Genomic DNA, 115,245 nt, shown 5'->3' on the forward strand with positions numbered 1-115,245 from the left:
AGGCGAATATTGCAATGTTTTTTGTTAAATTTCAACATGTTATTTTATTATACAGACGATTTTTACTGCAAAAATTTCACGGATTCAGGTATAAACCATCCACCAAAGAAGACAGGTAATTTTCCAATTCGAAACCGATCCCATTTGCAGTATAATCAGCACAGCGCAAAAAATTGCTGAATCGAGGGCCAGCCCATGAAGATTGAAAAAAAATATATTACCGCCATTGAAAACCTCATTCCTCGGCCGGACCTCGCCCTTGACGTACTGAACATCGCCCACAATCAGGACTGCGACGTCACAAAACTGGCCAAAAAGATCGAGCAGGACCCAAGTCTCACCGCCAACATGCTGCGCATGGCCAATTCCTCGTACTTCGGGCACATGAAAGAAATTTCATCCATCAAGGACATCATTGTTCGGTTGGGATTCGACACGGTGAAACTGCTGGCCATCACCGGGGCTTCGGCGGGCATCCTCAACAGCCCTCAGGAAGCGTACGACCTCGACCCCGATGAGCTGTGGAATCACTCCCTTGCCACCGCCATCCTCGCCGCTTGTATCGGTAAACATGCCGGCCTTGAAAAAACCTTCTCCATTTATACGGCGGCACTGCTCCATGACGTGGGCAAGGTCGTGCTCAACAAATCCCTGTTAACCCAGTGCCGAAAAAAGAAAAACCAAAAGACATTCTCCTCGCTCATCGCTCTCGAACGCTTTTTTCTCGACACGGATCACGCCAAAGTCGGCCGCGCCCTTCTTGAGGCCTGGGGCCTTCCCGAAAGCATCACCGTGCCGGTGGGACTCCACCATGAACCAGGCGACGGGAAGGACGTGCCCATGGAAGTCAATATCGTCTTTCTTGCCAACTTTCTGACTGAAGGCATGGGAATCCGTTGCGCGCAACCCGACCTGTGCCGTTTCGAGGTACACGAATTTCTCCAACACAACCGGAACCTGCCTGATATCCCGAACTTTTCAGCCGACATGGACGCCATCATGGCGGAATTCCTTCAGCAGTTCAACGAGACCACCTTTGCCGCGCAGTAGGCGGCCGCATGGATTTTTGACTATTTTCACCCTGAAGGGTGAAACGTTTTTTTGCCTAATTAAAAAATGCATGTTCTGATTTGTGCAATCTGTGGCTGGAGGATATCAACTTAATAAACGGCGTTTCCCTGTCCAGACAAAACGTGCCACCTCAATTTCATGTTTTTCGATATACTTCCTGAATTTATCTTTCAAATCTGACAATTACAGTTAGAATCCTACCTCTTTTTGGTGTCGAATCGTCAGCACGGTAACGAAATCGCCGTCGTAGCGGTACAACACGATATAGCCGCTGTCGCCAAAGTCGATCAGCAATTCTCTATATTCCGGATCCAAGTTGTCGGCAGGACGTCCGATCTGTGGCTGCTGCCCAAGTGCTTGCACCGCTTTCTTGATAATGGCAGCGGCACGCTTTGCCACATCTGAGCTTTTCGGGCGTAAGAACTCGCGCAACCTTTCCAGGTCGCGTAACGCTCGCGGCGCAAATCTCACTTGTGGCATATGGGCGCAGCCTTTTCGTTTTCTTCGCCCCACGTATCAAGCCACGTGGAAACTTCATCCCCGGTCACATGCAAGCCGGTTTCCTGGTATTCCTCCCACGCATTAATGGCATCTTGTCGGAAGGATTCGCGCTTTTCCTCGCGCTCAAGGTATTGCTGGATAGCCTCGCGCATCACCCAATGTGCTGTACGGCGGTGTGTTTCGGCTAAATGTTCGATTCGGGCGCGTGTTTCTTGATCCAATTTTACAGATACGGTTTTAGCAGCAGTAGCAGGCATGACATTTTCTCCATAAAGTAACAATAAGTGTTATTTGGTAACACCAATTATAACAACTCATGCTTGGTGTGTCAATTTATTGTGCAATTGGATTTTTGATTGCATTCTTTTGCTCTTGGTCTATCCGGATTCAGAACTTTTGCAATCATTTTTGCAGTCATCAAAATTCGGTGATCACAGATGGTCAATTTTCCGTTGTCATTCCGACCTAAGTTCATGATGGGAAGATCAATCCCCACAAAACCCTTTTAACAGGTTACCTAAGAATGCTTTTAATGTTGATATGGTCTTTAAAAAGATTTATCATAAGGGTTATGAAAAGGTTCTTTAAAAATACTATGGAGGGTAACATGAGTTTAACACATCATATTTTAGCAGACGTAAGCGCCGGGATATCCGAATTGAAAAAAAACCCTATGGGTGTTGTTCAGCAGGGGGATGGTGGCCCGGTTGCTATACTGAATCGCAACGAACCTGTATTTTATGCAATACCCGCTAAAGCCTTTGAGGCGATGATGGATAAGCTGGAAGATATAGAGTTGGCAGCTATCGTTGAGGCTCGGAAGGATCAATCCGAAATTGAGGTTGATATCAATGAGCTCTAAGCTTGTTTTTAAAGAAGAGGCCAAAAAAGAATGGGATAAGCTGGACTCTTCTGTTCGTTCTGTTTTTGTAAAAAAACTGAAAGAACGAATAACGCAACCACGTATTGAAAGCGCGAGACTCTGCGGAATGAACGATTGCTATAAAATTAAACTGCGTAATGCAGGTTATCGTCTCGTTTATCAGGTGAGGGATAAAGAACTTGTTGTTTCGTTTATAGCCGTAGGAAAGCGAGACAAAAACACTGCTTATCGTGTAGCTCATTCAAGAAGTTGAAGAGGTGGTCCGCGTTCCGGCAAAGAAATGCGTCATGTCCTTGAGTCAGGCATGCAAAGCCCCCTTGACCGTTTGTGATCCCAAGCCGCATCATTGCTGTCGTTTTTCCCAACACATATCCACCATATGTGATTCAAATGTTTGTGGAAGTCACGCAGAAAAAAATCGGCCAACCATCTTTTTACAGCGGCATATGATACATACCCAAGAGCCAAGGGCAGACCTGACCCCTTCCTCACAAGAGCCAAGGGCAGACCTGACCCCTTCCTCAGACCCCTTCCTGACAAAATCAAAATAGACCCCATTCCAAAATATCGTTAACTTTATTCCTGAGGTTCCAATAAAAACAGTTCACAATTTTGACAGCTTATTTGTTGATCAGCAGACAGGAATTTAGCAAACTCATCATTGGATATTTTGCTGTTTTTGATGGCAATATTTCCAAGTTTATTTTTGCGCAAAAACACACGCAAACGGTCAACAGCCTCTTGCTTACAATTTGGCCTGAATCCGTGAAATTTTTGCAGTAAAAATCGTCTGTATAATAAAATAACATGTTGAAATTTAACAAAAAATATTGCAATATTCGCCTGTCTAAAAACATCACTCTGCAGGTGAAAAAATGAAACGATTTATTCTTGAACGCTCATCGGACGAATTTTATACCTCTCATTCCGGCCTGGCCCTGATCGGGCTCGGTATCAATCGCTTTACCAGCTTGAACGCCAAGCTGAAAAAGGCGATACCCGACACCAAGGACATTGCCAATACAGATGTCATTCGCAGTTATCTCGGGCTCCTCTCGCTTGGCAAAAGCGATTTCGAAGCCATTGCCGACATGAAAGACGACAGGTATTTCCAGCAATCACTTGGCATCAAAGCGGTTCCTTCGCCCGAAACCTTGCGCCAGCGCCTTGACGAAACCGCAACAGTTTTTCAGCCAATTGCTTCCTCCACCTACACGGAGTTCATCCGCAATGCCAAAGGAAAAGTAACCCCCTTGGCCATGGGTCATGTCGCCGTCGATATGGACGTCTTTTGCATGGACAACTCCGGCACCAAAAAAGAAGGTTCCAAGCATACCTATCACGGTTATGACGGCTATGCGCCAATAGCCGCCTACATGGGAGAGGAAGGCTGGTGTATTAATCTTGAGTTCCGGGAGGGCAGCCAGCACAGCCAAAACAATTTTATTCCTTTTCTGCAGGAAACCATCTCCCGTGCCAAGTCTTTAACCAAAAAGTCACTGTTATTCAGGCTTGACTCCGGACACGATGCTGTCGAGACCCGAGCAACGCTTTATGGCCACAAAAAGGTCGATTACATCCTGAAATGGAATCCCCGCAAGCAGGACCTTCCCGCCTGGCTGGCCCGTGGGCTGCAAGAAGGAGAAGTGAGCGAACCACGACGCGGCAAACGGGTTGCCGTATTCAGTTTCAACCAGCTTCAGGAGCACGAGGGCAAGGAGTTCAGTACCCGCCTGATCGTCCGCGTGATTGAACGTACCATTGACAAACGCGGCCAGTTGCTGCTGGTGCCGGATATAGAACTTGAGGGCTGGTGGACATCCCTTTACCTGCCGGAAAAAGAGATCATCAAGCTCTACCGGGACCACGGCACAAGCGAGCAGTTTCACAGCGAATTTAAAACCGACATGGATCTTGAGCGGTTGCCTTCGGGAAAATTTGCGACCAATTCCTTGATCATGTCCTTGGCCGGCTTGGCTTATAACATCTTGCGGTTTATCGGCCAGCTTGGCCTTCTCGGTGATCGCTCACCAGTGCGCCACTCGGCAAAGCGCAGGAGAATTCGTACCGTTATTCAGGAACTCATGTACCGTGCAGCCAGACTGATTGAGACCGGCAGGAAACTGAAGCTGCGGTTCAGCCGCCACTGTTGCGCATTTGACTCGTTTCAGGCCGTTTATAACCGGCTTGCCTTTGGCTAATGCAAGAACAGAAGAGAAATTTGCCGGAAAGTGGCTGAACAGCAGGCCCTGCCGGGAAAATACGCCTAAAAACAGGCAAATATAGCAATTTTTCAAAGAACAACGGGGACGATGTCCCAATTTACCAGCAATATGCTGGCAATATATAAATTTCTGGCGGTCGCGGTGTTGAAATTTTTTCGCGCCCCACAATTTTCAGGGAGAATCCGGGATACCTCACGGATTCAGGTTATAGATAATTTCGTTGGTCAGAACATCAACAATGGACTCTTCATAATCGCGGACATATTTTTCCCTTTCACCCCCTTTGTCGGCATCAATGTTCTCGTCTTCCTGTGGCGAATTGTGCGATTGCAGGGCAACAGTCAGGGATTCAATGGCCTGGCTGATATCCGATGCCAGTTTGGGGTCGCTCTCAAACACCGAGGCGTTCGCCCGGCAGAGGACGTCAAGGCAGTTGATCAGCACTTCCGGCTGTAATTTTTGTGGCGCATTTTTCTTCATGGGCAAAGACCTCCTGTTCCCGGTCGGGCATGTGCTCCGTATCGAGGACAAATCGAGAACAATGAAGAGATTAAGCAAATAGCGTGCCGATTTTGCTGGGGAGGTGGGGTGCTTCTAAGGCAGTGTGTTCCTTGCTTTTTCCTGATTTCAAGAAATGCTGAAAATGCCGGCGGAATGGCCTGGTGTAAAAAAAAATTACAGGAAGAATAAATAAAAAATAAGGAAATTTTTCGATCCGGCGAAGGAAATATCCGTGCCGGTCATGTTTTCCATCCTTTGTTTCTGCTTGCGTAATAAAAAAATATCTGGTAATTTTTACCGCATTTGGTTTTTTTCAGCTCCGGGTAGTTCCTTTTACGTCTTTCCTTCCCATCTGAGAAACTCGTGTTTTTTTATATAACTTCCGGGCACGGTTCCATGTGTATGCCGGAAATGTGTGATGGCGATAACAACCTGCTTTCGGGACAGGTTAATGGAGAAATGTGTTCTGCGCAAACGTCAATATATGAGGTAATCTCTTGAGCAAGAAAATAAAAATAATGGTAGCAAACCGCGGTGAAATTGCGTTGCGAATCATTCGCGCCATTCAGGAGCTTGGGCATACGGCAGTGGCGATTTATGAGACGCCCGATAATGCCGCGCTCCATATCCGTACGGCTGATGAGGCAATCTGGATCGGCGACGGACCCCGGTCGGATTACTTGAGTATTGAAAAGATAATCCGGGCCGCCAAGTCCCATTATGTTGACGCCATCCATCCCGGTTACGGTTTCCTGGCGGAAAATCCGGATTTTGCCAAGGCCTGTGAAGAAGCGGGCATTATTTTCATCGGTCCGCCCCACGAAGTCATCATGAAACTCGGCGATAAAGTGACGGCGCGCAAAATCATGGCTGAAGCCGGAATTCCCATGGTGCCCGGCACAGCCAATCTTTCCTCCGGCGATGCGGGCTTGAAGGAAGCGCTGGAGTTTGCCGCGAAATATAAATATCCGGTCATGCTGAAGGCAACCGCCGGCGGCGGCGGCAGAGGCATTCGGCAGATCGAGAACGACCTGCAGATGAAAGAGCAGTTGCCCCTTGCCCGTTCCGAGGCCAAGGCTGCCTTCAATAATGACAATGTTTATCTGGAAAAGGTCGTGCTGCAGCCAAAGCACGTGGAAGTCCAGATCATGGCGGATAAGTACGGCAATACCGTTCATCTGGGCACCCGTGACTGCTCTATTCAGCGGCGTAATCAAAAGCTGGTTGAAATAGCACCGTCCATGATTCCCGACAACAAGCTGCTTGATGAAATTTGTGCAACGGCGGTCAAGGCGGCAAAGGCCTCCAACTACTTTAATGCCGGCACGGTTGAGTTCCTGGTGGACAAGGACTACAACTATTATTTCATGGAGATCAACACCAGGGTGCAGGTGGAGCATACCGTCACCGAGATGGTCACCGGCATCGATATCGTTCGCACCCAGATCAAGCTTGCCCTGGGCAAAAAGCTGCTCTTTACCCAGGCTGATGTGAAAATGCGCGGCCATGCCATCGAGGTGCGTATCAATGCCGAGGATCCGCAGAATAATTTCATGCCGGAGGGCGGCAAGACGGTCACCGTCTATCGGTCGCCCGGCGGATATGGTGTGCGTCTTGACGGTTTTGTCTACCAGGGTTTCACGGTTCCCGAGGTGTATGATTCCCTGCTGGTCAAATTGACGGTTTTCGGTTTTTCCTGGAACGAAACCGTTGACCGCATGCGCCGTTGCCTGCGCAACTACACCATAACCGGTCCGAAAACCACTATTCCTTTTTATCTGAATCTGGTCAACGACCCTGATTTCCAGGAAGGCGATTTCGACACATCGTATCTTGAGACCCATCCGCATCTTTTTGATTACAAGGATGATACCAGCGAGGTGTACAAACTGGCCAAGCTGATTGCCGAGATTCACTATAAAAAGGAAAATGTTTACGCAATTTAGGGGCGTAACGAAACAACTTGTTTCGTATTCGTAACGGATTCTTCTGCCGTAGCGGCCATGTGAGCGGCCATGTCGTTTGGAGACAACGGCTTAAGCGACCAACAGTCAATTGAAGGGTTGCGACCCTGTTTGCCATAAAAAGGAGTCACCATGGACCGAATTGTTCAAGGTATGCATATCACGGAAGTACTGAAAATAATGCGGAGTACGGACGGTTATTTCGTCACCAACACGACCCGCGACCTTTCCCAGTCGGATTTTAAGAATCGCATTCTGCTTCATACCGATCTGCTGGCCGCGGAGGCGAGGGAAAATGCCAATTACTTTTCCCTGGAGATAACCGGCGGCGCCTCGGTGCATGTCGATATCCTGCGCAAGCAGGTCGATCCGTTCCTCAAGCTGAAACAGCTGCGGGAAAAAATGCCGAACACCATGTTTCAGACCCTGTGCCGCGGGGTCAACCTGTTCGGTTACCGGCCCTATCCGCAGAACGTCATCCGGTTTGCCGTGCGGGAGTTCGCCAAATATGTCGATGTCTGGCGCGTCTTTGACTTCATGAACCATGTCCCCAATATGCAGGCTGTTTTTGAAGAGGTGCAGAAGGCGGGGAAAATTCTGGAGCCGTGCATCTGCTTTTCCACCGGTCCGGAGCACACGGATGCGTTTTACGTGAAAAAGGTGGGTGAGATTCTTGCCGTCACCGGCGACGAAATTCTTCTCTGTATCAAGAACCACGGCGGTCTGGGAACCCCCAAGCGGATCGGCGATCTGGTGAAATCGATCAAGGATGCCTATCCTGATATCGTCATTCACTACCACGGCCATAATACCGACGGGAATGACATCGGCCGCATCACCGCCGCGGTGGTAAACGGGGCGAAAATCGTCGATGCATCGGATCATGCCTTCACCGCTTACTTCGGTCCGCCACCGGTGCTTTCCGTGCTGCAGACCCTGAAGGATTACGGGCATCAGGCGGTGGGCATGGATGAAGGCGCGGTGATCGAAACCTCCGAGGCGCTGCGCAATGAACGGCAGTATTATGATTATTTCGAGTCGCAGTTCAAGGGATTTCTGCCCACGGTGCAGATCCATAAGCTGCCGGGCGGCGCCATGGGCAGCAGTTTCGAGCAGGCGATGAAAGGCAAGTTCCTGCACCGGATGCCGGAGATTCTCCATGAGGAGCTGCCCAAGGTGCAGCGGGAACTGGGCAACTGGTGGAGCGTGACACCCGGCTCCCAGATCCTCTGGACCACCGCGGTCAGCAATGTGCTTGGTGGAGAGCGCTACGGCAACTGTTCCGGCGACTTGAAAAATCTGTTGCTCGGCAAGTACGGACCGTTTCCTTTTTATCGTCCGGATGACTGGATTTATGAGAAGGCCTTTGGGCCTGAATGGAAGAAGATCCTCGAAGAACAGGGCGGCATGGATGAAATCGAGGATATCGACATTGAAAAGGAACGGGTCGTGCTGAATGATCGACTCGGATACGAGCCCACCGACGAACAGCTCGTCACCTATCTGCAGCATCCCAAGGATGCGGTTGATTTCTTCAAATTCGAAGAAAAATTCGGCAAGGTGTACGTCCTTCCCCCGTCAATTTTCTTCAAGCGCGGTGGCTTTGCCCTGGGTGAAACCCTGCATTTCACCGATCATAACGGCAAGGGTCATATTATTGAAATCGGTCCCATGCAGAAAAATGAAAACGGTGAAACCAGTATCTATTTGAATGTCGATCACCATTTGCGGGTCTTTACCATGGAGGCCGAGGTGACCGAGCAGGGCGTGGCTAAAGAGCCGACCCTGTCCAAAAAGGAGATTCTGGAGCTCGGTAAAATCGGCGATGTCCGTTCCCCCTTTGGGGCCAATGTCTGCGAGATCAGCGTCGAGGTCGGCCAGGAAGTGGCGGTCGGTGACAAACTGGCGGTGCTTGAGGCGATGAAGATGCAGACCCCTGTTCTTGCCCCGGTGGCGGGAAAGGTGGAGATGATTGAAGTCAAGGTCGGCGATCCGCTGAAAGTAGGCGGCAAATTGCTGAAGATCGCCTGTGATTAAAAGCGAATAAAACGCGATCCGCTTGAAAACAACAAACGCGCGGTGGTTCTTTTGTCAAGAACTCCGCGCGTTTTTTTTATTTATAGGCCACTACTTCTTCTCCGACTTCAACGATCGAGTTTTCCGAGCCGAAAGAGTTGGTTTCTCGATTGGGGTTGGCGGGGTCGGTCCACCATTGGCCGTCAACAATAAACTGGTATTCATATTTGCCGGGATTCAGTTTCAATTTCTTGACAAATTTCCCACCTTGAAATTTGCGCATGGCATGCTCGGCGGGATTCCACTCGTTGAAATTTCCTGTAAGAAATACTTCCGACGCGTCGGGTGCCACCAAGGAAAATTCCGTGGTCTGGATTGTCTTGCGTGGAGCCTTGACGGTCGCGGCGCTTTTGTTCGTGGTGGTTTTACATGTTTTTGATTTGCAAGCCATTATTCCTCCTCCCTTTACCTTTTTTGAATCGACACACATGTAGATGCTATTTGAATCATTTTCGTATAATATTTCTATAATGGTGTGAACAAAAGTTCATTGTCAATCAAAAAAAGCTTGAAGCGGCGTTGCGGAAGAATCGTTGCGTCTTCCGCCGTTTCGCCATGGCCCCATATGCGTTGTTGACGCTATCGTGCTGTTTGTCGTTTTTGGCAGCGTTGCAACATGCGGCACTTCCGCGGCAAATTTTCACGGTCGATCGATCAAATCTGTGATGAATGAAAAAAAACATCATGCAACTGCGCGGAATAATTTCATTTTGTAAGCTCGCCATCATCATGTGCTGGATCGCCCTTTTTGTTTTCCTGCTGCAGCGGGATTATCTCGTTCGCAGGCTCGATCTGCATGAGGCGCAGGTGATGGAAAAGGCGGAACAGGAAAATTTTGTCGGAGTCTACCTGCAGCGGCAGCGCATCGGATTTGTCAAAAACAGGATGGTGCGGCGGGATGACGGATTGATTCAACTCAATCAACAGGCAATTCTCAATCTGACGGTGGTCGGCAAGAATTACCCGGTGGAGATGGCGGTTGATGCCCGTCTGACGCCCTCCTTGCTGCTCAGGGATTTTCAGTTTTCTCTTTCGTCCCCCTTTTACGCCATGCAGGCACGAGGCGAGGTGCGCGGCAACACCGTGCAATTCGTGCTGGAAAACGGCAAGGATGAAATTCGCGACTCCGTTACCCTGACATCGCCTCCGCTGCTTTCCCTGAATCAGCGGGGATATCTGCTGACGGAAAATCTGCGCAGCGGCGACAAGGTGAAAATCGGCTATTTCGACCCCCTTTCCCTGAGCGGCAAGGATGTGCTTGTCGAATACAAGGGGCTTGAAAAAAAACTGGTGCAGGGCAGGATTCAACTCCTCCATCATTTTGAAGAGGTCTTTTCCGGGATACGGATCAGCAGCTGGCTCGATGATTCCGGCAAGGTTGTCATGGAGGAGTCGCCGGCCGGTTTTGTTTTTGTCAGTGAGCCTGAATTTCGGGCCACCAGTATCAGCCGCAAAGGGGCGGATATTCTCCGCAACGTGGCAGTGGCTTATGACGGTAAACTGGATGATATCGCAGATCAACCGCGGATTGCTTTTCGTCTTGAGTTACCGGAGGATGTGCATTTTGATTTGTCCGGCGGCAGGCAAGAGTGGCAAAACGGTATTGTGACCATTCACCGTGAAAAAATGGAATTCGCCGGCGGTTCGGCATGTGCCGACGCGGCAGAACAGCTTGCTGCGACTCCCTATGTCCAGGCGGATCAGGCCCAGATCATGGCCCTGGCCGCGGAAATCACCCAAGGGCTTCACCGTCCCCTGGACCAAGTGCGGGCGCTGGCGGGCTGGGTTTTTGAAAATATCGAAAAACGACCGGTGATCGGTATCCCCGACGCGGTCACGACCCTGGCGACCAGGATCGGCGACTGCAACGAACACGCCGTTCTCTTTGCCGCCCTGGGGCGCAGTGCCGGGATTCCGACCCGCATTGCCGCAGGGGTGACATGGCATGAGGGCGCCTTTTTCTATCATGCCTGGAATGAGGTGTGTCTGGGGGGATCCTGGGTCAGTCTTGATACGACGAAAAATCAACTGCCGGCTGATCTTACCCATATCAGGTTCGTCATCGGCGAAACAGCGGAGCAGATCCGCATCGGGGCGCTTCTCGGCCGACTGCGTATTCTGCCCGCTGAACAGATGGACACGGGTGAGGGAAGGGATAATGGAACGCGATGAAGCTGGAGCCATCCGAGTGGCGGGTTTGACCAAGCATTTCGGCACCTATGCCGCGGTGGATGATGTCGGTTTTTCGGTGGGAAGGGGAGAGATTTTCGGTTTTCTCGGGCCCAACGGCGCAGGGAAAACCACCACCATCAAAATGCTGGCCGGGCTGCTCAAGCCGGACCTTGGAAGCATCAGCCTCTGCGGTCACAGCATGGCGGAAGAGCCGGAGAAATGCAAGCAGCTCACCGCCTACATTCCGGACCGGCCCTACCTTTATGAAAAACTGACCGGTTCCGAATTCCTCCAGTTTGTCGCCGGCCTTTATGGGTTGTCGGAGGCGGAGTTTCAACGGTCAGAGCGGTATCTTGAGCTTTTTGACCTGAAGGAGTGGCAGCATCATCTCATTGAATGCTATTCCCACGGCATGCGGCAGAAGATCATCATGACATCGGCCTTTATGCTTGATGCGCCGCTGGTCATTGTCGACGAACCCATGGTGGGGCTTGATCCAAAGAGCGCCCGCATCGTCAAGGAGCTTTTCAAGAGCCATGCCCGCAAGGGAAACACCATTTTCCTTTCCACCCATTCCCTGGAGATTGCCGAGGAACTGTGCGACCGGATTGCCATTATCCTGCACGGTCGGATCCGTTCCCTGGGGACACTTCACTCCCTGCGGCAGGAGGCGAGGCTGACGGAATCGGACCTGGAGGACGTTTTTCTCCAGTTGACCGGCGCGGATGAACTCGCGGCGATTATCGCCGCTTTAAAAAATGACGGCGGGTGAGATGCGTAGGGTCCTGCTTTTTCCCTTTCTGCGCGTCATGCGCAACCGTTTTTTCCCGGCCGGCGGCTTGCCGGTCAAAGGGAGCGGTGTGGCCCTTTTCGGTCTTGCTCTCTGTCTTGCCCTTTATTTTGTGTCATTCAAGGTGGTGCGGTATTTTCACAGTCAGAGTGAACTCGGCATTATTTTGAGTCTCAAGATATTTCAGATGGGCTGGATCATCATGTTTGCCATGCTCATTTTTTCCTGCATGGTTACCGCTGTTTCCACCCTCTTTCTTTCCAAGGACAATGAGATTATTTTTGCCGCGCCCGTTGCTCCGGAGCAGATCTATTTCATGCGCTATGTCACCACCGTTGTCTATACCTCCTGGATGATGGTGGTTTTTTCCCTGCCGGTCTTTGCGGCGTATGGCCGGGTATTTGGCGCCGGTTGGGGCTATCAGTTGCTGCTGGTTGTCTGTCTGCTGTGCACGGCATTCATGTCAGGGGGGATAGGCATGGGGTTGACCGTGGTTTTGGTCCGATATTTCCCGGCCCGCCAGACCAAGGACATTGTTTTTTACCTCTCCTTGTGCTTCGGCACCTTTGTTTACATCATGTTTCGCATGCTGAAACCGGAACAGCTGGTGAATCCGGACCAGTACGGCCATTTCATCGAGTACCTTTCCGCGGTGTCCCAACCGGCCGGACCCTATGTGCCCGCCGCCTGGGCGGCCAATATGCTTTCTCTGTATCTCATGGACCGGGAAATCGACTGGCTGCTCCTTTCCCTGCTGCTGCTCGGCCCCCCGTCGCTTTTTTTTATCGGTGAATGGGCCATGAGCCGTTTTTTTCTCACCGCCTACACAAAATCCCAGGAATCATTCGGCGGCTATCGGACTTTTGCCGGAAAAAGCGGCTACCGACCGGGAGCGGCGTCATGGATTTTCAGGAAGGAGTCCAAGGTCTTCCTGCGCGATTCGGCCGAGTGGTCGCAACTTTTCATGATCGCGGCGCTGGTGGTGGTCTATCTTTACAGCTTCAAGGCCCTGCCCTTGGAGCGTTCCCCGCTGCAGACCGAATATGTCACCAACCTGATTTCTTTTCTCAATGTCGGCATGGCGGGCTTCATGGTCACTTCGCTGGCGGCCCGCTTCGTCTTTCCGGCAATCGGGGCGGAGACGGGCGCCTTCTGGCTGATAGCCGCCTCGCCCATGACGGTGGGCCGATTCCTCTTCTGTAAATTTGTTTTTTACGTCGTACCTTTTACCCTGTTTACCTTGCTTCTTATCATCACCTCCGACGCATTGCTGCAGATCTCCGGCCCCATGTGGTGGTTTTCCGTGACGGCAAGTCTTGTCATCTGCTGGACTGTGGTGGGGTTGGCGATTGCTTTTGGGGCGATGTATGCTGATTTCAAGGCGGAAAACCGCGCCGCCGCACTCGGCGGCATGGGGGCGATGCTTTTTCTTTTCTGCGCCATGACCATTGTTTTCGCCATGGTGGCGGGCGGGGCATATCCCATGTATTATTTAATGAAAAGCTGGATACGGGACGGGGCCATGACATGGCGGCACGCCGTTTCGCTTGGCGCCTGGTTTTTGGCCTCGCTTGGGCTGGGGGGTGGATCGGTGCTGTTTTTCTGGCGGCGCGGCTGCCGCGGACTCAGTCCGTGATCGGCGGTCGCCTACCGATAGGCCATGAGCCATTTGGTCAGCTCGTTACTTGCTATCGGTTTGCTGAAATAGTAGCCCTGGAGGAGATCGCAACCGAGGTCCGTGAGCCGGTCGGCTGTTTGTCGGTTCTCCACTCCTTCCGCCACCACCTGTAAACCAAGGTTATGGGCCAGATCAATGGTCGCTTTGACGATGGCGGCGTCATTTTCGTTGTTCATCATATCCATGACAAAGGATTTGTCGATTTTTACCTCGGTGGCCGGCATTTTTTTGAGATAAGAGAGGGACGAATAGCCGGTGCCGAAATCGTCGATGGAGATGCGGATGCCCATGTCGGCGAGTTTGTTAAGGATTTCCATTGCCCGGTTCGGATCTTTGATGATAGATCCCTCGGTGACCTCCAGGGTGATCATTTCCGGCCGGACCGTTGATGAGGCGAGAACGCCGGTGATAAGATCAGGCAGCTCAACATCGAGCAGGGTGGAGGGGCTGAGATTGATGGCGATGCCGAGCCGTAGTCCGCTCTCCTGCCAGTCCGCCGCCTGCTTGACCGCATTGCGCAACACCCAGAAGGAAAGCGGTTTGATCAGACCGGTCCGTTCGGCCAGGGGGATGAATTCATCAGGAGGCATGAAGCCGTGTTGGGGGTGCTGCCAGCGGACCAGCACCTCCACCCCGCGGACGCTGTTTCCCGTTGCATCGATTTTTGGCTGGTAGTAGAGGAGCAGTTCGTCGTTTTCAATTCCCTGTCGCAGTTCACCCAGCAGCGTCAGGCGGTGCGGGCTGAATCTGTCGAGATCGGCGGAGTAAAGCATGAACCGCTCGTCATCCTGTTTAGCCGCGTACATGGCCATGTCCGCCTTTTGCATGATGCTGTCCATGTCCTTGCCGTGATCAGGGTAAACCGCCGCGCCGATTCCTGCCTGCACTTCAAGTTTCAACCCTTCCAGGTCGAAAGGCGATTTGAAGACGGATTGGATTTTTTTTCGGACAATGTTTACGTCGCTGCTGGCCTTGATTACGGGCAGGAGGATGGCGAATTCGTCACCGCCGAGATGAGCCAGGGTGTCGGATTGCCGCACCGCACCTCGCAGGCGCAGGGCAACCTGCTTGAGCAGGCGGTCGCCGCTGTAGTGGCCCAGGGTGTCGTTGACTTCCTTGAAGCGGTCAAGGTCGAGGATGAACAGGGCGATTTTTTGTTTTTCCCGCGCCGCGGTGCGAATCGCCTGTTCAAGGCGGTCACGCAGGAGAACCCGATTGGGCAGATCGGTGAGATGATCATGGGTTGCTTCGTGCATGGCCTGGTATTCCAGTGCCGCGGTCTGGGTGCGCAGTTCCTGGGTCTGGTCGATGACCATGGAGCTGGCTTCGTAGGCCATGATGGAGCTGACATGCTGGCCCCAGAAGGCAAAAATAAACGGCATGGCGTCAAGTATCCACAGGGTGACGTTGGTTTTTTGTGCCTTGAGAATGGTGTCCGGCGAAATGGCGCCGAACTGGAGAGAGGCGGTCAGCAGGGTAGCGGCAAGGATGGCGCAAAAGGCAATGAGCACTCCGTAAACGGCATGCCTGGTCACTCTGGATTTCATGATTTCGGCATTGATCTTGAACGACTGGCCGATTTTGTCCATGCTCACTTCCTTCCCGATAAAAATGGGTGTTTCATTTCCTGGTACAGCTTCGTAAATACAAAGAAAGAATGGCTGTCAATGAAAGTAAGACCTCCGGGGAATCGGCTGCTTTGCGTCATCGGCGTCACGGCCCGGTGTCAGCGTTTAAAATAACGGGCTGTTTCGGTTTTGACCACCTGGGAAAGCAGCAGCAGGCCGATGATGTTGGGAATGGCCATCATGCCGTTCATCAGGTCGGAGAAATTCCAGACGAATTCCAGCTTCATCATGGCGCCCACGATCACCACGCAGACGAAGACAACCCGGTACGGATTAATGGCGCGCGGCCCGGCCAGATATTCAACGGCCTTTTCGCCGTAGTAATTCCAGCCGATCAGGGTGGAATAGGCAAAAAGGCCGGTGGCCAGGGCGACAATCACCACCCCGCCCTGACCCAGGGTGTCGCCGAAACTGGCGCTGGTCAACTGTCCGGGCGCTACGCCCTGCAGCCAGCAGGGAGCGGTGAGGATCACCAGCGCGGTCATGGTGCAGACCACCAGTGTGTCGATGAAGGTCTGGGTCATGCTGACCAGGGCCTGCTTGACCGGATCCTTGGTCCGTGCCGCGGCGGCGGCGATGGGGGCCGATCCCAGGCCCGACTCGTTGGAGAAGACGCCGCGCGCTACGCCGTAACGCATGGCCGCGGCTACCGTTGCCCCGACAAAGCCGCCCGTGGCGGCCGACGGGTTGAAGGCGTGATAAAAGATCAGATACAGGGCATGTGGTATCTCGCTTGCGTTCAACGTCAGCACCAGCAGCGCGGCGCCCACGTAACCGACGATCATGAAAGGCACCAGCAGGGAGGTGAAGCGGCCGATGGACTTGATGCCGCCGAGAATGACCAGCCCGGTCAGCAGCATCAGGACCGTTCCGGTCAGCCATGGTTCGATGTTGAAGGTCGATTGGAAAATGGCGGCCACCGCGTTGGCCTGGGTCATGTTGCCGATGCCGAAGGTCGCCATGGCGGTGAACAGGGCGAACAACCACGCCAGGCGGGGAAGTCCCGCGCCCTTGGCCAGATAATACATCGGTCCGCCGCGCATGCCGTATTCCCCTTTTTCCCGGTATTTGACCGCCAGCACCGCTTCCGCATACTTGGTCGCCATGCCGACCAGGCCCGTCATCCACATCCAGAACACCGCTCCCGGCCCGCCGATGGAAATGGCTGTGGCCACGCCGACGATATTGCCGATGCCCACCGTGGCGGCAAGGGCGGTCATGAGCGCCGCAAAATGACTGATGTCTCCTTCCGTGCCCAGTTCCTTGTGCCAGATCAGACGCAGGGCGTGGGGCAGGGCCCGGAACTGCATGCCGCGCAGCAGTATGGTCAGGTAGAGTCCGGTGCCCACCAGTAAAATCAGCATGGGCGGGCCCCAGATCCAGCCGGACAGGGTGGAAATCAACAATTCAATCGTAGCCATGGGCGGGTCCTTTTTGTGTCGAGGAAATAATTGATGAATTTGCAAAAAGCTGAAAAAGATGTCATTGCAAGCCGGGGGAGGAGTGGCGACGTGTCGTGACGGACCGAAAAACACGGCATCTGGTCACGGGGAAACTCTTGCCGCTGCACCGTCCGTCCCACTGCTTTTTGCGACATTACTTTGCCATGAACCTGCGCGTTGTCAAGCAATTTCGCAACCTGACATACGGCCTCATGGTGAACGGCATCCGCGCTATTGGCGCAATTTGTCGATACGGCATTTTGTTTGGAGGTTCATGCCGGCAGGTGATTCTATTTGTGTTCTATGGCCAGATGCAGACTGCTCGCTCCGCTCATTTTTGCAATATCCATGGCTGCTATCACCCGGTCATAGCGGACGTCCCGGTCGGCCTTGATCACCACCTCCTGTCGGTCGGCCTCGGCCAGGCCGAAACGGACCTGTCTGGCCAGTTCCTGTTCTCCCACCAAAGTATCGGCAATGTAGAAATTGCCCTGGCTGTCGACGGTGATGACGACCAGCTGTTCGATGGCCGGTTTTTCGCTGTCCACTTGCGGCAAGCGGATGTCGATGGCCTCCTGGGTGACGAAATTGCTGGTCAGCAGGAAATAGACGAGCAAAAGAAAGACGATATCGATGAGGGAGGTCAGGGGAACGGCGACCTGGGTGCGGGAACGTCTGGGAAAGGTGAGCATAGATCACTCCTGTTGCGAAGAGAGCCAGGCCTTGACCAGGAAAACCGCGACCTCTTCGTGCATGGCCTGCAGTTCCTGCAAACGATTTTCCAGGTAATTGTGGAAAAAGACGATGGGGATGGCAACAACCAGGCCATAGGCGGTGGTCAGCAGGGCTTCCCAGATGCCGCCGGCCAGGACGGATGCATTAACGCGTCCGCCCAGTTGCTGGACGGCCATAAAGGCCTTGATCATGCCGAAAACAGTGCCGAGCAGGCCGAGAAGCGGGGCAATGTTGCCCAGGGTTGCCAGGGTGCCGAGATAGCGGTCCATCAACTTCAGTTCGCGGTTGACGCTGTGGGAGAGGATGAGCTCCAGGGTCTCGCGGTCGGTCGGATCATCGGCGATTCCATCGCGCAAAATGCGTTCCGCCGGCGGGGAGGTGAAGGCGCCGTCCCGTTCCCTGGCCCGGAGTTTGGCGCGGGCCTCCGCGAATTTGCCCTTGCCGACCAGTTGATAAATGGAATCGATCAGTGACGGGTTGATCCTGGATGCGGCCCGATAGTACAGGAACCGTTCAAGAAAAATGGTCCAGCCGGCGATGGAACAAAACAGAATCGGCCACGCCAGAACCCCCCCCTTTAACAAGAATTCCACGGTCATCGTTCGCTCCTTTGCCGCAGGGAACAGGTGTTTGCAGGTTGCAGGCAATTGTTTTTTTGCCGACCTCACCGCGACGGCGGTTGCAAACCTCATCGACCACATGGCCGATCAGGTTTGCCCCATAACAAAGGGATACTTTTTTTAGGGGCTCTTTGTCAATTTAAAACAAATTGATCGGCCGGCCGCGGATGGGGGCGATGCATCGTGTTTCATGGGAAAAGGGAGCATGGCGGGGCATGCGGGGAAGCGGAAGGGAGAAGGCGGCCGGTATCGGATTGTCATGATGACAATTTGGGCCAAACAATATTTTCCCACCAGTATTTGTTGCCGTTCCAATTGGTTAAGGTTTGAATGGCGCCGTTTATCACCGCGTGTATGGGGTCAGGGGCGATTTGAACCCTTATGCCGGTTCGTGCTGCGATTAATTTGTCCATTCCCTCGATACAGGCTCCGCCGCCTGTCAGGCAAATTCCTGAATCCTCTATTTCGCTATATGTTTTTTGCGGCAGTTTTTTTAAGCTGAATTCAATCTTGACGATGATTTTGTCAATGACCGGCTCCATGGCCTTGATGACATCTGTTTTGTGTATACAGCGATCAATCTTGCATCTTTTGACGATATCAATTCCGGAAACATTGAATGTTTCGGACCCGCATTCCTGATTTCGCGACAGTGATGAAATGAGATTTGTTAATTTTTCAGTGTCGGTATCATATATCTGTACTTTGTATTTTGTCATCACCGCCGAACGAACAGCTCGCTGAAGATCACTGCAGGCGATACGAACCGATGAGGAGTTGATGATGCGTCCATCGCGGAATATCGCCATGTCAGTGACTCCGTCCCCGATATCTATGAGCAGCTGGGCATTTGGCCGGGTAATGTCCATGCCGGCTCCTATTGCGGCAGCCCAGACTTCCGGGATTATTGCCACCTGGGATGCCCCGGCATTCATAAGCGCTGTGCAAAGGAGATTTCGTTCGTTTTCCGTGGTATCGGTCGGGGCGCTGGCCAATGAAAGCGGGGCCGATAAAAATCTTCTCGATTTCTTTACTAATGGTTTTAACAGGGCCACGGCGTTTTTGAGGTCGACAATGACGCCGCCGCGCAGCGGCTTTGCGGCAAGTTTGTTGTTGATATACTGGATGTATTCGTCGGAAATAGTATTTGTCTTATCGGTCGTCAGGCTGATGGACGAAGGTCTTTCAGTAACTTCACCATGCAGCGAGGTGTAGATGCGGGTATTCGCGGTGCCGAGGTCGACGGCGATACTTGGTTGTGATATAAAACCGAATAAAAGGGACAGACTACGTTTACCCATCATCATCCTTCCTTCATTATTTTGACTTCCAGCAGACCAGCCTTCCTTCAAGCCCTCCGTTGAAAAGAACTTTCTCCCATGCGGGTTTGAGGCCGGTATCCTTGACCAGCTCCTCCTTGCCGAGATAAATGAAGGCGGCGGTAAGGTTTGTCTGGTCCTTGATGAAATTGCCCAGTTCCCGCAGGAACTGGTCCGTGCCTTTTTTCTCCTGCAGGCGGATGCCGTAGGGCGGGTTGGTGACGAGCACGGTTTGTTCAGTGAGCCGGATTTGCTGATAGGGCTTGGTGGCGATCGGAATGGAATCGCCGTGCGGCAGCATGGCGAGGTTTGTTCTGGCCGCTTTCACCGCAGCGGGCGCAATGTCGCTGCCGGAAATGAGCCCTTTGGGCAGGCGACGGATGTTGTTGTTGGCCTCGGTTTTGACTTGTTGCCAAAGAGCCGGGTCGAATTCCTGCATCATCTCGAAACCGAAGCGTTGGCGCAGAAAGCCCGCGGGAATCCGGCAGGCGTGCATCAGCGCCTCGCTTACAATGGTGCCGGAGCCGCACATCGGGTCAAGAAGCGGGGTTTTGCCGTCCCAGCCGCTCATGCGGATGATGGCCGCGGCCACCGTTTCCTGCATCGGCGCTTCGACGCTTTCCTGGCGGTAACCCCGTCGGTGCAGGGAGCCGCCGGAGGTGTCGATGCTGATGATTGCTTTATTGCGATCAATGCGCAGGTTGAACCACAGGTCCGGATGCTCGGTGTCGATGTTGGGCCGGATGCCGCAACGGTCACGGAAATGGTCGGCAATGGCGTCCTTCAGGCAGAGGGCTGCGTACTGGGAATGTTTGATCCTGCTCCCGGCAACCGACGCCTTGATGGCAAAAGTGGAATTTTCCGTCAGCAGGTTGTGCCATTCGATTTTGCGGGCCGTCTGGTAAAGATATTTCGTGCTGTGGCAGTCAAAGGTGAGAAGGGGGGCCAGAATCCGGGTGCAAAGCCGGGACATGTAATTGACCCTGTACAGGGTGGCAAGGTCGCCGGAAAAATAGATGCCCATGAAGGCGCTTTTGACATCCCGGGCGCCGAGATTGGTGATCTCTTCGGCGCCGAATTTTTCAAGTCCCCGGGCGATCTGGGCAAAATAACGGTTTGTTTTCTGATAGGTAAACATTGGCAATCGGGGAAATGGCGGCGTGTCAGCGTGCTGCCGCGGTTTTTTTGCTGGTCAGGAATTCCAGGGTTTCATTATCATGCAGTCTGTAGGCCTGGGCAGCCAGCTTTTTTAATGTTTTCTCCACCTTGTCAAGGGGAGGCAGCGGCTCGATGAACGGCAGGTGGTGTTCAATGGGCAGGGGAACGGCGATGGCCATTTTTTGCTCCAGACTCTGGGCAATGCCGATTTCCATGCCGCCCTCCATGCTCCCCAGTTTTTTCGAGTTGCCCAGCGAGCGCAGGAAGCCGAGCATGGAGCCCAGATCATTCTGTTGGTGAAAGACCTCTATTTCCTCGGCGAGTTCCCTGTTTGCCTCTTTCAGTTCCTCGAATTTCTTCCGGTAATGCCTGGTGTGAAATTCAAGCCTTTCGTAGCAGTCCATCAGGAGATTCTCGAATCTTCCCGCCCTGGTAAGCCCGTGTTCCTTGATGCCCACGAAAACCCGCTCCATGATGGTTTTGGATTCAATGAAAAAAGGGTCGTAAAACTGTTTTTTGTCAAAGGTCGTCAGGCCGAGAAACTGATCAACCAGCGTCTCGTCCTTTAAAATTATATAAATGCGGATCAGGTCGAAGCTGATCCTCTTTTCCAGAATGAAGGAGTGCATGCTGATTTCATTTTCAAGTTCAACCTTGTCGTCCTCAATGAGCTTGCGGAATCCGAAATAACGGTCGGCCATATCCCTTTTGATTTCATAGGCAATAACTTCGTCTATTTTTGCTTTCATGGCAGGCGCTCAGGAAAAGGTGAGGATGTTGAAGCCTTTATCCTCGGACCAGGGGCGGCCGGCGGTAAATCCGCATATCTCAAAGAGGATCACCTCCAGGAGCAGATATGTCCGGCTGCCCTTGCGCAGGCAGCCGGTAATGGTTTCCCCGTGGTGGCCGAGGGCGGCATGGAGGTGGATTTTCGGGGCATCGTTTTCATCGCGGAAGATACTGCCGCTGCCCAGGGTTTCACGGGCGTCGCGCACTTCACGCCAAACCGGATCCGGCGGCATGACCGGCTCTTTCGGACCGGTGACGAGATCGATTTCCCTGATGCCGCCGATGACCTGGAACCAGCTGTTGCGGATATTTTCCTTTTTGACTATTTCGGTCAGGCCGCCCAAGAGGTCGTCGCCGTCGTCAAAACGGATGGTAAGGACCCTGCTGATTGAGCCGGTGCGGTAGTCCATGGTGTTTCTCCTGATTTATTTGGGCAATATGTCGCACGTCACAATTAAGGAGGTGAATCCATCAGTGGGTAGTTATTCCGACTCTTGGCTTCCGACTCCTGAATCCTGCTCAGCGGTCCATTTTTTTCGTTCGGACGCGGCCTTCAACAGGCGAAAAATCTCCCGGCCGACAGCGGCCTTGCGGCTTCGGGTATAACGCCAGGCCGATGTGCGGACGGCATCGATGTCGAGACCTGGAAGATTTTCCGCCGCGGCGTCAAGGGCGGGACTGTCCCATGACCGGTCGAGTTCCACCTGCATTTCATCCGCGGTTTCGGCTGCGGCGATGGCCTCGTTGATGATGGTGTCGCGCAGATTTTCCAGTTCGTGAAATTCTTTTTTCTGCTTGAGATGCGAACCTTTTTCCGTTTCCATGAAATGAAAGAGAGGTTCAGGGTCGAGCTCGCGCAGATTCTTGGTGAGGTATTTGATCTGTCTTTTCCTGGCGCCGGCTTTCAGCGGCTGGGCGGCAAGGATTTCAGATTTAATGAAGTCGTCGCAGGGCAGTTTTTTGACGTCCTGGGGGGAGAGGTCGACAAGTGCCGCTGCAAGCTCTTCCACGTTTTTGGCGCGGCGTTTTTTTTCAGATCGAGACAGCTGATAATCCATGATTTTAGTTGCTAAGTTTCTTGAGGCTACGGTACTATGATATTTTTAATGGCGGCCGTGCAGGGCCACCTGCCTTTTTTTTACTATCTAACCTTAAAGCAGCCTCATAAGCAAAAGAATAATTCCTCCCCGTGAATTAAGGAACCATTATGACGACAAAAAAATTTACCGTTACCCAGCCCACCCGGATCCGTTTCGGCGTCGGAGCAATTGATGATCTGGCCTCAGCGGTTCATGAGCTTGGCGGCACGAAGGTGCTGCTGGTTGTCGACCCGAGCCTGAAAAACGTCGGCCTGCTGGAGCGGATTACCGCGCCGCTTGACGGGGGAGGGGTCAAGTATGAAATATTCGACCACGTTGATCCGGAGCCCGGCTTGAAGCTGGCCGATGAGGCGGCGCGTCTGGCCGGCAAGGCGAAATGCGACTGTGTCATCGGCGCGGGCGGCGGATCGGCCATGGATGTGGCCAAGGCGGCCAGTATCCTGCTGACCAACGGCGGCAAGGCCGTGGATTATCTGGGGCTCGGCAAGATCGGCAAGCCCGGCGTGCCGAAGATCATGGTGCCCACCACGGCGGGTACCGGCGCGGAAGTTACCTTTACCGCGGTTTTTATCAACGAGAAAACCAAAAGCAAGGGCGGCATGAACGGGGATCCGCTTTATCCGGAAATGGCGGTGCTTGATCCCGCCCTGACCCTGACCCTCCCCCCCAAAGTCACCGCCGCGCCGGGCATTGACGCCTTTACCCATGCCCTGGAGGCCTTTGTTTCAACCCAGTCCCATACCATCTCCGATATGTATGCCATGGAGGCCATGAGCCTGATCAGCGCCAATCTGCCCATGGCCTACGCCAACGGCGGCAATATCGAGGCGCGCTCCGCCATGATGATGGGCAGTCTGCTCGGCGGCAAGGCCCTGGCCACGGCAGGAGTCGGCCTGGTGCATGCCATGGCCTATCCCCTGGGCGGCATGTTCGGCATTCCCCATGGTCTGGCCAATGCCGTGCTGTTGCCCTTTGTGGTGGAGTACAACATCATCGCAAGTCCGGAAAAGTTTGCCCGCATCGCGGACATCATGGGCTATGACGTGGCCGATCTTTCCCTGCGCGACGCGGCCCGGACAGCGGTGGAGGCGGTGTATGAACTGAATCAGGATGTGGAGATCCCGTCAAGCCTGGAGGCAATCGGCATCCCGGCGGACAAGATAGCGAAGATGGCCGAGATCGCCCTGACCGTGACCCGTCCGGTGGAAAACAACCCACGCCGGCCCAGCCTGGAGGATGTGATCCGAATTTACGAGATAGCGCACAAGGGTTGGTAGAAAAAGAGTCCGACCAATAAGACCAATGAGGAGTAAAAACAATGCCGGGTTTTGAGGTTTTTGGAGAGGAAGAAAAAAAAGAGATCATGGAGGTGCTTGATACAGGCGTCCTCTTTCGTTACGAATTTCCCCAGCAGCGCAAGGGGATTTACAAGGTTCGCGCCTTTGAGGAGCAGTTTGCCGCCTACTGCGGGGCAAAGCATGCCCAGGCGGTCACCTCCGGCACGGCGGCGTTGAAGGTGGCCCTGACCGCCCTCGGCGTCGGGCCCGGGGATGAGGTCATCACCCAGTGCTTTACCTTTGTCGCCACCTGGGAGGCGATTTTTGACGTGGGCGCGGTGCCGGTCTTTGCCGAGGTGGACGAAACGTTGAACATGGACCCGGCTGATCTGGAAAAGAAGATAACCCCCCGCACCAGGTGCGTCATCCCGGTGCATATGCTGGGCGCCCCGGCCCGCATCAAAGAAATCAAGGCCATTGCCGACAAGCACGGCATTCCGGTGCTGGAAGACACCGCCCAGGCGGCGGGCGCCACCCTGAACGGCAAGCGGCTGGGCAGCTTCGGGGCCTGCGGCACCTTTTCCTTTGACCCGGTGAAAACCATGACCACCGGCGAAGGCGGCATGATCATCACCGATGACGAGAAGCTGTGGCGCAATATGTCGGAATACCATGACCACGGCCACGACCATGTTCCCAATCCCGGCGCCCGGGGCGGCGAGGGCCGCGGTTTTATCGGCTTTAACTTTCGCATGATGGAGCTGCAGGGCGCCATCGGCATTGCCCAGCTGGCCAAGCTCGATGATATGATCGTGCGGCAGAAAAACCACAAGGCGGCCCTCAAACAGGCCATTTCGCAAATTCCCGGCGTCACCTTCCGCACAATTCTCGATGAAAAGGGCGACTCCGCCACCTTTATCGGTTTTTTCCTGCCCGACGGCGACCGGGCCAGGGCGGTCAACAAGGTGCTGGCTGAAAACGGCGCCGGGGCCATTGCCTTTGGCGCCAATACCTGGCATTTCTATCCCAAGTGGGAACATCTGCTGGCCGGGTCCACCCTGGCCAAATCCGGCTGGCCCTTCAGCGGGCCGGACGGCAAGCGCCGGGTGGTCTACGACAAGGACGCCCTGCCCGCCTCAGCCGCCTTGATGGACCGGCTGCTCGTTTATCAGGTGCCGGTCAAGCTGCCGGATGAGCGGCTTGTTCAGATGCGCGATGCCTTGAAAAAGGCGGCTGCGGTGTGACAGGCGTGGTGAAGCGTTTCAGTGTTTCAGCGTTTCAACGATCAAACGATCAAACGTTCAAACGTTTCAACGTTTCAACGTTTAAACACTTGAACGGTTAAACGCTTGATCGCTTAAGCGCTTGAACGCTTGAACACTTGATCGCTTAAGCGCTTCGCGCCGGCCCCGGCAGGTAAATGTCAAAGCGGCTGTTTTTGCTGTTGATAACGGTGGACGGTTTGGCCGGCCCCAGGGTTTCAGCTCCCTTGGGGCGCTTGACCACCACCCGGGCGGTTCGGTGCCGCAGGGCCCAGTCGAGAAGTTCGGATGCGTCGCTGTCCTCTCCCACCAGGGAGCGGATAAGGCGCATCTCCTTTTTTACCAGGGCGCTTTTCGTGCGGTGCGGGTACATGGGGTCCAGATAAATGACATCCGGAGCCGGGGACAAGGGCGGCAGGGTCAGGCAGTCAACAGCGGTGACGGTGATCCGGGCCATGATATCACGAAGTCCGGGAACCAGGACGCCCCGTCGCAAACCGTCTGCCAGCAGCGCCGCCAGCACCGGCGAGCGTTCCATCATCATCACCCGGCAACCGAGGCTTGCCAGCATGAAGCCGTCCCGGCCGAGACCGGCGGTGGCGTCAAGCACCAGGGGGCAGCGGTTGGCCTTGAGTCCCACCGCCCGGGCCAGCGGTTCTTTTCTGCCGCCGCCGAACTGCATCCGGTAGCGCAGCATGCCGGAGGTGAAGTCAACGGAAACCGGCCCCTGGTTTTTTTCATCTGTCCGCCGCAATTCCAGCCGGTCAGCGGTGACGGCCACCACCAGTTCAGAGGTGGAGGCGTCGGCAAGGAAGGGGATGTTGAGCTGTGCGGCTAAATCATGCGCCCATTGTTGTTGACCGGGGTCTTCGCAGATCAGGGCTGTTGCGGCAGGGGCATCGGGCATGGCGGGCGTTTTTTGTTTTTTTATGAGGAAAATTTTATAATATCATGGATTTACTGCATAAATTAGAACCCAAGGTGGTGGCCGTCATTCCGGCCCGTTATTATTCTAACCGGTTTGAGGGAAAACCATTAGCAAAAATCAAGGGCAAGCCGATGATCCAGCATGTCTATGAACGGGCCCTTGCCGTTCCGCTTCTTTCCCGGGTGGCGGTGGCAACCGATGACGAGCGGATCGCCGACTGCGTTCGCGGCTTTGGCGGCGAGGCGGTGATGACCCTGCGGGACCACGCCTCGGGAACGGACCGCCTGGCCGAGGCCGCCACCATCATGGATATTCCCGAACAGGATGTGGTGGTCAACATTCAGGGCGACCAGCCGCTTTTCCCCGCCGAGGTGGTGGAGCAGGTGGCCCAGCCGCTGCTTGACGATCCGTCCCTGCCCATGTCGACCCTTATCTATAAAATTATCCGAAAGGAAGAAATAGACGACCCGAACCATGTGAAAACGGTTTTTGACCGCAACGGCATGGCCCTGTATTTTTCCCGGGCGTCGATTCCCTTCCAGCGCGACCCGCAGAATCCGCCGCCGCCCACCTATTACAAGCATCTTGGTTTTTACGCCTATCGCAAGGGCTTTTTGCTGACCTTTGTCGGACTGCCGGAAGGGGAATGGGAGCGTTTTGAAAAACTGGAACAGCTGCGCGCCCTTGAATTCGGTTACCGGATCAAGGTGGTTCTGACCGAGCATGATTCCATCGAAGTGGACACGCCGAAGGACCTCGAAAGGGTGGAGGGGATGATGTAATCAACGTTTGAACGTTTGAGCGTTTGAACGAGGCAATTTCATTAATGATTGAACATACGAATAAGAGGAAGAAAAATGAGAAAAAAAATAACTATCATCGGTTCAGGAAATGTTGGAGCGACCGCAGCCCACTGGGCGGCCGGCCGGAGACTGGGGGATATCGTGCTGCTTGACGTGGTGGAAGGCGTTCCCCAGGGCAAGGCACTGGATCTGCTGCAGGCCGGTCCGGTGGACGGATTTTCCGGACGGATCATCGGTTCCAACGACTATGCCGATTCCGCGGATTCGGATGTGGTGATCATCACCGCGGGTCTGGCGCGCAAGCCCGGCATGTCCCGTGATGATCTGCTCGCCAAGAACGTGGCAATCGTCAAATCCTGCGCCGAGCAGGCGGCCGTCCATTCGCCGAACTGTGTGCTTGTTGTCGTGACCAACCCGATTGACGCCATGGTCTACACCGCCTTCAAGGTTTCCGGCTTTCCCAAGAACCGGGTGGTGGGCATGGCCGGGGTGCTTGATTCCGCCCGTTACCGCACCTTCCTGGCGGACGCCCTCCAGGTTGCTCCCCGCGATGTCAATGCCATGGTCATGGGCATCCACGGCGACAACATGCTGCCTCTCGTCCGTCTGGCCAATGTTGCCGGCATTCCGGTGACGGACCTGCTTTCCGAGGAGGAGTTGAGCGCCATTGTCAAGCGGACCCAGCATGGCGGGGCGGAGATAGTCAATCATCTGAAAACCGGTTCGGCTTTTTATACCCCCGGCCTTGCCGCGGTGGAAATGGCCGAGGCGATCCTCACCGACAGCAAGCGCGTGCTGCCCTGCGCCGCCTACGTTGAGGGCGAGTTCGGCTTTTCCGGTTGTTTTCTCGGCGTCCCGGTGGTGCTTGGCGAGAATGGGGTTGAACGTATCATCGAGTTTGAACTGACCGATGATGAAAAGGATGCCATGGCTGAATCCGAGGTGGCGGTCCGCAAGCAGATGGCGGCAACCGGCCTGTGAGTATGCCGGTGTGCTCCGTGGTGTTTTTTTACTTTTGCGAGACCATCAGGTATGGGCAGACAGGAAAATGATGATCCGATTATAGCTCGGTTGCAACAGCTGGAAAGAAGCAAACTTGTCCCGTTTGATCTCGTGCCGCGCCGTAATCTGGTGGAAAAGCTCATCGAGCTTGTGCTGGTCGGCCCCCCGCCTGGGCCGCCCCAGGTCACGGCATCTTTTGAGGAGATGGCGACGGCTCTGTGCCGCGTTGATACCTCAGACCTGCGGGTTGTGGTGCTTGGCGGCGGCACCGGGCTGTCCAATATCGTCGGCGGTGACAGTCGCGGTGCCGCATGGCCGGAAAATCCTTTCCAGGGGATCAAGGAGATTTTTCCCCGGACCACATCCATTGTCTGCGTGACCGATGACGGCGGTTCCACCGGAGAACTGCTGAAGGATCTGCCCCTTGTCGCCCTTGGCGATATCCGCCATGTGCTGCTTTCCTCAATCAGCCTGAAGGTGCTGGGTGCAACCTATAATCTGAGGAGAGAAGAGTGCCGGCAGGCGGCGGCTATTCTCCACCGTCTTTTTAATTACCGGTTCACCGAGCCCCCGGACAATGCCGTCGGCCTCCTGTCCGGCGGGATTTTTCTTGAAGGGCTGCCGGTGAACATGGCCGCCGGGCTTCTGGAGCTGATCCATTCCCTGTTTGACGATGCCCGGCTGCTGCCCCTGCTTGCAAGGCCTCATTGTCTCGGCAACCTGCTGCTTGCCGCCGCTATTTACCGCCGGGTGGAAACAGGGGTGGATGTTTCCTCGCAACAACTGCTGGCCGGCATTGATTGGCTGGGTGCCTTGATCGGCTGCCGGGCAGGGGCGGTGCTGCCGTGCACCACGACTCCGGCCCAGTTGCTCGTGCTGTACAGCAACGGGGTGGTGGTCAGCGGTGAGCACAAGACGACCGGCGCCCGCCGCAACACCGCCATCAATCGTGTTTTTGTCGAATTTGCCGATGAACCGGTTGTGCCCGACCAGGTGCTTGAGGCTATTTCTTCCGCCGATATCATTGTCCTTGCGCCGGGCAGTCTCTATACCAGTATTATTCCAATCCTGCAGGTGCCGGGCCTGGCCCGGGCGGTGCGGGAAAATGCGCGCGCCCTGAAAATTCTCGTGGCAAATCTCTGGATCCAGAAAGGGGAAACGGATCTTGTCCTTGAGGACCCGCGCCGCCGTTTTTACGTCTCTGACTTGATCAACGCTTATCATCGCAACATTCCCGGCGGCGTTCGCGGTCTTTTTGAACAGGTGATGCTGCTCGGGCTGCAGGATATTCCCGGCAGCATCCTGCAGAATTATGCGGTTGAGGACAAGGTGCCCATCTATCTTGACCGGGGCAAGGTGTGGCAGATGGGTTTTGCGCCGGTGGAGGCACGGATATTTTCGGAGGCCGCCTTGAAAGAGCGCAAGGTGCAGCATGATCCGACCAACCTGGCCAGGGCCATCAAAATCATGTGGCCGGTGCGTGACCATATCCCCCGGGAATGCAAATCCGAACTGGCGCCCACGTTTCGCCTGAGTTCATCAACCCGCAAGGACCATTTCACCCTTGACCGCCGTCGGCGTCGATTTGTCACGCTGCTCGACACCTGGACCTGTCCGGGGGAGCTGCGGCAGGAACTGGAGGAAATTTTCTGGCGGCACGGCGATATCCTGCTCAGTCATCTGGATCAGGTGCGGGGCATTGAGCTGGTCAGCGAGGAGAAGTGGCAGCGCAGCATGAAATGGGACAGTATTTATTCCTATTACGACCCAGGTGACTTCCTGATAAAAATGCGGCAAGACGTTTTGCATGATCAGCCCAGGTTTGAAAATTCCTTCCTGGTGGCCGTGGGGCAGTCGCTGCTCGGCAATTACGCCGAGGCAAAGGAAATGAAGCCGGTGCTGCAGGGCGGCATCGAGCTTGGCAAGGTGTATCTGCTCACCCTGGCGCCCGCGGAAAAAAGAAGCTGCTTCCTTTCCTCGGACGAACTGCACCGTTTTCTCCGGCTGGTGCGGATGAATCAGGCGGATACCAACCCTCTGCTTTACACCAGGCTGATCAGCGGCACGGAAGGATTCACTCCGCCCGGCATGCTCATGGGCCTCATTTATGCCTGGTATCTTGACAGCCGCTACGCCTCCAACATTGAATACAAGATGGCCATCACCCGCATTCCCATGACCGGCATGGTGCGGGAGCAGGTGCGGATGCTCAGCCGCCGTCTGGATACCATTGATTTTTTCCGAAAGGTTATTTTTCGGCACACCTCTCCGGTTTTTGACGAACAGCTTTCCGTGCGTTAAAAGCTGCCGTCAATCAGTCGGCTGGGAAATCCGTCATTGACGCTTTCCAACAAGAGGGCGAGGAGGTTGTCGAGAGCCCCTGCGCTGTTGACGGCGCACATTCATGAGCAGATTATTCCTATAACTCCGCCACCTGTTTGATGAGCCGTGGCGGCGGTTGCTGCATGGCCTTCCACAGGAGAAGATCACGGTCGTAGATGTCGTGGCGGAAATGGACGATGCCGTCGTCGGTAACCCAGGCTGTCCAGTAAAGCAGATGGACCTGCACCTTTTCGGTCAGACGGATCGTTTGGGTTTTGCCGGTGGCCAGGGCCGCGTCAAGTGATTCCCGCTCGGCAAGAGGGGTGCCGCGCAGAAGCTGCATCGCAAGTTCCAGCGGTTTTTCCAGCCTGATGCATCCCGAGCTGAAAGTCCGCATGTCCTTTCTGAACAGGGAACGGGAAGGGGTGTCATGCAGGTAAACGTCGTGGGGGTTGGGAAAGAGAAACTTGACCCGGCCCAGGGCGTTGAGCGGGCCGGGATCCTGACGCAGCCGGAAGGGGAAGGTGTTGTCACGCACCGCATGCCAGTTCACCGTCGCCGGGTCAACCTCGCTTGATCCGGAGTTCCAGCCGCGAAACAGGCGGTAGCCGTTGGCTGCGAGGAAATGGCTGTCTTTTTTGATTTTCGGCAGCAGGTCCTTGGAGGCAATCGACACCGGTACTTCCCAGGTCGGATTCAGGACAAGACTGGAGAGGGTGCCGCTGAAAACAGGGGTGCGCCGGTATGGTTTACCAACCACGACCCGCATGGGCAGCACCGGCACGTTGTTTTCCACCAGGATCAGTTCGAAGGCCGCGATGTTGACGATGATGTGGCGGTTGCCCAGATCCTTCGGCAGCCAGCGCCAGCGCTCAAGGTTCAGTTCGATTTGGTGCGCGCGTTCAGACACCGGTACGTTGAGTGCGGCCAGGGTGTTGCGTCCCACCACCGCATCGGGGTCAAGCCCGTGCCGGGATTGGAAACGGCGGACAACCGCGGCAAGCTTTTCGTCAAAATAGTTTTCCTGCTCCGCGGTCGGGACGTTTTCATTTTCCGCCGCAAGGCGCCGGCGCAGGGCAATGATCCGCTCGCTGGTGTCGCCCACCTGGAGTTTGGGACCATCGGGCACCCTGGGCCAGTCGCCTTTTGCCGCCAATTCCCGGTAACGGGTCAGGGCCTGGCGCAGTCCGGCGTAGATTTGATTGCTGGGCAGCATGGCCCGCAGTTCTTCCTCGATAGTGTTGTTTGCCAGCGCCAGTCGCAGGCTCTGCAGGACATTGCCGTTGTGCCGCCGGATCTGCCACTCCGGGTCGATGGTGGCCGGATTGATGCGGCCGTTGGCAAAGTGCGATCCCAGCACGAGAAAGGCATCGGTCAACAGAAGATCAAGGGCCGCGAGCTGCTCGGCGGAGGGGTCGGCGTCAAGGCCGTCCAGCATTGTTTCGATGCCGCGCAGATGGTAATGGTCCGGGATCAGCCCCTCTGCCGCCGATTCCCTGATGGTCCGGACCAGATCAGCGGCTGCTTGCCCCGGCTGACCATCCATGCTCCAGGCCGGCGTGTACTGGCGGGAAAGATAAAAGTCCCGCACCGCTGCCCGATCATAAACACATTCCCTGCATATGTTGATCCCGCCTTCCGGACCAGCCGGCGCGAGTTGCCGGCTTATTTTCTCTTGGACCTGTTCGTTAAGCGACGAAATATTTGCTTGGGCCGGGATTGCGAGGATGATGAGCATGAAAAGGCAATACGACAGGATGACAAATGGGCGTTGACGCATGGTGATGGCGAAGGAAATCCCTTTGGGGAGAAAAGTGAAAAAGCTGTTTACCAGGTGCGGAATGCACCGGAATCGATGTGGAGAAAACCGCTTCTCGGGTAGTAGCCGACGCCTCCCATGCGCAGATTGAGTGCTGTTTTGCGCAGACTTGCCAGGCGGACCCCGGAAATACGGATATCAAGGGCCTTTCCTTCCAGATGGAGGCTGTGTTTGGCAACGCCCCTGCTCTTTTTGCGCAGCAGGGCATTATATTCCGGCGAACGGTAGGCGGAAATAACCTGGATTTCGTGTTCCCCTTTGATATTTTTATGCAGACTGTTGAGGAATTCAATGGTGCGAATGTCGATGGGGTGAACTTCGTTGTTGTAATGGCAGCGAAGCAGCCAGTTCAGTTCTTCAAGGGCGCTTTGATCGTAATTGCCGTATCTGTCGCGAAAGGTGACATTGAGCCGTTCCCCGGTGTGGCTGTTAAGCAGACGCAGTCGGCCGGGCAGTTTTCTTTCCCCGGCGATTTGCCGGGCCAACGCATTGTCGCCCGTACAAAGAGCAAATGTCGTGAGAAGTGACATTTTGAGAAAGGATCTGCGGCAAAAGCGGTCTAAAGGCATAGGCTCATTTTATTGAAGAAGTCGGTTGGAAAAAGTAAAAGAACTATCATTTAATATCAGGCGAAAGCCGTCAGGTCAACCAAAAAAGTGCTGTCGTTGCCGCAAATTGCGGCATTTTCGGGCAAAAATGCAAAAATCAGCAGCCTCTCGTTGCCAAGGGCCACAATGATTTGTGCAATTGGGTCTGCAGCCGGATGAGCAAACCGTCGTCAAGCAGCCATTGGGCGAGCTCTGCCGCGGAAAGTTTGTCCGTTATCGGAGAAAACAGGATCTTGGGCCGCAGCTTGAGTGCTCCGGGGTCGTTGACGCCGGGAAAATAACGGCGGATTGTCGCTACTGCCCAGTCATAATCGCTGCGCGAGCCGAGGACGCATTTCACCTCGTCCGCCGGTGTCAGCAGGGAGAAGTTGTCGTGATTCATTGCCTCGGCCATGCCGCTGCCGGGGCATTTCAGGTCCATGACTTTCACCACCCCGGCCGGTACCCGGCTCATGGCGACGCTGCCGTTGGTTTCCAGCAGCACAAGTCGTTGTTGCCGGACAAGTTCGGCCATCAGGGGATAGACTCCTTCCTGCAGCAAGGGCTCTCCGCCGGTGATCTGCACCAGCGCGGCGGGATGGAGCCGGGTGAAGTCAAGCAGTTCGGCCCGGGTTGTCGGCCGGGCTTCTTCCTCGTAGGTGTAACGGGCATCGCAATAGCTGCAGCGCAGGTTGCAGCCCGCCAGACGGATAAAGGCACAAGGGTAGCCGGCATAAGTCGACTCCCCCTGAATGGAGTAAAAGAGTTCGGAGACCTGGAACGCGGAGGCGCCGGACATTTCAGTCCGCGTTGCTTTCGCGGTAAATGACGCCGGTGCTGTCCGTTTCTCCGACCATGACCGAATGGAGATGGTAACGGTTCGAGGAAAGATCGTTTTTCAGTTTGGCGAAAATGTAGGCGGCGATGTTTTCCGAGGAGGGATTCTTGTCCAGGAAGGCGGCATGCTCATTGAGGTCCCGGTGATCGAGGTCGTCCATTATGGTTTTCACCGCTTCCTTGACGGTGCGGAAATCAATGCCCATGCCCAGTTCATCGAGTTTTTCCGCCCGCACGGTCACCTGCACGTGCCAGTTATGGCCGTGCGGTTTTTCGCAGTTGCCGGGATAATTGCGCAGGTGGTGGCCCGCGGAAAAATGGGTTTTTATAAAAACATCAAACATGCGGTTGTCTCCTTGGGTGGTCGTGCTTTGAATTATGACGGACTCTATTCAGGATGCCATTTAACGAGTTTACTCCTCAATAAAAATATGATAATGCAATGTAAACTCAAAACCTGTTTCACGTAAAGGTAAAATATAGATCCTGCTTGAGGAGAAATTGTTCCATGGCAAAAATAGCGCCACTGAAAGGCCTTCGCTTCAATCCTGAAAAAATAAACCGCATGGAAGATGTGGTGACCCCGCCCTATGATGTTATCGATGAAAAGGCCGGAGTCGCCCTGTTGTCCAAGAACTCCTATAATATGATTCAACTCGATCTGACGAAAAATGCGGGCGATGCGCCGAGTGCGGAAAGATACGAGGCGGCGCGGAACCTCTTCCAGCGCTGGCAGGAAGAAGGGGTGCTGGTCAGGGATGCCGAGCCGACGATTTATCTGTATCACACCACTTACAACTTGAGCAACGGACGCACCTTCACCCGCAGGGGCCTGGTGGCGCTGGTCGGCTTGGCCGAGTTTGACGAGGGCATCGTCAAGCCCCATGAGAAAACATTCCGCAGCGTCACCGATGACCGGCTGCGCCTCATCGATACCTGCCAGGCCCAGTTCAGCCAGATTTTTTCCCTGTATTCCGATCCCGCCGGCGCCGTCATGAATATTCTGGAAGAAGCCTGCCCGGAAAAGCCCCTGTATCAGGTGGAGGATCAAGACGGCTGCATTCATTCCCTGTGGGCGGTGACCGAGCCTGGGGCGCTGGAGCTGGTGAAAAGGGCCTTTGTTGACCGGCCGCTCTACATTGCCGACGGCCATCATCGCTATACCACCGCCCTGCAGTTGCGGGAACTGATGGTGAAAAGACAGGGCAAGGTGGCGGCGGACAGCCCTTACAATCATATCATGATGTATCTTTGCCCCATGGAAGATCCGGGCCTGTCGGTGCTGCCCACCCATCGCCTGGTTTCCTATCCGGGCCGGATCACGGCGGATGAGCTGGTGGCGAAAATGGCCGACTATTTCGAGATCTTCGAGATCAGGGGCGGTATTCGTGAAAGCCTGATGGAGCAGGTGCTTGACCGCATGGATGAGAGGCCGCACGGCCGGACGGTTTTCGGCATGTATGAGCCGGCGGCCGACCGCTGTTTTCTGCTGACCTTAAAGCCCGGGGTCATGGAAAAGGTGGTGGGCGGGGCAATGCCCGCCGCCCTGCAGGAGCTTGACGTGGTGGTTCTTTCGGAGCTTATTGTCGAACGGCTGCTCGGCCTTGACCATGAACGATGCGACAGTGAAAATCTCATCTCCTATTACAGCGATCCCGATACCGCGCTTGACACGGCGGTCAAGCAGGCCGCCACGGCGGATGCGAGCAGTCCGATTCTTTTTCTCATGAACCACACGCCGGTGGCCCAGGTGAAAAAGATTGCCGATGAAAATCTTATCATGCCTCATAAATCGACCTATTTTTATCCGAAAATCCTCACCGGCCTGCTGATCAATAAAATCGTGGCGGAGGAAACGGTCGCGTAGCATCATGGGAGAGGGGATGACGGAGGACACCCTTTTTAACGGCCGCCTCCACTGCCGGCAGCACGCCGACGGCTACCGTTTTTCCGTTGATGCGGTGCTGCTGGCCCATTTCATCAGCCCCGGGCCCGAGGCGGCAATCCTTGATCTCGGCGCCGGTTGCGGCGTGGTGTCGCTCCTGCTCTGTTACCTCCATCCCGGAGTGCGGATCACCGCCCTTGAATTGCAGCCGGGACTTGCCGAACTTGTCCGCCAAAACATCACGCTGAACGGTCTGCGGGATCGCCTTTTTCTGCAAGAAGGCGATCTGCGCCGGATGAAATCCCTTTTTGCCGCCGAAACCTTTGACTGGGTGGCGGCGAACCCTCCCTACGGCAAGCGTGCCTCCGGCCGTGTCAATTCGTCCGATGAGCAGGCCTGCGCCCGCCATGAAATCAACGCGAGTCTTGCCGAGGTGGTGGCTGCCATCGCCCATGCCCTGAAAAATCGCGGCCGTGCCGCCCTGGTTTATCCGGCGGCGCGCACCGCCGTCCTGCTCACGACCCTGAAAAACGCCCGGCTTGAACCGAAAAGACTGCAGATCGTGCACAGCTATCCGGGCGGGGAAGGGAAGCTCGTGCTGGTTGAGGTCATGAAAAACGGCGGCGAGGAAATGACCATCCTGCCGCCTTTTTTCATTTATGAATGCCCATCCGGCCCTTACAGCGAAGCGATGCGGAAAATGTATGAACCGTGACAGGCAAGGGGTTGCGGGCAAGGAAAATATATTCGCCCCCTCTCGCGTCCCTGTTCAAGGATGTGCCGGGGAGTTCACCGGGAACCGGTTTGCTTTTCCGGCGCAATTGGCTTGTTTGGAAAAAAACATTGAAGTATTCGGAAGGGAACGTATAAATGCAGTCAATGGGCCGATGCCGCCGGCCAGGAGAGGTCCTGCGGAGTGCCCTTCAGGTTGTGGTGATATTCAGACCTGTGGAATTACGTGTTGCGCGTGGTCGGGACAGACAAAAGAATAGGTTCTTTTTTCAGAAGAGCTATTGGTTTGGAGGTTGGACAGAGTAAGCGTGGCGGACCTCGGCTGCGGCGCAGAATAAAACCTGGGTCTTTATTTCGGACAGAGCGAGGATGTCGGGTTGGGGCTATCCCATCGGTTAGTAGAAAAATAGATGCGGCTATCAATTTAGAAGCATTTTTTTCATTTTTTCTGCATTTTATACTTGAAAAGTTGTATATTGAGGGTATGAGTGTAAATGTAATGACGCCCGGAGACTAGCCGGATAATGTCTTTCACCCTTCATTTTCAAGGACTGCTGTCATGCTTATCGAGTTCAGTGTCGCTAATTTCCGTTCCTTTTGGGAGCCTCGGAAACTATCCTTGGCCGCGACTCCTCAGAAAGACCTGCTGGAGAACAATACCTTTGAAAGTCCGGTTGCCGGTCTACCCCGACTCCTCCGTTCGGCAGTTGTTTACGGCCCCAACGCTGGAGGTAAAAGCAACTTTATCCGCGCTATTGCGTTTGTGAAGAAGTTTGTCGTCTCCTCGGCCAAGGAACTTCAGGAAGGTGAAGGGATCGCGGTTTTTCCCTTCCTGTTCAATCAACTTGGGCCAACCCAGCCCAGTGAGTTCGAGGTGCAGTTCATCCAGGAAGGCGTCCGCTATCAGTACGGCTTTGCGGTCACCAAAGAAAGGGTAACCAACGAATGGCTGATCGCCTATCCGGAAGGTCGAGCCCAGCGCTGGTTTGAAAGGACTTTCCAGTCGGAGAGCAACGACTACCAATGGTATTTCGGCAGCCGTTTCATCGGCCGTAAAAAGCAGTGGCAGGAGATGACCAGAAGCAACGCTCTGTTTCTTTCCACCGCAATTCAGTGGAACAGTGAGCAGCTTAAACCGGTCTTTATCTGGTTTCAGAGGCTTTTCGTCATCGGTCACGGCACGTTACTCGCTCCTTCATACAGCATTAATGCCTGCCAGGATGAAGAAAAGAAAAAGCACATCCTTGCTTTCATGAATGAAGCGGATCTCAGCATCTCCGATATCCAGATGGAAACCAAAGATTTCTCTACCGAAGATCTGCCATCAGATATGCCCGAAGTGATGAAGGAGGATATCCGTCGCAGTATGGATGGCAAAAAGATGACGCGGGTGGGCTTTCTTCATCCAGTCGATGGCGGAGATTCCACAGTAACCCTTTCGCTCGAAGAAGAGTCGGACGGTACCCGCAAACTCTTCGCCTATGCCGGCCCCTGGCTCAACATGCTCTCCCAGGGCCGAATCATCATCGCCGATGAGCTGGACACCAGCCTCCATCCAAAGATCATGCGATATCTGCTTTCCATGTTTCATAACGGTAAAACCAATCCGGCAAACGGGCAGCTGATTTTCACTACCCACGACACCTCTCTTCTGGATCAGGATTTAGTACGTCGCGATCAGGTCTGGTTTATCGAAAAAGATAAGTCCAACGCCAGCCAGATCTATCCGCTCACCGACTTCAAGCCCAGGGCGGGTGAAGCCCTGCAGAAGGGATATTTGAGCGGCAGGTACGGAGCCTTGCCTTATACCAGCGAGGCAAACCTCTGATGGCACCAGCGGACCAACTCTTCCATCGGAGAAAGGCCAAGAAGGCCGAGGCCCTGCGCCGGGAGGCACAAAAGCGCGAGGCCTATGATCTGGTGTTGATCGTCTGTGAAGGCGGAAAGACCGAACCGAAATATTTGCAGGAACTTTGTGATGCCTTCAAGCTGAGCACCGCCAATATCAGAATTGCCGGTGACGAGTGCGGCTCATCGCCCCGCAGTGTGGTGGATTATGCCCTGAAAGAGTATCGGAAAGAAAGAAAGTACAACCGGGTTTTCTGCGTCTTCGATAAAGACCGGCACCCCACCTACAATGAGGCACTGGAACGAATCCGGACGGCGAAAATGGGCAAGGGGGATTCCATTCAGGCTATCACGTCGGTACCTTGTTTTGAGGTCTGGATCCTTTTGCATTTCTGCTATACCACTAAAGCGTTCGGTTCCACCGGCCCGTCTGGTTCCATCTGTGCCTCGGTCATAAAAACTCTAAAGAAACACATTTCCGGCTACGACAAGGGCACGGGCGGCCTTTTCTCTTCCCTCAAGGAAAGGCTGCCGGATGCCATGATACACGCCGGTCGCTTGGAGAAACATGCAGATGAGTCGGGAAGCGACAACCCCTCCACTAAGATGCATCAGCTGGTCGAATATCTGCGCGGTCTGAAAAAGTGACTTTGCGAGTGAAAAAGGGTCGCGTCTACTCTTTCACTTTATGTGGAATGTAGTCCTGGCTCACCCTGTCTTGCGAGCCCGGCGCTTCCAAGCTTCGAGAAGAAAAAAGGGACCGGCTTCACTCAGGTCTGCTCCTGCTTTATCCATTCTTACACCCCGATCTCGATGGTGACGCTGGTGCCCTTTTTGACCTCGCTGTCGATGTGAATCGTGCCGTTATGTCTGCGCAGGATTTCTTTCACCACGGTGAGCCCCAGGCCGCTGCCCACCGTTTTGGTGGTGAAAAAGGGATCAAACACCTTGTTGATGATCGTGTCGGGAATGCCTTCGCCGGTGTCGCTGATAACTATCCTGATCAGGTTGCCGTTTTCAGCCGGCAGAAAGTCGGTGCGCAGGGTCAGATCGCCTCCCCCCTTCATGGCATGGCAGGCATTGACGATGAGATTGATGAAGACCTCTTCCAGGCTTTTTTTGTCCTGCATGATCACCGGCACCTTTTCGTCGAAAAAGGTGTGCACCGTGATTCCCTGTTCTTCCATTTCCTTTTCGAAAAGCAGCACGACATCGGCGATCAGCTTGTTGATATGAAGCTCTTTTTTGTCGAGGACGATCTCGCCGGAAAAGAGAAGGATGTCGTTGATGAAGTTTTCCAGGCGGGCAACCTCGTCGACGATCACCCCGGCGTATTTTTCTTCCGGCGCGCGCAAGGAGGCCTTTTTGCGTAAACGGTCGGCAAAACCGCCGATCAGCGTCAGCGGGGTGCGGATCTCATGGGCGATCTTGGCGGAAATGTCGCTGATGGCGATCAGCTTTTCCGCCCGTTTCATGTATTCGTGGGTCGCCTTGAGGATGTCCTGGGTTTCCAGCCGTTCCTCCGCCCGGCGCAGGGAGACGAGCAGCGCCTTGTTGTCCACCGGTTTGGTGATGAAGTCGGAGGCCTCAAGCTGCAGCGCTTGAATGGCAATGTCCATGTCCCCGTGGCCGGTGATCATGATGACCTGGGTTTCCGGGGAAAGCTTTTTTATCTTTTTCAGCACCTCGATGCCGTCCATTCCCGGCATTTTGATGTCGCTCAGCACAATGGCGGGCTTTTCCCGCTGAAAGACCTCAAGCCCCTCGATGCCGTCCGCCGCGGTGAAAACTTCGTATTCCCTGCTGCGCAGGTAGAGCCCCAACACCTTTCTGATGGGTTCCTCGTCGTCAATGAGCAGTAGTTTCGTCATGTATTCCTCGCATTTCGTCTGCGCTTTGATTGCGTGACGCCGGGAACCGCAACTCGAATGTGGTTCCCGCGCCCTCCGTGCTTGCAACCGTCAGCGTGCCGTTATAATCCTCGACAATGGCGTGGCTGATGGAAAGACCCAGTCCCGTGCCCTTGCCCACTTCCTTGGTGGTGAAAAAGGGCTCGAAAATCCGGTCGAGTATATTCGCGGCAATGCCGTGGCCGGTGTCGGACACGCGCACCACCACGTCATTATTGTCGGTAAATGAGTGAATCGTCAGAAGCCGTTCCGCTCCGGCCGGGTTTTTCTCCATCGCGTCCCGGGCATTGGTTACCAGGTTGATCAGAACCTGCTCCAGTCTGTTGTTTTCCCCCATGATGGGCGGCAGATTTTCCTGGAGATGCAGCTCCCATTTGATTTCCCGCAGCCGCAGTTGCTGGCCCAGCATTTTGAAGACATCTTGGATCGGTTTGTTGAGGTCCATCTCCTGCGCCTCGATATCGGCGATTCGAGCAAAATCGCGCATGTGGCTGATGATTGCCGCCGCCCGGTCCACCTGGCCGCTAATTTCGCCGGTGACCTCTTTCAGGTCTTTTTCCGCCATGGACTTGCCGCTGCCGGCCATCTCGCTCAGGAAATCGCTGCCGATCTTGATGACATTCAGGGGTTGATTCAGCTCATGGGCGATGCCGGCCGCCATTTCCCCCAGGGTCGCCAGTTTGCTGGCCTGTACCAGTTGCGCTTCCTTTTGGACGCTTTTGGTGATATCTGTGGTTGTGGCGATCAGGGCGTCACGTTCCAGGTATTGCGCCTCGCAGACGTGGATGTTGGCGTAGAATATGGAGCCGTCTTTTCGGCGGTGTTGTTTTTTGGAGAACAGGATGGAGGACTGATCGGTTTTCTCCCGGAAACCTGCCGCGATTTCCAGGGCGTCATCCGGATAGCCGAGGTCGGAAAACGACATCCGCAGAAGTTCCTCGCGAAAATAGCCGTAGTGGCCTTCGGCCCGGGCATTGGCATCAAGAATTGCCAGTGTCTGCCGGTCAAGGATGAAGATGGGGTTGGGGTCGGCATTGAACAGTCGCCGGTATTTTTTCTCCGACTGCCGCAAATCCTCCTGGGAGCCGTTCAATCTGTACAGCATATGTTTGAACGAGTCCGCCAGTTGAACCATCTCGTCCCCCACATGGGCCCGATACACCCGGCATTTTCTGCATTCATCGAGCTTGTTCGGGAATTTGCCGGATGGCTGGGCCTTGCACAGGGTTTTGTCAACATACCAGCACATGATGTCGTTGTTGCCGTGGGCCGGGCAGCACTCTTTCTCGCAGTGCTCTATTTCCCAGCATTTGACCTTTCTGCCGAAATCGAAACCGGGATTTCCCCGGCTGATTTCGTCGGCCAGCCTGGTTAGGAGCGAAAGGGGACCGGTGATGTAACGGGAAAGAAACAGGGTGAGGAAAAAACCGACCAGGGCAATGGAAATCACGGTCAGCATAATTTGCCAATCCATGAGCAGTGCCATCCGTTGCTCGACCGGCACCCAGTTGATGCCCACGGTCAGCGCCCCTAGTATTTTCTTTTCTTCGCCGTGACATTTATAGCAGTTTTTTTCATTGGCAATGGGCATGGCATGGAGAAGCATTTTCGACTCGCCTTCCGCATACAGCTCCTTGGCGAGAAGTCCGGTCCGCAATGCCCTGCCGGTGACTTCGGAATTGTCGGTTTTTCCTATGTTGGCCGGAGCGCCGCTGTATCTGATGACCTGGTGGGTGTCGCAGAGATTGACGATAAGCACATCCTTCAAGGTGTGGACCCGTTGCAGGATGGCGTTGACATCCTCCATCTCGCCGTCAAGCATGGGATACTCGATGCTTTTCATGACGGTGTCGCTGATTTCGAAGGCCTGTTCCTCGTAACGCTGCAGGTGAAATTTGGTTCGTTTGTGCATGTCAAACCAGGTTGACAGGCCGATGATGACGACGAGGATGGCGCTGACCCCGAGAATCACCCGGACGGCAAGGCTCGTTGTGCCGGTAACGGCACGGATTTTATCGAGAAACAGGCCGATTTGCCGCATTGATTCAATATCCCATATGCTTATGCTGGCGGTGACATTTGGTGCAGACGTTTACCGGGATGCTCAGGGTGCTCAGATGGGCCTCCACCGTGGGCGCATTGACGTGCAGGCTTGCCGGGCCGTGGCATGCCTCGCACTGGACATTTTTCATGTGCGGCGTCTTTTCGACGCTGACGAAGCCGCCCGGTTCATTGTAGCCGGTGGTGTGGCAGGGCAGGCATTGCGCATCGTGTTCCTTGCCCCGCATCTCAAGAATGCGGAAGTTACGCGAATATTTCCAGTCGGAATAGGTTCTGACATGTTCGGGATGGCATTCGATGCATTTTTCCATTCCCACATAATAGGGTTCTTCGGGTTTGCTCTCGGCTGCCGCGCCGCTGATCTCGGACCAGGCAGCCCCGCCGAACCAGGCCATGATGACCAGCAGGATGGTTCCCGTGTTAAAACGTTTCATAGCGTTCCTCCTTGTTTCAGCAGGGAGCGGAGACAGGGCGATAAAAAAGCCGAGCCGCCCCTTTCTTTGTATAAGGCAACCCGGCTAACTATGGAAAGAGCTTGTCTGCGATGCAGTCCATGGCCCCGTGGCTTTCCGTCCCTGTCTCTCGACAGGTTTGGCTTTATTTCATAATAAAAATGGTACTTTGGCCTCCGCTAAAATACAAGCGAAATGTCAAGAAAACCGGAAGGCGAGGTTTCCGGCGAAAGAGGATGCCTGGGCGGAAACGGCAGCAGGAGCCGCCTCGAAATTGCCGAAAAGCGCGGTGTTTTTCTTGGCGAGTCCTGAAAGAATTACCCCCGGCAGGCGGCGAGCTGTTCCCTGGCGAAGTCAATGGTCGGGTCCATGGACAGGGCCAGCTCAAAATATTTTGCCGCCTCCGTAATCTTGCCGATCTTCCGGTAATTGACCCCGAGATTGGCGTAGTCGATGGCCGAGTTGGGGGCCAGTTCCACTGCCCGGTGAAAGTGGGTGATGGCCTTGTCGAACTGGGAAAGTTTATAGTAGCAGACCCCCATGATATTGTGCATGTCCGGTCGTTCCTCGTCGTGGGCCAGCCCCTGGCGGATGGTGATGATGGCCTCGTCGAACAGGCCGAGGTTTTTCTGGCAGTCGCCGATAAAGGAGTGAATATAGGGAATGTCCTCCTGCTCCGGGGTCATGGAGAGCGCCTTTTGCAGATGGAGGAGCGCCTCTTCAAGTCGGCCGGTTTCGATGAGATTCTTGCCCAGGTAGAATTCCAGGTAATAGGCCTGGGGCAGGATCCGCTGCATGGCAAGCAGTCGCTCCCGGCGGAGCAGGGGATCGGTGATCTTTTCCGCAACCAGCTTGGCGGCAAAAAGCCCGACATTGCTGATGCGGGACCGTTCGCGGAAATGGGCGCCGGGCACGATGGTGTAAAGGGCGGGCACCTGCAGGGCCGGATGGGTGACATCGATCATGTAGACCTCCATGTTGATGCGGGCCAGGGCCTTGAGGTAGTTTTCCACCTCCACCCGGATATTGCTGTCGCTGATGTCAACCATTTCCGGCACGGAAATTGTTTTGTCCGTATGGGTCAGATAGCGGACCTCGTCCATGGACAGGGGTTTCGGCAGGCCGCTTGCCACGTAATTTGCCTGGGAATTGAAGTCGCCCGCCAGTTGGGCAACCTCGGTCAGGGCGCGGATGATGGCCTTGTCCGGGCCCGGGGTGGTGCCGGCGGTGTAAACGATTTCGCTGGTGGCCGGGAAGGTTGCGCGGTCGATGGCCAGGGCGGCCACGGTGGGAATGCCGGTGTCCAGGGTGAAGTCATTGAGATAGACCTCGATGCCGTTTCTGGTGAATTTCGCCATCAGGTCGCGCACCACCGGGTCCGTGCTTGTTGATACGTCAATTGCCGGGGTGAGGATTTTTTCATGGCTGACCACGGCGGAGACATGGCGTTCGACAATCTCGCAGATGCCCTGACTGATGGCCTCTTCCACCGTGTTGCCGGCGCAGGGGCCGTTGAATTCGTTGATGGCGTAAAACCAGCTGAACGGCACCAGGACCTCTTCCTCCTTGCCCAGATTGGTGGCCCAGGTCCACTGGATGGGAATGTCTTTGATCAGCTGTTCCAGGGTGTCGAGGCCGGTTGTGGTGTCGTGCACCGACTGCAGCAGCTTTTCCAGGGGCAGCAGGGGCAGGCCTGATTTTTTCAGATTGGCGTAGGTGTCGAGGATGAAGTTGTCCGGGTTTTTCATGAAGCTGAAGAAGCTGAACCGTTCAGCCAGTTCCATGCAGGCGCTGGCCTGGGACTGTTCCGGAGTGCTGCCCTTGCCCATCTGTTTCTTGTTGCCGATGGTGGCCAGGGCGTCCTTGCCGCAGATGCTGAAGTAAACCGGGATGTCCAGCCGGCCGTTATCGATGCGGCGCACCTCCTGCAACACGTCAAGCTTGACTTCCCTGAGCTTGTCCTTGAAGCGCCGGACCGTTTCGGTGGGGTCGCAGACCTTGTCCTGATCCAGGGTATAGTGCTTGAAAGAGTCGGCCAGGCGGATTTGTTTTTTCTCCATGATGTTTCCTCGTGCTGCTTGCTTATGAACAGAAAGAAATTGAATTTTTGTCGATCCAGACAGCTATTACCCGATTTCAGCTTTTTTGCAAGCCTTCAACGCCGGCGCAGCAGCTCCTCGAAGGCCTCGGTCAGTCTGACAAACTCATCGTGCTCGCCGCCGATGTCCGGATGGAGTTCCTTGGCCTTGCGGCGGTAAAGTTTTGTCAGCTCTTTTTTGCTGAGTCCAGCCAGTTTTTCCTTTGTTTCCCCGAAGATCGCGCCGGCCGCGTCCATGGAGACCGTGGGGCTTTTCGGGGGGGCGCCGAAGGTGCGGTGGCTGTTGATAAACCGGCGGATGTAATCATTGAGCGCCTGGCTTGCCCCGAAATCATAATCAAAAAAGAGGATCAGGTAGCGGATGAGATAGGGCTGCAGCCCGTCCGGCACCGCCATTCCCTTCCATAATTCGGGGTCGCGGTTCAGGCAACAGAGGGCGTCGACAAAACAGGCATCGAGTTTTTCTTCGTTTAAGCCCTGGGGCATGATGCGGGCAAAGGACTCGCTGAAATGCCGCTGCAGATTGAAAACGGCATACAAATACTGTTTGACCTCGTCGGCATGGAAGACCTGTTCCCGGCTGATGAAAAACTGTTCCTTTTCGTCGCGGGATTTGCCCAGCAAGCGGCGGCACAGCTTGTCCGGCATGCGGTGCAGGCCGCTTTGGTCGATGGAGCCGTACCAGAGGTAGTGGAGCCGTCTGCGGTCGAATTCGTGGATTTCCCCGGCAATGGCGGCACGTTCCTCGACGGAAAGCGGGGAAATTTTCGTTTGTCGGCCACGACTCCTGAAAGGCTCCAGTTTGTCGCGCACATCCTTTCCGACAAAAGGCCACAGCAGCTCTTCCGCCATTTCCCCGGCATCGCCGGCAACAAAAGGGCGGATCGCGTCAATCACCCTGTCGTCAACGCAGTAGCCGTGGCCGCCGAGAGGGACGATGAATCGGCTCGGGTTGTCGCCCAGGTCAAATATTTGCCGAGAAGAAAGCAGACCGCTTTCTTCATCCCGGCAGGTCTGCCGGAAAAAGTAGCGCGGGCGTGCGCCGTAAAGGGCGCGAGCCAGGTACAGACTTTTTTCCGGCCGAACGGGACGCCGGTCAACCGGGTTTTCTCCGCTGTTTTTTTTCATTCGGCGGTCTTCTTTTTTTCAGGTCATGGAACCTTTTTACCTGGATATCGTGTTAAGTAAGACAGGTGCCGGTCCTGAAAAATCTGAATTACGTACATACGCTTTCTCCGGCCTGTCTTCACGGGTGACGACTTATGATAATGCCGTCAATAATACTCAGAAGATCCCTTCAGCTCCAAGACAAAAGAACTTCGCTTCGTTTTTTTTGTCATTCCGGGTCATGCGACATTATGCCGCATTGTCTTTTCCAGATTAAAATATAATAATAGTTACGAACTTTAATAGTTGGGCAACTATTAAATATTTATTAAAATTTGAAAAGGAGATCAAAATGAAAAAAGTGTTATTGTCATCAGCGGTAATGTCACTGGTTCTGGTTGCCGGCAGCGCCTTTGCTCTTACCCTTGAAGAGCAGATGGGCAGACACGTTTACATGGATAAGGACCTGTCCTTGAACAGCACCCAGTCATGCGCCACCTGTCATCACCGCTCCTCCGGCTTTGCCGATCCGACCAACAGCCGCGACCCCTATAACACCATTGTCTCCCTTGGCGACGACGGTGTTTCCAAAGGCGGCCGCAACGCCCCCACGGCCGCCTATTGCGGATACAGTCCGATTCTCCAGCAGAATGAGGACGGCGAGTGGTTCGGCGGTATGTTCTGGGACGGCAGAAAAACCGGTGAAGTGCTTGGCGATCCGCTGGCCGAGCAGGCCCAGGGTCCGCCACTGAACCCGGTGGAAATGAATATGCCGTCCGCCGGTGCCGTGGTGGAACGGGTTGCCGCGTCTCAATATGCCCACCTGTATGTCGAATATTTCGGCCCTGAATTCTTTGCCATTTACGGCGACGACGACACCCCGGACGGCTTTCTCGATTTCAAGGTCGATTACGCCTATGAAATGATCGCCCGCATGGTGGCCGCCTATGAGCGCTCTTCCGAGGTCAGCCCGTTTGATTCAAAGTTCGACAACGGCACGCTGAACGCCCAGGAACAAAACGGCGCCGCTCTTTTTAAAGCCAACTGCGCGTCATGTCATCCGGATGTTGTCGTCGGCTCCGAGCCGGCCGCGCTTTTCACCAACTACGGCTATGTCAATATCGGCGTGCCGGAAAATCCGATGATTTCCGACCCTGCCGATGATACTGATGACGATCTCGGACTCGGCTTTGTCAAGGAAGGGGAGGACGGCAAATTCAAGGTGCCGACCCTGCGCAACATTGCCCTGACCGCGCCATACACCCATAACGGTTCTTTTGCCACCCTGCGGGACATGGTTTCCTTTATCAATGACCGGAGCGGCTTTACCCCCGACGTGGCGGCCAATCTGAGCGACGCCACGGGAAGCATGGGGTTGACCGAGGCGCAAATCGATGACATTGTCGCCTTCCTCAATACCCTGAACGACGGCGGGATGATGCGAAACGGCAGATAAGGATCGGTTTTTTTCAGATCCGCGTCACACAAAAAAACCGGGGCCATGCGAAGATGGTCCCGGTTTTTTTTATCGCAGCGGCGGATTGAAATAGCCGAAGCGCAGTTCGGGGAAACGGGTTTTCAGCTGCTGCAGCCAGGCCCGCATGCCCATCGGCTTTCCCCTGGCCGGATGCTGCACGGTGTCAAAGTACCAGTCCGGGTCCATGTTGAGGTTGCGCAATTGGATGAGGTCGGGTCGGTAGAGGTCAACGATGTCGCACAGGGCGGCGTATTCATCCGGATCATCGGTAAATCCCGGCAGGATGAAATAGTTGAGGGACACGAAGCGCCCCGCTTTTTTCATCACCAGGATCGATTCGAGCACGTTTTTAAAGGAAAAGCCCTGGGGCCGGTAATAAAGGGTGTGGCATCCCTTGCGGGCGCTGTTCATGCTGACCCGGATGGAATCAAGCCCCGCCGCCGCCAGGCGTTCCACCGCCTCCGGCAGGCTGGCGTTGCTGTTTAAATTGATTGTTCCCTTGTCCGTTTGTTTGCGGATCAGCTGGATGGCCTTTTCAATGGTCGCGTGCTGCAGCAGTGGTTCCCCTTCGCAACCCTGGCCGAAGCTGACCACCGGCCTGGGCGCGGTGTTGAGATGCGCCACCGCCACCTCGGCGATTTCCGCCGGTTTCGGCACAAAGCGGATACGTTCCTGGGTGGACGGGCAACATCCCGAGGGCTGCAGGGAGATGCAGCCGACACAGTTGGCGTTGCAGGCGGGCGAGGTGGGCAGCGGCGCCTCATAGCGGCCGAGGAAATAATTTTTTGCCGCCGGACAGCTGTAGGTAAGGCTGCATTTTCCCAGGTGTTGGATAAGGCGGTTGGCCGGGAAGGCCTTCATCTTGCCGGTTGTTTTTTTCTTGATCTGAGAGGGGTTGAAACCGGCGCTTTCCTGGCGGATGTCGTCGTCGCTGCGGAAACCGCAGACCCAGAAGCGGTCGTCAAGCCAGCCGACGGCGGTATAGGCGAAAAGGGGAAGGTGATCGACGTCCGGGGTTGCTTTTTCAAAGGCGGCGGAATAAATGGCGGTATGGGCCGGGGCCATGAAGGCAGCCACTGCCTGGATGGGGCTGCTGGAATCATAGGGGTCGACATCAAGCAGAACCGGGTCGCCGCTTTCTTTTTCAATACCGATGGGCAAGCGGTTCGGCAGGACAAACAGCTCACTGCCTTCGGGCAGGGGAATGATGTCTTCCAGTTCCGGTCTGAAAAACCAGGAGCCGCTTCGCCCCGCCATTTCCAGTTCCGGAAAATCCTGTATTTCACCGTTTGCATTGGCAAAAACCAGCGAAGGCAAACGGGTGGGATGCTGCGCATTCATGCAGAAAGGCGCTTTTTATATGTCTTCAGGGCGAATCTTGTTCAGAATCGAGTCAACCGCCTTGTAGATATCAACATCGTCGCCAAAGACATCCTCGATCTTTGAGTGATTAACCAGATCCTCGATGATGTACTGGGTCAGGTAGAGGCTGATGAAGTTCGGATTGGCCGCAAGTTGCCGCAAGGGGGCAATTTTAAACTGCAGGTCAAACTCTTCCATGTCCTGAAGGTTTTTCAGCAGGTTGGCGAATACTTCCCTGATGGCGCTGTCCGAGGTGGTTTCAATAATATGCTGATCCATCAGGCGCTGAACCAGTTTTTGTGCAAGCTCGTCGGCAAATTTGTATGCCGATGAAAGCATTATTTTGCGTTCCTGTTCCCTTTTCCGGTCAATTGCCCTCACTGCTTTGTTGCCTGCGCGGTAAGGATTGCTTGAATGATGTCCCATGGTGTTCTCCTGTCATGTCTGTTTGAGTTTTTTTATTTAACCGGTGCGGACGGAAAGGGCCAGAAATTTCTTTTTGAAAGGGAGGAAAAATTCGAGTATAGAAAAGATTTTATGACTGGAAAGGGCACAAGCGGACCATGGTGTCGGCGCAGGCCGCCGTTTTGCAAAAAACAACACGATGAAAAAGGAATGACAGATGAATATTACCGTCTTGCTGCCCGCCGGCCGTTTGCCGCTCGCCGTCATGGGCAAGGCCCATGAGCTTGCCGAGCGATACGGGCTTGGCGTTTATCTTTCGCTTACCCAGAATCTGCGATTGATCAATGTGCCGGAGGATGTGGCGGATACCGTGAAGGCCGAGCTGGCGGCGCTGGGCGCCCAGTTCAAGGGGCCGGGGAAATTCCCGCTGCCCAGGGTGTGCGTCGGTGAAACCCACTGCAACCTGGGCATTATTGATACGGAACTGCTTTCCTCGAAAATTCTCGCCCGCTTTGCGGACAAGGCGCAGACCAAGCCGAAATTCAAGATTGCCGTAGCCGCCTGCCCGCTTTGCTGTTCCGCGCCGAAAACAACCGATATCGGTATTGTCGCCAGCAGGGCCGGATTTGAACTGTATGCCGGCGGCAAAGGCGGACCGTACCCCAGGGAAGGGCGGCGCATTCTGGCCAGGGCCACGGAAGAGCAGGTGTTGGAGTTTGTGGAAAAGCTGGTCAATTTCCATGACGCCCACACCAAGAAAAAACAGCGCATGCGCAAACTGCTCGATCATCCCGAGTTTCCGTATCCGGATGCGGTGTGACCCCGGCGGCAAGAAGACCTGCCGTTGATAATATATAAACGGCAAAAAAAACGCGCAGAAACCTGCGCGTTTTTTTTACCTTCGGGAGTACTGTCTGAGGGGAGAAAACCAGAGACTTCTCCTCCCCTCTGGCGGATCAACGAAGCTACTTCAGAAATACGAGTCCTCCCCCGCCGTCGGCCACATACAGACGGCCGTTGGCAATCACGACATCCACCGCCTCGGCCGCGGTGTCATGGATCCCGGCCAGAAGCGGGTTGGCTGAGTCCGTGTAATTGATCTTGACGAGTCCTGCCTCACCAAAACCGACATACAGATACAGACCGCCGTTCTGCTGGGTGTAGTCCATTCTTACCGCCCCGCCGGAAACCGTTTCATAGCCCGGAACATACTGCAGCTTGAAACGGCCCAGGGCCACCGGCCGGTAGTCGTACACCACCGTGCCGTCCATGTTCTTCAGAAACAGCTCGGTGGGACTGACGCCTTCGGGAACAGCAGCGATCAGATCCGCCATGGCATAGCAGAGAACGCCGAAGCTGTCATAGGTGAAATAGGCCTTGTCGCCGATAACTTCCACATCAATGGCCTGACCGTCCGCCACCCCGACGTCGCCGTCTTCATACTTGATGGGCTGAAACACCTTGACCAGACGCATATTGCCAAGATCACTCACATCGACAATGCCGACGCCATAGGGCCCGGTGGCAAGCACCGCATATTTTTTGCCGGTTGCCGCGTCTGTCCACAGTTCAACGCCCGAGGAGGTGCCGAGCAGCGGATTGCCCAGATTGTAGCCGATGTTGCCGACAAAAAATCCGCTATTTTTGTTGGTCGGGTCTTTGGTGACATCATAGATGGTCAGCCCGTTGGTGCCGTCCGCCACAAAGGCGTAATTGCCCTCGAACTCCACATCATAGGCCTGATCCTGATAGTTGAAGGTGGGAACCACGCCCCAGTCGGCATTATGCTCAAAGCTGTCCGTCTGGGCAAGGGGCATGAGGATCGGCGCACCGACTAAACCGGCACCCGCCTCCACCAGATCAATGGGCACCCGCCGCATACCGTTGCCGGCACACAGCGCCCAGGTCTTGCCCCGTTCCGCATCAACCACATTACGCACGGTATGGGAGGCCGGGTAAATGCCGTCAATCGGGTATTCATCCTGCAGGGTATTCCCCACCAGATGAATATCGTCCGTCGGGTATCCCATGGCATCCGTTATCTGCCAGGCACTGACACCGTGGGGGCCGTCCGAGACGTAGAGATAATGCTCCGTGGCGTCAACTCCAGCGGCATGACCGATGGCAATGGTTTGGGTCGCTGTCCCGTCAACCGCGGCTCCGATCTCGCCGGTCGTCGGGAAATAGGCCAGGATGGAAAATCTGTCCTCCATGAGTGGTGCGGCTATATTGGGAATGTCGACAAAGACAAAACCGCCCGCGCCGGAGCACTCAAGCACGTCAACACTGCCTGCCGTGGTGAGAGCCGGGGCGTCCATCAGTTGCAGGGTGTAGCCGTGGCCATTCAGCTCGCGGGTGGCGAGCAGGGCCGGGGCCTCGTAAAAACATTTGGGCAGGGATTCATTATCCAGCGGATCCCAGGGGGACATGTCATAGCTGGTAATGTCTTCAAAGTCTGGCACATTGTTATCCGCTATGCCGTCCGTATCATTATTGTATGGATATGCCGCGCTGTGCCAGCTGCTGTCCGGTGTCGCGGCATTGTCCAGGATGACCAGTCCGGCAAAATGATCCGTCAGATACAGCTGATTGCCGTTGACCTCGACTCCGGTCACTCCGGCTTCCTTCAGCATGCCCGCCCCTTCATACGGGAGAAGACTTGCCGGCATCGATTCCGTGTCATAAGGGCCGTTAGCGGCCACAGCCGGGAAATAGCCCAAAAATGGCGCGGTGAGGAAGTTTGCGGCGGAGGCATTCTCATAACCCGTCACATCAACCGCGAGGACCCCGCCCAGCGAACAGGCGATATAAGCGATGCTCCTGCCGTTTTGCTCGGCTACATCCACATCGAGCGCCTCGTAATACCATTTGCCGCTGCGCTCCAGATCGGCCCACGGTGTCGGCTCGCCGGTGCCCGTCCCCTTCATGACCACGGTAATCTCGTAATTGACCTGTCGATAGTCCGGCATGCCGGTAAAATCATCAAGAAAAAGATCTCCCGAGACAGAATCACTGCTCGCCGTCTGGGTAATGGCCATGGCGCCGAAGAAATCTTCCGTTCTCGCCTCATCCGTGTAGAGATTATAGCGGGCTATCTGCTGCAGGCCGGCCGGGTCAAAGATGCCCAGACCCAGCACACCCATGGCGGCAAACAGCTTCTGGTTAACGAGTTTGAGTGAAATGGGGCCGCCCCAGGGCGCTTCGCCTGCATATTGGACGGTGCAGACTTCGCTGTCAATCAGCAGGGTGCCGTCAGCTTCCAGAACCCGATTGAACAGGTTGGCAAGCGAGGTCTTGTGGATGCCGAATTTGTTGTCGGCAATATACAGGTCCGTCCCATCGGAAACCACGTCGGCAATGGGCGCGGAGGTGCTTGCCATGATATTGCCGGTCAGAATGGAGCCGCCGGTTTCGGTGAAGGTGACGTTATCCATATAGTAGTTGACCGGTGTGACACTGACCACGCTCATCTGCGCCGGATCGGTGATATTGACCACGGCGATGCCTGAATTGCCGATGGCGGCCAGGGCATACATGGAGCCATTGTAGCTCACCACCTCAATGCCGAAAGTGAATTCCGGCAGAACCACCTTGTAGACGGGACCCTTGACCGCTCCCACCGGGGTGGCATTGAGCTCCGTGCCGATATTGAACAGACACCACTCCGCCCCGCCAAACTGGAATCGGGCAACGGCCGTGGTGGAGCCGCCGATCTGGGCATTGGCGCCGAGCACCGGGACCATGTCGGCCGGCTGAACGGCGACGGTGACATCCCTGGAGATATCTCCGTCAAGCACCAGACGGAAAACCAGATCAGCCTCAGCCGCAACTGCAAGCAGGCTGACATCAGCCACCGCGCTGGTTGCGGAAACGCCGGTCAGCGGCACTTTCGGTCCGGCAACCTGCGTCCAGGTGAAAGATGAAGGGGTGCCGGTGATAATTGCGGCAAGGTTGATCGATACGGTTTGCGCTTCGATAAAGGACACCGGATCGGCGGTCAGTGATGTAATGCCCACGGCAACCACCAGGACGTCAAGGGTAAAATTAACCGTTGAGGTAAGACCCACCTGGACCGTTGTCTGGGCTGATTTCGGAGTATAGCCCGTTGCCGCGGCGGTTACCGTATAGGTGCCGGCGGTCACGGAATTCATGACATAGCTGCCCGCACTGTCCGTCACGGCGCTATAGCCGCCGATGGACGTAGTTACCTGGGCGCCGGCTATGGCCGCCCCGGTCGCGCTGTCCGTGACCGTGCCGCGGATAATACCGGTTGACGCGACAATCTTCGTCAGCGAGAAATTGAGCGTTGTCGTTACACCGACTGTAATCGTGGCCGGTAAAGTTTGATTGTTATACCCTGCGGCTGCTGCGGTGACATTATAAGACCCGGCAGGCAGGCTGAGGGTGTAGGTTCCCCTGGACCCTGTCAGGACCGTAAACTGCCCGGCCGAACCCGCAGCCGTGATAAGCGCGCCGGGGATTGTCGTATTCGTGCCGCTTACCGTTACCTTTCCCTTCAGGGTTCCCGTGGTAGGCGACGGTTTCGCCGCCAAGGCGCCACCGGACCAGACAAGCATCATTATGCTGCAAAGCAGAAAGATGCCGAAATTTCCGATTCTTGTTTTTTTCATTTTCACTCCTCATTTTTTTTTGAGAAAACATCATGTTACAAATGCATCTCCTGACCTGATACGATGAATACGATTTTCAGCATTTTTAGTCATTTGTGGTCGTTTTCCCCTCCCGTGTGATTGTTTTTCCCCTCCTACAAAGTAGCGACTTCCCTATTACCACTTATTGAAGAAATCGCAATATCCTGTTAATCGTAAATCGCAAGTTTCGTTCCCCCGTTCATTCATTTCAATTCGTCATCGCAACCCACTAAATTCATGGGGGAAAATATTTTTTGCCAAATTTTTTCCTTTTGCTAACACATACCTCACCTGGCCTGGGTTGCCTGCCCGCCAGTTTCTGGTCGCCAGCTCACCAGGTTTTGGTGAGTAAGGCGTGAGATCCTGTTTTTTTGTTTGCTCAACCGCATCGACCTCATGGGCTTGCTTTTTTGAAGTCGATCAGGCGAAAATAAATTTATTTGTTTAAATTCGAATAGTTAGTGGTAAGAAACAACGAAATGCACCCACATTGTGGCAACGCATTGGCACTCCTTGTGCTTTCCGTGTTTGCGGGTGCGGTGAATTGTCGCAGCGGCAAAATGCCGCGGCAGGGAATCAATATTTTTTTTTCAAGAAGCAAAATACAGACAACATGCGAAAAACTGCTTTGAGACGCTTTCGCGAAGGAGGGAGAAACAATGAGAATTCCTGGAGGCCTGTTTCGCGCTGAAAACAATATATCGGTATCGCCGCCGCCGGCGACGGATTGAACTGTCTGCAGGCGGGCATGAACCGTTATCGCTCTTTGCCGGCCTGAAGGACAATCTGTTTGGCGAGATTGGGAAAAACCAGGGAGTGCAGGGGAAGGACACTGTACCAGTAAAGTCTTCCCCAAAGCCCTTTGGGCAGGAAATGAGCGGTCTGCACTATTTTGTCGGGCTGGATATCGAATTCAAGCCAGGCCTTGCCGGGCACCTTCATCTGGGCCAGCAGCAGGAGGCGTTTATTCTCCTTGATGTCCGCCACCTTCCAGAAATCCAGGGAATCGCCGACCCGCAGCCGGCCGCGTTCCCTCCTGCCCCGGTTCAGTCCATAGCCGCCCATCAGTTTGTCGATCAGCCCCCGCAACTGCCAAAGAAAATGATAGCGGAACCAGCCGTGTTCGCCGCCAAGGGAACAGGCGGCGGCAAACACCTTTTCCGGGGACGCGCCTTTCAGGGGGTATTCCCTGCAGTCGCGCAGGATGGCGGAAGATATGTCGTCCTGATTCTTGATATCGCAGGCCGCGCCTGCACTGCTGTCGCACCAGCGGCTGATGACCTGGTTTTCCTCCATCTCGCGCAGGGCCGTGCGAACCGCTTCATTGTAAGGCATGGGCCGGATTTCCGGGAAAAAACGGGCGGCATGGTCGTTTAACACCACGGTTTCCGATTTCAGCCCTTCCACCAGGGCGGCGGCAAGTTTGTAGGGGACGGGGGTGAAGAGGATGAGCCAGTAGGAGGAGAGCCTGGGGCTTAAAACCGGCACCGGGATCATGCCGCGGGAAAGCCCCATGACCTTTGCCGCGGTCAGCATCATCTCCCGGAAGCTCATGGGGTTTGCGCCGATGTCGACCGTGATGTTGCCGCTGACCTCCCTTTCCGCCGCCGCGGCCAGGTAGGAAAGAACATCGTCCACCGCAATGGGCTGGGTCATGGTGGTGACCCATTGGGGGGTGATCATGAGGGGCAGCTTCTGCACCAGATTGCGGATGATTTCAAAACTGGCGCTGCCGGAACCGATAATCACCCCGGCCCGGAACCAGATGGTCTGGATTTTTTCAGGTCCGGCGCCGAGAATTTCTCCGGTTTCAATGCGGCTCAACAGATGGGAGCTTGCCGTCTCTTTCACGCCCAGGCCGCCAAGATAAATGATGCGCCGGACTCCTGCCCGGATGGCCGCATCGCGGAAGTTTTCCGCGCTGGTGCGGTCAAGGGATTGGTAATCACTGCCCGAACCCATGGAGTGGATGAGGTAGTAGGCGACATCGATGCCGCGCAGGGCCTCGTCCAGGGCCGCTTCATGAAAGGTGTCTCCCTCAATGATCTCGACCTGGTCGCGGACCGCGGCGCTGACCTTGTTTTTGTTGCGTACCAGCAGGCGGAGCCGGTAATCCGTTGTGGCCAGCAGCCGCGCTTTCAGTCGTCTGCCGATATATCCGGTGGCCCCGGTGATCAGAATTTTCATGGGTTCAAGCGGCCTCAGGCATGGTTGCGCAGTTTCAGTTCCAGGGGATGCGGGTTCAGGTAATGCTGGCGAGCCAGGTAGTCTGATTTATACTTGCGCACGTAGTGGTTGATCAGGGTCACGGGGACGATGAGCGGCACCAGTGTTTTGTGGTAGCGGTCAATGATTTCCCCGAGTTCCTGTTTTTCATCGCTGCTCAGCTCTTTTTTGAAGTAACCCGCCATGTGCTGCAGGACATTGACGTGCTTTTTGATCGTCGGCTTGAGACGCATGGCCTCCAGGAGTTGTTGTTCGTAAATTCGGAAAAGCTCATGGACCGGATGTTTTTTGCCCTCGGCCACCAGCCTTCCCATTGTCTGGTAATGTTTGACGCTGTGGGCCATGATCTGCAGCTTGTGGTCGCTGTGGAAGCTCACCAGGCCGCCAAGGGTTTTGCCCTCGGCCTGCACCTCCCGCAAGCGGCGGCAGACAAAAATGGTCTCGATAAAGTTTTCCCGCAGGCCGATGTCGTTCAGGCGGCCGTCGTCCTCCACCGGCAACAGGGGGAAATGGTCCATGAAGGCGCGGGCGAATATGCCGACCCCATTGTGATGCACCGAGGCGCCCTCGCCGTAAACCCGCACCCGTTCCATGCCGCTGGAAGGGGACTTGCTTTTGAAAATAAAGCCGAGCAGCCCTTGCTGTTCAAGCTCCGCTATTTTCTTGACGGCCCAGGATTGCATCCTGTCGGTGTGATCGATGCCGGTTTTCGAGGTCACCAGGCGCGGGGTGGCCGGGTCACCCACCAGACGCATGGTTTCCCGGGGAATGCCCAGACCGCATTCCACCTCGGGACAGACCGGCACAAATTCCATGAATTGTCCAAGGGTGTCGGTGAGCAACCTGTCGTGTTGATGGCCGCCGTTGTAACGCACCTGGTGGCCGAGCAGACAGGCGCTGATGCCGATCTTGATCGGTTGAGCCGTTGTCATGAAATAATTTCATCATTCAAGGGGTATTTCCGTGCCGCCGATCAGCTGAAGCACCTTGTTCACCTTGAACCACACCAGAAATTTTTCTCCCCGGGCCTTGTCCTCCTCGGCGGTCAAACTGCGCCTTGTCATGGATTCTATCAAGGCATGGTCGGTGCTCTCTTCAAGTTTGATCAGGAAAAGACGCACGCCGCTGTAACCGTGTCCCTCTTCCAGGAAAAGATAGTTTGCATGCGCATTTTCCTGCAGGTTCTTGTGAGTCAGATGGTCGCGCATGATAAAGGCGACCCTGTCATTCCCCTGGACATGCGGGCGCGAGTAAATGGCCGTGTCGACCATGCCGTTTGCCGCACTGGTGGCCATGACGCCGGTTCCTTTTTTTCTGAAAAATATTTTTCGAGATTCATGTTCCATTCCTCTTTTTTATTGCCGCACCGGGCTGCCGCAGCTTTTTTGTAAATGTTCAAGGCAGGACTTGTCCGTGGCAGCTTTATTCCCGAGAAGTCAGTTCGCCATTGGCGGGAATTGGGTCGGAGCAGGAAGAAATACAGTCAAAGTCTCGGAGACCACAAAAGACGTGTTCATAAGGTTTTCGAGACGGCCAATATCAAGATCGACAGTGTTGTATCAGATCTTTTTGGAGTAACGGGTCGGAATCTGATAGAGCTTCTCTGTGCCGCGGAATCACCAATCGGCCTTGAGCAAATAGAACAATGCACCAAGGGCAGTTTGAAGTCGAAAGTAAAAGAGTTGTATCGAAGCATACAGGGCTTTTTTGAAGATCACCATCGTTTCTTGCTGATGAGTTTGATGAGGATGATCACAATCATCGAGACGGAAATAGCCATCATCACAGAACGGATGCAGGCAATGATGTCCAGCCATGATGACATAATCAGCCGTCTTGATGTTGTTCCGGGGATAAATGAAGTTTCTGCTCAATATGTCCTCGGTGAACTTGGACCAACCCTGCAAGAGTTTTCCTCCTCAGGGGCACTGGCGTCCTGGTCAGGATTATGCCCGGGGAACAATGAAAGTGCAGGCAAAAGGCGTAGCGGGAAGTCGCCTGTTCGCAAGCATGTTTTCAAGACTGTCATGGTGGAGATAGCCTGGGCGGCGGTAAAAACAAAAGGGACGTATTACCGAGACAAATATTACCGGATTCGAGCCCGATTAGGTCCACGAAAAGCCATTGTGGCAATAGCCCATCGGATACTGAAGGCCATTTACGCAATTATCAAGAATGGTGAGGAATATAAAGAGCTTGGAGAGGATTATCTTTCCAGGAAGAATGCCGAGAACAAGATAACCATATTGAAAAGAAAGGCAAAAGAATTGGGTTATGAACTGGTGCCCATTGCGGCATCATAAGGGTAATAAGACCTGCGAAGAAATAAATTACGTCAGCAGAGGTCGATTGTTAACTGAAGCCATTGAGCGCGGCACTAACATGACCGACAGCCATCTGTACAACGAATTGTCAGTCCGTATTACGGAACTACGAATATAAAAATTATCTGCCAGAGGCTGATTCTGACACAATTAAAAAAAAAGGACTTTGTTGTCCCCCAAACTGAGAGTTTCATATAAAAAAGATACTGTCAGCGTGCATTTTTCCGGAGAAAAAATCAACTGGAAAAATGAATGGTGAGGTGGGTGAATTGGGCGTCGCCGTCAGACGGATTTACCCTTGTTTTTGCACAAGCTGTCGTGGTTTTATGCCGAGATTGACCAGCACCGAGCACCCCTCCTGCGGGGTTTTCTGAAACGACAGGGCGTTTTTCGGGCAGTTCACCACGCAGTTGCCGCAGCGCATGCATTCGCTGCTCCGCACGAATCCCTGGGATTTGAAGGAGCCCGGATTTGTTTCAATCGGGCAGCTTTTGCGGCAGATGCCGCATTCCCGGCAGGATGACTCCACCTGTAAAAGATAGTTGCACGGAGCGATGAGCCCCTGAAACGTTGCCATCGGACAGATGTTGCACCATGATCGTGGTTTCCAGACAAGCCCGATAAAGACGGCAAGCCCGGTGGACAGGGTCCACATCATGACAAAGGCGGCGCCGATTTTTTCCGGGTCTCCCTCGGCGGCAATGAGCCGGAAGGCGAGGAGGCCCATCATCAGGGTAAAAAGCAGCCACCTGAACCATCCGGCCTTGAAAACCGGCAGAATGGGCTTTTTCAGGCTGATCAGGGTCAGAATTCTTTCGTGAAAAGCGCCCATGGCGCAGATCCAGCCGCAATAAAACCTGCCTCGGAAGAGGGTCAGGACAAACATAACGAGCAGCATGGCGATCGGCACGTAGCCGAGATAGGGCTGGAAGTATCCTCCAATGATAACCAGGGGAACCAGGGGAGCCATGATCCATTGCAGGGTTTTGCGGGATTGTTTTTCTTTCATGCGATTCTTCAGTTTTGGTTTGTTGTTTCGAGATGTTTTTATAATTTAATTAATTACTGAAATAATGCAAGAAAAAAATGGCGGAGGTCTGCACGGGCTGATTTTTCCGGGGCGGTTGTGTTTCATGATGATCCTTGCCGGGCGGGAAAGAGGCCGGCAAGGATATCAGGTGTGTTCACGGGTTTTGTGGAAGGTGATATCGGGGAACTGCTCCATGGTGCGGGAAAGAGACCATTCGCTGGAGGCGAGGAAGGCGAGATGTCCTTCCGCGTCAAGTGCCAGGTTCGCCTGTTTTTTCTGTCTGAACTCGTCAAGTTTTTTGCGGTTGTCGCAGCTCACCCAGCGGGCGGTGGCGTAATTAATGCCTTCGTAGATCGCCTCGACTGCGTATTCCGCTTTCAGGCGGGCCATGGTGACATCAAACTGCAGAACTCCGACCGCGCCGAGGATGTAGTCGCTTCCCATCAAGGGACGGAAGAGCTGCACCGCGCCTTCTTCGGCCAGCTGCACCAGACCCTTGTTGAGCTGTTTCATCTTGAGGGGGTTTTTCAGCAGCACCCGGCGGAAATGTTCCGGGGCGAAATTGGGAATGCCGGTGTATTTGAGGGGCTCTTTGTCGGTGAAGGTGTCGCCGATCTTGATGGTGCCGTGATTATGGATGCCGATGATGTCGCCCGGGTAGGCTTCCTCGACATTGGAACGGTCCTGGGCCATGAAAATGGTGGCATTGGCCAGGGACACATCCTTGCCCAGTCGATGATGGTGCACCTTCATGCCCCGGGTGAATTTGCCGGAGCAGATGCGGAAAAAGGCGATGCGGTCCCGATGGGCCGGATTCATGTTGGCCTGGATTTTAAAGGTGAAACCGGAAAAGGTCTCTTCTTCCGGAAAGACCGTGCGGGTCAGGGTTTCCCTGGGTCCGGGGGCCGGGGCCAGTTCGACAAAGGCGTCCAGCAATTCCTTGACGCCGAAGTTGTTGATGGCGCTGCCGAAAAAGACCGGGGTCTGGCTTGCCTTCAGGTATTCATCGAGTTCAAAGGGGTTGGCCGCCCCCATGAGCAGTTCGATGTCCTCACGCAGCTTATCCGCCTGCCGACCCAGCAGTTCATCGAGTTTCGGGTCGTTGATGTCCTTGACCACCACCGTATCCTGGGGGCGCGTGTCCTGGCTGGGGGTGAAAAGCTGCAGTTCGTCCCGGTACATGTTGTAGACGCCCTTGAAACTTTTGCCCATGCCGATGGGCCAGGACAGGGGGACGCACTCGATCTGCAGTTTGTCTTCGATTTCCGCCATGATGTCGAGCGGATTGAGCCCCTCGCGGTCCAGCTTGTTGATGAAGGTGATGACCGGCGTGTTGCGCATGCGGCAGACCTCCATCAGTTTTTTGGTCTGGGCCTCAACTCCCTTGGCGTTGTCGATCACCATGAGCGCGCTGTCCACCGCGGTCAAAACCCGGTAGGTGTCTTCGGAAAAATCCTGATGGCCCGGCGTGTCAAGCAGGTTGATTTCATAATCGCGGTAATTGAATTTCATCACTGAGGAGGTGACGGAAATACCGCGTTCCTGCTCGATGGCCATCCAGTCGCTGACCGCGTGGTTGGCGGTTTTCCGCGATTTAACCGCCCCTGCCATCTGAATGGCGCCGCCGAAGAGCAGCAGCTTTTCGGTGAGAGTGGTCTTGCCCGCATCCGGGTGGCTGATGATGCCGAAGGTGCGGCGCCGTTGAATTTCTTTTAACAGTTTACTGCTCACAAAGTACCCTTTTGTCATGCCGATGGTTCATAAAATGAAAAACGGGCCGGTTGAGGGGCCCGTTCAAAACAACGTTATCCTATACCAGAAGCATGGTGTTTTGTCCAGCCTTTCACGAGGGAAAAGGCGGATTGACGCGGACAAAAACAGCGCGCCCCAGCGGGCGTTGTGCCGCAGGGGGAGGGGAAATTCGCCTGAAAAACGATGTTGCTATTTCCGCGGGGAGTCGGTAGTAGAGACAAATGTGAGATTTGTTTCCCCCTTATTAACGTTATTTCGGAGAAAAATTCATGTCTGAATTTACCAATGTGTCGGTGGTTAAAAAAGCAAATGTTTATTTCGGCGGCAAGGTCACCAGCCGTACCGTCATTTTCCCGGATGGCTCCAAAAAGACCCTTGGCGTCATGCTGCCCGGCGACTACGAGTTCAATACGGCGGACAAGGAGATCATGGAGATTCTGGCCGGTGATCTTGATGTGCTGCTGCCCGGCGACTCCACGTGGAAAACCGTCAAGGGCGGCGAGGCGTTCGAGGTTCCCGCCAATGCAAAGTTCAGCCTCAAGGTGCGGGAGCTGGCCGACTACTGCTGCTCTTTCATCAAATAATAAAAAGTGCCTCAAGTACTTCAAGTGCCTCAAGTACTTAAAATGGCTAAAGTACTTGAAGTGGCGGTGCTTTCTGATCAGATAACACCTTTAACTTGAGGCACTTGAGGCACTTTACACTTTAGGTACGTGAAGGATTTGAAGTACTTCAGGCACTAAAACCGGTAACAGGCCGGAATCCGAAGTGGTGACATAACTTGTTGAAATTACGTCACGACATCGGGAGTTCAGAAATTATTTCTCTGTGATCTCCGTGTGCTCCGTGGTGAAAAAAGGATTTTGCCAACCCATCGTCGCAGTCGGCAATGGTCAAATCGGCGGAGCGATGGTCACCAGGAGGCGCATGTCGGTGACGGCCCGGGCGCCGTGGGGCTCGCTGATGTCGCAGATGAGGATGTCGCCCGCTTTGGCGGGCAGGGCCGCATTGTTTTCGCCCAGAAATTCTCCGCTTCCTTCGATGACCTGAATGGAGAGCTGTCCTTCGACATGATGGGAATGGACCGGAAAGGTCTGGCCCGCCTTGATGTTGAAGTTGATGATTTTAAAAAAAGGGGAATCGTGCACCAGGAATTTTTGGATGCCTCCCTCGGCAAAGATTCGGGACTGATCCAGGGCGAATGTTTTCATATTTCCTCCTGCTGGTGAAGATGTTTGATTGGTTTCGTGTCTCCATGATACATTACAGCATAGTGATATTCATTGACTTAGGTCAAATAAACAGAAGAGGTTGTGGAAATTTATGGCGGCAAAGAAGTTTTATGCGGTGGTCGCGGGTTACGAACCGGGCATCTACGATAACTGGCCCGCGGCCCAGGCCCAGGTAAAAGGCTTTGCCGGGGCGATCTATAAGGGCTTTGCCACCAGGGCGGAAGCGGAAGCCTGGCAGGGAAAGCCTGAATATGGCGATAAAAAAGAAAAAAACAGCGGCAAAAAAGAAAGTCCCATACCGACAGAAGCAGTGGACGGTGAAATCGTCATTTATACCGACGGCGGCAGTATCAACAACCCGGGCCCCGGCGGCTACGGCGTCGTCATGATCCGGGACGGCATGCGTCGGGAGTTCAGCGGCGGTTTCCGGCTGACCACCAATAATCGCATGGAGCTGATGGGCTGCATTGTCGCCCTGCGGCAACTGAAAGAGCGGCACAAAAAGGTGACGCTTTATTCGGATTCAAGTTATGTGGTCAACGGCATCGCCAAGGGGTGGGCGAAAAACTGGCGGAAAAAAGGCTGGATCAAATCGGACGGCAAGCCGGCCGTCAACCCTGATCTGTGGGCGGAACTGCTTGAGTTGATTGAGGGGCTTGATATTACCTTCAACTGGGTGCGGGGACACGCCGGCAACCCGGAAAACGAGCGCTGCGACGAGCTGGCGGTGGCCTCGGCGCGGCAGAAAGGATTGCCCGAGGATAAGGGGTACCGGGGCTGAAAGAAAAAGGTTTTGGCGGTTTGATCAATGAAAGAGTATCCTGAGTCAGGAGGAAAATACCATGCCACTCGTCGAAGCGCGACAACTGGAAAAAACATACGTTGCCGGAGATATCGAGGTCAAGGCGGTGCGGGGGGTCGATTTCAGCATCGAACCGGCCTCCTTTGTTTCCTTTATCGGGCCGTCGGGCAGCGGCAAGTCCACCCTGCTCAATATGATCGGTTGCCTTGATCCGCCCACTTCGGGCAGGCTGTTCGTGGCGGGCGCGGATATGACCCGTCTTGACCGCAAAAAGGCCGCTGATTTTCGCGGCGCCAATATCGGGTTCGTGTTCCAGGATTTCAATCTGATCCCGGTGCTGACGGTCTATGAAAACGTCGAATATCCGCTCCTCATGGTGCGGAACCGGCCGGTTGCGGAGCGAAAAAAGCGGGTGATGGCCATGCTTGACGCGGTGGGCATGGCGGATCAGGCCGGCAAATACCCGAACCAGATTTCCGGCGGCCAGAAGCAGCGCGTCGCCGTGGCCCGGGCCCTTGTCACCAGCGCCAAACTGGTGCTGGCAGATGAGCCCACCGCCAATCTCGACCGGGAAACGGCGGGCAAGGTCATCAGCCTCATGAAAAATATGCGGGATGAGTTCGGCACAACCTTCATTTTTTCCACCCATGACCAAAAACTGGTGAGCAGCGTGGAAACGATTTTCACCATCGAGGACGGCAGGTTGCAGCAAAACGCCACACAGGGAGGTGCCGACCATGTTTAATATTTTCAAGCTGGCGGCGCGCAACCTGCTCCGCTACAAACGGCGCACCTTCCTGACCGCCACGCTGATTACCCTGGGCGTGGTGTCCGTGCTGCTTTTTGTCTCGGTTTCCGGCTCGTTCAAGGCGATGATGGTCGGCCAGATCACCGATTCCATGCTGGGCCATCTGCAGATCCACCGCAAGGGCTATCTCGCCTCCATCGACAATCTGCCGCTCAATCGCAACCTCAATGAAAAACAGACGGCAAAGGTGGAGGATGTGCTGGGCAGCGACCCGGCCATTGACTCCTTTACCGTGCGACTGAAGCTGGGCGCCATGTTCAGCAACTTCAACGAAACCACCAATATCAGGCTTAATGCCGTTATCCCGGAGCAGGAAAGCCGGGCCATGCCGCAGCTCATGGGCCGCATTCTCCAGGGTGAAAAAGAGGGGCTGGTCAAGCCGGGCGAGATCCTCATTCCGGATCTGATCGCCAAGGGCATGCAGGTCAATGTCGGCGACACCATTGTCCTGGTCGCCACCAACAGGCAAGGATCGGTCAACGGCCAGCCCTTTGTCGTGCGCGGCGTGCTGGAGGGCATCAGCGGGCCGGGGGGCCGGGACGGCATCATTCATCTGGACGATGCCGAAAGCCTGCTGCGCATCGAGGGGGTGGAGATCAGCGAGATCGCCGCGCGGCTTCACGACATGGACGACCTGCCCGCGGTGTTCAATCGCCTGGAGAAGCAGTTGGGCGAGCTGAAAAACAAGGAGGGAAACCCTGTTTTCGAAGTCCATACCTGGGAAAAAATCTCCCCTTTTTACAACATCGCCAAAATGATCGATTTGATGACCCTGTTCATCAAAATCATGCTGGTGGCCATTGTGCTGGTCAGTATCATGAATGTCATGATCATGGCGGTGTATGAGCGGATCAACGAAATCGGCACCATTGCCGCCATCGGCACGCGACCGGCAAAAATCATGGGGCTCTTTGTCGCCGAAGGTTTCCTGCTCGGCGTGCTCGGCACCGCTGTCGGCACCGCGATCAGCCTGGTTGCCGTCACAGCCATGCATGCCGCCAAAATAAGTTTTGATTTCGGCCGGCAGGCGGGGCTGGTGCTTGCGCCGACCCTCCGGCCCGGCGATGTTGTCGCGGTGGTTGTCATTGTTATCGGCATCTCGGTGCTGGCCAGTCTCCAGCCGGCCGCCAAGGCGGCACGGATGGAGCCCATTGATGCCCTGCGTCATGTCTGAAAATCTGAAAAAAGGAGGATGCCGATGCGTCTGCGAAAAGGGTTTGCGCTAATACTCTTGCTGGTCTTGATAACGTGCTTGTCGTCATTTGCCCGGGCCGGAGAGGTGAAATTGGCCGTGGCCGCGCAAAAACCGGACAGGCGCAGCCCTGTCAGCGAGGTGGCGGCCAGATCCGGATATTTTCTTTTATTCGATGAGGCCGGTACCTTGCTTGAAACGGTCAAGAATCCGGTTGCCGATATCTCCGGCCACGCCGGAGCTGATGCGGCGGATTTTCTCCACGGCAAGGGCGTGACGGTATTTATTGCCGGCAAGTTCGGCGACCGCCTGCAGAGGGCTTTGCGGCAACACGCGATTGAATATTCCGAACAAAAAGGAGTTGTTGATGACGTTGTCAAATCATATTTTGAAAATCGTTAGTATCTGGTCTGTTTCCGCGCTCCTGCTTTTCGCGACCGCCGGCAATTGCTGGTCGTCCGCCTTGAACGGCGCGGAAATCCTGGCCCGGGTTGACCGCAACCTGCAGCCCGAATCCTATGAAATGTACCGCAAGCTCATCAATATCGAGCCGGACGGTACGAAAAAGGAGTTTGTCCTCTACTCGGTGAAAAAGGGACAGGACAAGGTGGTGGCCCTGTTTCTCGACCCGGCCAGCGAAAAGGGCCGCGCCACCCTGCGCCTGGGCGACAATATGTGGCTCTACATTCCCAATGTGGGCAAGCCTCTGCGCATAACAAGTCTCCAGTCGGTGGTGGGCGGCGTTTTCAACAACTCGGACATCCTGCGCCTTGACTACGGCGCCGAGTACGATGCCGTCGCCGTGACGGAAGAGGGCGACGCCTACATCCTCGAGCTGAAGGCCAAATCAGGCTCGGTGGCCTATGACCGCCTGAAGATGCGGGTTGACAAAAAGGCCATGGTGCCGACCGGCATCGAATGCTACGCCGTCAGCGGCATGCTGATCAAGACCCTTTATTACAAGGAAATCAAGGACTTTGGTGACGGTTTGAAGCGTCCCTCGGTGCTTGAAACGGACAGTCCGCTCTACAAGGGCTATAAATCGGTGATGATTTACGCCAGGATCAACAAAAAAGAGCTGGCGGACGAGGTCTTTTCCCTCAACTATCTGCCCCGGGTGGATGAGCTGCGATGAACCGGGGCGGAAATAATTTTCCGCTGCGCCGCCTTTTGTTTCAGCTGACGACGTTGCTTCTTTTTTTTGACCCCTCCTTGCCGGCGGCCCAGGAGGAGTACAGTTTCGATATGGGTGCGTTTAAGAAAAAAAGCATCGACTGGGGTGGATACGCCGAAATCAAATGGGAACATCTGGATATCAACCAGCACGGGGCGTTGGCCGACCTTGCTTTTTACCGCAATCCCCGTTCCGCCCTTGATGCCGGCAGCGCCACCCTGCAGCTTGACGGCAGTCTCAGCCGCGGCATCACCACCCTGAACTGGGTTCTCCAGGGTACCGCCGGCCAGGATGAGCTGGGATGGTCCGACCGGGCCGACATCTTTGAGGGGTTTGCCGGCATCAAGGCCGGTCCCAACCTCGGCATCAATCTCGGCAAAAAGGTATTCAAGTGGGGCAAGGGCTATGCCTGGAGCCCGGTGGGCTTCATCGACCGGGCCAAGGACCCCAACAATCCGGAAGAGGCCATGGAAGGTTATGTCGGCGCGGGTTTCGATCTGGTCAAAAGTCGTGACGGCGACCTGAAAACAATGGCGCTGACCACGGTGGCCCTGCCGGTCTGGCGAGGCGTCAATGAGGACTTCGGGGTGCGGGATAATGTCAACCTGGCGGCCAAGCTCTATTTTCTTTATCTGGATACGGATATCGATTTCATCTGGTACACCGGCAACAGCCGCACCACCCGTTACGGCGTCGATTTTTCCACAAACCTGGCGACCAACTTCGAGATCCACGGTGAGCTGGCCCATGTCCCCAACCAGCAATACCGGGTGCTGACCGAGGCCGGGCAACTTGCCCCGCGGGAGATAAGCGACACCAGTTATCTTCTGGGCCTCCGCTACCTGACGGAAAATGACATCACTTCGATTGTCGAGTTCTACCACAATGATGACGGCTACGGTGAAACGGAAACAGAACGTTTCTTCCGCTTGATTGACGATGGCTCCCGTGCGTTTTCGGCAGGCGGGGGTGACGCCCTGCTGCGGCAGGCAGCCGCCATCAGCGAAAGCGGTTATGCAAGGCCACAGACCGGCCGTGATTATCTCTATGCCAGGATTACCGGCAAAGACCCTTTTGACCTGCTTTATTTCACCCCCGGCCTCACCGCCATCGTCAACCTTGACGACCGCAGTTATTCCCTCAGTCCGGAAATCACCTACAGCGGCTTCACCAACTGGGAGGTGCGCCTTCGATTCTCCCGGCTGGCCGGCGGGGGCATGACCGAATACGGTGAAAAACAAAACAGCAACAAGATCGAACTTCGGGTGCGCTCCTTCTTTTAGCAGCCGTTACGGAATGCCATGGTTGTTTTTTTAATTTCGTTACGGCTCCTTATGCTGTTCCGCGCATTTCTCCTGCCATGTTATTTTTTTTACAACGGCTTAGCTCCATCCCAGCAAAAGTTCCGGCGGCCTTTTTGTTTCCGGAAAATGAATCGCCGACAGTGGTGACCATCCGTCTGCTGGAAACGATTGCCGTCGTAGTCGCGGGATCCGTACAGCGGTCAGAGGACCGGGTTACGCTGTTGCGGCACGCCAGGATGATCGCCAGCGGGGAGCCGGCGGGTTGCCGGAAGACGAGGACCGCTTGGAGGTGGAAGAACGCTTTCAATCAGCGAACCAATTGTTACATGGGAATCGGGAGCAGGCCACGTATATTGATAGTGAGTAAGGGAAAAACTTGAAGTGCTGAAAAATCGAAGGCAGGTTTTGCACGCAGCGAGCCGCTGTCCTGTTTCCATCTGTCGTCCCCCCCCCAAGAAAAAATACCCATTTCTGCAGAGATGCGGCAATTTGCCCTATTTACACCCACGCAATCCCGTTATACGAATTTATCAGGATACCTGACAGTAACAGCAAAACCGCCGCGCAAGTCGGCAAATCGGGTCCGGCCGATGATTAGCCGTCCTGTCCGCTCCAGCAGGACGGCCTTGGGCTACAGATCATTTTTTTTCGTTTCATATCGCAATGAACGGAAAATCCGCCCACCTGCGGGGGGTGTTCGGTTTTTTCTTCAACACAAAGGAGGTGCCATAATGAATACGCAAGAGACTACGATTTCTCCAGCCCTGAGTCGCCGTGATTTTCTCAGTGCTTCTGCGGGTGCAGCTCTCTTATTTGCCGTGGGCGGATTTCCCGGCAGCGTGCGAGCGACAACCGCGCTTACTTTGCCGCCCCTGCCTTACGCGGATAACTCGCTTGCCCCGGTGATATCCGCAAAGACCATCGGCTTTCATTACGGCAAGCATCACAAAGGTTATGTCGACAACCTCAACAAACTGGTGACGGGAACGGAGTTTGCCGACCTTTCCCTTGAAAAAATCATCGCCGCCACAGCCGGCCAAACTGAAAAGACCGCCATTTTCAATAACGCGGCCCAGATTTGGAACCACACGTTCTACTGGCGCAGTCTGAAAGTCAACGGCGGCGGGGAGCCGCCCGCAGCGCTCAAACAGAAAATAGAAGCCTCGTTTGACAGTGTGGATGCGTGCAAAAAGGAGTTGTTGACAGCGGCGACAACCCAGTTCGGCAGTGGCTGGGCCTGGCTTGTGCTGGACAGCGACAAGCTCAAGGTAATCAAGACCGGCAACGCGGACTTGCCTTTGACCCAGGGCATGAAGCCGCTTTTGACCATCGACGTGTGGGAACATGCCTACTACCTGGATTATCAGAACCGCCGGGCGGACTACGTCAATGCCGTGCTCGACAAACTGATCAATTGGGTTTTCGCCGCTGAGAATCTCAGCGCGTGACCTTTTGCCTTTTACGCGGACTGCCATTCCCTTCGAATATTTTTCAATATAACGGCAATTCGGGACAGACCGGTTTTCTGGTGGGCAGCAAGATAAACGTGGTCTGTCCCTCATTGTCGTTATCACCGGCTTTATTCCTTTTTTTCGCCTTGGCATGCCTTGCCTTTCTTCCCGTATGACAACCCCCCGTCTTTGTTTGTGTTTGTGTTATTTGGCCCTCTTGCGTCGATGCTGCTGATTTTGCCCTGTGGCGATGCCGCGAATTTTCTCGCAGGGAGGATGTGGGGCATTTGCCCACAGCGTTGAACAACGGCAAGTGGGTGAAAAGACCCGATTGGGTTGCTGCGGCAAAGAAGTGGGGGGGATATCCTGTTGTGTCACATATTCTGTAACAGGCTGTGATGAAAGGGAAAAAATGAAATTAAAAAAGATCGGTTTTGATTGGCATGGCCTGTGCAAATTGTGAAAGGTCAGATGAAGTTCATCAAGGGTCCATGCAGAAACGATCATGGAATGAGGGAAATGCGAGGAGCTTGTTCTAGATGAGAACAACGCAGCAAAAAAACGGTAACAAATGTTAACGATGAAGAATATCACCACTCAGGAGGAAAAGAAGATGATGAAGAAAAGTATGGTTATAGCCGCAGCAATGGGTTTTATGGCAGTCGGAATCGTTCAGGCGCAGAACTCAACCACCGGTTCAATGAATGCTCCGGCCGGTACCGGTATTGTCGGTTCCAAACATGACCTGAGCACCGCCACCGGCGTCGGCGGTCTCTATGGCCAGACCGATACCCTGGACCGTATCTGTATTTACTGCCATGCGCCTCACCATGCCATGCAGGAAGCTGATTCCGCCGGTATCGCCTATCTGCCCCTGTGGAACCATGGGGTCACCACCCAGTTCTACAATCTGTATGAAAGTGATTTCGGTGACGGGCCTGCCGAGTCAGGTCTGGCCGGAGTTGGTGTTGATGCCGATCCCGCTCAGTTTGCCGATCGCCATCTGTTTAACGGACGCGCCACCCTGGGCAATCCCGGATCGGTTTCCCGTCTTTGCCTTTCCTGCCATGACGGTTCCGTGGCGGTTAACGAGTACGGCCGTGATCCGCAGCGCGCCAATTCGCAGAAACACGGCGTCGCAACCATCGCCGACCAGTTCATGATCGGCGGCGGCGGCAACCTGACCAACCATCATCCCATCGGTTTCAGCTACCTTGACGTTGTAACCGTTGACGATGAGATCGCCGATCCCGACACCGTGGTCGACGCAAGCGGCACCACCATCCGCTCCCTGCTTTATGCCGGCGAGATGATGGAATGTGTTACCTGCCATGACGTGCATAACACCCGGAACACCGGTGAGACCTTCCTCTGGAAGTCTGACCGCGAAAGTAAATTCTGCTTGACCTGTCATGTGAAATAATCCGCTTTCCCTTCCTTCCAAATAAAAAAGGGGCCATTTGGCCCCTTTTTTATTTGGAAATGATTCCGTAGTAGTTCATGTTTTCTCCTGTTGCCGGCAGAGCGTGGCGATCAGCGCGCGCACATCTGTTAATCGGCAGACGTCACCGTTTGTCAGGTCAATCTGCTGGTGGAGGCCAGCCCCTGAAGCAGGGGCTGCAGATATGGTTCATAGTTTTGCCAGCGGTGCAGCGACTTGGTGTAGATCGGCTGGCGCACCTGCCAGTCGCTTGCTGTATGCACCATTCGTTTGGTTTTAAAAAAATCAAGGCAGCTTTCTTCCCAGTTCAATCCGAGAAAATCAATCAGTTTTCTGCTTTGCGCGGCAAAATTGCCCACCAGTTCCTCGTAGTCCATTTCCAGGATGCTCCCGGCCGGGAGTATTACCCGCCAAAAAGCCATCAGTTCCCTGTACTTGCGATAATAAAGAGCCAGATCCTCAAGGTCGTATGAGCATTCGTTGCCTTCTTCAAAATATTGGAAATAGTTGGAAAGACAGGTGTCGCGCGGGTCACGCCGGCAATGAATGATGCGCGCCCCGGGAAAAAGGATGTGGATCAGTCCGAGATCGATGAAGTTGGTGGGCATCTTGTCGGTTATTCGACTGATGTTTTTCGGCAAATTTCCCGGCAATCCGGCCAGGTATTCTTCGCCCAGACATTGCATTGCCTGCGTGTCCGCCATGGCCAGACATTCGGGGTAGGGCGTTTTTCCGGAACCGAGGGAAGGAAGTTTTTCTTTCAGAAAACGGATCAGTTTCAGTTCGCCCGCGCCGTGGACCCCGGAATGGCTGGCGCAGATCTGCTCAACCAGGGTGGTGCCGGAACGGGGCATGCCGACGATAAAGACCGGAATGCGGCTCGGGTTGCCGGCGGCACGCAAACGGGAAAAGAGTTGCGGGGTGAAAGCTCGTCTGATCCGTCCGAGTTCGATGCCGGTGGAAATTTTACCTGTTTCAAAGGTTGACCGTTTCAAGCGGTTGGCCAGCTGGTAATGATGGAACGCCTTGTCGTGCTGTTTGCAATCGTCAAAAATCTTTCCCAGGGCAAAATGGAGAAAGACGGCGTTGTCGGGTGTGAGCGTGGGATCGGAGAGCTGGGAAAGGATGCTGCTGATTTCCCCTTCATCGGCGGCGGTATATTTCTTATAGCGGGACAGAAGATAGCGGGTGAACGCGTCATTTGGGTTTTCCCGCAGGACCGCGGTGAATTTTTCCACGGCGCCGGCGATGTCTCCCAAGTCTTTCATCACCAGTCCCAGGAAACGATGCGCTTCCGGATAGGCGGGTTTGAGGTCGATCGCCCTGTGAAGAGCGGCCTGCGCTCCCTCCAGGTCGCCTGTGGCCTGCAGGGCCACCCCGAGGCCGGCGTATGCCTCCGCGTAGCGCGGATCAAGAGCGATGGTCTGGTTCAGTTGTTCCATCGCTTCATTCATCTGTCCTGCCTGGTAAAGTGCGGTGCCGAGATTGTAATGGACCTGGGGGGAGTCCGGCAGCAGTTCGCAGGCGGAGCGGTAACAGGCAATGGCCTCTGCTGTCCTTTCCAGCAGATGAAGGGTGTTGCCCAGGCTGTTGACGGCATCGGCACGGCGCGGATCAAGCCGCAGGCCCTGGCGGTAACAGGAAACAGCCTGCGTCGGCCTGCCGTGATTTTTGTGTTCATCCGCCATGGCGAAGAATTCAGCCGCATTGCCGCCGGAAAGTTTTCCGTTCCCTTTCTTTTTTGATCGCTTCAGTTTTCGCAGACTCACTGTTTCCTCTTCACGGTGAAGGCTTCTTGATATCACTTTTCTTACCACAGGCAATGGCGGCGGGAACAGAGATTTTTTTTGCTTCATCTTTCCTTCGGTACTATTTCATGGAATGGGTGAATTCGTGATGGTTTGGGCGATTTGAGCCATGTGTGGGCATGATGACCCAATGGCGGGCATGGTGAAATCCGAAATATTTTCCGGGTATGGACTCAGGGAAAAATAAAATCATTTTAATTCAATATAGTTAGCTGATCTTTTTTCATCCGGGCGCATCCGGTTTCCTTGTGTCACTGCGTGGCATATTTCTTGAAAGCAAATATCCCAGGGGGAAATCAATTCAATTGAGGCCATGCGCGGACAAAGCGGCGAGCTTCATGATGAGGATTCCGCTCCTCGTGGAGGGATTCCGTGATTGATGTGAAAAAAACAGGCAGGAGACGGGCAACGGCCTTGCATTTCCTGTCCTCGTCAGACAGCAGTTCCACAAAAGAGGGAAAAGAATATGAAGAAGAATCCGTATATCGTTTTTTCGGCGATTCTTGGCATTGCCGTCCCTTCCATGAGTTACGCGGCATTCGGCGACACTCCCTGTTCCAATTGTCATGTCTGGAATGATTGCACGAGCCCCAAGGGGGAATGCGGCTCGTGTCATGAGCTGCCCCCGGCAACCGGAGCTCATTTTGCTCATTTTGCCGGGAGTGACGCAACGCTGACTTACGGCGATCTGCGGATCACCGCTGATTTTGCCGGTGGGCTTCCCGCCGCGGCCAACATGATCGGCTGCGGCAACTGCCACCCCATGGACAGTGCCTCGCACGGCAACGGGGTATGGGGGGATATTGAATTCGCAAATGCCGCTGCCCCGGCCGATTCCCTGAAGGTCTTGAATGCCGGCGGCACGTATGACGGGGCAACCGGTACCTGTTCCAATATCTACTGTCACAGTACCAACAGCTGGACCACGAACGGCACGGTGCCCATGCCCTGGCCGGAAGCCACGGGCTGGGACAAGTATGTTGACCCGCTGCCGCGTCCGTTACCGGACAATATCGTCACAACCAGGATTTACCGGGACGTTGTCTGGGATAACGGGCAATCACTCACCTGTGACGGCTGTCACGGCAATTCCCCGGCCACCAGTTCCCTGGATAACGACGGCGGGGCAGGGGACAGCCACTACTGGGTCGATCCCTACGGTTATGAAAATCTGCATGTCTGGAACATGGGCTATGAGGCCTTGAGCTGCCGCACCTGCCATTATGAAACGGTGCGCGAGCCAAGCACCACGACGATCGACCCGGCAACTTTTCGCCGGGTTTACGATGACGTGGCCCTTTTTGACAAGAGCAGTCATGTCAACGGCACCGTTGATGTGGCCTTTGATACGGTGAACGGTTTTACCTACAGCGGCTCTTCCGGTATTCCCAAACATTATGACCTGGCTGCCGCATCCTATGATCCGGCCGACAGAACCTGCAGCAACATCGGCTGCCACATCCAGGAGACCAAGGTGATCTGGGGGCTTCCCTACCGCTGGTATGATTACGGGCAGGAGTGCGACCGGTGTCATGGTTATTATTGATAAGGAAGGAGTCAGGTCGAAAGGGAGAAACATATGAAAAAGAATTTGAGAAGAGGGGTCCTGTTGAGTTTGGCTGGATTTGCTTTTGCCAATGGTTCGGCATGGGCCGCCCAATCACCCCATGGGTTGGAAAACAATATCGATTGCCTGGACTGTCATGCGGATCATCAGGGCACCGTCACCGCTTGCACGGCCTGCCATGATAATGCCGACGGCGCCAACTACTCCAAGCTGGATGCCCCGGCGGTCGACTCCCACGCCGGATTCAGCTGTCAAACCTGCCATGATCCCCACACCTCGGCCCAGTGCACCCTGCCCCTGGCATCCGGGACATTCGGCAGTTATCAGGTGAACGGCCAAACCACTACCTTTTTTGTCAATTCGTTAAACGTCGTTGATCCGTTCTGGGGCGATCCGGCAAAATGGAGCAGCAAAAACGGCAATGAACGGGGGCTGATCTTTACCGTCACCCTGGGGCTTTTTGACAGCACCAGAACACCTGCGGGATATGTCGATTATTCCGCCGAGGTGGTGGCGGCCGATGCCGGTTCCATCACGGTAAACGGCGTCCATGCCGGGGCGGCACTCACCGGATCAACCGATTTTTCCCTGATTTACGGCCAGCTGGTCCGCAATGAAATCAACGGCAAGACGGTTTTTTTCAATGGACCCGCATCTTTTGCCGTCAACGACGGGTTCGGGCCGGGCGGAGACGATTCCACCCCGGACGGTGTCTGTCAGGTCTGCCATACCCGGACAAAATACTGGCGCAACGATGGCACGCTTGCCCTGCACAACAGCGGTCAGGATTGTACCGGCTGTCATGCCCATAAAAGCGGTTTTAATGCCGGCTGCAATTCATGTCACGGCAATCCGCCGGTGCTTGATATCCCCAAGGGTGATGACGGACTCGTTCTGGTGCCGTCCGCAACCGGCTCCGTCACGGCAGGGGCGCACGCCCTGCATGCCGGTGCCTCCGGCTTTCAGTTCAGCTGTGACATGTGTCATGCCGGCGGCATGCCGGAGTCGCCTGTTTCGGGCAACAACCGCATCCAGATCGGATTCGGGGTCAATCCGGCCGGCGTTGCCGCAAACTATGACGGTCAATCCTCCATTCTCCCGCCCTATGGCTATGAAGGGGTTGATGATACCACCGTCACCGGCGGCGGCAGTCTGACCTGCTCCAATGTTTACTGTCACAGCAACGGCGGCTGGGTGTCAAACGGCAGGATGAATTCACATGTCACCCCGTCGTGGAACACCCCGGGGCCGCTTGCCTGTGACAGTTGTCATCCCTATCCCATGAACACGGGGCCCGATGATCCGCGCAAGGACACTCACACGGCTCATGCCGACAAGGGCTACGGGGATTGCGGACTTTGCCATTATGCCAATATTGCCAACCATCAATTGCACTCCAACAAGATCTATGACCTGCTCCCTGCTCCGACCTTTCCGGGGCGCTCCTCGGATGGAGATCTGCCTCTTGCCTTTACTTACACCTTTGCCGAAGGCGGCGGCACCTGCTCCACCAATTCATGTCATGCCTACTGGGGCTATTCCGATCCGGTGCGCTGGGGCATGAACACCGATCTGGTGGTCACACCTTATTTGAGCGGGCTTCATTCTCCGGACATCGACCGGACCGTCACCTTTGATGCCAGTCGGTCCTCCTGCTACGAGAACGTCGACGGTACGGTGGAACAGCGGGAGTGCGGTTATGAGTGGAATTTCGGCGGGGCCGGCGTCATTACCGGCGGCAACGGCACGGATGTCATGGTGTATCAGTATGCGGCGGAAGGGGATTACAGCGCAACCCTCACCCTGCGCGAGTCAACCACCAACAAGACAAACAGTGCGATTGTCTCGGTGCATGCGGAAAATGTCGCACCTCCTCCCGCGGATGCGGATTTTGCCGTCGCGATCAACGGCAAGACGGTTCTCCTCACCGGCGTGCTGCCGGAGGGAATTGCCCGGGCCTTTATCTACTGGGGGGACAGGAAAACGACCATCTCCACGAATCCGCAAGCAGAGCTTGCGGCGGGGATCAGCCATATCTATACCGGCGGTGGCCGTGATTATTCCATCCGGGTGCAGACCGTCGATTCCGCTTACAATAAAATCGACTACACCGCAACCGAGGATGCGGATCTGCTTGTTGCGATTCCCTAGTGCGCGAATGCCGTCTTCCGGCCGGTAAATTTCCGGGCGGAATGCATGGGGGAGGGGCTTTTTGCCCCTCCCCTTTTTTTGTGCCTATTACCCGGTGGTCGCTGGATTTTTTTGAAACCATTCGCGGTAAAGGGTGAAAAAACGCTATGTGGGGCAAATGGCGCAGAAGGAAAATTTCGCCTGTCTTTTTTGTGAAGTTTTTTTTGGTTATATGTACCCATGCGGCACAGTGGGGTAGTGTTACCCAATTGGGATTTTTTAAAAAAGTTATTCTTTAAATTCCGATTAGTTATGTGAAAAATTATATGTATTTTAAAGGAAGGCACGCTGATTGCTGTATAGGGATGTCAGATTCTCAATTTTCCAAAAGCGTTGTTACAAGCATGAAATTCTTTCCGGAAGTCGAAGTTAGCAACGGTTCCCCCAAACCGTTTTTGGCTCATCCGCAAAGAAAGAACAAAAAAAAGAAGCTAACCAAGGAGTGAAAAATGAGAAAAAGGTATAAAAGTGGTTTGATGGTATCAGCCTTGACCACGGCAGCCCTGATTGTCGGAGTTAATGCCTTCGGTCATCCCAGTGTGCCGTTGCGGGATGCCGCCGGCAATATTATTGCCGACCAAAATACCGCATACAGCCCGAAAACGACCTGTGGCGCCTGCCATAACAAAGTCGTTAATTACAGCGTTGATCCTGAAGGAACGACATCCGTTTCCGGCGCCCGCGGCAGTTATGACGGCGGCGGCGATCAGAAAACCGTGGTCAAGACCCAGGGTATCCAGAACGAGGTCACCGGCGAGGTCGAGTGGGTAACCTACACCGTTGAGGCTTACAAACACGGCTTTGTCACCGGCCGTCATTCCCAGCAGGGACGAAATGAAGACTACGGCAACCATCTGCGTCATGCCATGGGCGGCAAGTTCTGGGAATCCAGCCCAGGCATGTTCGGCAAGTACTGACCCCCCTCAAACCGCCAGTTGGCGGCTAAAAACGCAGATCCTTTAACCAATCCTCTTTCCGCTGAAATGGGTGCCCAGGAATGGGGCAACACCTGTGGCGTATGCCATGTCGGCGGCGGCCAGCTTGAATACAACCGCGACCTCGAGGCCTATGGCTCAATCGGTGAAGGCGGCGGCGACACCTTTGTAATGAAGTATGCCCGTCCCGATGATCTTGCCACCGCGGAAGACGAAACCTCATGGGATAACGTCACCGTCGGCGTTATGAGCGCAAGCAACAAGGCCGAGATGGACTGTCTCATGTGCCATCTGGACGGCTCCAACCCCGGTTCCGCCTGGATGAAGACCCTTGATTGCGGACCGGCCAATCCCATCGGACCGGCAAACGACCCGACCTGTTCCGGCACCTCCATGATTCCCGGACTCCGCACCGTTGATAACGGAGCAGGTGTGCAGAATTATGACATGTTCAACCGTAACTTCGGCCTCAAGCAGCGGAAGATGGATCTCATCGCCTCCATGGGCGCCGGCGCCAAGGGTGTCTTTGACGCCGATAATCAGCTGACCGGTGTTGACTGGGGTACGGGTGCCGTGCAGCAAAGCACTGATTACTCCGGCACCCACAGCGTCGGTGAATGTCTGAGCGGTGACGTTGTTTACAATATGACGGGCTGTGCCGACTACAGCTACGCGGCTTCCACCGGCGGCGCATGCGCCGGCCAATATGCGACACCCTACAGATTAAACAACACCACCACGGCAGCTTGTATTAAAGTCGACTCGGAAAAAATCGCCGCCACTCCCAAGAGCGAAAACTGCTCCGTCTGCCACGCCCGCGACGACAATACCATGGGTCTGCCCGGCATGATGGCCATGCGTACCGGTTACGGTAACTACGGCCTTATTCATGATCCGTCCAACCCCATGCCGTCCGGCAATATGGGAGCTGCGCGTGATCTCGACACCGATAACGGCCCGGGTGCCTTGAACGACGATTACTGGTTCGATTTCGGCTGCAAGACCGGTATGGGCAAGCGCGCCCATAAGATCACCGGAGAAAACGATCCTTACGGCACCAACGGCCGCTGGGGCATGTCCATGTTTGCCCCTTCCACCCTGGATATGGATCCCGCCACCGTACCCAACGCAGGTGACCCGATCCCCGGCAAGATGCCGGATATCGACGTGCATGACCAGAACGGCATGGAGTGCGCCAGCTGTCATTACGCGATCGGTTCCACCACCGGCACCGGCTACGAGGATTTCCCCTCCAAGGAAGCTCACGGCTTTGTTTATCCGGCAGAGCGCGTTTTTGCCATGGACCATCAGTTCGCCCAGGCAGACTCCTTCCCGGACACCAAGAGCAAGAACAACCTTGATTCCAAGATCAGTTGCGAGAGCTGTCATACCGACCGCGACAACCCCAAGCTGGTTGACAACGGCGGCACCATCAATGCACCGATGCCGCTGCATAACGGTCTGCCCCAGCTGCATATCGACAAAATCGGCTGCGTGACCTGTCACGTGCCCGAGACCTACTCCGCCCCCGGCCGCCTGAAATACCGCGACTGGACCGCGGGTTTTGCCCGCGGCACCTTCAGGAACACCCTTGACTGGAACTTCGACCTGGTGACAGGCACCCATAAGACGGTTCCGTCCGTGCGCAAATGGGTAACCAAGAACGGCGAACGCAAGATTTATCCGATTCTGCCTTCCCTGCTGCCCACCTGGTACGAAGTGGTGCCGAACAGCGGCGTATTGGTGCAGGATGATGCCGGCATGGTTGCGGCAGGCGAGGAGTTCGATAATATCGTGGACACCGCCAATGGCACCGCCACCTTCAAGTCACCGGTGAAAAACCGTGACCTGCAGCAGGTTGCCGAGTTTGTTCGCGACAACAATCCGGCATTCGACATGCGTCTCAACGGCGGCAACACCGTGCCCCTGTTTGACGGCTTCCAGATCGTTGACTCCTGGGAGATCGACACCGAGGCCGAGATCAACGCCATGCTGGGTGCTTTCCAGAGCAAGGCCAACGGTTCCGACGCTCGTTTCGTCAAATTCCTCAGCGTTGTCCAGGCTGACTTTGACGTTACCCACGGCGTTGTGCCGAAAGAGTGGGCCCTTGGTGGATCCGAGCGCGGCGGTTGTGTCAGCTGTCACTCCTCCATGAACGCTGCAAGCCCCAACTATTCACCCTATTCAGTTGGTTTCTTCGAGGGATACATTCAACCCGTCGCCAATGCCGGTATGCCCGGATTTGGTGTCGGCGGCTATGAGATCGTCAAGAACTGGATGGCCATGTTCGCTGATTTCGACGCAGCAGCAATGTGCGGCGCCGGCGATCCGACCAAGATGTCCACCGACGGCATGGGCGGTATGCTCAATCCGAATACCGACCATCACAACTTCTACTTCAACCCCATGACCGGCGCGCCCAACATGACGGCCGAGTGTGCTTCCTGGTCCTGGTTCTCCAATAACCCGATGTTCGGCACCGCAGGCGGCAACGCTCAGTTGCAGCATGTTGTCGGCATGATGACCATGACCTTTGATCAGGCCATGGGCTTCCCGGCCGGAACAGCCATGCAGCTTGGTATGTACGACGGTGTTGCCGGTATCCAGGGCTTTGCGCTGAAAGAACTGCAGACCGCGGGCACCCTGGGATGTAACCCGTTCGCCGGTCCGGTCAGCTTCAGCCCGGCTCCGGACATGAATGGTGACTCCAAGCCCGATCAGACCGTCAACAACTGTATGCCGAACTATGCCGGCATGCCCGGCATGGAAGCCTATGCCGGCATGATCAACGGTACCTGTACCGGTGCTGATCCGGTTGGCGGCGTACCCGGCGCATGTACGGGCGGTTTCCGCAACGGCGGAGCCTGTATGGCCGACGCCGACTGTGAAGGCGCCATGACCGATATGGCCGAAATTCAGCACAACCCCTTTGGTTTGATGCTGAGTCGCGCCGAGGCGGTTTCCCGCTTCAAGATCGATCTGCAGCAGTCCTATGGCGACATCAACGATCCTGCAACCTCCAAGGTAAAATGGCTTGTCGGCGGCGAGCAGAATCCGAGCAACGTCAACCATGTTGCTTCATGGGATCAGGCACAGTACTGCTTTGATTACATGGGCGGACCCAACCCCATGACTCCGGCGGTTGTTCCGTGTACCTCGGCTGCAGCCACCGCCATGGACGGTAAGCGTCACATCGCCACCGTACAGAGCGCCAACCAGTACCTTGGTTACCCGGAGCAGACTCTTGCCGCGCTGATGACCCCGAGTGTTGCCGTTGCCGCCAAGACCTTTGTGGCGGATGCCAAACTCAGTGCTCTTGCTTCGGCGGACACGGATCTGACGGTTGAGTACAATGCCACCCTGTCAACCTGCGCTTCGGTTGTGGACGGCGTCCTGACACCGTGGGCCGAAGGTTGCAGCTACAGCTTCGATACAGCCGGAAGCACGCTGGTCAGTGATGACGGTAATGGTGTCAGAGTTGTCGAGTATCCGGCCGAGGGTGACTACAATGGTTCCGTGACCGTTTGTCTCAACGACGATCCGGCAACCATTGCCGACGAGTCTTCGGTATGCGACAGCACGACGGTAACCGTCAGTGCAGTCATCGTTGAGCCCGAGGTTCTGGGAGTCGATTTCACCGCTGCTGTTGCCGGTAAGACGGTAACTTTGAGCGGTCTGAATTTCGATCCTTCCATCGTTCGCGCTTACATTTACTGGGGTGACAGGAAGACAACCACGGTATCCAACATGGCGACGCTGGCCGCGGGCATTGCCCACACCTATACAATTGGTGGAAAATCCTACGATATCAGTGTTAAGGTTTATGATTCTTCATACAACCAGACCATTTATACCGTAACCGAGGATGGCGACCTGCATGTAACACTTCCGTAAACAATCCGGACATTGTCTGGATGTAACCAAGAGCAGGCAGGGAAACCTGCCTGCTCTTTTTGCTTGAAATTCGTTGGTCGGGAGTCTCGGTTTCTTTTTTTGTGTTAGACAAGGATTTACGTTTCAGCTTAGTATGAGCAGAACAAACTCCGTAAGATTTTGTCTAATATAAAAATTTACCGCTGCACAATCCATCAGATACCGAAAATTTTGCCAAGGAGCTTTCCATGAAGCGAATGAAATACACCCTGTTTGCCCTTTTGCTTGGTCCCCTGCTTTCAGCTTCACCTGTTATCGCCAGTACCCCGGTACCTTCGGCTGAAAAAGGGGTGACGGCCGTACAGGTTCAGGAGCAGACACAGGCTGAAAAGGAAGAAATTGCGGCCGCCCGCCAAAAAACAGCCGAGGCCCGAAAAGAGATCGTTGCCCGGGTCGATGGGGCGGAGATCAGCATGTATGATCTGCTCGGCATGATGAACCGGGTGGCAAACAGTTTTTACAAGGGCGTTCAGGATCCGGACGAAGCGACGACATTGGAGATCAAGCGTCGCGCCATGGCTCGTCTTGTTTTTGAGGAGCTGGCGGTAAAAGAGGCGGTCAAACAGGGCATTAAGCCCGTGCCCGAGAAAGTCCGGGAGGTCATTGATAATCTGAAAAACAGCTATGGGGATGAAGGATACCGGAATTATCTTGCCGACATCGCCATGACCGAGGAGCAGCTTCGCGCTCGTATCGAGCGTGGTCAGCTGCTTGAAGGCATCACCGGTCGCGAGGTCTACCAGAAACAGGGAAGCGACCCTGAAGCCGTCGGCAAGCTTTACAAGGAGTATAAAGAAGCCGGCAAGCTGAGAAAGGCGGATGAATATTTCATCAAGGAGGTTTTCGTCATGGCCGGCAGCGACAAGGAGGCCACCAGGGCCACGGCCGAAAGGTTGCTGGCGCAGATGAAGGCGAACAATAACGATTTTTCCAAGCTTGTGCTGGACGGCACCTTCATCGTCCGCAAAATCCGGGTTGACAAGAACAAATACCCGCTGATTTTTGAAAAAATGCTGGGCATGCAGATCGGCCAGTTCAGTGATGTGGTGGAGGACAACGGCACCTTCCACATCTTTGAGGTGCTGCAGAAGGATCCTTCCCGTGATATGACCGAGGAGGAGGCGAAGACCATGCTGGAAGACCGACTTTCGCTTTATCTGCAGGAGAAGCGCCGGGCCGAGTGGGTTGCGGAGCTGAGGAAAGACGCCAAAATTGAAATTCTGCTGGATGAGCTGAAGGATAATGTTCCGACTGCTCCGGAAAAAATGGAAAAATAGAGGGGAGAGAAACGTTCCAGCGATATGCATTTATGCGCTGGAACGCATGAACGCCCGCGTTACTTGACCATTTCACCGTCAACGAAGTAAGCCTTATAGGTATGGCCGTTGGGGAAGGTGAAGATTCCTTCCCCGTGCCGTTTGCCGTCTTTGTAAGCTCCTTCATAGGTGAGCCCGGTGGAAAAAGTGAATTTGCCCTTGCCGTTGCGTTTGCCTTCAAGGTATTGGCCTTCGTATTTCGACCCGCCGGCAAAGGTATATGCGCCGTATCCATGCCGGCGGCATTTGGCGAATTGGCCCTGGTAGACCGAGCCGTCCTCCAGTTCAAGCGTACCGTTGCCGTCCAGGCAGTTGCCGGCAACGCACTGGCCTTTGGTGTTGTTGGGGAAAGTGATGCGTCCCTGACCTTCCACCACCTTGCCTTTGTTGAATTCGCCCAGAAATTGCTGCTTGGCGGGAAAGGTGATGTTTATTTCACCATGAAAAAGGCCCTGCTTGAACGTGCCGCGGTACTTGGTTCCGTCGGGCAGGGTGAGAGTTCCTTCACCGTTGTATTTGTTGTCGGCAAAATCGCCGGAATAGGTGGTGCCGTCGTCAAAAATGAGTCCGCCGAAGCCTTCCCGGATTTCGTTTTTGAATTCACCACTGTAACGGGAACCGTCAGCCCACAGCATGATGCCGCGGCCGGTCACGCAGTTTCCCCGCTCGCATTCCGCATCGGTTCCGTCGGCAAAAAGCACGTAGCCGCCGCCGTCATACTGGCCGTATTTGAATTTGCCCTCGTAGGTTGAACCGGAGGGCATGAAAAGTGTTCCCGTACCACCGGCTCTTCCGGCAAGAAACGTTCCTTCGTAACGTCTGCCGTCGTCATAAAGCCAGGTGCCCTGGCCATTGGCACAATCGCCGGCGATGCATTTGCCGTCAATTTTTTTATCCGGCGCATCGGCATCGTTTTCTTTGCCGGACCGTATCCAGGCGCAGCTGGTGGTCAGAAGAAGGATGAAAACGACCAGGGAGTATTTTTTTGGATTCATCTGTGTGCACCAGGGATCGAATGAAGAAGAACGTGGAATAAGTACATGACATCAGAGCCCTTCATGGTCTGTTGCCTTGAGTGAAAAGACGGGATAACGCTTTGACATAAATATTATTTTCATAACTTGACATCACCTTTTTTTTTTGTCAACAATCAAACTGATGGAATTAAAGAATAATTCATATTATATGATCTTGATCTGCTTCGTTTTGTTCCTGCCTGCGCGGGTATCGGAGGCTGCTTCGTCTGATCCGTTGCCGCGGAAATCGGAAGTGCGTGCAAAGGTCACTGCCGGCGACTGCAGAAAATGTCATCAGGATGTTGTCCAAACTCTTCAGCGAAAAGGTGCGGCCCATACGGAGCTCTGTCTTGACTGCCACCGGGGGCATCCGCCCGCGGACATGGAAATTATTCCCGCCTGTGCCGATTGCCACCGGAATGAAGCGCATTTTTCCCTGGCAGGGTGCACTACCTGTCATCAGAATCCCCATAACCCCTTGGAAATTCATCTGACCCGTGATATAACCGGACCCTGTCTGACGTGTCATGAAGAGCAGGTCGAGCAGCTGAGGGAACACCCAAGCATTCACACGAAATTTCAGTGCACGGCCTGTCATTGGTACCATGGACAGATTCAGCCATGCCAGAACTGCCACCTGCCCCATTCGGACACCATGGGTCCGGAGAGTTGCCGAACATGCCACAGGGCGCATATGCCTTTGGTCGTGACCTATGGTGAAACCATTCCGTCCGAGGATTGCGGTTCATGCCACACGAAAATTTATGAAACAATGGCAGATACATGGTCAAAACACCGGAATGTCGCCTGTGTAACGTGTCACGTTGGCAGGCACGGCATGATTCCCAAATGTCTGGATTGCCATGGCGAACCCCATCCTGATGAAATTTGGGAAAAATTTGAAAAGTGCGTTGACTGTCATGATGTGGCTCATGATTTGTGGGCCACGAAAGCCAGTACCAACAAGTTCGTGCTGGATCAATAAAGAAAAAATGGTATGCGCCTGATGGATTTAATAATCGAGCGGCGGGCGATTGTCCGCGAAATGAAAAAGAAACTCATTTCGCGAACCGGTAATCCTGTTGTATACGGCATCGTTACCCTTTTTCTCCTTGCCCCGGCCGGAGTGAATTCCTGTCTTGCCGCGGCGGGCTGTCTTGCCAACGGTTGTCACACGATACTGCAGGAAAAAAGGCATATTCACGCACCGGTGGCGGAAGGCGATTGTCATTCCTGTCATATTGCCGTAAATGAAACCCATCCATCAGGCACGAACGGTGATTTCCATCTGATTCAGGACGGAGGCGACCTCTGTTTTTCCTGCCATGACCGGCAAGGTTTTGACGGCAAACGTCGGCATGGACCGTCTGCTTCAGGCGCCTGCACCACCTGTCATGATCCCCATTCCGCCGATCAGGCGCCCCTGTTGAAAATGGAACTCCGGCAGCTCTGTCTCGGCTGCCACCAGGATTTTGCCCAGTCCATGAAGAACGCCTCTTTTCTTCACTCCGCCATTACCGAGCAGGACTGCGGCGCCTGTCATCTTCCCCACAGCAGTGAAAGTGCCGGCCTGCTGAAAGGAGACGGCACAGATCTCTGTTTCGCTTGCCACGCGGATATCAAAAAGAAATATGATACGTCGTTGGCCAAACACAAGGCGCTGTATGTCGGTCAGCGCTGCGGCAATTGTCATTTTGCCCATTTTGCCGAATATCCCTCCCTGCTGAAAAAAGAGGGGCAGGACCTCTGTTTCGGCTGCCATGGAGAAAGCGACGCAGCCAAGCCTGACGGGTTGCGCAATATCCGCCGGGAGATCGAGGGGAAAAAAGTGGTGCATGGCCCGGTGGCCGACGGGCAGTGTATTGAATGTCATGAAACGCACGGAGGAGGGTATCCAAAACTGCTGAATGGTCCTTTCCCGCAAGCATTTTACGCATCATTTCAGCCTGACCAGTATGATTTCTGTTTCCGTTGCCACGACAAGGAATTGCTGACCGCCCAGCCGGTCAAGGAGCAGACGGCCTTTCGCAATGGTTCCGACAATCTCCATTTCAGGCATGTGGCGCGAAAACAAAAAGGCAGAACATGCCGTGCCTGCCATAGTCTCCATGCCAGCGATGGTGAAAAGTTGATCAACCCCGACGGAATTCCTTTTGGCAACTGGACCATTCCCATCAGGTTTGAAGCAACCGAAACCGGCGGGGGATGTGTGCCCGGATGCCATCGTTCCCTGAATTACGATCGCAATGAGCCTGTTGATTATTCGAAAAGAGAGGAACCGAAACCGAAGGACGCCACGCCGCAGGAACCTCGGGAGACGCAGGAACCCGATGTGAAGCAAAAAGATGCCGCGCCGTTGGATAGCGATCTCGAGCCGTTAGATACCGAGCCGACAAAACAATGAAACAGTTATTTTCAATTTTTTTCGCGTATTGCGCTGTTGCGATGCTGTTGTTCGGATGCTCCGCTGATCCGTTGGTAAATCATAAAAGGCTGACTGATTTTTTTGACGGGGTGCCTGAGCTGCCGCCGCTTGACCAGCTCTGCGAGGACAACATGGAGGACCTGTTCAATACCTATTATGAAACCCGTCTTGCCGAAGCAACCGCAGGGTCCATCGAAGATGAAAAAATCGTTACCGCCGGATCAAGTCATCCTCCGTATGCGGAGAAAAACTGCCAGGGGTGTCATGATTTTAAGAATAAAAATCTCCTCATTGTGCCGGCGAACCAGCTGTGCGAGGTCTGCCATGTCGGTTTTGTCAAAGGGAAATACATTCACGGACCGGTGGCGGTACGGGAATGCCTTGCCTGTCATGTTCCCCATACTTCCGAGCATAAGTCGCTGCTGCAGGAAAGTGTCAGCGCCATCTGTTCCAAATGCCACCAGGAAGAGAGGTTGGCCTCGCAAATGCACGAACTGGTCATGAAAAATAATATGGAATGCGTTAATTGCCATGATGCCCATGGCGGGGATACGCCCTATTTCCTGAAATAGCTTTTTTGATTGGGGATTCGGGACTGCGGAATGAGGATAAAGAATGCGTGACATGTTTTTTCGGATGAGGCAAAGAGACTGCTTTTCAAAATACGGAAACCCCCTATGATGCTTTTCACCGTGTTGCTTGCTCTTTTTTTAACGCTCTTGCCCCTGGTCGACGATTGCCGTGCCCAGCCGGCTTGTGTGACGGAGGCCTGCCATAGCGGCTTTCAGGACAAGACGGCAATGCATCCCGAGGGTAAGGGCTGCGCCGACTGTCATCTTGAGGTGGCGGATGATCATGGTGCCGGGGGGAAGAAACCCGTTCTTCTTGAAGATATGTGCGCGTCCTGTCATGAAGATGTTTTCCGGCATCGCATCATGCATTCGCCGGTTACAAACACGTCATGCCGGCTCTGCCACAATCCCCATGGCGACATGGGAAAGAAGCTGTTGCCGGACACTTATTCCACCGAGCTGTTCATCAATTATGACGAAAATGCCTACAAGCTCTGTTTTTCCTGTCACAAGCGAGATCTGCTTATGTTTCCGGATACGTCCTATTCCACCGGGTTCCGTAACGGCATCCATAATCTTCATTACCTTCATGTGAATAAACCGAATCGGGGAAGAAGCTGTAAGCTTTGCCATGGCATCCATGGCGCGGAACAGGAGAAATTGATGGCCGACGCGGTATCCTTCGGGGATTGGCGAATGCCGGTTGCTTTCCGGAAAACGGAAAGCGGCGGCAGCTGCGCTCCGGGATGCCATCAGCCACGGCAGTATGATCGCAATGCCAGGGGAGAAGTGGGGCAAGGTCAGGCTGCGCCGAATGAAAACAAAAAAGAAGGTGGTGCGTCGTGAGTGATGTTCAGACAAAACAGATCATAGACGGGTCCTATCCTCGCGGGGTGGTCATGCAATGCGGCCTGATTTTTATCGGCGGCCTCATTGCCACGGCCGTGGTCTTTTTTTTCATGATGGGGCAATCCATAGGTCCGACCTACGGTGAAGGATTTCGCATGCTTGCCCGCCTTGAACAGGATATTTTCTATAAATCGCTGCTTATATACGGCAGCACGGTTCTTGTCGCCCTTGCCTGCATCCTGATCATTACGGTGCTTTATTCCCACCGGGTTGCAGGACCTATTTACCGGTTGCGTCTCTTCGCCCGCCAGGTCCGTGACGGGGAGGTTGGGAAACGAGTTGCTTTGCGGCGCACCGACGTCATTCAGCCTCTGGCTGATGAGATGAATTTTATGGTTGATGGTTTCCACAACACCTTTGATACAATCAGCAGGGAAGTCGCCTGCATGGAAAACGTGATAAAAAAGCTGGAAAGCGGGGGACAGGGAGGAGAAGAGCATTTGCGGGAGATAGAGAAAATTTCGGGAAAGATTTCCTTTCTGCTTGAGAAATACAAGCTGTAATTTTTTGCCGATATGAAAAAAACCGTTTGCTTTTCCATACTTTTTCTTTGCTCCCTCTCCCTGCTGGTGTATTGCCTGGAGCCGAATCCTCACACTTTCAAGGAGAACGAGTGCGCCATCTGTCATCAGGGAACTCCCGGTTCTCCCAATTCAATTGTACTGGAGAGTCCGACTCTGGCCTGCACCGGCTGTCATCGGGATGTGCTGGCATCCGGCTTCATGCACCCTATTGATGTGCGGCCGGACAAGGTGTCCGTCCCTCCCGATTTTCCCCTTTCTCCTTCCGGTTTCATTGTCTGTACCACCTGTCATGACGTCCATGGCGCTTTTACGGATGCCCTGGGAGAGGCAACGGCTTTTCTCCGGCGTCCGGAACGGGGCAGGGCGTTTTGCGTCAGTTGCCACAGTCAGCATGCTCTTTCCGGGACCGGCGGACATGAACTGGCTCTCGGTGAGGCCCATTTCCAGTCGGAATATATTGCAACAGGGGAGGGCCAGGAACTCGACGAAACATCAAAAAACTGCATCGGCTGCCATGACGGCACTTACGGCTCTTCGGTCCCCATAAGCAGCGGAATCTGGCAGCACAGCAGTGCGTACGGCGGGGGCGGCTCTCCCGTCGGTGGAAAGCATCCCATCGGCATTGATTATGAACAGGCGCGCATTCGCCACGGCCGCAAGACGGATCTCCGGCCGATTTCCATGGTTGACCCAAGAATCCAGTTTTATGACGGCAGGCTCGGCTGCGGTACATGCCATGATCCCTATTCCCATCTTGAGAATGATCTGGTCATGAGCAATGCCCGCAGTGCGCTTTGTTTCGCCTGCCATGCCATTGATTAGAAATGTGTTGTGTCACCGCATCTTGAACCTAAAACCGGGATTTATTCGCTATGGCTGAGAAATTCAAACGAAGAAAATATTTCATCGATAAGGGGGCCCAGGGCCGCTTTATGGCCGCCTTTGCCGTTGCCTCCATGACCGGAGGGGTCATTGCCGTTTTCTGTTTCCGTTATTTTGCCCAGAAGAAAATCGATGCCACTCTTTATTCCATGAAACTGCCCGATGTTTCCATCAGTTCTCTGCTCATGGGGGAGATGCTTTTTTCCTCCCTGCTCACCGCTCTTTTTGTCATCATTCTGTTTGTCTTCACCGCATCGCGGCTTTTTTCAAGAATCAGCGGGCCTTTGAGAAAAATGTCATCATCCGTGCAAACCATTGCCGCCGGGGATCTGCAAGGCCCGGTAAAGCTGCGTGAAAATGATGAATTTCAGGAATTTGCCGAGGAGGTGAACGGCATGGTGCGGGTGATGAATTCCAGGTTGTCGGCTTTGCGTCATCAGAATGACGGCATCAGGCAATACTGCCGGGCGGAAGGAAAAACCGGTGCTAACGTGGCGGATATCAAAAAGAGTCTTGAGGCGATGAAACAGGAATTACAGGCGCTCAGCTTATGATACGGAAGAGTTGTTTGTTCGCATTCTTTTGGCTGACGGTCGGCATCGCGGAGCTGTTTGCCGCGACGCCCCATGGGGAGAGCGGGATCAGGTGTCTGGATTGCCATGTTTCATTGCCGCTGGACGGTCTGGAGTTTCGTTTTCATGATGATCTCCATCTCCTGTGCCTGCGCTGTCATAAGGACTATTCCTGTAAGCCGGACGGGGGCGACGGTTATTTTCGCCACCCGATCGCCGTTGTTCCGTCATTTAAGATTCCTGCCGATATGCCGCTTGACGTGAAAATGAAGATGAATTGCATGACCTGTCACCTTTTTCATGATGAAAAAAAAGCCAAACAGGATCTTCATCTCCATCTTCTGCGTCGGTCACCGGGGTCGAGCTTTTGTTTGACCTGCCATACGAAGCTGCCTGGTAAATGACGGCTATGGCGTTGTACAGGAAAGATATTGCACCTGAAAGTCGTGTCAGGTTTCTTGTCTGCTTTTTTCTGCTCCTGATCGGCTTGCCGGAAATTGTTTACGCGGAGCTGCCCCGTACCGGCCAACGATCCTGTTACGACGAAAAGGGCGTGGTCATTGATCACGCCGGGACAGGTCAGGACGGCGACCTGCAAGCCGGCGGCGTCTGGCCTGATCCTCGGTTTTCCGATAACGGGGATGGCACGATAACCGATCATCTCACCGGTTTGATCTGGCTGCAGGATGGGGGCTGTCTGGGAAGTCTAAGCTGGCAGGGGGCCATGGATGCGGCGACGAACGCAGGGCAAAAAGACGAAAAAGCAAAATGTGCGGGGTTGCAGGCCCACGACGACTGGCAGGTTCCTGAAATCGACCAGCTTGAGGGTCTTTTCAACGCGGAAGAGGTTTCTACCCCTGTCTGGATGAACAAGCAGCGTTTCAGAAATATCCAACCGGGCCTCTACTGGTCCCGTACGGGCAGTACAAACCAGTATGGTGCGTGGGCTTTTGATTTGGCAAATGGTGAAGTTCGCCAAGCGGGCAAGGTGGATCACCATTTTTGCCTCCTTGTCCGCTCTTCCGCCAAAGATTCGCCAGCATTGACAGGGCCAAAAGATTCTTCGGGCCAGGCAACTCGTTTTGTCGATAATAATGACGGCACCGTGCTCGATAAGCAGAGCGGGCTCATGTGGCTGAAAGACGCATCCTGCCTGGGACGCAATTCCTGGTCGCAGGCTTTGACGAATGTCGGTTCGTTAAATAATGACCCAGCAGCTCTGCAGTGCCGGGAACTGCAGGCCCGATACACGGACTGGTCCTTGCCGAACCGGCATGAATTGCGCAGCCTGGTTGATCATCGGCAGGATTTGCCCGCGTTGCCCGAAAATCATCCTTTTGCCGGGGTGCAGACGCACTACTGGTCATCCACCACAACGACCGGGGAGCCGACGCGGGCATTTGAGCTCACTTTGGCAACAGGATCATTGACAGCCGCTGAAAAAGGAAAGAAATTCGGCATCTGGGCGGTTCGACCTGCCGGGGGACGGCCTGACCGCAAAAGAGCGGATGATTTAGAAAAGACCTTGACGCAGAAGGATGTCTATTTGCTGTCGCCCCTTGGGCCGCCCACTCCGATTACGTGGCCGGTGTTGCGTTTTACCGGTCATGCCGACGGAACAATGACGGATAATATCACCGGACTGATGTGGATGAAGTATGGCGGATGTTTCGAAGCTGAGACATGGGAGAATGCCTGGAAGGTGACGGATGTTCTGAACACGGCTCCGGAAAAGCTGAAGAAATGCCCCGATTACACGGCCCGATATGGAGATTGGCAGTTGCCTGATCTGGCCATGATGGAGGAGTTGCTTGGCGCTGCCCACGGAGAACCCGCCGCCTGGTTGAACAGCCAGGGAGCACACGGGATGCTTGCCCGTGATTACTGGGTGCGGGAAAAAAATTATCTTAATCTTTATTTCGCCTGGGCGGTTAATCTTCGCCAGGGCACATCCCGGAATTATCCGAAATCTTTTCAATTGCACGTCTGGCCGGTCCGCAGGACGCAAATCTCGACAGCAGTGACTCCCATTCCACATATCATGGGCAATGGGAGCGAAGGCAAACTTGTTCTTCCGCAAGGGAAGGAACTGGTGCTTGCGGCAGCCATTGACCAGGCAAGCAGCCCGGTGCCCTCGGTTTTCCGGATATGGTACACGGCCCCTGACGGCAAGTCCCGCTGGTTGTCCAGTCAGGGTGAATGGGTTGAACAGGAGGTCGATACGTTTTCCGGCAACCTGTTTCAGCTCGACCAGTCCCCCCTGTTCAGGGGAGACACAACAGAGCTTGCCCTCGGTGAATACACCTTTTTTTTCGCGATCAAACCCATGGTTGAAGGGGCCGGCGAGGGAAAGATCTTTCGCTCTGAATTGCAAGTGACGGTAAGCGACGATGAAGCGCAGGCTGGCGCACGGCAAAGCGACGCCAACGAGGAATTTGATCAGGAGGTGATTGAGGAAGAGGTGCTCGTTCACTGATTTTACATAAAAAATGATCTTCCCGCAGCATGCGGAAAAGAAAAAAGGCCACCGGGAAATCCGGCGGCCTTTTTTTATGGAAGAGGGATGTAACAGCTCTTGGTTATTTGTTCGTTTCTTTTCCTTCCGGTTCAAGGGCCTTGAAACGTCCTTCCAGGAATTTCCAGGATCGTTCCACGTCCTTTTGCGAGGCAGCCATCAATTCGTCCGCCATGGAGGGGTTGGAAAGTTTCAGAGCCCGGTAGCGGTTTTCGCCCAGCGCGTAGTCGGCAAAGGGCATGGACGGCGCCTTGCTGTCGAGATGCAGGGGGTTTTTCCCTTGTTTCTCCAGGTCGGGATTGTAACGGTACAGCGGCCAGTGGCCGCAGGCAACCGCCTTGGTCTGCTGCTCAAAACCCTTGGCCATGTTGATGCCGTGGTTGATGCAGTGGGCATAGGCGATGACCAGGGACGGTCCGTCATAGGCCTCGGCCTCGGCAATGGCCTTGGCGACCTGCATGGGATTGGCGCCCATGGCGACCTTAGCCACATAGACGTTGCCGTAGGTGGAGAAGATCATGCCGATATCTTTTTTCGGCATTTTCTTACCGCCCGCGGCAAACTGGGCGGTGGCGGCACGCGGGGTGGATTTCGACATCTGGCCGCCGGTGTTGGAGTAAACCTCGGTGTCAAGGATGAGGACGTTGACGTTTTCGCCGGAAGCGAGAACGTGGTCCAGGCCGCCGTAGCCGATGTCATAGGCCCAGCCGTCACCGCCGAAGATCCATACCGATTTTTTGACCAGATAATCAGCCACATGAAAGAGCCGTTTGGCGATGACGCTGTCACTGGCCGCCAGGGTTTCTTTCAGTTTGGCGACACGGTCACGTTGCGCTTCAATTTCAATCTGGTTTTTCTGGCCGGCGCCGGTCAGTTCGGCAGCCATTTTCTTGGTGATGATTTTTGCCGCCACCGCTTCTTCAAGCAACTCGGCCGCCTGCTGTCCCAGCTTGTTCACCGTCTGGCGCATGCCGAGGCCGAACTCGGCGTTGTCTTCAAACAGTGAGTTCGACCAGGCAGGCCCACGACCGTCTTCCCGCTTGCAGTAAGGTGTGGTGGGCAGGTTGCCGCCGTAGATGGAGGAGCAGCCCGTGGCATTGGCGACAAGCATACGGTCGCCGAACATCTGGGTAACCAGTTTGATGTACGGGGTTTCGCCGCAGCCGGCACAGGCGCCGGAGAACTCGAACAGCGGCCGCATCAGCTGGCTGCCTTTAACGGTGGAGGGGTCGATCTCGGCAAAGTCGACCTCGGGCAGACCGAGGAAGTATTTGACATTGGCTGACTCGGTTTTTCTGATCTCCTCGGTGTTGGTGGTCATCACCAGGGCTTTCTTTTTGGCCGGGCAGACACCTTCACACAGGGTACAGCCGCAGCAGTCCTCGGTGAAGACCTGTACAATGGCCTTGCGCCCTTTGAATTCCTTGCCCACCGCATCAGCTGTTTTCAACGCTTTGGGTGCTTTTTTCAGGTCGGCTGCTTTGACGATTTTCATGCGGATGGCGGCATGGGGGCAGACCAGGGAACAACGTCCGCACTGAATGCAGTTTTCCGGCACCCATACCGGCACATGCACGGCAATATTTCGTTTTTCGTACTGGGTGGTGGCGGTTGGCCAGGTGCCGTCATCCGGCATCTGGGAAACCTTGATCTCCTCACCCTTGCCCTGGATCATCTTGGCGGTAACTTCCTTGACAAAGGCCGGGGCATCTTCCGGGACGGTGGGAGGCATTTCATGGCCGCCGAGGGTTTTGGGTATTTTTACTTCAACGATATTGTTCACCGCGGCGTCAACCGCGTCATAGTTCATCTTGACGACTTTTTCGCCTTTCTTGCCGTAAGTCTTCTTGATGGCGTCCTTGATGGCCTTGATCGCTTCATCTCGAGTGAGGATGCCGGAGATGAGGAAGAAGGCGGTCTGCATGATCATGTTGATTCTGGCGCCCAGGCCAAGGGCCTCGGCCAGGTTGATGGCATCAATGATGTAAAATTTCGCTTTTTTGTCAATGAGCTGTTTCTGGACGGCGGCGGGAAGCTGCTTCCAGATCTCTTTCTGGTTGAAAGTGGTGGTCAGCAAAAAGGTGCCGCCCTCTTCCAGGTTGGACAGCATGTCGTATTTGTCCAGGAAGGTGAAATTGTGACAGGCGATAAAGGTTGCCTTGTTGATCAGGTAGGGAGCAACCACCGGGTTTTTGCCGAAACGGAGATGGCTGGTGGTGATGGAACCTGATTTTTTCGAGTCATAAACAAAATAACCCTGCGCGCTGTTCTCTGTTTCCGTGCCGATGATCTTGATGGTGTTCTTGTTGGCGCCGACCGTACCGTCCGAGCCGAGACCGTAGAACATGGCGCGGTGAACGTCTTTCCCCTCGATGTTGTAGGATTTGTCGTAGTTCAGGCTGGAAAAGGTGACATCATCATTGGGTCCGACGCAGAAATGGTTTTTCGGCGCCCAGGCGGACATGTTGTCAAAGACCGCTTTGACCATGGCCGGAGTGAACTCGGCTGAACCCAATCCGTAACGGCCGGAAAGAATCATCGGGTGGTTTTTCATGGAGGAGGTTTCTACGGCTTCGCCCACCGCGGCGCGAACATCAAGGTACAGCGGTTCGCCGGCGCAACCGGGTTCCTTGGTGCGGTCAAGCACGGTGATGCGTTTGACGGTGGCCGGCATGGCGTTGACCATGGCCTTCATATCAAAGGGGCGGAAAAGACGGACAATAACCAGACCTATTTTGCGGCCCTGGGAAACGAGGTGGTCGATGGTGGCGGCAACGGTTTCGCAGCCGGACCCCATCATGACGACAATTTCTTCGGCATCCGGCGCGCCATGGTAATCAAAAAGATGATACTGACGACCGGTGATCCCGGCGAATTTATCCATGGTTTCCTGGATAATGCCCGGAATGGCAATATAGTACTTGTTGACCGTCTCGCGGCCGGTAAAGTAGACGTCGGGGTTCTGGGCGGTGCCGCGCATCATCGGCCGGTCCGGGGAAAGTCCGCGCAGCCGGTGGGCGATGACCAGATCCTCGTCGATCATGGCGCTCATGTCGTCCATGGTGAGCTGCTCAACCTTCTGTATTTCATGTGAGGTGCGGAAACCGTCAAAAAAATGCATAAAGGGGATGCGTGATTTCAGGGAGGCCTGGGTGGAGATCAGGGCCATGTCCTGGCATTCCTGAACGTTCTGGGAGCAGAGCATGCCCCAGCCGGTCTGGCGGGCCGCCATGACGTCGCTGTGGTCGCCGAAAATGGAAAGACCCTGGCAGGCCAGAGAGCGGGCCGTGACGTGGAAAACGGTGGGGGTGAGCTCGCCGGCAAGTTTATACATGTTGGGGATCATCAACAGGAGCCCCTGGGAGGCGGTAAAGGTGGTGCACAGGGCGCCGGTGGTCAGTGAACCGTGCAGCGAGCCCGCAACACCGCCTTCAGACTGCATCTGGGTCACCACCGGAACGCTGTTCCAGATGTTTTTCTGTCCGGCGGTTGCCTTGGCGTCTGCTTCCGCCGCCATGGGGGAAGACGGGGTAATGGGGTAGATGGTGATAATTTCGCTGGTGGCGTAGGCGACGTGGGTACAAGCCTGATTGCCATCAATGGTAACCATTTTCCGTGACATAACTTCTCCTTAAATGTTGATAGGTTGTGATATTTATGAAAACAAAATCGGAGTGCCGTTGCGGCACATATGTGGCAAAATTATGTATTAGTAATCCATCTTGGAAATAATTTCCAGCATTTCATGTCGGGGAAATGCATTTTTTTCTTGACACCATTGTCCTGCGGCGGAGTGTTTCGCAACGAAATTTTATGATTTTGCTTTGATGACCAGTTCCGGAGGTTCCAAAATAACCTTGGTGTCCTCCGGGATGGAAGTGGTCAGCCAGACGTTGCCGCCGACAACCGAACGGGCGCCGATCACCGTGTCGCCCCCGAGTATGGTGGATCCCGCATACACCGTGACATCATCTTCCAGGGTCGGGTGACGCTTTCCCGATCGTTCAAGTTCGCCTGATTCCGTTCTTTTAAAAGAAAGGGCTCCCAGGGTAACGCCTTGATAAATTTTTACCCGCTTGCCGATAACCGCGGTCTGGCCGATGACCACGCCGGTGCCGTGATCGATGAAAAAGGATTCACCGATTTCGGCACCCGGATGGATATCAATGCCCGTTATGCTGTGAGCATATTCGCTCATCATGCGCGGCAGCACCGGAACTTCCAGTTCATAAAGGCGGTGGGCGATGCGGTAGATGGTAATGGCGGCAATGCCCGGGTAGCAGAAAATGACCTCGTCATGGTTCGTGACCGCAGGATCTCCTTCATAGGCGGCGCGGACGTCGGTGGCCAGAATTTTGCGCAGATGAGGCAGGGACTGGATGAAAAGAAAGGCCTTTTCCTTGCCCTGGTTGTCGCAGTGCAGACAGGAGGTGTGGTGACGGACGCATTCATGACGGATGCTGTAGGTTATTTCCATGGCCAGCAGATCGTAAAGCGAGGAAACCTCCTCACCGACCCGGTATCTGAGACTGATGTGGTCAATGTCCTGAGAACCGAAATAGCCTGGAAAAAGAATGTCCCGCGCTCTTTCAAGAATGTCGATTGCCCGTTGCCTGGAGGGAAGAGGGTCGGTGTTGATATGCTCGAAACAATCCTTGCCCATGCAGGAATCAACCAGCTGATCGACGACTCCTGGAATCAAGGAGCGGAATTCCCGGGTGCTGATCCGTTCATCGGTGCAGTCGCCTTCCTTGGGGGGGTGTACAGGGTATTTGACCTTCATGATCTTTCCTCTTTGAGCCGCAAGGGCGGGCGAATTTGCCGTGGCTTGCGGGCGGGTAAAGGGTTTTGCGCCTATGGGTGGGAACTCGTACGTTGACAATGCAGCATGGATTGCGAAAAAGGAGTTTAATTTCCTATGATTTTTTTTCATTTACCGTCAAAATAACAAGTGACGGCAAGAAAAACAAGGAGCTTGCCCGCTACGCATCGATAAGGGGGTTTGGCGGGGATAACGTCTTTGCAATAGGAGTATATTTCCCGACAATGAACGTTCTTTCATATCATCTTTGCATTGAAACGGAAAATAACCGGGTGGTGCGCGGGGACAAACCTTCTCCAGCCGACCTAGCCGCCATGGCCTGCGCCGATGCTATTATTCTTCCCCAAGGCTGCCGGGAAAGTTTTTATGCTGCCGCCCGCCGCGCCTGCCCGCACGTCTTCCCCGACTATGATGTTTGTTTCGCCTATCCGGGCAAGATCGGCCAGGCCGCATTGTTTCAAAAAATGGACGTCCCTCATCCTCTGACATTTTCCTTTGCGAATATTGAAAATTTTGATGCCGCTTCCTTGCCTTTTTCCTATCCCTTTGTCTTCAAATCTTCCTGGGGCGGCGAGGGGAACACTGTTTTCTGGGTCAGGTCGGAAAATGATCTTCATCACTGCCTCGAAAGAGCGGTACAGTGGCAGCAGGACGGGCGAAAGGGATTTCTGCTGCAGGAATATGTTGAAACCGGCGGCCGCAGTCTGCGGGTGGTGGTGATCGGCAGCGATTATTATCCTTACTGGCGACGGGTTGAGGGTGGGGGTTTTTATACCAACCTGGCCAAAGGCGCGGTGATCGACCGGGAATCCTTGCCCCATCTGCAGGAAAAAGCAGTCGTCGCAGCGAAGGATTTTTGCGCAAAAACACGAATAAACCTGGCCGGCTTTGATTTTCTTTTTGCCCTTTGCGGCAATAATTCCTCACCCCTTTTTCTGGAAATCAATTTCTGTTTTCGTTGTAAGGGCCTTGGCGGTGTCGATGCCTACCACCGTTATCTCGAAAAAGGGATTCGTTCATGGCTGCATCAGATCCCGCGGAACGAAACATTTTTGATTGCCCCTTGACTTTACAGATAAAAACACCATTGAATGAAAGTGTATCCCTTGGCGGCGCGAGATGCTTACCTGGGGTGCCCTTAGCTCTTTAAGGTTGGGCAAGGCGAGCACCTGTGTTTGCTCAACCTCTCCCTTGGACCGCAAACGACACAAATATGCCGATACGACTCAGTTTTAAATATGCCATTGCCGGCGGTCTTCTGGCCTTTCTTTTCCACACCCTGATATACAAAATTCATGGGTACGGGGAACACCATTATCTTTATGCCGTTGATGTGATCACCTGGATTGCGGCCGCCTATGCGACGGGTCTGATGAAAGAACGGTGTCGCCGGAAGACGGAAGAACTGGAGAATGCCTATAGCGAACTGCAGCTGGAGATGGAAGAACGGCGGAAAGCGGAGCAGACCCTGCGGGAGCGGGAAGAACTGTTCAGTGATCTTTTTGACAACTCAGGTGATCTGATTCAAAGCATTACCCCCGAGGGAAAAGTAATCTACGCCAACCGGACCTGGCGTGAAACGCTTGGCTTTGATCCCCGGGAGGTGAGCGGTTCCTCCATGTTTGATATTATCCATCCCGACGACCACAGCCACTGCATGGAAAGATTTGAAAAGCTCCTGTCCGGCCAGAAGGTGGATAAGATCGAAACCGAGTTTGTTGCCAGGGACGGCCGCAGGATACTTTTGGAAGGAAAATGCAATTGTAAATTCAACGACGGCAAGCCGGTGGCCATCCGCGGTATTTTTCGCGATGTAACCGAGCGGCGCAAGCTTGAAGCCGAACTGCAGAAGGCGCAAAAACTTGAAGCCATAGGGATTCTGGCCGGCGGGATTGCCCATGATTTCAATAATCTTCTGACCGGTCTGCTTGCGGTGATTACCCTGGTAAAAGGGGCCCTTCCTCAGGGAAACGATCAGGTCGAAATTCTGGAGGAGGCACGGCAAACCTGTCTGCAGGGCAAGGAGCTGACCTCCAAGTTTCTCACCTTTGCCGAAGGCGGGGTGCCGTTGAAAAAATGTGTTTCTCTGCCGGAGTTGCTTGAGAGATCAGTGGGAGCCGCTTTACTCGGTTCAGACATTGAAACCACCTTTGTTTTTGCCGAGGATCTCAATAAAGCGTTGATTGACGTTGACCAGATACGGCAGGTCATCAACAATATCGTCATTAATGCCAGAGAAGCGATGGAAGAGAGGGGCGGTCTTTCGGTTGTAGCGGAAAATACGATCCTGGATGAGGAGAATGGTCTTGATCTGGAGCCGGGTCGCTATCTGAGAATGTCCATCATCGATCAGGGCCGCGGCATTCCTCCGGAGAATCTGTCAAAGATTTTTGATCCCTATTTCACCACCAAAAGGATGGCAAGCCAACGGGGAGCCGGTTTCGGCCTGGCTATCTGCTACTCCATCGTCCGCAGACATGGCGGGACAATTACCGTGGAAACTGGGAGAGACAAAGGAACTTCGTTTCATGTTTATCTTCCCGCCTGTTGTTGACAGGAGGCAAGGTTACGGTTGGTACAATGTGTCGATGAATTTTCGTATGTCGGATGAAGTTAGAATAATTCCTGAAATTTTCGCGCCCCGGGCTGCCAGGGTGGGAATCATCTTAACGCCTTCCCGCAGGGTTTGCAGCGGCTTTTGGGTCACTTCTATTTCTTCCACCGTCAGATCGGGATAGTTCCCCTTGAGTTCACTGAGCACCCGGCCCGCAAACCTGCAGCGTGGTCACAATGATGATTTGTAGAATGTTATCCGCATTTCTTTTCCTGCCTTTCGCGAGGGTGTCGTTTTAAAACTGCCGCCGGTTTCGATCTTTATTTTTCCAATTGGCTCTGGATAAAATATTTTTCCGGCTGGTCGGGAATGTAGATTTCCAGGTTGTTGTTCCACCGACTGACGAAATGTTGGGTAAGCAGCAAGCGCATGGCATTTTTCAGCTGAATCAGCGTGGTGAAGCGACGGAGGAAATATTCACCGTAATTGTTGACCGTGATAAGTGATGATTTCAGGGTGGTCGAACCCTTTACCTGCTCTTTGTCAAAATTGATTATGATCAACGCCATGGTCACCTTTTCCTGACTGAGCAGTTCGTTCGCGGAAATGTGGGAAAAGTTGAACAAAGGAAAGGTCTTGGTGAGGATATCGGCAAGATTCTGGATATCGGCGAGGTGCACGTCAAGATAATTCTTGATAAGATGAATTCTCGTCTCATGTTGCAGGATGCCGTTTATTACCAGCCACATCGTCAGATGGATCGGATCCGTGTCTCGCTTGATGTGGGTTTGGATATTCTCCTTTATCGTTTCAGCCTCAAGTTCTCCCTGGAAAACCGAATAGGATGTGACACCCTCGTACCGGCTGACATGAAAGGTAATATCCTTCTGGAACATGACCTGGCGGGAAAGCGTATGAAGATAGGGAATCTTGTCCGGCTTGACGTCGTAGAAACTGAAAAGTTTTTTGCCGAGAATCGAGAGATCGCGGTCGGAGATGGCGCGGCTCGTTTCTTCCGGAAAGGATTTTCGCAGCCAGCGTAATCTGTTGTATGTATCAAGAAGATAGGCGTGAACCCTGGTTCCGATTGACAGCAGTTCCTTGTAATTCCAGAATTGCAGCTTCAGCATCCGTTCGTGATCAGGCGGAAGCAGATCCCATTTCTGCATCAGGGCCAAGGTGGTCTGCAGATGAATGTCGTCCTTTTGCGATTTGGCCCCTTCAATGGTTTTAAAGAAAAGACACTCACGGATCAGATTGTCTTCATCCGTGATTTTGTTTTTCTGGTAAAAGGCGACAAGATCTTTGGCCAGCAACAGGTATGGATCAATCTGCGTCAGGGGAAGCTTTATCTCGTTTTTGGGAAGTCGTTCGGGAAAGGTGACGAGGCATTGAATTTTGGTTGAAAAAAGGGGCAAAATTTTTGTTTTGTGCTTGAGCAGCAGTTCCAGATAGGCAAATTTAATGACCGATTTAAAGGGGCTGTCCAATGCTTTGTTGAGCTGCCAGAGGCAGGCACCGAAAATTTCTCCCTTCGGAATATCGGAGAGATATCCGAGGTCGACAAAATTATCAGGATTCAATCCTTTCTTCTGAATGAGCTCGGTGACATAGTTCCGATACCCATCGTCCGTCAGACCGGGGGGGATCAGCCACCAAAGAAGCATTTTGCCGGCAACCAGAATATGGGTGCGGAACAGTTCATCCTTGAGAAGAAGTTTTAAAGCGGAACCTGCCGACTCTTCCTCGGCAGAGGAGGAAAACCTGTTTTCCCTTGTCTGGTCGACATCCATGAGAAAGAAATAAACTTCAATGCCTTTTCCCAAGGCCCACTGCTCAATTTTTTTGCATTTCTCCTGCAGAAGCCGGACACCCTTTTCCCCTATCTCTTCCTCGCGGATGGAGACCCAGTAGTCGCAATCCGATTTGGCCGATTGGGCGATGGTGCCGATACTGCCGATCGTTTTTAAGGAATGGATACAGGGAGTTCGCGGATAGGGAGAGGCGGTTTTGTAATTACGGGCGGTTGAGTCGGGAAAGTATTGCCGGAAAAGCTCACTGTCGACGAATTTATCGGGAAGGAAACGGTATATCCCGAAAGGGCAAGCGGCATCATCACTGTAGCCCGGCAAATCAGGGTAATTACAATGCAGCAGATAGGGAATAATTTTAAAAAGAAGGGTGGCCTTGACCGGTTGAAAATTAATGGCCTTGATTTTTCTGCTGCGGTTATAGATCTGATATCTTTTTATTCGATCATGCATGGCTCGCTCATCCTGGGAAGATTAAGCCTGATCGGGAAAATTTCCGTTCATGACCGAAAGCGTCATTTTAACCGCCTGGACTGTCCGGGCCACGTCGTGAACCCGAATAATAGAGGCCCCGTTCCAGACGCAGAGTGCGGAAAGAACGGCGGTGGCCTCATCCCGCTCATGGGGATCAGCAAGAGAAAGAATGGAACCGATGAACGATTTGCGGGAATGACCGACCAGCAGCGGGCAGCCCAGCGAGGTGAATTTTCTCAGGTTTCGCAGGATGGTCAGATTATGGGCCGCGGTCTTCCCAAAGCCGATACCCGGGTCGATAATGATTTTTTCCTTGGCGAGTCCTTTCCCTGCTGCCCAGGCAATACGCGACGCCAGAGCGGCAGTGATTTCTCCGACAACATCGTCGTAGCGGGGATTTACCTGCATGTCTCGAGGAGTTCCCTGCATGTGCATGATGATTACCGGGACATCATGCGAGACTGCAACGGAAATCATGGCCGGATCATGGCTTAGTCCACTGATATCGTTTATAATGTCTGCGCCGGCATCAATGGCTTGCCTGGCCACTTCAGCCTTGACGGTATCAACTGATATGGGAATTTGAAACCGACGTCTGACGGCGCAAATCGCCGGGATGACCCGGTCCAGTTCTTCCCGTACTGAAACCTCGGGTGCAAAGGGCCGGGTGGATTCTCCGCCGATGTCGATGATGTCGGCACCGTTTTCGATCATTTGGGCAACCTGATCAAGGAGTATCGCCTTGTCGCTGATCAGGCCGCCGTCGGAAAAAGAGTCAGGCGTGACGTTGATGATCCCCATCACCAGAACCCGTCGGTTCGGGTCCGGGAAGCCGTGCCGGATCTTTCCCTGCAGCAGGGCAGCAACGTCGACGGTCATGACCCTCCTGCGCCGCTGGTTTGCTCGGATTGGGGAGGGGGCGATGAGGGCGGTTGTGAAGGTGGAGCGGCTGCGATTTCCGGGGCAACGGCTTCGTGGGCCGGTTCGGTTTGCAGGGGAGGCTGTTCCATTTTTTTCATGGGATCCAGCCCCTGGCCGGACATGATTTTCTCAATATCTTCAGATGTCAGTGTTTCTCTTTCCAGCAACGCATGCGCTATGACTTTCAGGGTTTCGATGTTTTCGCCCAAAAGTTTGAATACCTTGTGATTGGCGTCTTCCACCATTCGTCGCACCGCCTCATCAATCTTAATGGCGGTCTCTTCGCTGTAATCACGGTGCTGGGCTATCTCTCTGCCGAGAAAAATCTGTTCCTCTTTTTTGCCGAAAGTCATGGGGCCCAGCTCGTCACTCATGCCCCACTCGCAGACCATCTTGCGCGCCATGGTTGTCGCCCGTTCAATGTCATTGCCGGAGCCGGTTGTTATTTCACCGAATGTCAGCTCTTCCGCCACTCTTCCTCCCAACAGGATGCAGAGGGTATTGAGCAGAAAGGATTTCGCATGGGTGTACTGCTCCACGGTCGGCAACTGCTGGGTCAGGCCAAGGGCGCGTCCCCGCGGGATGATGGTGACTTTATGGACGGGATCGGTGCCGGGCAGAAGTTTGGCAATAAGCGCATGGCCCGCCTCATGAAAAGCGGTGATTTCTTTTTCTTTGTCGGTGATGATCATGCTGCGGCGTTCCGCCCCCATCATGACCTTGTCTTTCGCTCGTTCAAGGTCGTCCATGGTGACCTTGTCCTCATTGGAACGGGCGGCGAGCAAAGCAGCCTCATTGACGAGATTTTCCAGATCAGCCCCGGAGAAACCGGGGGTTCCGCGGGCGATGACTTCCCATTTGACATCCGGAGCAACAGGCACTTTTTTGCCGTGTACTTCGAGGATCATTTTTCTGCCCCCCACATCCGGAATCGGCACAACGACCTGGCGGTCGAAGCGGCCGGGCCGCAACAGGGCGGGATCAAGGACATCGGGACGGTTTGTTGCCGAGATAATAATAACGCCGTCATTTGATTCAAAACCATCCATTTCAACCAGCAGCTGGTTCAAGGTTTGTTCCCGCTCATCGTGTCCGCCGCCGAGGCCTGCTCCGCGATGACGGCCCACTGCGTCAATTTCATCAATGAAAATAATGCAGGGGGCATTTTTTTTACCCTGGGTGAAAAGATCCCGTACGCGTGAGGCGCCGACGCCGACAAACATTTCAACAAAATCCGACCCGCTGATGGAGAAAAAGGGGACATCCGCCTCGCCGGCTATGGCTTTCGCCAGCAACGTTTTGCCGGTGCCCGGAGGGCCGGCGAGCAGAACGCCTTTGGGAATTCGTCCGCCAAGTCTGGTAAATTTTTTCGGGTCGCGGAGAAAATCAATGATTTCCGAAAGCTCTTCCTTGGCCTCATCGATGCCGGCCACATCCTTAAAGGTCACCTTGCCGGTGCCGCTTTCCAGCATGCGGTGCTTGCTGCGGCCGAAACTCATGGCCTTGCCCCCGCCCATCTGCATCTGGCGCATGAAAAAGATCCAGACACCGATAAGCAGCAGCATGGGGAACCAGGAAACAAGGATGGTGATATACCAGGGTGTTTCTTCATTTTGTTTCACCAGGATATTCACGCCTGCTTTGCGGAGTTCGGGAATCAGTTGCGCATCAATCGGGGAAATGACACGAAAATTCTTGCCGCCGCTGCTGCCGGTTATCTCATCTCCCTGTATCGTCACCTGACTGATGCTTTCGCTTGATACGGCGTCGAGGAAATCAGTGTAACTCATTTCAACAACACCGGTCTGGGGCTGATTGAACATGTTGAAGAGGAGAATCATGGTCAGGCCGATGACCAGCCACATGGAAAGATTTTTGTAAAAATTATTCAAGAAGGAACTCCTAAAAAGTTTTGACGGCTGCGCGAAACTAAAGAATAACCGTCTTCCAGGCTACGTAATTCGGTGAGACCGTGAGTAATCCTGTTCGTTGCAAATTATTTCACTACATATTGAATTTCCGACAAATTCAAACAATAAGAATTTCATTAAAAAAAGTCCAGTATATAAGAGTTATTACCGAAAACATATTAAAGGCAAAAATACAATTTAAAGAAAATACTCCTGTACCGACTTTACTTCCATTGATTGATCCTTCAAGGTCGCAATCGCCTTGGCCATGGATTCTGCTCCTGCCGTGGTGGTTGTGTACGGCAGATGGTAGCTCAGGGCCGCCCGGCGGATGGTGTATGAATCTTCAGTCGTCCTGGTGCCGCGGGAGGTGTTGACGATCCACTGTATCTGTTTGTCCTGAATTTTGTCCAGAATGTGGGGACGACCTTCGGAAATTTTGTTAATACCGGTGCAGGATACCCCGTTTTCATTGAGAAAAGCGGCGGTACCCGATGTGCCCATGATGGAAAAACCGAGTTCCGCGAGTTGCCGGGCAACAGGCAGGATGTCGTTTTTGTCGTCGTTTCGGACGCTGAAAAGGACGGTTCCTTCTTGCGGAATGCGTTGACCCGCGGCAAACTGCGATTTGGCGAAGGCCAGACCCAGTGATTCGTCAAGACCCATGACCTCGCCGGTTGATTTCATCTCGGGTCCGAGCAGGGTGTCGACGTTGTCGAAGCGGTCAAAAGGAAAGACCGCTTCTTTCACCGCATAGTGAGCAATTTCCACTTCCTTGGTGAGCCCCAGTTCTCCCAGTTTCATCCCCATCATGACCTTGGTCGCCATTTTTGCCAGGGGAACGCCTGTGGCCTTGCTGACAAAGGGGATGGTCCGAGAGGCGCGCGGGTTTACCTCGAGCACATAAAGAATGTTGTCTTTTACCGCATACTGGATATTCATCAGGCCGATGACTTTCAGCTCAAGGGCCATTGCCCGGGTAGCTTCCTTGATCTGTTCGATGAGCGCGGCGGAAAGACTGTAGGGGGGCAGGACACAGGCTGAGTCGCCGGAATGGATGCCCGCCTCTTCAATGTGCTGCATGATGCCGCCGATAATGGTGCTTTCCCCGTCGGAAATGGCGTCGACATCGATTTCAATGGCTTCCTTCAGGAATTTGTCGATGAGGATCGGGTGTTCCGAGGAAACATCAATGGCGGTGGTCATGTACTCTTTCAGGTTTTTTTCATTATAGACTATACGCATGGCCCTGCCGCCCAATACGTAGGATGGGCGAACAACCACGGGATAGCCTATCTCCTGGGCAATGCGCAAAGCGTCTTCCGTGGTGCGGGCCGTGCCGTTGGCAGGCTGGATGAGGTTCAGCTTGTGGAGAAATTTTTGGAATCTTTCCCTGTCTTCCGCCCTGTCAATGGAGTCCGGGGATGTACCGATGATGGGGACATTCATTTTGGCCAGGGGCACGGCAAGATTGAGCGGAGTCTGACCGCCGAACTGGACAATCACGCCCTCGGGTTTTTCTTTTTCGATGATATGCAGGACATCTTCACGGGTTAAGGGCTCGAAATAAAGTTTGTCGGAGGTGTCATAGTCGGTACTGACCGTTTCCGGATTAGAGTTGACCATGATACTCTCGATTCCCATTTCGCGTAACGCAAAAGAGGCATGGACACAGCAGTAATCGAACTCAATGCCCTGGCCGATCCGGTTGGGTCCGCCGCCGAGGATCATGATTTTTCGCTTGTCGCTTCTGCGTGACTCGTCTTCAACTTCATAGGTTGAATAATAGTAGGGAGTGTATGCCTCGAATTCAGCGGCGCAGGTGTCAACCAGTTTGTATACCGGTTTCTGGCCTTCTTTTTCGCGCAGTTCCCAGATATCTTCTTCGCTGGTGCCGGTGAGATAGGCGAGCTGCTTATCGGAAAAGCCCATCTGTTTTATTTTGCGGAGATAGTCGCGGTCAAGTCCGGAGAATCCCACTTTTTGTATCTCCTGCTCCGTTTCGACAATCTGTTTCAGGTTGACCAGAAACCAGGGGTCAATTGCCGTCAGCTGGTAAATGCGTTCAATGTCCATTTTGCGCATAAGTGCTTCATGGACGGCAAAAACTCTCTGGGAATTCGGCACCTTCAGCTTTAATTCCAGGTCACGCTGGTCCATGCCGGAAAGGCTGAATTTCGGTCCGGCCCCGAAACCGAAGCAACCGATTTCCAGGGATCGCAAACCCTTCTGAAACGCCTCTTTGAAGGTTCTGCCGATGGCCATTGTTTCACCAACTGATTTCATGGCGGTGGTGAGAATGTCATTGGCCTCGGGAAATTTTTCAAATGTCCATCTGGGAATTTTCACCACGCAATAATCAATGGTCGGTTCAAAGGCGGCATAGGTTTCCTTGGTGATGTCGTTGGGGATTTCATCAAGGGTATAGCCGACGGCAAGCTTGGCGGCAATCTTGGCAATGGGAAAACCGGTTGCTTTTGATGCCAGGGCGGAACTCCGCGAAACCCTGGGATTCATTTCAATCACCATCAGCTCGCCATCAACGGGATTGACGGCAAACTGGACATTGGATCCACCGGTTTCCACCCCGATTTCTCTGATAATGGCGATGGAGGCGTCGCGCATGAGCTGGTATTCCCTGTCGGTCAGGGTCTGGGCCGGGGCAACGGTGATGGAGTCGCCGGTGTGCACCCCCATGGCGTCCATGTTTTCAATGGAACAGATGATGACGACATTGTCATTTTTGTCCCGCATCACCTCAAGCTCATATTCTTTCCAGCCCAGCAGGCTCCGTTCAAGCATAACTTCACTGTTCAGGCTGAGATCGAGGCCGGCGGTACAGAGGTTTTCGAGTTCCTGGCTGTTGTAGGCAACTCCCCCGCCGGTGCCGCCCAGGGTGAAACTGGGGCGGACAATAACCGGAAAACCCATGGTGTCGGTCGCGGTGCGCGCCTCGGCAATGGTATGGACAATAGCGCTTTCCGGGACTTTCAGGCCGATTTTGTACATTGCCGCGCGGAAGGAATCGCGACCTTCCGCTTTCTTGATGACGTCAATGTCGGCGCCCAGCAGTTCAACCCCGTATTTCTCCAGAACGCCCATTTCAGCGACCTTGATGGCGGTGTTGAGGCCGGTTTGCCCTCCCAGGGTGGGCAACAGGGCGTCAGGCCGTTCACGCTCGATGATCTTGGCCACCATCTCAGGAGTGATCGGTTCTATGTAGGTTCGATCGGCGATCTCCGGGTCGGTCATAATGGTGGCGGGATTGGAGTTTATAAGGACGACCTCGTATCCTTCCTCTTTGAGAGCCTTGACCGCCTGGGTGCCGGAGTAATCAAACTCACAGGCCTGGCTGATGATAATGGGGCCGGATCCGATGATGAGAATCTTTTTTATATCTGTTCGTTTGGGCATAATAGTAAATTTTATATAATTGAGATTGAAAGTGTATGGGAGTGAAGGGTGATGCGAATTCGTGATTTTCCTTCAACTCGAAGTGAAAGCTGTTCTATCCGCGCATCGTCTCGATGAATCGGTCAAAGAGGTAGACCGAATCATGGGGACCTGGAGCATTTTCCGGGTGGTACTGGACGGAAAATGCCGGAAATTTTTTATGGCGCATGCCTTCCAGGCTCGAATCGTTCAAGTTGATGTGGGTCAGTTCCACTTCATTCTTGTCCAGGCTGGCCAGGTCGACGCAAAAACCGTGGTTCTGTGAAGTGATTTCTATTTTGCCGGTGATGAGATCCTTTACAGGTTGATTGGAGCCGCGATGGCCGAATTTTAATTTGTAGGTGGTGCCGCCGTAAGCCAGTCCGAGAATCTGGTGGCCGAGACATATTCCGAAAATTGGTTTTTTGCCGAGAAGATCCCTGACGTTTTCGACGACTCCTTGAATTCCAGCCGGGTCACCGGGGCCGTTGGAAAGAAAGATGCCGTCTGGATCCATGGCCAGAATGTCCTTGGCCGAAGTGGTGGCCGGCACAACCTGGACGGAACAGTTCCGTTCGGCAAGTAAGCGCAACTGGTTGTATTTCAACCCGAAATCAAAGGCCACGACTTTGAATTTGCCGGGGTCGGAACTGGAAAAATTGCTGCCGGGTTTCGGTTTGCCGTTATTCCAGCCGTAGGGCACGTTGCAGGTGACCTCCTTGACCAGATCGCGGCCGATAAGGCCGGGCGATTTTTTGGCTTTGGCAATAAGTGACTGCGGGTCAAGATCCTCTGTTGAAACAATTCCCCGCAGGGCACCGGCGAGACGGATGTGGCGGGTCAGGGCGCGGGTGTCGATTCCCTGTACCCCCAGTATATTGTATTTTTTCAAGAAAGCGGCTAATGAGCCGGTCGACCGGAAATTGCTCGGATAATCCTGATACTCTTTCACCAGAAAAGCCTCAACGTGGATCCGGGACGATTCCATGTCTTCTTCATTGATTCCGTAGTTGCCGATCAGCGGATAGGTCATGGTGACGATCTGCCCTCTATAGGATGGGTCCATCAGGATCTCCTGGTAACCTGACATTCCGGTGTTAAAAACGATTTCACCGGTGGTCTCACCGGCACCGGTGAAGGATTCTCCTTCAAAAACGGTACCGTCTTCAAGCGCGATAAGGGCCTTCATATTCATCATCCTTCAGTTTGTTGAAATTTACATGCCGAAAAAAAACGAAATTCCGGCAAAAAATGTTGCATTAAACGGCTTTCATGCCGCAAATTTTAAAGAGTCAGCCACAAGCCGTGCCTGCCGGTATGCCGCACCCTGCTGGGACGAGGCAACTTGGCGCGCATTGCGGCATAAAGAAGCATATTGATCGGGGTTCTTTGATAAGAAGAGCACCGATTGGATAAAATCTTCCGGTTTCACAATCGGAACGGAGGCGCAATGTGACTCAAGCAATTCCGCGGCATCGGCAAAATCCTTCATGTGCGGGCCGTAAAAAACCGGTTTGCCCCATATCGCGGCCTCCATTATGTTATGTCCTCCTTTGGGCACCATGCTGCCTCCACAGAAAATGAACGTGCCGATGGAGTAAAGTGCCGCCAGTTCGCCCATGGTGTCAACCAGAACCACGGAACGGCATCGACTTTTGCCGTGAAGTTCGCTTATCTTATCATAGGTGAGCGAATGAGATGCAAAAAGGTTCTCTATTTCAGCCAGTCTGTTTACATGGCGGGGGGCCAGAATAAAAACAGATTCAGGCAAAGACTCATGCAGCGCCAAATAGGCATCTATAAAAAAAATCTCTTCTCCGCTGTGTGTGCTGCCGAAAATAATAATCGTTTGTGTATCGTCAATGTTCAGCAACGTTTTGTATGTCCGCACGGCACCGGCATCGTTTTGAGCACATAAATCAAATTTTGTATTCCCTGAAGCCAAGACCTTTTCCGGTTGAGCTCCGAGTTCGATAAAACGTTTTCTGTCGAGTTCACTTATGGTGGCAATGGCTGAAAAAGCATTGATCAGGGGTAAAATCAACCCGGGGATTTTTTTGTATCTCTGTAAGGACCGGTCGGAAAGGCGGCCGTTAAGCAGGTACAGTTCAATCCCCAAGCGATGTGCCTCGGTGAGAAAATTGGGCCACAATTCCGTTTCAAGACTGATATAGCAAGTGGGGCGTAATATCGTTAGCGCTCTCCTTACCAGCGGACAAACATCAAGCGGCGCGTAAATACAGGTAACAGAGGGTGGCAACTGTGATTTCGCAACCTGATGACCATGTCGTGTCATTGTCGACAGAATAAAAAGAGCTTTTGGAAAACATTTTTGCAACTCCGGCAGCAACGCCTGTGCCGCACGCACTTCCCCGACTGAGGCGGCATGTATCCAGAATCTCGGGAAGCGATCGTTTGCGGTGATCATGCTCCCGTAAATACCTCGTCGTTCGTTGAGGCTTTCTTTGTGATGTCCCGTGAGAGCGCTGAATATATAAAAAAAGGGGAATCCTAGATTAAAGACAAGAGAGCTTAATAATTTATAAATCGCGTAACTCAAGAAAAAGAAGTCCCCTTTTGCGTGGCAAAAATTAAGAAAAAATCATGACATTAAAACTGGTATTTGTTGCCCAGTCAATAAAAAAGCGTAAAAAAATGACCTCAAGTGGATTGAAATTGACATGGAAGGGTCAGGATATGTGAAATTTAATATTGAAAAAAGGGAAACGGTTTTTTTGCGATCTGTCGTATGCTATATAATGATACACGAATGAGACACACGGAAGGGGTCGGGTGATGTAGTTGGGATGGAGAGATGATATTTTATGTCAGTGATATCAGTATGTTGCACAAATTATCAGTTTGCCCTGAAAAAAGAATATTGACAAGGGGAGGGGCATCAAGTAGTTTGTCGGTCTTTCGGCGGCCGGCAAGCGCAAGCGGATGCGGGTCGGGAAAAAAAGAAGTAAAAAAGATGTTGACAGTCTCCGGTGATCTGGGTAGTATGTGCGGATCGCCTCACGAAAAAGGGGGCTGTTTAAAAGGGTGTAAGTCCTTGCCGATCTTTGAAAACTGAATAGCAAACTATATGGGCCTCGCTGTCTTGAGAGAGACAGCAACGTTTAATTATTTGAGTAGAACAAAAGTCGGATGTAAGTCTGACTCTAGGATATCAAACTGGAGAGTTTGATCCTGGCTCAGAACGAACGCTGGCGGCGTGCTTAACACATGCAAGTCGAACGAGAAAGGAGTCCTTCGGGACTCCGAGTAGAGTGGCGCACGGGTGAGTAACGCGTAGATAATCTACCCTTATGTCTGGAATAACTGTGCGAAAGCGCAGCTAATACCGGATGAGTTCTTTTTGTCGCAAGGCAGGGAGAAGAAAGATAGCTTTCGGGCTGTCGCGTGAGGATGAGTCTGCGTACCATTAGCTAGTAGGCGGGGTAAGAGCCCACCTAGGCTACGATGGTTAGCGGGTCTGAGAGGATGATCCGCCACACTGGAACTGGAACACGGACCAGACTCCTACGGGAGGCAGCAGTGAGGAATTTTGCGCAATGGGGGCAACCCTGACGCAGCAACGCCGCGTGGGTGATGAAGGCTTTCGGGTCGTAAAGCCCTGTCAAGTGGGAAGAAACGTTGACGTATGAATAGTGCGTCAATTTGACGGTACCGCTAAAGGAAGCACCGGCTAACTCCGTGCCAGCAGCCGCGGTAATACGGAGGGTGCAAGCGTTGTTCGGAATTACTGGGCGTAAAGGGCGCGTAGGCGGCGCTGTAAGTCAGATGTGAAAGTCCACGGCTCAACCGTGGAAGTGCATCTGATACTGCAGCGCTTGAGTATCGGAGGGGAAAGTAGAATTCCCGGTGTAGAGGTGAAATTCGTAGATATCGGGAGGAATACCGGTGGCGAAGGCGACTTTCTGGACGAATACTGACGCTGATGCGCGAAAGCGTGGGGAGCAAACAGGATTAGATACCCTGGTAGTCCACAGCTGTAAACGATGTACACTAGATGTTGGGGGTGTTGACCCCTCCAGTGTCGCAGCAAACGCATTAAGTGTACCGCCTGGGGAGTACGGTCGCAAGATTAAAACTCAAAGGAATTGACGGGGGCCCGCACAAGCGGTGGAGCATGTGGTTTAATTCGACGCAACGCGAAGAACCTTACCTGGTCTTGACATCCCGAGAATCTTCTGGAAACAGGAGAGTGCCTTCAACCGAAGGAGCTTGGAGACAGGTGCTGCATGGCTGTCGTCAGCTCGTGTCGTGAGATGTTGGGTTAAGTCCCGCAACGAGCGCAACCCTCGCCTTTAGTTGCCAGCATTAAGTTGGGCACTCTAGAGGGACTGCCGGTGTCAAACCGGAGGAAGGTGGGGATGACGTCAAGTCCTCATGGCCTTTATGACCAGGGCTACACACGTACTACAATGGCAGGTACAAAGGGCGGCGAGCTTGCGAAAGTCAGCTAATCCCGTAAAACCTGTCTCAGTCCGGATCGCAGTCTGCAACTCGACTGCGTGAAGTTGGAATCGCTAGTAATCGTGGATCAGCATGCCACGGTGAATACGTTCCCGGGCCTTGTACACACCGCCCGTCACACCACGAGAGTCGGTTGTACCAGAAGCGGTTGAGCTAACCTTCGGGGGGCAGGCTGCCAAGGTATGGCTGGTAATTGGGGTGAAGTCGTAACAAGGTAGCCCTAGGGGAACCTGGGGCTGGATCACCTCCTTTTAAAGGAAGAAGCTCTGAGTAAAATCAGGAGCTTGGTCAACGCCCATATAGAATTGCTATTCAGTTTTGAGAGATCGGTTTTTTGGTCTTTGGAGTGGAGTTGATATAGGCGGGGAGCCGCGAGGTTTCTGTCTGTGAGAACGGGCCTATAGCTCAGTTTCGGTTAGAGCGCACGCCTGATAAGCGTGAGGTCACTGGTTCAAGTCCAGTTAGGCCCACCAGGTAACGCTCAAACGTTCAAACGCAGCAACGTTTAAACGTTGGAACGCTGAAACGCTTGCACGTTGGCCCGTTAATCGGGGGTGTAGCTCAGCTGGGAGAGCGCCTGCCTTGCACGCAGGAGGTCATCGGTTCGATCCCGTTCACCTCCACCAAATAAAGCAATTGATAATTGCAAATTGATAAAGAGCCGAATCATTATCAATTTGCAATTATCAATTATGAATTGATAGTCGTAGTTTAGTTCTTTGACAATTGAATAGGTTTTTTAATTATTAGTTGTAGAGTAGCTGAGTTTTTAAGAGAATTGATCATAGTTTAGGATTTATGGTCAAGCTACTAAGGGCAGACGGTGGATGCCTTGGCACTGATAGGCGATGAAGGACGCGGAAAGCTGCGAAAAGCTTCGGGGAGCCGCTAACAGGCTTTGATCCGGAGGTATCCGAATGGGGAAACCCACCTGGGGTTATGCTCAGGTATTATGAAGTGAATACATAGCTTCATGAGGCGAACGCAGGGAACTGAAACATCTAAGTACCTGTAGGAGAAGAAATCAATTGAGATTCCGTTAGTAGTGGCGAGCGAACGCGGAAAAGCCCAAACCATGGCACTTGTGTCATGGGGTTGTGGGGCCCCGACATGGGATTGAGGAGAGATAGTAGAACGGCATGGAAAGGCCGACCATAGACGGTGAGAGTCCGGTATACGAAATTTCAAATCACCCTAGGGTGTCCCCGAGTACCACGAGGCACGTGAAACCTAGTGGGAATCCGGGAGGACCATCTTCCAAGGCTAAATACTCATCAGTGACCGATAGTGAACCAGTACCGTGAGGGAAAGGTGAAAAGTACGGGGGGACCCGAGTGAAATAGTACCTGAAACCGTCTGCTTACAAGCGGTAGGAGCACGATGTCGTAAGACCGTGTGACTGCGTGCCTTTTGCATAATGAGTCAACGAGTTACCCTATGCAGCGAGGTTAAGCCGAGAGGTGTAGCCGTAGCGAAAGCGAGTCTTAACAGGGCGAATAGTTGCATGGGGTAGACCCGAAACCGGGTGATCTATCCATGGCCAGGGTGAAGCGAAGGTAACACTTCGTGGAGGCCCGAACAGGTGTAGGTTGAAAACTGCTCTGATGAGCTGTGGATAGGAGTGAAAGGCTAATCAAACTCGGTGATAGCTGGTTTTCTCCGAAATATATTTAGGTATAGCCTCGCACGATGACTGACGGAGGTAGAGCACTGACTGGACTAGGGGGTCTTACCGACTTACCAACCCCAATCAAACTCCGAATGCCGTCAAGCTCAAATGCGGGAGTCAGACTACGGGAGATAAGTTCCGTGGTCGAAAGGGAAACAGCCCAGACCGACAGCTAAGGTCCCAAAATACATGCTAAGTGGTAAAGGATGTGGAACTGCCCAGACAACCAGGAGGTTGGCTTAGAAGCAGCAACCCTTTAAAGATAGCGTAATAGCTCACTGGTCGAGTGGGTCTGCGCCTAAAATTTAACGGGGCTCAAGCATGTTACCGAAGCTTCGGATCGAATTTATTCGATGGTAGGAGAACATTGTAGCGCCGTAGAAGGTATATCGAAAGAAGTGCTGGAGGTTCTACAAGAGCTTATGTTGACACGAGTAGCGAAAATGCGGGTGAGAAACCCGCACGCCGAAAACCTAAGGTTTCCTGAAGTCAAGTTAATCTGCTCAGGGTTAGTCGACCCCTAAGGCGAGGCCGAGAGGCGTAGTCGATGGGAAACAGGTTAATATTCCTGTACTAGTGTGATAATGTTTGAGCGAAGGGGGGACGCAGAAGGGTAGGCCATCCGGGTGTTGGACGTCCCGGTTTAAGCGTGTAGGTGGGGGATCCAGGCAAATCCGGATCCCTGTACAACACTGAGGCGTGATGACGAAGGTCCCAGTAGGGACCGCAAAGTGGTTGATCCCAGGCTGCCAGGAAAATCCTCGTAGTGAGTTATCAGATTAATCGTACCGTAAACCGACACAGGTAGGTAGGGAGAGTATCCCAAGGCGCTTGAGAGAACTCTGGTTAAGGAACTCGGCAAATTAACACCGTAACTTCGGAAGAAGGTGTGCCATCATAATGTGAAGCGACTTGCTCGTGGAGCAGAAGGTGGTTGCAGAGAAACGGGGGGAGCGACTGTTTACTAAAAACACAGGACTCTGCGAAGTCGAAAGACGCAGTATAGGGTCTGACGCCTGCCCGGTGCCGGAAGGTTAAGGGGACTTGTTAGTCGCAAGGCAAAGCAATGAACCGAAGCCCCGGTAAACGGCGGCCGTAACTATAACGGTCCTAAGGTAGCGAAATTCCTTGTCGGGTAAGTTCCGACCTGCACGAATGGCGTAACGACTTCCGCACTGTCTCAACCAGGGACTCAGCGAAATTGTATTGGCGGTGAAGATGCCGTCTACCCGCGAAAAGACGGAAAGACCCCGGCACCTTTACTATAGCTTGACATTGGATTTTGAACTAGTATGTGTAGGATAGGTGGGAGACTTTGAAGCCGGGACGCCAGTTCCGGTGGAGTCGCCCTTGAAATACCACCCTTGCTATTTTAGGGTTCTAACTTCGACCCATGAACTGGGCGAAAGACAGTGTCTGGTGGGTAGTTTGACTGGGGCGGTCGCCTCCCAAAGAGTAACGGAGGCGCGCGAAGGTTCCCTCAGGCTGATTGGAAACCAGCCGTAGAGTGTAAAGGCATAAGGGAGCTTGACTGCGAGAGAGACATTTCGAGCAGGTACGAAAGTAGGTCTTAGTGATCCGGCGGTTCTGAATGGAAGGGCCGTCGCTCAACGGATAAAAGGTACGCCGGGGATAACAGGCTTATCGCCCCCAAGAGTTCACATCGACGGGGCGGTTTGGCACCTCGATGTCGGCTCATCACATCCTGGGGCTGGAGAAGGTCCCAAGGGTCGGGCGTTCGCCGATTAAAGTGGCACGCGAGCTGGGTTCAGAACGTCGTGAGACAGTTCGG

At 54.1% G+C, this 115,245-nt stretch carries 88 protein-coding genes, 2 tRNA genes, 2 rRNA genes, 1 pseudogene and 1 riboswitch; of the genes and pseudogenes, 50 read left to right on the top strand and 43 right to left on the bottom strand.

Translation table 11 applies throughout. The annotated features are described in order from the left end of the window. Positions 1-195 precede the first annotated feature (195 nt). Positions 196-1,050, top strand: a complete 855-nt coding sequence (locus tag BM485_05045) for a hypothetical protein (GenBank protein OKY76010.1) — start codon at positions 196-198, stop codon at positions 1,048-1,050. A gap of 210 nt (positions 1,051-1,260) precedes the next feature. On the opposite strand, the gene BM485_05050 is transcribed toward BM485_05045, so the two are convergent. Then, the gene (locus tag BM485_05050; GenBank protein OKY76011.1) at positions 1,261-1,551 is read right to left on the bottom strand and encodes a plasmid stabilization protein; all 291 of its coding nucleotides are present in this window, start codon (positions 1,549-1,551) and stop codon (positions 1,261-1,263) included. Further along, the gene (locus BM485_05055) at positions 1,539-1,829 is read right to left on the bottom strand and encodes a CopG family transcriptional regulator (GenBank protein ID OKY76012.1); all 291 of its coding nucleotides are present in this window, start codon (positions 1,827-1,829) and stop codon (positions 1,539-1,541) included. Before BM485_05055 ends, BM485_05050 begins: the two co-directional genes overlap by 13 nt. Positions 1,830-2,179: 350 nt before the next feature. Here BM485_05055 and BM485_05060 point away from each other — a divergent pair, with 350 nt between their 5' ends. The 3 genes from BM485_05060 to BM485_05070 all read left to right on the top strand — a co-directional run bounded on the left by BM485_05060 (position 2,180) and on the right by BM485_05070 (position 4,656). Further along, the gene (locus BM485_05060; GenBank protein ID OKY76093.1) at positions 2,180-2,434 is read left to right on the top strand and encodes an antitoxin; all 255 of its coding nucleotides are present in this window, start codon (positions 2,180-2,182) and stop codon (positions 2,432-2,434) included. Beyond that, a complete protein-coding gene (locus BM485_05065; protein OKY76013.1) occupies positions 2,424-2,708 on the top strand; it encodes an addiction module toxin RelE in 285 nt (94 codons plus the stop codon). Before BM485_05060 ends, BM485_05065 begins: the two co-directional genes overlap by 11 nt. Positions 2,709-3,330: 622 nt before the next feature. Then, positions 3,331-4,656, top strand: coding sequence for a transposase (locus BM485_05070; GenBank protein OKY76014.1), 1,326 nt, complete (start codon positions 3,331-3,333; stop codon positions 4,654-4,656). Positions 4,657-4,872: 216 nt separating this feature from the next. Here BM485_05070 and BM485_05075 read toward each other — a convergent pair whose 3' ends face one another. Continuing rightward, a complete protein-coding gene (locus BM485_05075; protein ID OKY76015.1) occupies positions 4,873-5,160 on the bottom strand; it encodes a hypothetical protein in 288 nt (95 codons plus the stop codon). A 539-nt stretch (positions 5,161-5,699) separates the two neighbouring features. On the opposite strand from BM485_05075, the gene BM485_05080 reads away from it, so the two are divergent. Together BM485_05080 and BM485_05085 are read left to right on the top strand one after the other, a co-directional pair. Further along, complete coding sequence (locus BM485_05080; GenBank protein OKY76016.1) at positions 5,700-7,127, top strand: pyruvate carboxylase subunit A; 1,428 nt, start codon at positions 5,700-5,702, stop codon at positions 7,125-7,127. Positions 7,128-7,277: 150 nt separating this feature from the next. After that, complete coding sequence (locus BM485_05085) at positions 7,278-9,182, top strand: pyruvate carboxylase (GenBank protein ID OKY76017.1); 1,905 nt, start codon at positions 7,278-7,280, stop codon at positions 9,180-9,182. Between the two features lie 76 nt (positions 9,183-9,258). Here the strand turns inward: BM485_05085 and BM485_05090 are convergent, their stop codons facing one another. Beyond that, complete coding sequence (locus tag BM485_05090) at positions 9,259-9,537, bottom strand: hypothetical protein (GenBank protein OKY76094.1); 279 nt, start codon at positions 9,535-9,537, stop codon at positions 9,259-9,261. A gap of 368 nt (positions 9,538-9,905) precedes the next feature. Here BM485_05090 and BM485_05095 point away from each other — a divergent pair, with 368 nt between their 5' ends. The 3 genes from BM485_05095 to BM485_05105 are packed head-to-tail and all read left to right on the top strand — an operon-like array spanning position 9,906 to position 13,819. Continuing rightward, entirely contained in the window at positions 9,906-11,393 is a 1,488-nt protein-coding gene (locus BM485_05095) for a hypothetical protein (GenBank protein OKY76095.1), read from the top strand. Next, positions 11,380-12,165 (top strand): ABC transporter, encoded by a 786-nt coding sequence (locus BM485_05100; protein OKY76018.1) that lies wholly within the window; start codon positions 11,380-11,382, stop codon positions 12,163-12,165. The genes BM485_05095 and BM485_05100 overlap by 14 nt, the downstream gene beginning before the upstream one ends. Before the next feature lies 1 nt (position 12,166). Then, a complete protein-coding gene (locus tag BM485_05105; GenBank protein ID OKY76019.1) occupies positions 12,167-13,819 on the top strand; it encodes a hypothetical protein in 1,653 nt (550 codons plus the stop codon). An 11-nt stretch (positions 13,820-13,830) separates the two neighbouring features. On the opposite strand, the gene BM485_05110 is transcribed toward BM485_05105, so the two are convergent. The 9 genes from BM485_05110 to BM485_05150 all read right to left on the bottom strand — a co-directional run bounded on the left by BM485_05110 (position 13,831) and on the right by BM485_05150 (position 22,610). Beyond that, positions 13,831-15,450: a GGDEF-domain containing protein gene (locus BM485_05110; GenBank protein OKY76020.1), complete on the bottom strand. Its 1,620-nt coding sequence runs from the start codon at positions 15,448-15,450 to the stop codon at positions 13,831-13,833. A gap of 137 nt (positions 15,451-15,587) precedes the next feature. Then, positions 15,588-16,910 (bottom strand): sodium:alanine symporter family protein, encoded by a 1,323-nt coding sequence (locus tag BM485_05115; GenBank protein OKY76021.1) that lies wholly within the window; start codon positions 16,908-16,910, stop codon positions 15,588-15,590. A gap of 311 nt (positions 16,911-17,221) precedes the next feature. Continuing rightward, the gene (locus BM485_05120; GenBank protein OKY76022.1) at positions 17,222-17,623 is read right to left on the bottom strand and encodes a hypothetical protein; all 402 of its coding nucleotides are present in this window, start codon (positions 17,621-17,623) and stop codon (positions 17,222-17,224) included. A gap of 3 nt (positions 17,624-17,626) precedes the next feature. Beyond that, positions 17,627-18,265 carry a hypothetical protein gene (locus BM485_05125; GenBank protein ID OKY76023.1) on the bottom strand — a complete coding sequence of 213 codons (639 nt, stop codon included), beginning with the start codon at positions 18,263-18,265 and terminating at the stop codon, positions 17,627-17,629. A 278-nt stretch (positions 18,266-18,543) separates the two neighbouring features. Continuing rightward, the gene (locus BM485_05130; protein ID OKY76024.1) at positions 18,544-19,590 is read right to left on the bottom strand and encodes a hypothetical protein; all 1,047 of its coding nucleotides are present in this window, start codon (positions 19,588-19,590) and stop codon (positions 18,544-18,546) included. A gap of 13 nt (positions 19,591-19,603) precedes the next feature. Further along, positions 19,604-20,743, bottom strand: a complete 1,140-nt coding sequence (locus BM485_05135) for an RNA methyltransferase (protein OKY76025.1) — start codon at positions 20,741-20,743, stop codon at positions 19,604-19,606. Between the two features lie 25 nt (positions 20,744-20,768). Continuing rightward, positions 20,769-21,512 (bottom strand): hypothetical protein, encoded by a 744-nt coding sequence (locus tag BM485_05140; GenBank protein OKY76026.1) that lies wholly within the window; start codon positions 21,510-21,512, stop codon positions 20,769-20,771. Positions 21,513-21,521: 9 nt separating this feature from the next. Then, entirely contained in the window at positions 21,522-21,962 is a 441-nt protein-coding gene (locus BM485_05145; GenBank protein ID OKY76027.1) for a DNA-binding protein, read from the bottom strand. A gap of 72 nt (positions 21,963-22,034) precedes the next feature. After that, entirely contained in the window at positions 22,035-22,610 is a 576-nt protein-coding gene (locus tag BM485_05150) for a hypothetical protein (protein OKY76028.1), read from the bottom strand. 149 nt (positions 22,611-22,759) lie between these two features. Here BM485_05150 and BM485_05155 point away from each other — a divergent pair, with 149 nt between their 5' ends. Continuing rightward, on the top strand, positions 22,760-23,929 hold the full coding sequence (locus BM485_05155; protein OKY76029.1) for an alcohol dehydrogenase: 1,170 nt from the start codon (positions 22,760-22,762) through the stop codon (positions 23,927-23,929). A 41-nt stretch (positions 23,930-23,970) separates the two neighbouring features. Further along, positions 23,971-25,173, top strand: coding sequence for an aminotransferase (locus BM485_05160; GenBank protein OKY76030.1), 1,203 nt, complete (start codon positions 23,971-23,973; stop codon positions 25,171-25,173). A 145-nt stretch (positions 25,174-25,318) separates the two neighbouring features. On the opposite strand, the gene BM485_05165 is transcribed toward BM485_05160, so the two are convergent. Then, positions 25,319-26,098 carry a hypothetical protein gene (locus BM485_05165; GenBank protein OKY76031.1) on the bottom strand — a complete coding sequence of 260 codons (780 nt, stop codon included), beginning with the start codon at positions 26,096-26,098 and terminating at the stop codon, positions 25,319-25,321. A gap of 44 nt (positions 26,099-26,142) precedes the next feature. Between BM485_05165 and BM485_05170 the strand changes: the two genes are divergently transcribed. From BM485_05170 to BM485_05180, 3 genes are all read left to right on the top strand, one after another. Then, a complete protein-coding gene (locus BM485_05170) occupies positions 26,143-26,901 on the top strand; it encodes a 3-deoxy-manno-octulosonate cytidylyltransferase (GenBank protein ID OKY76032.1) in 759 nt (252 codons plus the stop codon). Positions 26,902-26,976: 75 nt separating this feature from the next. Continuing rightward, positions 26,977-27,903: a malate dehydrogenase gene (locus BM485_05175; protein OKY76033.1), complete on the top strand. Its 927-nt coding sequence runs from the start codon at positions 26,977-26,979 to the stop codon at positions 27,901-27,903. Between the two features lie 51 nt (positions 27,904-27,954). Beyond that, positions 27,955-30,225, top strand: coding sequence for a hypothetical protein (locus tag BM485_05180; GenBank protein ID OKY76034.1), 2,271 nt, complete (start codon positions 27,955-27,957; stop codon positions 30,223-30,225). A 118-nt stretch (positions 30,226-30,343) separates the two neighbouring features. On the opposite strand, the gene BM485_05185 is transcribed toward BM485_05180, so the two are convergent. The 4 genes from BM485_05185 to BM485_05200 form a co-directional block, all read right to left on the bottom strand. Beyond that, positions 30,344-32,026 (bottom strand): hypothetical protein, encoded by a 1,683-nt coding sequence (locus tag BM485_05185; GenBank protein ID OKY76035.1) that lies wholly within the window; start codon positions 32,024-32,026, stop codon positions 30,344-30,346. 47 nt (positions 32,027-32,073) lie between these two features. Beyond that, complete coding sequence (locus BM485_05190; GenBank protein OKY76036.1) at positions 32,074-32,634, bottom strand: hypothetical protein; 561 nt, start codon at positions 32,632-32,634, stop codon at positions 32,074-32,076. A 136-nt stretch (positions 32,635-32,770) separates the two neighbouring features. Next, complete coding sequence (locus BM485_05195) at positions 32,771-33,451, bottom strand: radical SAM protein (GenBank protein ID OKY76037.1); 681 nt, start codon at positions 33,449-33,451, stop codon at positions 32,771-32,773. A 1-nt stretch (position 33,452) separates the two neighbouring features. Continuing rightward, positions 33,453-33,833: a 6-carboxytetrahydropterin synthase QueD gene (locus tag BM485_05200; protein OKY76038.1), complete on the bottom strand. Its 381-nt coding sequence runs from the start codon at positions 33,831-33,833 to the stop codon at positions 33,453-33,455. Between the two features lie 164 nt (positions 33,834-33,997). Between BM485_05200 and BM485_05205 the strand changes: the two genes are divergently transcribed. From BM485_05205 to BM485_05220, 4 genes are all read left to right on the top strand, one after another. Next, a complete protein-coding gene (locus tag BM485_05205; protein OKY76039.1) occupies positions 33,998-35,356 on the top strand; it encodes a hypothetical protein in 1,359 nt (452 codons plus the stop codon). 16 nt (positions 35,357-35,372) lie between these two features. Continuing rightward, positions 35,373-36,089, top strand: coding sequence for a hypothetical protein (locus tag BM485_05210; protein ID OKY76040.1), 717 nt, complete (start codon positions 35,373-35,375; stop codon positions 36,087-36,089). A 576-nt stretch (positions 36,090-36,665) separates the two neighbouring features. Further along, positions 36,666-37,934, top strand: coding sequence for an RloA protein (locus BM485_05215; protein OKY76041.1), 1,269 nt, complete (start codon positions 36,666-36,668; stop codon positions 37,932-37,934). Further along, positions 37,934-38,602 (top strand): hypothetical protein, encoded by a 669-nt coding sequence (locus BM485_05220; GenBank protein OKY76042.1) that lies wholly within the window; start codon positions 37,934-37,936, stop codon positions 38,600-38,602. Before BM485_05215 ends, BM485_05220 begins: the two co-directional genes overlap by 1 nt. Positions 38,603-38,751: 149 nt before the next feature. On the opposite strand, the gene BM485_05225 is transcribed toward BM485_05220, so the two are convergent. From BM485_05225 to BM485_05245, 5 genes are all read right to left on the bottom strand, one after another. Beyond that, positions 38,752-39,825, bottom strand: coding sequence for a hypothetical protein (locus tag BM485_05225; protein ID OKY76043.1), 1,074 nt, complete (start codon positions 39,823-39,825; stop codon positions 38,752-38,754). Next, positions 39,803-41,905 (bottom strand): hypothetical protein, encoded by a 2,103-nt coding sequence (locus BM485_05230; GenBank protein ID OKY76044.1) that lies wholly within the window; start codon positions 41,903-41,905, stop codon positions 39,803-39,805. The genes BM485_05225 and BM485_05230 overlap by 23 nt, the downstream gene beginning before the upstream one ends. Positions 41,906-41,909: 4 nt before the next feature. Beyond that, on the bottom strand, positions 41,910-42,359 hold the full coding sequence (locus BM485_05235; protein OKY76045.1) for a hypothetical protein: 450 nt from the start codon (positions 42,357-42,359) through the stop codon (positions 41,910-41,912). Between the two features lie 71 nt (positions 42,360-42,430). Beyond that, a riboswitch (cyclic di-GMP riboswitch) is annotated at positions 42,431-42,531 on the bottom strand. Positions 42,532-42,694: 163 nt separating this feature from the next. Next, positions 42,695-44,437 carry a hypothetical protein gene (locus BM485_05240; protein ID OKY76046.1) on the bottom strand — a complete coding sequence of 581 codons (1,743 nt, stop codon included), beginning with the start codon at positions 44,435-44,437 and terminating at the stop codon, positions 42,695-42,697. 95 nt (positions 44,438-44,532) lie between these two features. Next, entirely contained in the window at positions 44,533-45,603 is a 1,071-nt protein-coding gene (locus BM485_05245) for a hypothetical protein (GenBank protein OKY76047.1), read from the bottom strand. A 331-nt stretch (positions 45,604-45,934) separates the two neighbouring features. On the opposite strand from BM485_05245, the gene BM485_05250 reads away from it, so the two are divergent. After that, a complete protein-coding gene (locus BM485_05250; GenBank protein OKY76048.1) occupies positions 45,935-47,038 on the top strand; it encodes a hypothetical protein in 1,104 nt (367 codons plus the stop codon). A gap of 69 nt (positions 47,039-47,107) precedes the next feature. Here BM485_05250 and BM485_05255 read toward each other — a convergent pair whose 3' ends face one another. Continuing rightward, on the bottom strand, positions 47,108-48,400 hold the full coding sequence (locus BM485_05255; GenBank protein ID OKY76049.1) for a radical SAM protein: 1,293 nt from the start codon (positions 48,398-48,400) through the stop codon (positions 47,108-47,110). A gap of 15 nt (positions 48,401-48,415) precedes the next feature. Continuing rightward, a complete protein-coding gene (locus BM485_05260) occupies positions 48,416-48,847 on the bottom strand; it encodes a hypothetical protein (GenBank protein ID OKY76050.1) in 432 nt (143 codons plus the stop codon). A 196-nt stretch (positions 48,848-49,043) separates the two neighbouring features. On the opposite strand from BM485_05260, the gene BM485_05265 reads away from it, so the two are divergent. Next, complete coding sequence (locus BM485_05265) at positions 49,044-49,646, top strand: nitrite reductase (protein OKY76051.1); 603 nt, start codon at positions 49,044-49,046, stop codon at positions 49,644-49,646. A gap of 145 nt (positions 49,647-49,791) precedes the next feature. Here the strand turns inward: BM485_05265 and BM485_05270 are convergent, their stop codons facing one another. The 4 genes from BM485_05270 to BM485_05285 form a co-directional block, all read right to left on the bottom strand. Further along, entirely contained in the window at positions 49,792-53,457 is a 3,666-nt protein-coding gene (locus BM485_05270; GenBank protein OKY76052.1) for a hypothetical protein, read from the bottom strand. 777 nt (positions 53,458-54,234) lie between these two features. Then, positions 54,235-55,665: an epimerase gene (locus tag BM485_05275; GenBank protein ID OKY76053.1), complete on the bottom strand. Its 1,431-nt coding sequence runs from the start codon at positions 55,663-55,665 to the stop codon at positions 54,235-54,237. A 14-nt stretch (positions 55,666-55,679) separates the two neighbouring features. Then, on the bottom strand, positions 55,680-56,636 hold the full coding sequence (locus BM485_05280) for a hypothetical protein (GenBank protein ID OKY76054.1): 957 nt from the start codon (positions 56,634-56,636) through the stop codon (positions 55,680-55,682). Positions 56,637-56,648: 12 nt separating this feature from the next. Continuing rightward, on the bottom strand, positions 56,649-57,050 hold the full coding sequence (locus tag BM485_05285; protein OKY76055.1) for a pyridoxamine 5'-phosphate oxidase: 402 nt from the start codon (positions 57,048-57,050) through the stop codon (positions 56,649-56,651). A 45-nt stretch (positions 57,051-57,095) separates the two neighbouring features. On the opposite strand from BM485_05285, the gene BM485_05290 reads away from it, so the two are divergent. Then, positions 57,096-58,007, top strand: coding sequence for a hypothetical protein (locus BM485_05290; protein ID OKY76056.1), 912 nt, complete (start codon positions 57,096-57,098; stop codon positions 58,005-58,007). Between the two features lie 313 nt (positions 58,008-58,320). Here BM485_05290 and BM485_05295 read toward each other — a convergent pair whose 3' ends face one another. Together BM485_05295 and BM485_05300 are read right to left on the bottom strand one after the other, a co-directional pair. After that, complete coding sequence (locus BM485_05295; GenBank protein ID OKY76057.1) at positions 58,321-59,037, bottom strand: (4Fe-4S)-binding protein; 717 nt, start codon at positions 59,035-59,037, stop codon at positions 58,321-58,323. A 165-nt stretch (positions 59,038-59,202) separates the two neighbouring features. Beyond that, a complete protein-coding gene (locus BM485_05300) occupies positions 59,203-60,807 on the bottom strand; it encodes a peptide chain release factor 3 (protein ID OKY76058.1) in 1,605 nt (534 codons plus the stop codon). A 272-nt stretch (positions 60,808-61,079) separates the two neighbouring features. Between BM485_05300 and BM485_05305 the strand changes: the two genes are divergently transcribed. Beyond that, positions 61,080-61,394 (top strand): hypothetical protein, encoded by a 315-nt coding sequence (locus BM485_05305; GenBank protein OKY76059.1) that lies wholly within the window; start codon positions 61,080-61,082, stop codon positions 61,392-61,394. Positions 61,395-61,703: 309 nt separating this feature from the next. Here BM485_05305 and BM485_05310 read toward each other — a convergent pair whose 3' ends face one another. Continuing rightward, entirely contained in the window at positions 61,704-62,021 is a 318-nt protein-coding gene (locus BM485_05310; GenBank protein OKY76060.1) for a cupin, read from the bottom strand. 112 nt (positions 62,022-62,133) lie between these two features. Here BM485_05310 and BM485_05315 point away from each other — a divergent pair, with 112 nt between their 5' ends. From BM485_05315 to BM485_05350, 8 genes are all read left to right on the top strand, one after another. Then, positions 62,134-62,823, top strand: a complete 690-nt coding sequence (locus BM485_05315; GenBank protein OKY76061.1) for a ribonuclease HI — start codon at positions 62,134-62,136, stop codon at positions 62,821-62,823. A gap of 61 nt (positions 62,824-62,884) precedes the next feature. Continuing rightward, a complete protein-coding gene (locus BM485_05320; protein ID OKY76062.1) occupies positions 62,885-63,589 on the top strand; it encodes an ABC transporter in 705 nt (234 codons plus the stop codon). After that, a complete protein-coding gene (locus BM485_05325) occupies positions 63,582-64,826 on the top strand; it encodes an ABC transporter substrate-binding protein (GenBank protein ID OKY76063.1) in 1,245 nt (414 codons plus the stop codon). The genes BM485_05320 and BM485_05325 overlap by 8 nt, the downstream gene beginning before the upstream one ends. Before the next feature lie 24 nt (positions 64,827-64,850). Continuing rightward, positions 64,851-65,246, top strand: coding sequence for a hypothetical protein (locus tag BM485_05330; protein ID OKY76064.1), 396 nt, complete (start codon positions 64,851-64,853; stop codon positions 65,244-65,246). Then, entirely contained in the window at positions 65,212-65,979 is a 768-nt protein-coding gene (locus tag BM485_05335) for an outer membrane lipoprotein-sorting protein (protein OKY76065.1), read from the top strand. The genes BM485_05330 and BM485_05335 overlap by 35 nt, the downstream gene beginning before the upstream one ends. Next, on the top strand, positions 65,976-67,301 hold the full coding sequence (locus BM485_05340) for a hypothetical protein (GenBank protein OKY76066.1): 1,326 nt from the start codon (positions 65,976-65,978) through the stop codon (positions 67,299-67,301). The genes BM485_05335 and BM485_05340 overlap by 4 nt, the downstream gene beginning before the upstream one ends. A gap of 884 nt (positions 67,302-68,185) precedes the next feature. Then, positions 68,186-68,770: a superoxide dismutase gene (locus BM485_05345; GenBank protein OKY76096.1), complete on the top strand. Its 585-nt coding sequence runs from the start codon at positions 68,186-68,188 to the stop codon at positions 68,768-68,770. A 583-nt stretch (positions 68,771-69,353) separates the two neighbouring features. Then, positions 69,354-70,196 (top strand): hypothetical protein, encoded by an 843-nt coding sequence (locus BM485_05350; protein ID OKY76067.1) that lies wholly within the window; start codon positions 69,354-69,356, stop codon positions 70,194-70,196. A gap of 152 nt (positions 70,197-70,348) precedes the next feature. Here the strand turns inward: BM485_05350 and BM485_05355 are convergent, their stop codons facing one another. Next, on the bottom strand, positions 70,349-72,070 hold the full coding sequence (locus BM485_05355) for a hypothetical protein (GenBank protein OKY76068.1): 1,722 nt from the start codon (positions 72,068-72,070) through the stop codon (positions 70,349-70,351). A 418-nt stretch (positions 72,071-72,488) separates the two neighbouring features. Here BM485_05355 and BM485_05360 point away from each other — a divergent pair, with 418 nt between their 5' ends. From BM485_05360 to BM485_05380, 5 genes are all read left to right on the top strand, one after another. Next, positions 72,489-73,568 carry a hypothetical protein gene (locus BM485_05360; GenBank protein ID OKY76069.1) on the top strand — a complete coding sequence of 360 codons (1,080 nt, stop codon included), beginning with the start codon at positions 72,489-72,491 and terminating at the stop codon, positions 73,566-73,568. Positions 73,569-73,601: 33 nt separating this feature from the next. Next, a complete protein-coding gene (locus tag BM485_05365; protein ID OKY76070.1) occupies positions 73,602-75,740 on the top strand; it encodes a hypothetical protein in 2,139 nt (712 codons plus the stop codon). Positions 75,741-76,228: 488 nt separating this feature from the next. Next, on the top strand, positions 76,229-76,696 hold the full coding sequence (locus tag BM485_05370; GenBank protein ID OKY76071.1) for a hypothetical protein: 468 nt from the start codon (positions 76,229-76,231) through the stop codon (positions 76,694-76,696). A gap of 66 nt (positions 76,697-76,762) precedes the next feature. Beyond that, complete coding sequence (locus tag BM485_05375; GenBank protein OKY76072.1) at positions 76,763-80,608, top strand: hypothetical protein; 3,846 nt, start codon at positions 76,763-76,765, stop codon at positions 80,606-80,608. Positions 80,609-80,835: 227 nt separating this feature from the next. After that, positions 80,836-81,924: a hypothetical protein gene (locus BM485_05380; protein OKY76073.1), complete on the top strand. Its 1,089-nt coding sequence runs from the start codon at positions 80,836-80,838 to the stop codon at positions 81,922-81,924. A 59-nt stretch (positions 81,925-81,983) separates the two neighbouring features. Here BM485_05380 and BM485_05385 read toward each other — a convergent pair whose 3' ends face one another. Continuing rightward, positions 81,984-82,958 carry a hypothetical protein gene (locus BM485_05385; protein ID OKY76074.1) on the bottom strand — a complete coding sequence of 325 codons (975 nt, stop codon included), beginning with the start codon at positions 82,956-82,958 and terminating at the stop codon, positions 81,984-81,986. 190 nt (positions 82,959-83,148) lie between these two features. On the opposite strand from BM485_05385, the gene BM485_05390 reads away from it, so the two are divergent. The 9 genes from BM485_05390 (at position 83,149) to BM485_05430 (ending at position 91,339) form a co-directional block, all read left to right on the top strand. Continuing rightward, positions 83,149-83,964: a hypothetical protein gene (locus BM485_05390; protein ID OKY76075.1), complete on the top strand. Its 816-nt coding sequence runs from the start codon at positions 83,149-83,151 to the stop codon at positions 83,962-83,964. Between the two features lie 12 nt (positions 83,965-83,976). Then, positions 83,977-85,383 carry a hypothetical protein gene (locus tag BM485_05395; GenBank protein OKY76076.1) on the top strand — a complete coding sequence of 469 codons (1,407 nt, stop codon included), beginning with the start codon at positions 83,977-83,979 and terminating at the stop codon, positions 85,381-85,383. Beyond that, complete coding sequence (locus tag BM485_05400) at positions 85,380-85,976, top strand: hypothetical protein (protein ID OKY76077.1); 597 nt, start codon at positions 85,380-85,382, stop codon at positions 85,974-85,976. The genes BM485_05395 and BM485_05400 overlap by 4 nt, the downstream gene beginning before the upstream one ends. Before the next feature lie 105 nt (positions 85,977-86,081). Next, positions 86,082-86,822 carry a hypothetical protein gene (locus tag BM485_05405; GenBank protein OKY76078.1) on the top strand — a complete coding sequence of 247 codons (741 nt, stop codon included), beginning with the start codon at positions 86,082-86,084 and terminating at the stop codon, positions 86,820-86,822. Next, entirely contained in the window at positions 86,819-87,388 is a 570-nt protein-coding gene (locus tag BM485_05410) for a hypothetical protein (protein ID OKY76079.1), read from the top strand. The genes BM485_05405 and BM485_05410 overlap by 4 nt, the downstream gene beginning before the upstream one ends. Positions 87,389-87,400: 12 nt before the next feature. Further along, complete coding sequence (locus tag BM485_05415) at positions 87,401-88,231, top strand: hypothetical protein (protein ID OKY76080.1); 831 nt, start codon at positions 87,401-87,403, stop codon at positions 88,229-88,231. 50 nt (positions 88,232-88,281) lie between these two features. Continuing rightward, a complete protein-coding gene (locus BM485_05420) occupies positions 88,282-88,845 on the top strand; it encodes a hypothetical protein (protein OKY76081.1) in 564 nt (187 codons plus the stop codon). After that, on the top strand, positions 88,842-89,267 hold the full coding sequence (locus BM485_05425) for a hypothetical protein (protein OKY76082.1): 426 nt from the start codon (positions 88,842-88,844) through the stop codon (positions 89,265-89,267). The genes BM485_05420 and BM485_05425 overlap by 4 nt, the downstream gene beginning before the upstream one ends. Beyond that, positions 89,264-91,339, top strand: a complete 2,076-nt coding sequence (locus BM485_05430; GenBank protein ID OKY76083.1) for a hypothetical protein — start codon at positions 89,264-89,266, stop codon at positions 91,337-91,339. The genes BM485_05425 and BM485_05430 overlap by 4 nt, the downstream gene beginning before the upstream one ends. A gap of 103 nt (positions 91,340-91,442) precedes the next feature. Here the strand turns inward: BM485_05430 and BM485_05435 are convergent, their stop codons facing one another. Beyond that, the gene (locus BM485_05435; GenBank protein ID OKY76084.1) at positions 91,443-95,000 is read right to left on the bottom strand and encodes a pyruvate:ferredoxin (flavodoxin) oxidoreductase; all 3,558 of its coding nucleotides are present in this window, start codon (positions 94,998-95,000) and stop codon (positions 91,443-91,445) included. A 189-nt stretch (positions 95,001-95,189) separates the two neighbouring features. Further along, the gene (locus tag BM485_05440; protein ID OKY76085.1) at positions 95,190-96,161 is read right to left on the bottom strand and encodes a serine acetyltransferase; all 972 of its coding nucleotides are present in this window, start codon (positions 96,159-96,161) and stop codon (positions 95,190-95,192) included. 98 nt (positions 96,162-96,259) lie between these two features. Here BM485_05440 and BM485_05445 point away from each other — a divergent pair, with 98 nt between their 5' ends. Together BM485_05445 and BM485_05450 are read left to right on the top strand one after the other, a co-directional pair. Then, positions 96,260-97,267, top strand: a complete 1,008-nt coding sequence (locus tag BM485_05445; GenBank protein OKY76086.1) for a hypothetical protein — start codon at positions 96,260-96,262, stop codon at positions 97,265-97,267. 146 nt (positions 97,268-97,413) lie between these two features. Continuing rightward, positions 97,414-98,754: a hypothetical protein gene (locus BM485_05450; protein OKY76087.1), complete on the top strand. Its 1,341-nt coding sequence runs from the start codon at positions 97,414-97,416 to the stop codon at positions 98,752-98,754. Positions 98,755-98,766: 12 nt separating this feature from the next. Here BM485_05450 and BM485_05455 read toward each other — a convergent pair whose 3' ends face one another. The 7 genes and pseudogenes from BM485_05455 to BM485_05485 form a co-directional block, all read right to left on the bottom strand. Continuing rightward, positions 98,767-98,961 carry a hypothetical protein gene (locus tag BM485_05455; GenBank protein OKY76088.1) on the bottom strand — a complete coding sequence of 65 codons (195 nt, stop codon included), beginning with the start codon at positions 98,959-98,961 and terminating at the stop codon, positions 98,767-98,769. Between the two features lie 113 nt (positions 98,962-99,074). Beyond that, the gene (locus BM485_05460) at positions 99,075-101,018 is read right to left on the bottom strand and encodes an adenylate cyclase (GenBank protein ID OKY76089.1); all 1,944 of its coding nucleotides are present in this window, start codon (positions 101,016-101,018) and stop codon (positions 99,075-99,077) included. Positions 101,019-101,039: 21 nt separating this feature from the next. Further along, entirely contained in the window at positions 101,040-101,840 is an 801-nt protein-coding gene (locus BM485_05465; protein OKY76097.1) for a dihydropteroate synthase, read from the bottom strand. 239 nt (positions 101,841-102,079) lie between these two features. Further along, positions 102,080-103,852: pseudogene (locus BM485_05470) on the bottom strand (cell division protein FtsH). Positions 103,853-104,068: 216 nt separating this feature from the next. Then, positions 104,069-107,284 carry a carbamoyl phosphate synthase large subunit gene (locus BM485_05475; protein ID OKY76090.1) on the bottom strand — a complete coding sequence of 1,072 codons (3,216 nt, stop codon included), beginning with the start codon at positions 107,282-107,284 and terminating at the stop codon, positions 104,069-104,071. A 94-nt stretch (positions 107,285-107,378) separates the two neighbouring features. Then, the gene (locus BM485_05480; GenBank protein OKY76091.1) at positions 107,379-108,491 is read right to left on the bottom strand and encodes a carbamoyl phosphate synthase small subunit; all 1,113 of its coding nucleotides are present in this window, start codon (positions 108,489-108,491) and stop codon (positions 107,379-107,381) included. A gap of 81 nt (positions 108,492-108,572) precedes the next feature. Continuing rightward, complete coding sequence (locus BM485_05485; protein ID OKY76092.1) at positions 108,573-109,862, bottom strand: hypothetical protein; 1,290 nt, start codon at positions 109,860-109,862, stop codon at positions 108,573-108,575. A 614-nt stretch (positions 109,863-110,476) separates the two neighbouring features. On the opposite strand from BM485_05485, the gene BM485_05490 reads away from it, so the two are divergent. The 4 genes from BM485_05490 to BM485_05505 all read left to right on the top strand — a co-directional run. Beyond that, positions 110,477-112,039, top strand: a 16S ribosomal RNA gene (locus BM485_05490). Between the two features lie 139 nt (positions 112,040-112,178). After that, positions 112,179-112,257 (top strand) — tRNA-Ile (locus BM485_05495). Between the two features lie 77 nt (positions 112,258-112,334). Further along, positions 112,335-112,410: transfer RNA gene (locus tag BM485_05500), tRNA-Ala, on the top strand. A gap of 165 nt (positions 112,411-112,575) precedes the next feature. Continuing rightward, positions 112,576-115,245, top strand: a 23S ribosomal RNA gene (locus BM485_05505); the annotation flags it as partial.

Source organism: Desulfobulbaceae bacterium DB1, assembly GCA_001914235.1.
Lineage (GTDB): Bacteria > Desulfobacterota > Desulfobulbia > Desulfobulbales > SURF-16 > DB1.

Coding starts and splice junctions, on each gene's coding strand:
- BM485_05440 (OKY76085.1), bottom strand. CDS start 96,161: ATGAAGGTCAAATACCCTGTACACCCCCCCAAGGAAGGCGACTGCACC.
- BM485_05135 (OKY76025.1), bottom strand. CDS start 20,743: ATGTTTACCTATCAGAAAACAAACCGTTATTTTGCCCAGATCGCCCGG.
- BM485_05270 (OKY76052.1), bottom strand. CDS start 53,457: ATGAAAAAAACAAGAATCGGAAATTTCGGCATCTTTCTGCTTTGCAGC.
- BM485_05120 (OKY76022.1), bottom strand. CDS start 17,623: ATGCTCACCTTTCCCAGACGTTCCCGCACCCAGGTCGCCGTTCCCCTG.
- BM485_05175 (OKY76033.1), top strand. CDS start 26,977: ATGAGAAAAAAAATAACTATCATCGGTTCAGGAAATGTTGGAGCGACC.
- BM485_05340 (OKY76066.1), top strand. CDS start 65,976: ATGAACCGGGGCGGAAATAATTTTCCGCTGCGCCGCCTTTTGTTTCAG.
- BM485_05385 (OKY76074.1), bottom strand. CDS start 82,958: ATGAATCCAAAAAAATACTCCCTGGTCGTTTTCATCCTTCTTCTGACC.
- BM485_05160 (OKY76030.1), top strand. CDS start 23,971: ATGCCGGGTTTTGAGGTTTTTGGAGAGGAAGAAAAAAAAGAGATCATG.
- BM485_05445 (OKY76086.1), top strand. CDS start 96,260: ATGCAGCATGGATTGCGAAAAAGGAGTTTAATTTCCTATGATTTTTTT.
- BM485_05110 (OKY76020.1), bottom strand. CDS start 15,450: ATGGACAAAATCGGCCAGTCGTTCAAGATCAATGCCGAAATCATGAAA.
- BM485_05225 (OKY76043.1), bottom strand. CDS start 39,825: ATGACGAAACTACTGCTCATTGACGACGAGGAACCCATCAGAAAGGTG.
- BM485_05080 (OKY76016.1), top strand. CDS start 5,700: ATGGTAGCAAACCGCGGTGAAATTGCGTTGCGAATCATTCGCGCCATT.
- BM485_05060 (OKY76093.1), top strand. CDS start 2,180: ATGAGTTTAACACATCATATTTTAGCAGACGTAAGCGCCGGGATATCC.
- BM485_05150 (OKY76028.1), bottom strand. CDS start 22,610: ATGGATTATCAGCTGTCTCGATCTGAAAAAAAACGCCGCGCCAAAAAC.
- BM485_05260 (OKY76050.1), bottom strand. CDS start 48,847: ATGGGACATCATTCAAGCAATCCTTACCGCGCAGGCAACAAAGCAGTG.
- BM485_05460 (OKY76089.1), bottom strand. CDS start 101,018: ATGCATGATCGAATAAAAAGATATCAGATCTATAACCGCAGCAGAAAA.
- BM485_05395 (OKY76076.1), top strand. CDS start 83,977: ATGCGCCTGATGGATTTAATAATCGAGCGGCGGGCGATTGTCCGCGAA.
- BM485_05430 (OKY76083.1), top strand. CDS start 89,264: ATGACGGCTATGGCGTTGTACAGGAAAGATATTGCACCTGAAAGTCGT.
- BM485_05360 (OKY76069.1), top strand. CDS start 72,489: ATGAAGAAGAATCCGTATATCGTTTTTTCGGCGATTCTTGGCATTGCC.
- BM485_05050 (OKY76011.1), bottom strand. CDS start 1,551: ATGCCACAAGTGAGATTTGCGCCGCGAGCGTTACGCGACCTGGAAAGG.
- BM485_05045 (OKY76010.1), top strand. CDS start 196: ATGAAGATTGAAAAAAAATATATTACCGCCATTGAAAACCTCATTCCT.
- BM485_05390 (OKY76075.1), top strand. CDS start 83,149: ATGATCTTGATCTGCTTCGTTTTGTTCCTGCCTGCGCGGGTATCGGAG.
- BM485_05305 (OKY76059.1), top strand. CDS start 61,080: ATGTCTGAATTTACCAATGTGTCGGTGGTTAAAAAAGCAAATGTTTAT.
- BM485_05085 (OKY76017.1), top strand. CDS start 7,278: ATGGACCGAATTGTTCAAGGTATGCATATCACGGAAGTACTGAAAATA.
- BM485_05375 (OKY76072.1), top strand. CDS start 76,763: ATGGGTGCCCAGGAATGGGGCAACACCTGTGGCGTATGCCATGTCGGC.
- BM485_05285 (OKY76055.1), bottom strand. CDS start 57,050: ATGGAACATGAATCTCGAAAAATATTTTTCAGAAAAAAAGGAACCGGC.
- BM485_05480 (OKY76091.1), bottom strand. CDS start 108,491: ATGAAGGCCCTTATCGCGCTTGAAGACGGTACCGTTTTTGAAGGAGAA.
- BM485_05295 (OKY76057.1), bottom strand. CDS start 59,037: ATGAAAGAAAAACAATCCCGCAAAACCCTGCAATGGATCATGGCTCCC.
- BM485_05290 (OKY76056.1), top strand. CDS start 57,096: ATGTTCAAGGCAGGACTTGTCCGTGGCAGCTTTATTCCCGAGAAGTCA.
- BM485_05230 (OKY76044.1), bottom strand. CDS start 41,905: ATGCGGCAAATCGGCCTGTTTCTCGATAAAATCCGTGCCGTTACCGGC.
- BM485_05255 (OKY76049.1), bottom strand. CDS start 48,400: ATGAATGCGCAGCATCCCACCCGTTTGCCTTCGCTGGTTTTTGCCAAT.
- BM485_05335 (OKY76065.1), top strand. CDS start 65,212: ATGACGTTGTCAAATCATATTTTGAAAATCGTTAGTATCTGGTCTGTT.
- BM485_05235 (OKY76045.1), bottom strand. CDS start 42,359: ATGAAACGTTTTAACACGGGAACCATCCTGCTGGTCATCATGGCCTGG.
- BM485_05250 (OKY76048.1), top strand. CDS start 45,935: ATGAAAAAAGTGTTATTGTCATCAGCGGTAATGTCACTGGTTCTGGTT.
- BM485_05415 (OKY76080.1), top strand. CDS start 87,401: ATGAAAAAAACCGTTTGCTTTTCCATACTTTTTCTTTGCTCCCTCTCC.
- BM485_05180 (OKY76034.1), top strand. CDS start 27,955: ATGGGCAGACAGGAAAATGATGATCCGATTATAGCTCGGTTGCAACAG.
- BM485_05155 (OKY76029.1), top strand. CDS start 22,760: ATGACGACAAAAAAATTTACCGTTACCCAGCCCACCCGGATCCGTTTC.
- BM485_05100 (OKY76018.1), top strand. CDS start 11,380: ATGGAACGCGATGAAGCTGGAGCCATCCGAGTGGCGGGTTTGACCAAG.
- BM485_05400 (OKY76077.1), top strand. CDS start 85,380: ATGAAACAGTTATTTTCAATTTTTTTCGCGTATTGCGCTGTTGCGATG.
- BM485_05070 (OKY76014.1), top strand. CDS start 3,331: ATGAAACGATTTATTCTTGAACGCTCATCGGACGAATTTTATACCTCT.
- BM485_05325 (OKY76063.1), top strand. CDS start 63,582: ATGTTTAATATTTTCAAGCTGGCGGCGCGCAACCTGCTCCGCTACAAA.
- BM485_05095 (OKY76095.1), top strand. CDS start 9,906: ATGCAACTGCGCGGAATAATTTCATTTTGTAAGCTCGCCATCATCATG.
- BM485_05220 (OKY76042.1), top strand. CDS start 37,934: ATGGCACCAGCGGACCAACTCTTCCATCGGAGAAAGGCCAAGAAGGCC.
- BM485_05200 (OKY76038.1), bottom strand. CDS start 33,833: ATGTTTGATGTTTTTATAAAAACCCATTTTTCCGCGGGCCACCACCTG.
- BM485_05170 (OKY76032.1), top strand. CDS start 26,143: ATGGATTTACTGCATAAATTAGAACCCAAGGTGGTGGCCGTCATTCCG.
- BM485_05350 (OKY76067.1), top strand. CDS start 69,354: ATGAAGAATATCACCACTCAGGAGGAAAAGAAGATGATGAAGAAAAGT.
- BM485_05465 (OKY76097.1), bottom strand. CDS start 101,840: ATGGGGATCATCAACGTCACGCCTGACTCTTTTTCCGACGGCGGCCTG.
- BM485_05055 (OKY76012.1), bottom strand. CDS start 1,829: ATGCCTGCTACTGCTGCTAAAACCGTATCTGTAAAATTGGATCAAGAA.
- BM485_05425 (OKY76082.1), top strand. CDS start 88,842: ATGATACGGAAGAGTTGTTTGTTCGCATTCTTTTGGCTGACGGTCGGC.
- BM485_05370 (OKY76071.1), top strand. CDS start 76,229: ATGAGAAAAAGGTATAAAAGTGGTTTGATGGTATCAGCCTTGACCACG.
- BM485_05240 (OKY76046.1), bottom strand. CDS start 44,437: ATGGAGAAAAAACAAATCCGCCTGGCCGACTCTTTCAAGCACTATACC.
- BM485_05405 (OKY76078.1), top strand. CDS start 86,082: ATGATGCTTTTCACCGTGTTGCTTGCTCTTTTTTTAACGCTCTTGCCC.
- BM485_05380 (OKY76073.1), top strand. CDS start 80,836: ATGAAGCGAATGAAATACACCCTGTTTGCCCTTTTGCTTGGTCCCCTG.
- BM485_05075 (OKY76015.1), bottom strand. CDS start 5,160: ATGAAGAAAAATGCGCCACAAAAATTACAGCCGGAAGTGCTGATCAAC.
- BM485_05130 (OKY76024.1), bottom strand. CDS start 19,590: ATGATGGGTAAACGTAGTCTGTCCCTTTTATTCGGTTTTATATCACAA.
- BM485_05215 (OKY76041.1), top strand. CDS start 36,666: ATGCTTATCGAGTTCAGTGTCGCTAATTTCCGTTCCTTTTGGGAGCCT.
- BM485_05330 (OKY76064.1), top strand. CDS start 64,851: ATGCGTCTGCGAAAAGGGTTTGCGCTAATACTCTTGCTGGTCTTGATA.
- BM485_05125 (OKY76023.1), bottom strand. CDS start 18,265: ATGACCGTGGAATTCTTGTTAAAGGGGGGGGTTCTGGCGTGGCCGATT.
- BM485_05365 (OKY76070.1), top strand. CDS start 73,602: ATGAAAAAGAATTTGAGAAGAGGGGTCCTGTTGAGTTTGGCTGGATTT.
- BM485_05145 (OKY76027.1), bottom strand. CDS start 21,962: ATGGACTACCGCACCGGCTCAATCAGCAGGGTCCTTACCATCCGTTTT.
- BM485_05115 (OKY76021.1), bottom strand. CDS start 16,910: ATGGCTACGATTGAATTGTTGATTTCCACCCTGTCCGGCTGGATCTGG.
- BM485_05185 (OKY76035.1), bottom strand. CDS start 32,026: ATGCGTCAACGCCCATTTGTCATCCTGTCGTATTGCCTTTTCATGCTC.
- BM485_05475 (OKY76090.1), bottom strand. CDS start 107,284: ATGCCCAAACGAACAGATATAAAAAAGATTCTCATCATCGGATCCGGC.
- BM485_05065 (OKY76013.1), top strand. CDS start 2,424: ATGAGCTCTAAGCTTGTTTTTAAAGAAGAGGCCAAAAAAGAATGGGAT.
- BM485_05140 (OKY76026.1), bottom strand. CDS start 21,512: ATGAAAGCAAAAATAGACGAAGTTATTGCCTATGAAATCAAAAGGGAT.
- BM485_05275 (OKY76053.1), bottom strand. CDS start 55,665: ATGAAAATTCTGATCACCGGGGCCACCGGATATATCGGCAGACGACTG.
- BM485_05205 (OKY76039.1), top strand. CDS start 33,998: ATGGCAAAAATAGCGCCACTGAAAGGCCTTCGCTTCAATCCTGAAAAA.
- BM485_05315 (OKY76061.1), top strand. CDS start 62,134: ATGGCGGCAAAGAAGTTTTATGCGGTGGTCGCGGGTTACGAACCGGGC.
- BM485_05105 (OKY76019.1), top strand. CDS start 12,167: ATGCGTAGGGTCCTGCTTTTTCCCTTTCTGCGCGTCATGCGCAACCGT.
- BM485_05450 (OKY76087.1), top strand. CDS start 97,414: ATGCCGATACGACTCAGTTTTAAATATGCCATTGCCGGCGGTCTTCTG.
- BM485_05210 (OKY76040.1), top strand. CDS start 35,373: ATGACGGAGGACACCCTTTTTAACGGCCGCCTCCACTGCCGGCAGCAC.
- BM485_05280 (OKY76054.1), bottom strand. CDS start 56,636: ATGACAACGGCTCAACCGATCAAGATCGGCATCAGCGCCTGTCTGCTC.
- BM485_05420 (OKY76081.1), top strand. CDS start 88,282: ATGGCTGAGAAATTCAAACGAAGAAAATATTTCATCGATAAGGGGGCC.
- BM485_05195 (OKY76037.1), bottom strand. CDS start 33,451: ATGTCCGGCGCCTCCGCGTTCCAGGTCTCCGAACTCTTTTACTCCATT.
- BM485_05245 (OKY76047.1), bottom strand. CDS start 45,603: ATGAAAAAAAACAGCGGAGAAAACCCGGTTGACCGGCGTCCCGTTCGG.
- BM485_05300 (OKY76058.1), bottom strand. CDS start 60,807: ATGACAAAAGGGTACTTTGTGAGCAGTAAACTGTTAAAAGAAATTCAA.
- BM485_05435 (OKY76084.1), bottom strand. CDS start 95,000: ATGTCACGGAAAATGGTTACCATTGATGGCAATCAGGCTTGTACCCAC.
- BM485_05165 (OKY76031.1), bottom strand. CDS start 26,098: ATGCCCGATGCCCCTGCCGCAACAGCCCTGATCTGCGAAGACCCCGGT.
- BM485_05310 (OKY76060.1), bottom strand. CDS start 62,021: ATGAAAACATTCGCCCTGGATCAGTCCCGAATCTTTGCCGAGGGAGGC.
- BM485_05190 (OKY76036.1), bottom strand. CDS start 32,634: ATGCCTTTAGACCGCTTTTGCCGCAGATCCTTTCTCAAAATGTCACTT.
- BM485_05355 (OKY76068.1), bottom strand. CDS start 72,070: ATGAAGCAAAAAAAATCTCTGTTCCCGCCGCCATTGCCTGTGGTAAGA.
- BM485_05265 (OKY76051.1), top strand. CDS start 49,044: ATGAATATTACCGTCTTGCTGCCCGCCGGCCGTTTGCCGCTCGCCGTC.
- BM485_05320 (OKY76062.1), top strand. CDS start 62,885: ATGCCACTCGTCGAAGCGCGACAACTGGAAAAAACATACGTTGCCGGA.